The 109,032-nt window shown below is 73.3% G+C and carries 103 protein-coding genes and 2 rRNA genes (1 of these 105 only partly in view); 37 read left to right on the forward strand and 68 right to left on the reverse strand.

Annotated features, from left to right (window positions below):
- Window positions 1-161 carry the end of an HAD-IIA family hydrolase gene (locus ABT295_RS11880; protein ID WP_352394557.1) on the forward strand. Its footprint begins 658 nt before the window's first position, so 161 of the gene's 819 nt are visible here — the last part of the coding sequence; its start codon lies beyond the left edge, outside the window; its stop codon occupies window positions 159-161.
- Between the two features lie 3 nt (window positions 162-164).
- Here the strand turns inward: ABT295_RS11880 and ABT295_RS11885 are convergent, their stop codons facing one another.
- The 5 genes from ABT295_RS11885 to ABT295_RS11905 form a co-directional block, all read right to left on the reverse strand.
- On the reverse strand, window positions 165-1,841 hold the full coding sequence (locus ABT295_RS11885; protein ID WP_352394558.1) for an HAD family acid phosphatase: 1,677 nt from the start codon (window positions 1,839-1,841) through the stop codon (window positions 165-167).
- A 165-nt stretch (window positions 1,842-2,006) separates the two neighbouring features.
- On the reverse strand, window positions 2,007-3,788 hold the full coding sequence (locus tag ABT295_RS11890; RefSeq protein WP_352394559.1) for an NAD(P)-binding domain-containing protein: 1,782 nt from the start codon (window positions 3,786-3,788) through the stop codon (window positions 2,007-2,009).
- Window positions 3,789-3,906: 118 nt separating this feature from the next.
- On the reverse strand, window positions 3,907-5,082 hold the full coding sequence (locus tag ABT295_RS11895) for a helix-turn-helix domain-containing protein (RefSeq protein ID WP_352394560.1): 1,176 nt from the start codon (window positions 5,080-5,082) through the stop codon (window positions 3,907-3,909).
- Window positions 5,083-5,191: 109 nt separating this feature from the next.
- The gene (locus ABT295_RS11900) at window positions 5,192-5,692 is read right to left on the reverse strand and encodes a DnaJ family domain-containing protein (protein ID WP_352394561.1); all 501 of its coding nucleotides are present in this window, start codon (window positions 5,690-5,692) and stop codon (window positions 5,192-5,194) included.
- A gap of 27 nt (window positions 5,693-5,719) precedes the next feature.
- A complete protein-coding gene (locus ABT295_RS11905; protein ID WP_352394562.1) occupies window positions 5,720-6,199 on the reverse strand; it encodes an META domain-containing protein in 480 nt (159 codons plus the stop codon).
- Between the two features lie 111 nt (window positions 6,200-6,310).
- On the opposite strand from ABT295_RS11905, the gene ABT295_RS11910 reads away from it, so the two are divergent.
- Together ABT295_RS11910 and ABT295_RS11915 are read left to right on the forward strand one after the other, a co-directional pair.
- A complete protein-coding gene (locus ABT295_RS11910; protein WP_352394563.1) occupies window positions 6,311-8,350 on the forward strand; it encodes an HNH endonuclease signature motif containing protein in 2,040 nt (679 codons plus the stop codon).
- A 99-nt stretch (window positions 8,351-8,449) separates the two neighbouring features.
- Complete coding sequence (locus ABT295_RS11915; protein WP_352394564.1) at window positions 8,450-9,487, forward strand: DUF2278 family protein; 1,038 nt, start codon at window positions 8,450-8,452, stop codon at window positions 9,485-9,487.
- A 6-nt stretch (window positions 9,488-9,493) separates the two neighbouring features.
- On the opposite strand, the gene ABT295_RS11920 is transcribed toward ABT295_RS11915, so the two are convergent.
- The 3 genes from ABT295_RS11920 to ABT295_RS11930 all read right to left on the reverse strand — a co-directional run bounded on the left by ABT295_RS11920 (window position 9,494) and on the right by ABT295_RS11930 (window position 10,950).
- Window positions 9,494-9,817 (reverse strand): hypothetical protein, encoded by a 324-nt coding sequence (locus tag ABT295_RS11920; protein WP_352394565.1) that lies wholly within the window; start codon window positions 9,815-9,817, stop codon window positions 9,494-9,496.
- Window positions 9,818-9,855: 38 nt separating this feature from the next.
- The gene (locus ABT295_RS11925) at window positions 9,856-10,299 is read right to left on the reverse strand and encodes a GNAT family N-acetyltransferase (protein WP_352394566.1); all 444 of its coding nucleotides are present in this window, start codon (window positions 10,297-10,299) and stop codon (window positions 9,856-9,858) included.
- Window positions 10,300-10,389: 90 nt separating this feature from the next.
- Window positions 10,390-10,950: a M23 family metallopeptidase gene (locus ABT295_RS11930; protein WP_352394567.1), complete on the reverse strand. Its 561-nt coding sequence runs from the start codon at window positions 10,948-10,950 to the stop codon at window positions 10,390-10,392.
- A gap of 250 nt (window positions 10,951-11,200) precedes the next feature.
- Here ABT295_RS11930 and ABT295_RS11935 point away from each other — a divergent pair, with 250 nt between their 5' ends.
- Window positions 11,201-12,172, forward strand: a complete 972-nt coding sequence (locus ABT295_RS11935; RefSeq protein WP_352394568.1) for a helix-turn-helix domain-containing protein — start codon at window positions 11,201-11,203, stop codon at window positions 12,170-12,172.
- Here ABT295_RS11935 and ABT295_RS11940 read toward each other — a convergent pair.
- A complete protein-coding gene (locus tag ABT295_RS11940) occupies window positions 12,156-12,998 on the reverse strand; it encodes a uracil-DNA glycosylase (protein ID WP_352394569.1) in 843 nt (280 codons plus the stop codon). The genes ABT295_RS11935 and ABT295_RS11940 overlap by 17 nt on opposite strands.
- A 160-nt stretch (window positions 12,999-13,158) precedes the next feature.
- On the opposite strand from ABT295_RS11940, the gene ABT295_RS11945 reads away from it, so the two are divergent.
- Window positions 13,159-13,647: a sigma-70 family RNA polymerase sigma factor gene (locus ABT295_RS11945; protein WP_352394570.1), complete on the forward strand. Its 489-nt coding sequence runs from the start codon at window positions 13,159-13,161 to the stop codon at window positions 13,645-13,647.
- Window positions 13,644-14,336, forward strand: coding sequence for a zf-HC2 domain-containing protein (locus tag ABT295_RS11950; RefSeq protein ID WP_352394571.1), 693 nt, complete (start codon window positions 13,644-13,646; stop codon window positions 14,334-14,336). Before ABT295_RS11945 ends, ABT295_RS11950 begins: the two co-directional genes overlap by 4 nt.
- A gap of 257 nt (window positions 14,337-14,593) precedes the next feature.
- Here the strand turns inward: ABT295_RS11950 and ABT295_RS11955 are convergent, their stop codons facing one another.
- Genes ABT295_RS11955 through arfA form a run of 6 tightly spaced genes read right to left on the reverse strand, consistent with a single transcriptional unit; the run spans window position 14,594 to window position 22,691 of the window.
- Window positions 14,594-15,655 carry a glycoside hydrolase family 43 protein gene (locus tag ABT295_RS11955; RefSeq protein ID WP_352394572.1) on the reverse strand — a complete coding sequence of 354 codons (1,062 nt, stop codon included), beginning with the start codon at window positions 15,653-15,655 and terminating at the stop codon, window positions 14,594-14,596.
- Entirely contained in the window at window positions 15,652-17,994 is a 2,343-nt protein-coding gene (locus ABT295_RS11960) for a family 43 glycosylhydrolase (RefSeq protein ID WP_352394573.1), read from the reverse strand. The genes ABT295_RS11955 and ABT295_RS11960 overlap by 4 nt, the downstream gene beginning before the upstream one ends.
- Window positions 17,995-18,003: 9 nt before the next feature.
- On the reverse strand, window positions 18,004-18,831 hold the full coding sequence (locus ABT295_RS11965; protein WP_352394574.1) for a carbohydrate ABC transporter permease: 828 nt from the start codon (window positions 18,829-18,831) through the stop codon (window positions 18,004-18,006).
- The gene (locus ABT295_RS11970) at window positions 18,828-19,814 is read right to left on the reverse strand and encodes a carbohydrate ABC transporter permease (protein WP_352394575.1); all 987 of its coding nucleotides are present in this window, start codon (window positions 19,812-19,814) and stop codon (window positions 18,828-18,830) included. Before ABT295_RS11970 ends, ABT295_RS11965 begins: the two co-directional genes overlap by 4 nt.
- 4 nt (window positions 19,815-19,818) lie before the next feature.
- Entirely contained in the window at window positions 19,819-21,168 is a 1,350-nt protein-coding gene (locus tag ABT295_RS11975; RefSeq protein WP_352394576.1) for an ABC transporter substrate-binding protein, read from the reverse strand.
- Window positions 21,165-22,691 (reverse strand): arabinosylfuranosidase ArfA, encoded by a 1,527-nt coding sequence (arfA, locus tag ABT295_RS11980; protein ID WP_352394577.1) that lies wholly within the window; start codon window positions 22,689-22,691, stop codon window positions 21,165-21,167. Before arfA ends, ABT295_RS11975 begins: the two co-directional genes overlap by 4 nt.
- A gap of 198 nt (window positions 22,692-22,889) precedes the next feature.
- Here arfA and ABT295_RS11985 point away from each other — a divergent pair, with 198 nt between their 5' ends.
- A complete protein-coding gene (locus ABT295_RS11985; protein WP_352394578.1) occupies window positions 22,890-23,918 on the forward strand; it encodes a LacI family DNA-binding transcriptional regulator in 1,029 nt (342 codons plus the stop codon).
- Here the strand turns inward: ABT295_RS11985 and ABT295_RS11990 are convergent.
- Entirely contained in the window at window positions 23,898-24,455 is a 558-nt protein-coding gene (locus ABT295_RS11990) for a hypothetical protein (RefSeq protein WP_352394579.1), read from the reverse strand. The two genes, ABT295_RS11985 and ABT295_RS11990, sit on opposite strands and share 21 nt — an antisense overlap.
- Before the next feature lie 163 nt (window positions 24,456-24,618).
- Here ABT295_RS11990 and ABT295_RS11995 point away from each other — a divergent pair, with 163 nt between their 5' ends.
- Entirely contained in the window at window positions 24,619-24,867 is a 249-nt protein-coding gene (locus tag ABT295_RS11995) for a DUF2630 family protein (RefSeq protein ID WP_352394580.1), read from the forward strand.
- Between the two features lie 70 nt (window positions 24,868-24,937).
- On the opposite strand, the gene ABT295_RS12000 is transcribed toward ABT295_RS11995, so the two are convergent.
- The 8 genes from ABT295_RS12000 to ABT295_RS12035 form a co-directional block, all read right to left on the reverse strand.
- Window positions 24,938-26,773, reverse strand: a complete 1,836-nt coding sequence (locus ABT295_RS12000; protein WP_352394581.1) for a glycoside hydrolase family 3 protein — start codon at window positions 26,771-26,773, stop codon at window positions 24,938-24,940.
- Between the two features lie 44 nt (window positions 26,774-26,817).
- A complete protein-coding gene (locus ABT295_RS12005; RefSeq protein ID WP_502991138.1) occupies window positions 26,818-28,473 on the reverse strand; it encodes a glucoamylase family protein in 1,656 nt (551 codons plus the stop codon).
- Window positions 28,474-28,502: 29 nt separating this feature from the next.
- Window positions 28,503-29,417 carry a carbohydrate ABC transporter permease gene (locus tag ABT295_RS12010; RefSeq protein WP_502991111.1) on the reverse strand — a complete coding sequence of 305 codons (915 nt, stop codon included), beginning with the start codon at window positions 29,415-29,417 and terminating at the stop codon, window positions 28,503-28,505.
- A 1-nt stretch (window position 29,418) separates the two neighbouring features.
- Window positions 29,419-30,342, reverse strand: a complete 924-nt coding sequence (locus ABT295_RS12015; protein ID WP_352394583.1) for a carbohydrate ABC transporter permease — start codon at window positions 30,340-30,342, stop codon at window positions 29,419-29,421.
- A 4-nt stretch (window positions 30,343-30,346) separates the two neighbouring features.
- Window positions 30,347-31,600 (reverse strand): sugar ABC transporter substrate-binding protein, encoded by a 1,254-nt coding sequence (locus ABT295_RS12020; protein WP_352394584.1) that lies wholly within the window; start codon window positions 31,598-31,600, stop codon window positions 30,347-30,349.
- Window positions 31,601-31,682: 82 nt separating this feature from the next.
- Window positions 31,683-32,762, reverse strand: coding sequence for a LacI family DNA-binding transcriptional regulator (locus ABT295_RS12025; RefSeq protein WP_352394585.1), 1,080 nt, complete (start codon window positions 32,760-32,762; stop codon window positions 31,683-31,685).
- Between the two features lie 201 nt (window positions 32,763-32,963).
- Window positions 32,964-33,437: a pyridoxamine 5'-phosphate oxidase family protein gene (locus ABT295_RS12030; protein ID WP_352394586.1), complete on the reverse strand. Its 474-nt coding sequence runs from the start codon at window positions 33,435-33,437 to the stop codon at window positions 32,964-32,966.
- Window positions 33,434-33,772: a VOC family protein gene (locus ABT295_RS12035; protein ID WP_352394587.1), complete on the reverse strand. Its 339-nt coding sequence runs from the start codon at window positions 33,770-33,772 to the stop codon at window positions 33,434-33,436. The genes ABT295_RS12030 and ABT295_RS12035 overlap by 4 nt, the downstream gene beginning before the upstream one ends.
- Window positions 33,773-33,904: 132 nt before the next feature.
- On the opposite strand from ABT295_RS12035, the gene ABT295_RS12040 reads away from it, so the two are divergent.
- Window positions 33,905-34,870, forward strand: a complete 966-nt coding sequence (locus tag ABT295_RS12040) for a sigma-70 family RNA polymerase sigma factor (protein WP_352394588.1) — start codon at window positions 33,905-33,907, stop codon at window positions 34,868-34,870.
- Between the two features lie 102 nt (window positions 34,871-34,972).
- Entirely contained in the window at window positions 34,973-36,760 is a 1,788-nt protein-coding gene (locus ABT295_RS12045) for a fibronectin type III domain-containing protein (protein ID WP_352394589.1), read from the forward strand.
- A 58-nt stretch (window positions 36,761-36,818) separates the two neighbouring features.
- Here the strand turns inward: ABT295_RS12045 and ABT295_RS12050 are convergent, their stop codons facing one another.
- Together ABT295_RS12050 and ABT295_RS12055 are read right to left on the reverse strand one after the other, a co-directional pair.
- Window positions 36,819-39,053 (reverse strand): hybrid sensor histidine kinase/response regulator, encoded by a 2,235-nt coding sequence (locus tag ABT295_RS12050; RefSeq protein WP_352394590.1) that lies wholly within the window; start codon window positions 39,051-39,053, stop codon window positions 36,819-36,821.
- Between the two features lies 1 nt (window position 39,054).
- The gene (locus ABT295_RS12055; protein ID WP_352394591.1) at window positions 39,055-39,663 is read right to left on the reverse strand and encodes a putative pterin-binding protein; all 609 of its coding nucleotides are present in this window, start codon (window positions 39,661-39,663) and stop codon (window positions 39,055-39,057) included.
- Window positions 39,664-39,811: 148 nt separating this feature from the next.
- Between ABT295_RS12055 and ABT295_RS12060 the strand changes: the two genes are divergently transcribed.
- Window positions 39,812-40,156 (forward strand): Hpt domain-containing protein, encoded by a 345-nt coding sequence (locus tag ABT295_RS12060; RefSeq protein WP_352394592.1) that lies wholly within the window; start codon window positions 39,812-39,814, stop codon window positions 40,154-40,156.
- A gap of 13 nt (window positions 40,157-40,169) precedes the next feature.
- Here ABT295_RS12060 and ABT295_RS12065 read toward each other — a convergent pair whose 3' ends face one another.
- Together ABT295_RS12065 and ABT295_RS12070 are read right to left on the reverse strand one after the other, a co-directional pair.
- Window positions 40,170-41,165 carry a metallophosphoesterase family protein gene (locus tag ABT295_RS12065; RefSeq protein ID WP_352394593.1) on the reverse strand — a complete coding sequence of 332 codons (996 nt, stop codon included), beginning with the start codon at window positions 41,163-41,165 and terminating at the stop codon, window positions 40,170-40,172.
- Window positions 41,162-44,896, reverse strand: a complete 3,735-nt coding sequence (locus ABT295_RS12070) for a hypothetical protein (RefSeq protein ID WP_352394594.1) — start codon at window positions 44,894-44,896, stop codon at window positions 41,162-41,164. Before ABT295_RS12070 ends, ABT295_RS12065 begins: the two co-directional genes overlap by 4 nt.
- Window positions 44,897-45,019: 123 nt before the next feature.
- Here ABT295_RS12070 and ABT295_RS12075 point away from each other — a divergent pair, with 123 nt between their 5' ends.
- Together ABT295_RS12075 and ABT295_RS12080 are read left to right on the forward strand one after the other, a co-directional pair.
- A complete protein-coding gene (locus ABT295_RS12075; protein WP_352394595.1) occupies window positions 45,020-46,474 on the forward strand; it encodes a hypothetical protein in 1,455 nt (484 codons plus the stop codon).
- Window positions 46,471-48,444 (forward strand): hypothetical protein, encoded by a 1,974-nt coding sequence (locus ABT295_RS12080; RefSeq protein WP_352394596.1) that lies wholly within the window; start codon window positions 46,471-46,473, stop codon window positions 48,442-48,444. Before ABT295_RS12075 ends, ABT295_RS12080 begins: the two co-directional genes overlap by 4 nt.
- On the opposite strand, the gene ABT295_RS12085 is transcribed toward ABT295_RS12080, so the two are convergent.
- From ABT295_RS12085 to ABT295_RS12110, 6 genes are all read right to left on the reverse strand, one after another.
- Entirely contained in the window at window positions 48,410-49,600 is a 1,191-nt protein-coding gene (locus tag ABT295_RS12085; RefSeq protein ID WP_352394597.1) for a glycosyltransferase, read from the reverse strand. The two genes, ABT295_RS12080 and ABT295_RS12085, sit on opposite strands and share 35 nt — an antisense overlap.
- Window positions 49,597-50,412, reverse strand: coding sequence for a glycosyltransferase family 2 protein (locus ABT295_RS12090; RefSeq protein WP_352394598.1), 816 nt, complete (start codon window positions 50,410-50,412; stop codon window positions 49,597-49,599). Before ABT295_RS12090 ends, ABT295_RS12085 begins: the two co-directional genes overlap by 4 nt.
- Window positions 50,409-50,759, reverse strand: coding sequence for a hypothetical protein (locus ABT295_RS12095; RefSeq protein ID WP_352394599.1), 351 nt, complete (start codon window positions 50,757-50,759; stop codon window positions 50,409-50,411). The genes ABT295_RS12090 and ABT295_RS12095 overlap by 4 nt, the downstream gene beginning before the upstream one ends.
- Window positions 50,749-51,906: a glycosyltransferase family 4 protein gene (locus ABT295_RS12100; protein ID WP_352394600.1), complete on the reverse strand. Its 1,158-nt coding sequence runs from the start codon at window positions 51,904-51,906 to the stop codon at window positions 50,749-50,751. Before ABT295_RS12100 ends, ABT295_RS12095 begins: the two co-directional genes overlap by 11 nt.
- Before the next feature lie 90 nt (window positions 51,907-51,996).
- A complete protein-coding gene (locus tag ABT295_RS12105; RefSeq protein WP_352394601.1) occupies window positions 51,997-52,872 on the reverse strand; it encodes a glycosyltransferase family 2 protein in 876 nt (291 codons plus the stop codon).
- 116 nt (window positions 52,873-52,988) lie between these two features.
- Complete coding sequence (locus ABT295_RS12110) at window positions 52,989-54,293, reverse strand: lipopolysaccharide biosynthesis protein (RefSeq protein WP_352394602.1); 1,305 nt, start codon at window positions 54,291-54,293, stop codon at window positions 52,989-52,991.
- A 103-nt stretch (window positions 54,294-54,396) separates the two neighbouring features.
- On the opposite strand from ABT295_RS12110, the gene ABT295_RS12115 reads away from it, so the two are divergent.
- Complete coding sequence (locus tag ABT295_RS12115; RefSeq protein WP_352394603.1) at window positions 54,397-54,927, forward strand: hypothetical protein; 531 nt, start codon at window positions 54,397-54,399, stop codon at window positions 54,925-54,927.
- On the opposite strand, the gene ABT295_RS12120 is transcribed toward ABT295_RS12115, so the two are convergent.
- Window positions 54,898-55,605, reverse strand: coding sequence for a response regulator (locus ABT295_RS12120; protein WP_352394604.1), 708 nt, complete (start codon window positions 55,603-55,605; stop codon window positions 54,898-54,900). The genes ABT295_RS12115 and ABT295_RS12120 overlap by 30 nt on opposite strands.
- A gap of 123 nt (window positions 55,606-55,728) precedes the next feature.
- Here ABT295_RS12120 and ABT295_RS12125 point away from each other — a divergent pair, with 123 nt between their 5' ends.
- The 3 genes from ABT295_RS12125 to ABT295_RS12135 are packed head-to-tail and all read left to right on the forward strand — an operon-like array spanning window position 55,729 to window position 58,650.
- Window positions 55,729-56,739 (forward strand): patatin-like phospholipase family protein, encoded by a 1,011-nt coding sequence (locus tag ABT295_RS12125; RefSeq protein WP_352394605.1) that lies wholly within the window; start codon window positions 55,729-55,731, stop codon window positions 56,737-56,739.
- Window positions 56,740-56,787: 48 nt separating this feature from the next.
- Window positions 56,788-57,810, forward strand: coding sequence for a Y-family DNA polymerase (locus ABT295_RS12130; RefSeq protein ID WP_352394606.1), 1,023 nt, complete (start codon window positions 56,788-56,790; stop codon window positions 57,808-57,810).
- 33 nt (window positions 57,811-57,843) lie between these two features.
- Window positions 57,844-58,650 (forward strand): arylamine N-acetyltransferase family protein, encoded by an 807-nt coding sequence (locus ABT295_RS12135; RefSeq protein ID WP_352394607.1) that lies wholly within the window; start codon window positions 57,844-57,846, stop codon window positions 58,648-58,650.
- A 7-nt stretch (window positions 58,651-58,657) separates the two neighbouring features.
- On the opposite strand, the gene ABT295_RS12140 is transcribed toward ABT295_RS12135, so the two are convergent.
- Window positions 58,658-59,119, reverse strand: coding sequence for a VOC family protein (locus ABT295_RS12140; protein WP_352394608.1), 462 nt, complete (start codon window positions 59,117-59,119; stop codon window positions 58,658-58,660).
- 52 nt (window positions 59,120-59,171) lie between these two features.
- Entirely contained in the window at window positions 59,172-60,602 is a 1,431-nt protein-coding gene (locus ABT295_RS12145) for a lipase/acyltransferase domain-containing protein (protein WP_352394609.1), read from the reverse strand.
- Window positions 60,603-60,752: 150 nt separating this feature from the next.
- Between ABT295_RS12145 and ABT295_RS12150 the strand changes: the two genes are divergently transcribed.
- On the forward strand, window positions 60,753-61,388 hold the full coding sequence (locus ABT295_RS12150) for a hemerythrin domain-containing protein (protein WP_352394610.1): 636 nt from the start codon (window positions 60,753-60,755) through the stop codon (window positions 61,386-61,388).
- 60 nt (window positions 61,389-61,448) lie between these two features.
- Here ABT295_RS12150 and ABT295_RS12155 read toward each other — a convergent pair whose 3' ends face one another.
- From ABT295_RS12155 to ABT295_RS12165, 3 genes are read right to left on the reverse strand one after another with little or no spacing between them, the layout of a single operon-like run.
- Window positions 61,449-62,639, reverse strand: a complete 1,191-nt coding sequence (locus ABT295_RS12155; protein WP_352394611.1) for a benzoate/H(+) symporter BenE family transporter — start codon at window positions 62,637-62,639, stop codon at window positions 61,449-61,451.
- Window position 62,640: 1 nt separating this feature from the next.
- Complete coding sequence (locus ABT295_RS12160; protein WP_352394612.1) at window positions 62,641-63,462, reverse strand: inositol monophosphatase family protein; 822 nt, start codon at window positions 63,460-63,462, stop codon at window positions 62,641-62,643.
- Between the two features lie 23 nt (window positions 63,463-63,485).
- Entirely contained in the window at window positions 63,486-65,063 is a 1,578-nt protein-coding gene (locus ABT295_RS12165; protein ID WP_352394613.1) for a hypothetical protein, read from the reverse strand.
- Window positions 65,064-65,427: 364 nt separating this feature from the next.
- On the opposite strand from ABT295_RS12165, the gene ABT295_RS12170 reads away from it, so the two are divergent.
- The 3 genes from ABT295_RS12170 to ABT295_RS12180 are packed head-to-tail and all read left to right on the forward strand — an operon-like array spanning window position 65,428 to window position 68,223.
- Window positions 65,428-66,588 carry a GNAT family N-acetyltransferase gene (locus ABT295_RS12170; protein ID WP_352394614.1) on the forward strand — a complete coding sequence of 387 codons (1,161 nt, stop codon included), beginning with the start codon at window positions 65,428-65,430 and terminating at the stop codon, window positions 66,586-66,588.
- A 46-nt stretch (window positions 66,589-66,634) separates the two neighbouring features.
- On the forward strand, window positions 66,635-67,174 hold the full coding sequence (locus ABT295_RS12175) for an SRPBCC family protein (protein ID WP_352394615.1): 540 nt from the start codon (window positions 66,635-66,637) through the stop codon (window positions 67,172-67,174).
- Entirely contained in the window at window positions 67,171-68,223 is a 1,053-nt protein-coding gene (locus ABT295_RS12180) for an NAD-dependent epimerase/dehydratase family protein (RefSeq protein WP_352394616.1), read from the forward strand. Before ABT295_RS12175 ends, ABT295_RS12180 begins: the two co-directional genes overlap by 4 nt.
- 1 nt (window position 68,224) lies before the next feature.
- Here ABT295_RS12180 and ABT295_RS12185 read toward each other — a convergent pair whose 3' ends face one another.
- Complete coding sequence (locus ABT295_RS12185) at window positions 68,225-68,977, reverse strand: SDR family NAD(P)-dependent oxidoreductase (protein WP_352394617.1); 753 nt, start codon at window positions 68,975-68,977, stop codon at window positions 68,225-68,227.
- Between the two features lie 264 nt (window positions 68,978-69,241).
- On the opposite strand from ABT295_RS12185, the gene ABT295_RS12190 reads away from it, so the two are divergent.
- Window positions 69,242-69,604: an antitoxin gene (locus ABT295_RS12190; RefSeq protein WP_345505844.1), complete on the forward strand. Its 363-nt coding sequence runs from the start codon at window positions 69,242-69,244 to the stop codon at window positions 69,602-69,604.
- 55 nt (window positions 69,605-69,659) lie between these two features.
- Here the strand turns inward: ABT295_RS12190 and ABT295_RS12195 are convergent, their stop codons facing one another.
- Complete coding sequence (locus ABT295_RS12195; protein WP_352394618.1) at window positions 69,660-70,052, reverse strand: Pepco domain-containing protein; 393 nt, start codon at window positions 70,050-70,052, stop codon at window positions 69,660-69,662.
- Window positions 70,053-70,258: 206 nt separating this feature from the next.
- On the opposite strand from ABT295_RS12195, the gene ABT295_RS12200 reads away from it, so the two are divergent.
- The 3 genes from ABT295_RS12200 (at window position 70,259) to ABT295_RS12210 (ending at window position 71,985) form a co-directional block, all read left to right on the forward strand.
- Window positions 70,259-70,666, forward strand: coding sequence for an NINE protein (locus tag ABT295_RS12200; protein WP_352394619.1), 408 nt, complete (start codon window positions 70,259-70,261; stop codon window positions 70,664-70,666).
- A gap of 69 nt (window positions 70,667-70,735) precedes the next feature.
- Window positions 70,736-71,203 (forward strand): DoxX family protein, encoded by a 468-nt coding sequence (locus ABT295_RS12205; protein WP_352394620.1) that lies wholly within the window; start codon window positions 70,736-70,738, stop codon window positions 71,201-71,203.
- A gap of 47 nt (window positions 71,204-71,250) precedes the next feature.
- On the forward strand, window positions 71,251-71,985 hold the full coding sequence (locus ABT295_RS12210) for a dienelactone hydrolase family protein (protein WP_352394621.1): 735 nt from the start codon (window positions 71,251-71,253) through the stop codon (window positions 71,983-71,985).
- 59 nt (window positions 71,986-72,044) lie between these two features.
- Here the strand turns inward: ABT295_RS12210 and ABT295_RS12215 are convergent, their stop codons facing one another.
- The 4 genes from ABT295_RS12215 to ABT295_RS12230 form a co-directional block, all read right to left on the reverse strand.
- A complete protein-coding gene (locus ABT295_RS12215; protein WP_352394622.1) occupies window positions 72,045-72,710 on the reverse strand; it encodes a phosphodiesterase in 666 nt (221 codons plus the stop codon).
- 51 nt (window positions 72,711-72,761) lie between these two features.
- Entirely contained in the window at window positions 72,762-73,436 is a 675-nt protein-coding gene (locus tag ABT295_RS12220; protein WP_352394623.1) for a Type 1 glutamine amidotransferase-like domain-containing protein, read from the reverse strand.
- On the reverse strand, window positions 73,433-74,086 hold the full coding sequence (gene idi, locus ABT295_RS12225) for an isopentenyl-diphosphate Delta-isomerase (RefSeq protein ID WP_352394624.1): 654 nt from the start codon (window positions 74,084-74,086) through the stop codon (window positions 73,433-73,435). Before idi ends, ABT295_RS12220 begins: the two co-directional genes overlap by 4 nt.
- A 143-nt stretch (window positions 74,087-74,229) precedes the next feature.
- Window positions 74,230-74,640 (reverse strand): PPOX class F420-dependent oxidoreductase, encoded by a 411-nt coding sequence (locus ABT295_RS12230; RefSeq protein WP_352394625.1) that lies wholly within the window; start codon window positions 74,638-74,640, stop codon window positions 74,230-74,232.
- A 56-nt stretch (window positions 74,641-74,696) separates the two neighbouring features.
- Between ABT295_RS12230 and ABT295_RS12235 the strand changes: the two genes are divergently transcribed.
- Window positions 74,697-76,892 carry an ATP-dependent DNA ligase gene (locus ABT295_RS12235; RefSeq protein WP_352394626.1) on the forward strand — a complete coding sequence of 732 codons (2,196 nt, stop codon included), beginning with the start codon at window positions 74,697-74,699 and terminating at the stop codon, window positions 76,890-76,892.
- Between the two features lie 2 nt (window positions 76,893-76,894).
- Here the strand turns inward: ABT295_RS12235 and ABT295_RS12240 are convergent, their stop codons facing one another.
- On the reverse strand, window positions 76,895-77,236 hold the full coding sequence (locus ABT295_RS12240; protein WP_352394627.1) for a hypothetical protein: 342 nt from the start codon (window positions 77,234-77,236) through the stop codon (window positions 76,895-76,897).
- 195 nt (window positions 77,237-77,431) lie between these two features.
- Here ABT295_RS12240 and ABT295_RS12245 point away from each other — a divergent pair, with 195 nt between their 5' ends.
- On the forward strand, window positions 77,432-78,922 hold the full coding sequence (locus ABT295_RS12245; RefSeq protein WP_352394628.1) for a peroxidase family protein: 1,491 nt from the start codon (window positions 77,432-77,434) through the stop codon (window positions 78,920-78,922).
- Window positions 78,923-78,990: 68 nt separating this feature from the next.
- On the forward strand, window positions 78,991-79,425 hold the full coding sequence (locus ABT295_RS12250) for an SRPBCC family protein (RefSeq protein ID WP_352394629.1): 435 nt from the start codon (window positions 78,991-78,993) through the stop codon (window positions 79,423-79,425).
- A gap of 52 nt (window positions 79,426-79,477) precedes the next feature.
- Here the strand turns inward: ABT295_RS12250 and ptsP are convergent, their stop codons facing one another.
- The 5 genes from ptsP to ABT295_RS12275 form a co-directional block, all read right to left on the reverse strand.
- On the reverse strand, window positions 79,478-81,160 hold the full coding sequence (ptsP, locus tag ABT295_RS12255) for a phosphoenolpyruvate--protein phosphotransferase (RefSeq protein WP_352394630.1): 1,683 nt from the start codon (window positions 81,158-81,160) through the stop codon (window positions 79,478-79,480).
- A gap of 5 nt (window positions 81,161-81,165) precedes the next feature.
- Window positions 81,166-81,435, reverse strand: a complete 270-nt coding sequence (locus ABT295_RS12260; RefSeq protein ID WP_345505828.1) for an HPr family phosphocarrier protein — start codon at window positions 81,433-81,435, stop codon at window positions 81,166-81,168.
- 81 nt (window positions 81,436-81,516) lie between these two features.
- Window positions 81,517-83,622, reverse strand: coding sequence for a PTS fructose transporter subunit IIABC (locus ABT295_RS12265; RefSeq protein ID WP_352394631.1), 2,106 nt, complete (start codon window positions 83,620-83,622; stop codon window positions 81,517-81,519).
- Window positions 83,623-83,735: 113 nt separating this feature from the next.
- Window positions 83,736-84,680 carry a 1-phosphofructokinase gene (pfkB, locus tag ABT295_RS12270; RefSeq protein ID WP_352394632.1) on the reverse strand — a complete coding sequence of 315 codons (945 nt, stop codon included), beginning with the start codon at window positions 84,678-84,680 and terminating at the stop codon, window positions 83,736-83,738.
- Window positions 84,677-85,438 carry a DeoR/GlpR family DNA-binding transcription regulator gene (locus tag ABT295_RS12275; protein WP_352394633.1) on the reverse strand — a complete coding sequence of 254 codons (762 nt, stop codon included), beginning with the start codon at window positions 85,436-85,438 and terminating at the stop codon, window positions 84,677-84,679. Before ABT295_RS12275 ends, pfkB begins: the two co-directional genes overlap by 4 nt.
- 217 nt (window positions 85,439-85,655) lie before the next feature.
- Between ABT295_RS12275 and ABT295_RS12280 the strand changes: the two genes are divergently transcribed.
- Window positions 85,656-86,585 (forward strand): alpha/beta hydrolase, encoded by a 930-nt coding sequence (locus tag ABT295_RS12280; RefSeq protein ID WP_352394634.1) that lies wholly within the window; start codon window positions 85,656-85,658, stop codon window positions 86,583-86,585.
- Window positions 86,586-86,608: 23 nt separating this feature from the next.
- Here the strand turns inward: ABT295_RS12280 and ABT295_RS12285 are convergent, their stop codons facing one another.
- Window positions 86,609-88,858: a M1 family metallopeptidase gene (locus tag ABT295_RS12285; protein WP_352394635.1), complete on the reverse strand. Its 2,250-nt coding sequence runs from the start codon at window positions 88,856-88,858 to the stop codon at window positions 86,609-86,611.
- A 161-nt stretch (window positions 88,859-89,019) separates the two neighbouring features.
- Here ABT295_RS12285 and ABT295_RS12290 point away from each other — a divergent pair, with 161 nt between their 5' ends.
- Window positions 89,020-89,208, forward strand: coding sequence for a hypothetical protein (locus ABT295_RS12290; RefSeq protein ID WP_352394636.1), 189 nt, complete (start codon window positions 89,020-89,022; stop codon window positions 89,206-89,208).
- 25 nt (window positions 89,209-89,233) lie between these two features.
- On the opposite strand, the gene ABT295_RS12295 is transcribed toward ABT295_RS12290, so the two are convergent.
- From ABT295_RS12295 to ABT295_RS12305, 3 genes are read right to left on the reverse strand one after another with little or no spacing between them, the layout of a single operon-like run.
- Window positions 89,234-90,868 carry a DUF4389 domain-containing protein gene (locus tag ABT295_RS12295; protein WP_352394637.1) on the reverse strand — a complete coding sequence of 545 codons (1,635 nt, stop codon included), beginning with the start codon at window positions 90,866-90,868 and terminating at the stop codon, window positions 89,234-89,236.
- Between the two features lie 5 nt (window positions 90,869-90,873).
- Entirely contained in the window at window positions 90,874-91,338 is a 465-nt protein-coding gene (locus ABT295_RS12300; RefSeq protein ID WP_352394638.1) for a hypothetical protein, read from the reverse strand.
- The gene (locus tag ABT295_RS12305) at window positions 91,335-92,762 is read right to left on the reverse strand and encodes a cyclic 2,3-diphosphoglycerate synthase (RefSeq protein ID WP_352394639.1); all 1,428 of its coding nucleotides are present in this window, start codon (window positions 92,760-92,762) and stop codon (window positions 91,335-91,337) included. The genes ABT295_RS12300 and ABT295_RS12305 overlap by 4 nt, the downstream gene beginning before the upstream one ends.
- A gap of 175 nt (window positions 92,763-92,937) precedes the next feature.
- On the opposite strand from ABT295_RS12305, the gene rocD reads away from it, so the two are divergent.
- Complete coding sequence (gene rocD, locus ABT295_RS12310) at window positions 92,938-94,191, forward strand: ornithine--oxo-acid transaminase (protein WP_502991112.1); 1,254 nt, start codon at window positions 92,938-92,940, stop codon at window positions 94,189-94,191.
- A gap of 108 nt (window positions 94,192-94,299) precedes the next feature.
- Here rocD and ABT295_RS12315 read toward each other — a convergent pair whose 3' ends face one another.
- From ABT295_RS12315 to ABT295_RS12340, 6 genes are all read right to left on the reverse strand, one after another.
- Window positions 94,300-94,515: a hypothetical protein gene (locus ABT295_RS12315; protein WP_352394640.1), complete on the reverse strand. Its 216-nt coding sequence runs from the start codon at window positions 94,513-94,515 to the stop codon at window positions 94,300-94,302.
- Between the two features lie 110 nt (window positions 94,516-94,625).
- Window positions 94,626-94,985, reverse strand: coding sequence for a hypothetical protein (locus ABT295_RS12320; RefSeq protein WP_352394641.1), 360 nt, complete (start codon window positions 94,983-94,985; stop codon window positions 94,626-94,628).
- Window positions 94,986-95,085: 100 nt separating this feature from the next.
- Complete coding sequence (locus tag ABT295_RS12325; RefSeq protein WP_352394642.1) at window positions 95,086-95,763, reverse strand: SRPBCC family protein; 678 nt, start codon at window positions 95,761-95,763, stop codon at window positions 95,086-95,088.
- Window positions 95,764-96,053: 290 nt separating this feature from the next.
- Window positions 96,054-97,202 (reverse strand): hypothetical protein, encoded by a 1,149-nt coding sequence (locus ABT295_RS12330; protein WP_352394643.1) that lies wholly within the window; start codon window positions 97,200-97,202, stop codon window positions 96,054-96,056.
- A gap of 118 nt (window positions 97,203-97,320) precedes the next feature.
- The gene (locus tag ABT295_RS12335) at window positions 97,321-98,658 is read right to left on the reverse strand and encodes a toll/interleukin-1 receptor domain-containing protein (RefSeq protein WP_352394644.1); all 1,338 of its coding nucleotides are present in this window, start codon (window positions 98,656-98,658) and stop codon (window positions 97,321-97,323) included.
- Between the two features lie 105 nt (window positions 98,659-98,763).
- Entirely contained in the window at window positions 98,764-99,288 is a 525-nt protein-coding gene (locus ABT295_RS12340) for a 2'-5' RNA ligase family protein (RefSeq protein WP_352394645.1), read from the reverse strand.
- A 47-nt stretch (window positions 99,289-99,335) separates the two neighbouring features.
- On the opposite strand from ABT295_RS12340, the gene ABT295_RS12345 reads away from it, so the two are divergent.
- Window positions 99,336-99,737 (forward strand): PPOX class F420-dependent oxidoreductase, encoded by a 402-nt coding sequence (locus ABT295_RS12345; protein WP_352394646.1) that lies wholly within the window; start codon window positions 99,336-99,338, stop codon window positions 99,735-99,737.
- Window positions 99,738-99,801: 64 nt separating this feature from the next.
- Window positions 99,802-100,746: an oxygenase MpaB family protein gene (locus ABT295_RS12350; protein ID WP_352394647.1), complete on the forward strand. Its 945-nt coding sequence runs from the start codon at window positions 99,802-99,804 to the stop codon at window positions 100,744-100,746.
- A gap of 90 nt (window positions 100,747-100,836) precedes the next feature.
- Here ABT295_RS12350 and ABT295_RS12355 read toward each other — a convergent pair whose 3' ends face one another.
- Entirely contained in the window at window positions 100,837-101,316 is a 480-nt protein-coding gene (locus ABT295_RS12355; RefSeq protein ID WP_352394648.1) for a peptidoglycan-binding domain-containing protein, read from the reverse strand.
- Between the two features lie 157 nt (window positions 101,317-101,473).
- Between ABT295_RS12355 and ABT295_RS12360 the strand changes: the two genes are divergently transcribed.
- Both ABT295_RS12360 and ABT295_RS12365 read left to right on the forward strand, forming a co-directional pair.
- Window positions 101,474-102,004, forward strand: coding sequence for a glycine cleavage system transcriptional repressor (locus tag ABT295_RS12360; RefSeq protein ID WP_352394649.1), 531 nt, complete (start codon window positions 101,474-101,476; stop codon window positions 102,002-102,004).
- A gap of 325 nt (window positions 102,005-102,329) precedes the next feature.
- On the forward strand, window positions 102,330-104,225 hold the full coding sequence (locus tag ABT295_RS12365) for a glycoside hydrolase family 15 protein (RefSeq protein WP_352394650.1): 1,896 nt from the start codon (window positions 102,330-102,332) through the stop codon (window positions 104,223-104,225).
- Between the two features lie 30 nt (window positions 104,226-104,255).
- Here ABT295_RS12365 and ABT295_RS12370 read toward each other — a convergent pair whose 3' ends face one another.
- Both ABT295_RS12370 and ABT295_RS12375 read right to left on the reverse strand, forming a co-directional pair.
- Window positions 104,256-105,134: a TIR domain-containing protein gene (locus tag ABT295_RS12370; RefSeq protein ID WP_352394651.1), complete on the reverse strand. Its 879-nt coding sequence runs from the start codon at window positions 105,132-105,134 to the stop codon at window positions 104,256-104,258.
- A 31-nt stretch (window positions 105,135-105,165) separates the two neighbouring features.
- Window positions 105,166-105,618 carry a hypothetical protein gene (locus ABT295_RS12375; RefSeq protein ID WP_352394652.1) on the reverse strand — a complete coding sequence of 151 codons (453 nt, stop codon included), beginning with the start codon at window positions 105,616-105,618 and terminating at the stop codon, window positions 105,166-105,168.
- Window positions 105,619-105,987: 369 nt separating this feature from the next.
- On the opposite strand from ABT295_RS12375, the gene ABT295_RS12380 reads away from it, so the two are divergent.
- Together ABT295_RS12380 and ABT295_RS12385 are read left to right on the forward strand one after the other, a co-directional pair.
- Complete coding sequence (locus ABT295_RS12380; RefSeq protein ID WP_352394653.1) at window positions 105,988-106,563, forward strand: hypothetical protein; 576 nt, start codon at window positions 105,988-105,990, stop codon at window positions 106,561-106,563.
- A 226-nt stretch (window positions 106,564-106,789) separates the two neighbouring features.
- Complete coding sequence (locus tag ABT295_RS12385; protein WP_352394654.1) at window positions 106,790-107,131, forward strand: hypothetical protein; 342 nt, start codon at window positions 106,790-106,792, stop codon at window positions 107,129-107,131.
- A gap of 243 nt (window positions 107,132-107,374) precedes the next feature.
- Here the strand turns inward: ABT295_RS12385 and ABT295_RS12390 are convergent, their stop codons facing one another.
- The 3 genes from ABT295_RS12390 to ABT295_RS12400 form a co-directional block, all read right to left on the reverse strand.
- A complete protein-coding gene (locus ABT295_RS12390) occupies window positions 107,375-108,067 on the reverse strand; it encodes a hypothetical protein (RefSeq protein ID WP_352394655.1) in 693 nt (230 codons plus the stop codon).
- 392 nt (window positions 108,068-108,459) lie between these two features.
- Window positions 108,460-108,576: ribosomal RNA gene (rrf, locus tag ABT295_RS12395) — 5S ribosomal RNA — on the reverse strand.
- A gap of 82 nt (window positions 108,577-108,658) precedes the next feature.
- Window positions 108,659-109,032, reverse strand: a 23S ribosomal RNA gene (locus ABT295_RS12400); the annotation flags it as partial.

The following is a 109,032-nucleotide window of genomic DNA, read 5'->3' on the forward strand; positions in this document are numbered from 1 at the left end:
AGGCGGGCCTGCGCACCGTGCTCGTGCTGACCGGCTCGACGAGCCGCGAGCAGGTGGAGCACTTCCCCTACCGACCGAGCCGGATCGTCGACTCCGTCGCGGACCTCGTCCGCTTCGTCGACGACCCGGCCGGGTCGGAACAGCCTGCCCGGGAAGGGTAGGGCTCAGGGCAGGTAGTACGTCGGGTTCGGCAGCTTGACCGCGCGGTCCGCATGCCCGCCGACCAGGTCGCTGAACTGGTCACCGAGGTTGCCGACGACGTCGTAGCCGAGGTCCTTCTCGATGTGCGCGCGCGTCGTCGACTTGTACTCGATCGTCGTGCAGGTCGGGTAGGCGACGCAGTGGCCCTGCATGTAAGCGGGCGGCTGCTCGCCCGAGCGCCACTTCGTGAAGTAGAGCGCGTCGGTGAACTGCGGGTAGCCCTGCTCGTGCAGGTTGGCGATCGTCGGGGCCTTCTGGCCCGTGTTGCGGCCGGTCAGGCCGATGACCGTGCAGCCCGAGCGGGCGACGGCCTTGACGAGAGAAGGCATTCCGGGCGTCGCCGGGAAGAGCTTGTTCTGCACCCAGTAGTCCTGGCGGGTCGGGTTGAAGACGAACTTCATGTCCGCGACCTCCATGTCGTAGGTCCACAGCGTCGTGTCGTCCGCGTCGAGCACGACGGCCGGACGCTTGCCGCGGCGCTCGCCCTGGTGGCACGCCTCGACGAGGCGCTCGGTGGTGCGGCGCTCGAGGGCGGCGAGCTCGGTGATGTACGGCGAGCGGGCCTTGTCGGCGATGCCGGTGCCCGGGTCGCCGTAGTAGGTGGCGATCGTCTTCTTGACCGAGTCGATGTTCGGGATGCCCTCGCCGCCCTGCGTGCGGCCGCTCGAGCCGTCCGGCGCCATCGTGAAGTGCGTGCGGGGCGTCAGCCACGGCTCCTTGACCCCGGGCAGGTTCGGCGACGGCAGGTAGTACGTCGGGTTGGGCAGCTTGACGTTGCGGTCGGCGTGGCCGCCCTGCAGGTCGGACCACTGGTCGCCGATGTTGAGCACGATGTCGTAGCCGAGGTCGCGCTCGATGTGCTGGCGCGTGCCGGCCTTGTACTCGACCGTCGTGCACTTCTCCGTCGCGCACGTGATGTAGGCCGGGGGCGTCGAGCCGGCCCACTTCGTGAAGTAGTGGTCCGGCGTGAAGGCGTTGTAGCCGACGTCCTTGAGGTTGCCGAGGGTCGCGTCCTTCTGCGCGGCGCCGCGGCCCGTCAGCCCGAAGATCGTGAAGCCCATGGTGTCGGCCTCGTTGACGAGGGCCGCCATGCCGGGCGTCGCGGGGAAGAGCTTGTTCTGCACCCAGTAGTCCTGGCGCACGGGGTCGAAGACGAACTTCATGTCGCCGACCTCCATGTCGTAGGTCCAGAGCGTCGTGTCGTCCGCGTCGAGCACGATGGCCGGCTTCTTGCCCGCGCGCTCCGCCCGGGCGTATGCGTGTCGCAGGCCCTCGCGCAGGTGCTTCGTCAGGCGCGTCATCTCCACGACGTACGGCGAGCTCGTGCGATCGGCCAGACCCGTGCCCGGGTCGCCGTAGTACGTCGCGATCGTCTTCTTGACGCTGTCGACGTTCGGGATGCCGGCGCCGTCGGGACGTGCGCCGCTCGAGCCGTCGGCCGCCATGACGAAGTGCGTGCGCGGCGTGAGGGGCTGGGTGTGCGACGAGCCGGGGCGGCCGTGGTCCCCGCCGTCGTGCCCGCCGTCGTGCCCACCGTCGTGGGCGAGGGCAGGGGCCGCGGTGGCGAGGACGATCGAGCCGACGACGGAGCCGACGGCGAGGACCGCGCGGGTGGTGGTGCGGGGCGTGGGACGCCTCATGGTTCACCTCTGGGGGGCTGTTCGGGTGCGGGTGGCCGCTCGACGCTAGCCCCGACAAAGCCCCCGTGGGGGTCTCGCGACCCGCCACGGGGGCAATCCCAGCGAAATGGCATCCGGCTCCCAGGTTGCACCCAGCCTCGGGCGCCCGGCGCGTGATGGAGCTCGTCAGGCGAGGTGGTGGGTCTCTGCCAGGGCGTAGACCGGGGTGTCGATCCCCTCCATCCGCGCCTTGAGCTGCAGCGCGAGGTAGCGCGAGTAGTGCCGCGACTGGTGCAGGTTGCCGCCGTGGAACCACAGGTTGTCCTGTCGGGTCGGCTTCCACATGTTGCGCAGCTCGCCCTCCCACGGCCCGGGGTCCTTCGTCGTGTCGGAGCCGAGGCCCCAGCACTTGCCCACGGCGTCGGCGACCTCCTGGCTGATGAGCCGGGCGGCCCACCCGTTCATCGAGCCGTAACCCGTCGCGTAGACGACGGCGTCGGCCTCGATGCGCGTGCCGTCGGTGAGCACGACCGAGTGCTCCTCGAGGTGGTCGACCTGGCCACGCACGAGGCGGATCGCACCCTTGGCCACGAGCTCGGAGGCGCCGATGTCGATGTAGTAGCCCGAGCCGCGGCGGAGGTACTTGAGGAAGAGCCCGGAGTCGTCGTCGCCGAAGTCGAGGTCGAAGCCGGCCGCCTCGAGCGCAGCGTAGAAGTCCTTGTCCTGCTCGCGGATCGCGTCGAAGGCCGGGCGCTGGAAGTCGGCGAGGATCTTGTACGGGATCGAGGCGAAGACGAGATCGGCTGTGTCGTGGTCGATCCCGGCTGCCACGGCCTCCTCCGAGTAGAGCGGCCCGAGCACCTTGTCCATGAGCGAGTCGGACCGCACGATGTGGGTGCTCGACCTCTGGAGCATGATCGGCTCGGCGCCGTTCTGCCACAGGTCCGCACAGATGTCGTGAGCCGAGTTGTTCGACCCGACGACGACGACCTTCTTGCCGACGTAGCGCGCACCGCCGGGGTGCTTGCTGCTGTGGTGCTGGTCGCCCTGGAAGACGTCCTGCCCGGGCAGCGTCGGCACGCTGGGGATGCCGCTCATGCCCGTCGCCAGCACGAGCTGCGCCGGGTGGAGCACGATCTCCCGCCCGTCCCGGGTCACGTGGACGGTCCAGCTGCCGGCGTCGGCGTCGAAGGTCGCCGACGTCGCCTCCGTGCTCGTCCAGTAGTCGAGCTCCATGACCCTGGTGTAGCTCTCGAGCCAGTCGCCCATCTTGTCCTTGGGCGTGAAGACCGGCCAGTGGTCGGGGAAGGGCAGGTAGGGCATGTGGTCGTACCAGACCGGGTCGTGCAGGCAGAGCGAGTGGTAGCGGCTGCGCCACTGGTCGCCCGGCCGCGCGTGCTTGTCGATGACGAGCGTCGGCACGCCGAGTCGCCCGAGCCGGGCCGCGAGGCCGATGCCGCCCTGTCCGCCACCGACGACGAGCACGTAGGGCTCGGCGTCGAGGCCGTAGGACTCGACTCGCTGGCGGCGCCGGTCGAGCCAGTTCTCGGTGGAGACGTTGACGCCGTGCTCGGCGCCGCGCGGGCGGCGCGCGCCGGAGGGTTCCGGGTGGTCGCGCAGCGCCTGGGCGCTCGTCAGGATCGTCCACGCGAGGCCGTCGCGCACCCGGACGAGCCCCTTGCCGGTGAAGGTCTCGTTGCCGAAGGTGAACCACGCCTCGTGCACGCCGTCGGCCTCCGACTCGCTCGTCACCTCGAGCTCGGCCGGCCACGCGCCGCGCCCGACGCCGGCGAGCATCGCCGCGACCTGCTCGCGACCCTCGGCCGTGTGCAGGTTCCACGTCATGCTGAGCAGGTCGCGCCAGTAGCACTCCTCGCCGAAGAGACCGGTGACCCGGTCGACGTCCCCGGCCGACAGCGCCTCCGAGAACCGCGCCAGCCACTCCCCTGCCGTTCGCTGCTCACCCATCGCCAACTCCTTCGTCCACGTGGTGGGGTCGGCTCGACGGTAGGCACCCGCGCGCGCGTCGCACAGGGTTGCAGAACGTTGCACCCCCCACCCCACGACGGGGGCGTATGCCGGGAGCTCAGCCCGCGTCGGGACGCACCGTCGCGCGCGCGGTCAGCCGGTAGGGCCGGCTGTCGACGAGGCCACCGAGGCGCTTGCGCAGGCGCGACATCTCGGCCCGGATCGTGACGGGGGTCGTGGCTCCCTCGAGGAGCGCCATGAGGGCGGCGGTGTCGAGGCCGGCCGGGTGCTGCGCGAGGAGCGCGACGATCTCGGCGTGCCGCTCGCTGAGGGCGATCTCGACGGTCGAGCCCGCCGTCGTCACGAGCACCCGGGGGCTCGGCCGGAGCACCACCTCGACGTGGGCCGGCGCCGGGGCCGCCTCGGCGAGCACCCATCCCCCGGAGATCCGCTCCGCCCGCACCTGGCCCATCTCCGGCACCCACAGCGTGCCCTCGTGCAGGCTCGGCACCCAGACCCGCTCACCGACGCCGTAGCCCTCCGCCCGGGCCACCCACCCGTGCGGGTCGACGACGACGAAGCGTCCCGACCCGGCATACGGCTCGCTGGCGCGCGCGACCCGCCGTAGGTCACGCTCGTGCTGCCCGGTGAGGGTGTCGACGGCCTCGCGCACGGCCATCGTGACGAGCATGAGCGTGTGCGGGTGGGCCGTGCGGAAGGCGCCGCTCAGGGTCACGACGCCGAGCGGCGTGCGCGCGCGGCGGTCGAGGATGGGGGCGCTCGTGCACACCCAGGCGTGCTGGTCCTCGCGGGCGTGCTCGGGCCCGAAGATCTGGACGGGCCGACGCTCCTCCATGGCCGTGCCGAGGGAGTTCGTGCCGACGTCACCCTCGCGCCAGCGGGCCCCCTCGACGAAGCCGAGCCCGTCGCTGCGCCGGCGGATCGGCGAGGGTCCGAACATCCACAGCGGGTAGCCCTCGTCGTCGCTGACGACGAGCTCGTTGCCGGCCTCCTGCGCGAGCGGGAGCAGGCGGTCCTTGAGCACCGGCACGACCGAGCCGAGCAGCCGGGAGCGCTCCCGGCGGGCGAGGAGCGCGTCGTCGGAGATCGGGGTCGAGATCTTGTCGCCCTCGGGCGACTGCCGCAGCCACGAGCGCGCGACGACGCCCCGCGCACCGGCCGGCACCTCGTGCGTGTGGGCCCAGGCGCGGTGCAGGCGCAGCAGGTCGCGGGCCTTGGCAGTGGGGTCCTCGAAGGCGGTCAGGGCCGCTTCGAGTCCGGAGGCTGTGGACATGCGCACCTTCGCGACGTCGACGCACGGTGTGTGTCGCGCCCGGGGCGTGGCACACGGCTTCTCGGCATCGTGGCACGCGCGCGCCGCCGTTGGGTAGGGAACGCCCCGTTCAGCCGCCGAGGACGCGGCGCCACCACGGCGTGCGCGCCTCGTTCGCGGCCTGCTGGGCCGCGAGCCGCCGCTCGCGCGCCGCGCGCTGCTCCTGCTCGACCCTCGCCCGCAGCGGGCGCCACTGCTCGACCATCTCGTCGACGTCGACCGTCCTCGCGATCAGGGGCGGGAGGTTGCCGACGGCAGGGCGCAGGCGGTCGGCGAGCACGCGCGTGTTGTAGTCCTCGACGATCTCGCGCACCTGCGCCTCGGTACGGACGTCCGCGAGCGACTCGGGGTAGCCGGCGGCCTCCTTCCGCAGGGCGAGCGCGCCCGGCAGGGCGCCACCGAGGTCGAGGTTCTCGCGCGCCGCGAAGCGCTTGACCCACCAGTCCGGGTCGCCCGCGTCGCTGAGGTCGAGCGGCTTGCCGGCGCCGGGCAGGTCGTCGAACTCGCCCCGCTCCTGCGCCTCGCGGATCTGCTTCTCTACGGGGCTCTCCCAGTACGGCTGGCCCGTCATCGCTCCACGGTAACCGACGGGGCAGGGTCAGAGGGCCGGGGCCGGGGCTGAGGTCGGGTCCGGGGCTGGGGCTGGGGCTGGGGCGAGCCGGGCCGCGGCAGCGATCGGCTGCTCGGGTGCGGGCTCGACCGGTGCAGATCCGTCCGGTGCAGATCCGTCCGGTGCCGATTCGTCCGGTGCCGGCGCGTCCGCTGCGGGCCCGCCCAGGATGAGCTCGCCCTCGCCGGCCGTCAGCTGCCGCGGCTCGCCCAGCACCTCGAGCAGGCGCTGCTCCTGGTCCATCGCGTCGGGCGGGCCGGCCATGCGGGTCATGACGGTGTCCGTGACGGTGAGCACGCCGTCCGCGACGGCGTACCGGCCGCCGAGGCGGTTGACCCCGGTCGATCCACCCACGCGTCCACCCTCCCCGAAGGTCAGCTGCGGCCGGGGCTCCGACGTGGCCCGGCCGGCGAGCTCCACCACGATCCACGACGTGCCGGCCACCGTGACGTCCGAGTTGCCCACCATGCTTCGAGCCAAGCACATGCTCGCCCCTGCGGGGCGAAAACCCCTGCGCGGCAGAGTCCCCGGCTGTGGACAACCCTTCCCTCGGCATTCGAACACTTGTACGATAGAGGCATGAGCAGCGCCGCGCGGATCGAGCAGGACTGGGAGCACGTGGCGCTCCTGGCCGCCGACCTGCACGACGCGCACGCCCGCCTCGTCGACTTCGTCGTGGCAGTGCTGGTGGACGGCTCCTGGCAGGCCGCCGGCCTGCGCTCACCCACCCACTGGCTGATGCTGCGCGTGGGGCTGTGCCGCGCCCAGGCCGATGCCGTCGTGCTCCTCGCACGACGTGCCGACGAGCTGCCCCTGACGCTGACCGCCCTGCGCGACGGGCGGATCAGCCTCGACCAGGCGGCGGTCGTGGCCCGGCACACCCCGCCCGAGTTCGACGCCACCGTCGCCGAGTTCGCCCAGTACGCCACCGTGACCCAGCTGCAGCGCAGCGTCAGCCGCTACGACTTCACCCTCGGCGACCCCGCACCGGACGACGCCCCCGGCCCTGACCCGCTGCCCGACGCCGACCGCGAGGTCGACGGCGAGGTCGACGGCGAGGTCGACGGCGAGGTCGACGGCGAGGTCGACGGCGAGGTCGACGGCGAGCACCGCGATGGGCGACCCGACGAGGCGCGTCACTGCGAGCCCGAGGACGAGCACGACGACTTGGGTCCGACTGCTGCCGCACCGAGCGGCGAGGAAAGATCCGGAGCGGGTCAGGCCGAGCACGTGGACGGTCAGTCGGAGACCGTGGGCGGGTCGGGGCGGACGGCGGCGCAGCCCGAAGCGGTCGAGCCGGCGCACCTCAGCATGGGCTACGACGAGCACGACCGGTTCCGACTGCGCTACGACGCTCCCGCCGAGATCGGCGCCCTCGTCGAGGCCGCCCTGCGCGAGGCCAAGGACCACCTCTTCCGCGCCCTCAGCGCGTCGCTCGACGAGGAGGGCGAGCCACGCGACCGGCGGTCGCTCGACGGTGACCTGCTCGACCCCGCCCATGACGTGTGCGCCGGAGGCCGACCTCGGATCACCTGGGCCGATGCTCTGGCCCTGATGGCCACCCGGTCGCTCGACGCCTCCGGCTGCGCACACGGCACCAGCACCCCTCGCGGCCCCGCCGGATCCGCCGGCCCCGCCGGATCCGCCGGCCCCGCCGGCCCCACGACCGGGCCCACCGGGACCAGCCCCACCGAGGCGGATCCCAACGCGACCGTTTTCCACCAGGCGGACCCCGGGCGCGCACGTCCCGGCCAGGGCGCGGGATCCCCGCCCGATGGAGCCCGTTCGACGACCGCGCCTGATACTTCGGCCGATCCGCGCCCACCGGCACCGACCGAGTCGAGTCCACCCGATGCGCCGGAGGCACCTCCGACACGGTGGCCGGGGTGGGCACGGTGGGCGCGGTACCGCGTGCAGGTCCACCTCGACACCGACGGAGCGTGGCTGACAGGACGACCTCGCCTGCCGCAGCACGTCACCGACAAGCTGACCTGCGACGGCACGCTGACGCCGGTCTGGGAGACCGCGGGCCAGCCCGTCAACCTCGGACGCAGCTACCGCGTGGTGCCGGACCGCCTCCGCGACCTCGTCCTGGACCGTGACCGCGGCTGCCGCTTCCCCGCCTGCGCCTCCAGGCACCACCTCGAGATCCACCACCTCCTGCACTGGCGCGACGGGGGCCGCACCGACCTGGACAACCTCCTCGCCCTCTGCCCGTTCCACCACGACGGCCACCACCGCGGCGAGTTCACTATCACCGGCGACCCCACGCTGCGGGACGGCCTCACCTTCGAGACCGAGCACGGCCTCCTCATCGGCCCGCCCGCGCGGAGCAGGCCCGCAGCGCTGGCCGTCGTGCCCGACGACCCGTCCACGGGGCACCGCCCCGGCCGCGCACCGGCACGCGAACCCGTGAGCGACGCGGCGGCCGGTCCCGGAGCCACGCGCGCGACAGAGCCCTCGACCAGACCATCGAAGGGCCCCTCGACCCGGCCCGCTGCGCGCCTCGGCCGGAGCTACCCCGCACCTTCGGGCGAGACCCTCCACCTCCACCTCGTCGACTTCACCCCTCGGGCCGCCGCCGGCACCGAGCACGACCGACACGGCGAACGCGGCTGAGGCCCCGCAGTGTATCAGCGGCGCGAAGCACCGTCACCTCTCCCGTGAACGCACGCGTCGACCCGCACGCATCGCGAACGAGACGAGGAAGGTGGACCCATGCCACTCAAGGACTACGGGGTGCTCGTCGGGCGCGCGGTCGGCCAGCACCGCGAGAGCGGCGTCGACTCGCCGCACTTCCAGATCCACGTCGTCGACGACGGCGGCCACGACTTCCGGATCGCCGTCAACGTCATGTCGCAGCAGTCGCCGTCGGAGCTGCTCTACCTCGTCGACGACCACTTCTCGCACCCCGTGCTCGACCACCTGCCGGCCTCGGGCTGGACGTCGCTGGCGAGCCGCCCCGGAGCCGACGGGCTCGACTTCATCCGCGGCAACCTGTTCGACCACACCCGGATGCGGCTGCTGCCGCCGGACGCGAGCGGCCCCGACAACGACCTCTCCGACCTGCTCGGCCTCTACGTCTCGCGCGCGATCGACGACCCCGACGCACGGCTGTTCGTCTTCGGCGAGCGCTGGGGACCCGAGGCCTCGGTCGCCGACAAGGTCTTCGGGTTCCGACCCGGCAACGGCGTCCACGACATCCACATGAACCAGGGCAACAGCGGCGCCTTCACCGGCGACGACGGGGTCTGGCAGGACGGCGGCCTGCTCCTCCACTTCCCCGGGCAGGACCAGTGGGTCGCGATCTTCCTCGCCTTCCAGAGCCAGGCGTGGCACACCGACGACACGACCGGCCACACCGTCGGCAGCCCGACCGGACCCACCGGCCCGACCCAACCGACCGGACCCACCGAGGCTCCGCCGCGGGTGCGCATCGTGGCTGCTCTGGTCAACCCGACCGGGCCGGCGCCCGAGCGCGAGACCGTCACCCTGGTCAACGCGTCGCCCCAGCCCGTCGACCTCACCGGCTGGCAGCTCGCCGACCGCATGAAGCACCGGTCGCCCGCGATCGGCGACGGCGACGCGGCGACCCTCCCGCCCGGCGAGGCTCGGCTCGTGGTGCTCACGGGCGAGGCGGCCCTCGGCAACGCCGGCGGCACGATCACGCTGCTCGACGGGGAGGGCCTCAAGGTCGACGGGGTCTCCTACACCCGGGCCCAGGCCGCCCGCGAGGGCTGGACCATCGTCTTCTGAACGAGGTCAGGCCGACGGGCCCTCGGGTCCTGCCGACGGGGCGGCGAGGGCATCGGCGTGCGCGTCGGCGCGGCGCTGGCGCCGCGACTGCACGATCGCGATGACGAGGCAGGCGAGCATGCCGAGCAGGAAGAGCGGGAGCGCCCCGAGGTAGCCGAAGAAGAGCACCGCGTCGGCCGGCGTCAGCGTGCAGCCGAACCCGATGCCGCTGCACTGGCCCGACGCGTTGTGGTCCGGCAGCACCAGGTGCAGCACGAGCACGAGCACGGCCGGCACGACCCACAGGAGGCCGAGGGCGACGAGGTACGGGCGGACGCTGCGAGGTTCCACTCCCCCACCTTGGCGCACGGGGCGCCCAGAAGTGGCGGTCAGGACGGGTGCAGCTCCTTGCGCAGGTGCACGTCCGCGGCGTCCGGCGTCGGCACGCCCTCCCAGCGGAAGATCTCGCGGTAGCCCTGCCGCTCGTAGAAGCCGGGCGCCTGGAAGGTGAACGAGGTGACGAACACGTGCGTGCAGCCGCGCGAGCGGGCCTCGGCCTCGAAGTCCGCGAGGAGCCGTTCGCCCAGACCCGTGCCACGCGCGTCGTCGCGCACCCACGTCATGCCGATGCCGGCCGCGACGCCCCACGTCCAGCCGCTCACGCCGGCGGCGATCTCGCCCGCGGCGTCCTCGACCCGCACCGTCAGCTCGCGTGCGGCCGGGGTGTCCGCCGTCGCCGCGGCGTTGACGGCGTCGAGCTCGTCGGAGAGGCGCTGGTCGAGGGCGGCGTCGGCCTCGGCGACGACTGAGCGGAAGTCCTGGGGCTGCGTCACGCCGCCCGATCCTGCCATGCCTGCGCGTGAGGGGCCGTATGCCGTGGGCACCCCTGCGCACCCACGGCATACGGCCTCGGTGACCGCCGGCTACGCCCGCTGGTTGGAGCTGAGCAGCGCGGTCCCGCCGCCGGGCACGTAGCCCTCGAGGGTCGAGGGCTGCGACACCCGGGTGTTGCAGTCGATGACGGAGTAGTGCAGGTGCGGAGCGCTCGCGGCGCCGGTCTGCCCCGTGTAGCCGACGATGCGGCCCTGCGGCACCCAGTCACCCGGCTCGTAGAAGGACTGGTTGAGGTGGGCGTACTGCGAGCACTGCCCGTTCGGGTGACGGATGATGACCTCGATCCCGTTCTGCCAGTAGGGCGACCAGTTCGAGACGACGATCGTGCCCTCCTGCGTGGCCGACACCTCGTAGTTCTCCGGCAGGGCGAGGTCCCACGCGTAGCGGTTGTAGGCGTCGGTGTGCGAGTAGCCACCCCCGTTGCCCTGGCTCACCGTGTAGCTCTCGCCGGCGGGGTAGGGCGCCTCGAAGTAGCCGGCGGCCGACGCCGGGCCGGCCCCGGTGAACGCCGTGGTGGCGGCGAGCGCCACGGTGCTGGCCAGGACGCCGAGACGGCGGCGGCGCTGCTGCTGCTTGTTGGTCGTGGACATGGTCGTTTCCTCTCGGGAGGTGGGACTGCAGGGTGGAGCTGCAGGTGGGACTGCGGTGAGCTGCGTCGTCGTGCTCGGCGCTGCGCCCAGTCCAGACGTCGGCGGTGGCGGGCGGCAATCCTTCAAGGCGCGGGCTTCATCGACGCCGTCGGCCGCCGCCTCGGGAACCGCCTCCGGTGGCGGGGCCGGGCGCCCCGTGTCACGGTGAGGGAGCCCCGGCTGGACGCCGCCATCGGTGAGGAGCGATCGCGTGCTGCGCTACGAGATGACCCCCATGGACGTCGTGACGTGCCGCTTCGGCATCTCCCCGCTCAACGAGATGTGCCTGTCGTTGCGAGGGTTGCGCGCCCCGGGGACGTATGCGTCGTCGATCGCCGAGTCGTTCCTGCACCGCCCCGAGGCGCGGCCGCACCGCAGCACCCTGCTCGCCCTCGTCAACGACGAGCTCTCGACGCCCGACGTCGTCAACCCGCGGCCGGAGTCGCCGTCGCCGCGCCTCACGAGCGAGCTGCGGTCGCTGGCCGCCGCGCCACCGCGAGCCCTCATGCACGACCTCGACCGGCTCTGGCCCGGTTGCCCGCCGCCGGCCCTGAACGGCCCCTCTGCCGCCGTGCTGACCCGCGTCCTCGTGGCGCTCGAGGCGTACTGGACGTGGGCGTTCGCGGCCTTCTGGCTGCGCCACCGCAGCATCCTCGAGGCCGACGTGCGCCACCGCGCCGCGAGGTCGGCGGGCTTCGGGCTGCTGCAGGCGCTCTCGGAGCTCCACCCGAGCATCAGCGTCGACGAGACCGCGCTCCGCGCGCGCAGCAGGATGGGCCCGTCCTACGCCGCGCCGGTGCGCGGGCGCCAGGTCGTCTTCGTGCCCTCGCTCTTCACCCTCGCGGCCTCGCACCCCTCGAGCGACGCCGCCCCGCCGATGGTCATCTACCCCGCCCGCGGGCAGCGGCAGGCGGTGCGCCCGGACTCGCCCGTGCGCGCGGCCGCGCTGCTGAGCCGCGTCAAGGCCGACCTGCTGGCGGCGCTCGCCGAGCCTCGCACGACGACCGAGCTCGCGGCCGCGCTGGGCAAGACGCCCTCGGCCGTCAACCAGCAGCTGCACGGCCTGCGCCGTGCCGGGCTGGTGCGCGGCGCGCGCGCCGGCAAGTCGGTCCTCTACTCGACGACGCCGGCCGGGCGCGCCCTGCTGGCACCCGCCGAGGAGCCGGTCAGAGCCGGGCGATGACCTCGTCGAGCATGGCCTCGGTCAGCTTGCCCGTGAAGGTGTTCTGCTGGCTCACGTGGTAGCTGCCGATGAGCCGCACCGTCCGGCCCCCCGGCAGCGTCAGCACCGCCTCCGCACCGTGGCCGAAACGGGGCTTGGGCCTCGGCACCGACCAGCCGCGCCGCCTGGCCGCGCCGAGCGCGGCGTCCCAGCCGATCGAGCCGAGCGCGAGCATCGAGCGCAGTCGCGGCTCCGAGAGCTCGAGGTCGCGGTCGAGCCACGGGGCGCACGTCGCCTTCTCCTGCGTCGTCGGCTTGTTCGCCGGAGGCGCGCAGCGCACGGTCGCGACGATGCGCAGGCCGGTCAGCACGAGCCCGTCGCCCGAGGCCACCGACGTCGGCTGGTTCGCGTACCCACCACGGTGCAGGGCCGCGTACAGCCAGTCGCCCGAGCGGTCGCCCGTGAACATCCGTCCGGTGCGGTTGGTGCCGTTGGCCGCCGGTGCGAGGCCGACGACGAGCACCTCCGCGTCGGGGTCGCCGAACGACGGCCCCGGCCGGCCCCAGTACGGCTGGTCGGCGAACGACGCCCGCCGCCCCTCGATCGCGACGTCCTCGCGCCACCTGACGAGTCGCGGGCACGCGCGGCACACGCTGACGCGGGCATCGAGCTCCCGTATGCCGTCCGCATCCTCGGCGAGCCGACGCACCTGCTCCGCGGTGGTGGCCACGGGCGTGCGGGCCGTCGCCGGGTCGCCCGGCCACCCCGACCCGGCGGGCACGGGCGACGGGAAGAGCTCGCCGGTCACCGGGTGCGGTGCCGGGTTGGGCATGGAGGTCCGTGACATGGAGGACGGTGGCATGGAGGACGGTGACGGGGAGGACGGTGGCATGGTGGTCACGGTAGGCCGACGACGCCGCGGATGAACCTCGAAGGAGCCCGGGGCGTCTCCGCTGTGGGACGCACGACGGGCAGACGACGGGCAGAGGAAGGGGGGGTGAGGCGGCATGCCGCTCGACGACGAGGCCGTCGCGGAGATCTACCGCGAGCACGGGCCGATGCTGCGCCGGGTCGTGTGGCGCGCGACGAGCGACCCCAACCGCGTCGAGGACATCGTCCAGGAGGTCATCCTCCGGGTCTGGAAGCAGGCGCCCGCCGCCGACAACCTGCGGGCCTACCTCATCACGACGGCACGCCACCTCATCGTCGACCAGCACCGCGCAGCCGGTCGGCGCCCGCAGCAGACCCAGCTCGTCGAGGTCGCCGAGGCCGACGGGGCCCTCGACCGGGCGCTCGACCAGGTGCTCGTCGAGGAGGCCCTCGGACGGCTGCAGACCAACCACCGCGAGATCGTGCGCTGCCTCTACTACGAACGCCTCACCGTGGCGGAGACCTCCGACCGGGTGGGCATCCCCGAGGGCACCGTGAAGTCCCGGGCCTACTACGCCGTGCGCAACCTGCGCGTCATCCTCGACGAGATGGGAGTGACGAGATGACCACCGAACCCACCGACCTGCACGTGCTGCTGGGCGCGTTCGTGCTCGGTGGCCTGTCCGACGCCGACCACCGCGCCTTCAGCGAGCACCTGCGCACGTGCGCGCAGTGCCAGACCGAGCTCGGGCAGGTCTCGGGCCTGCCGCGCCTGCTCGACCTCGCCGGTCCCACCGGGGGGCCGCACCTCGCGGCGCCGGAGCCCGGCGCTCCCGAGGAGGTCGTCCGCGGAGCCGGTGAGGACCGGGTGGCGAGCCTGCTGACGGCGGTGGCCGCCCGACGCCGGCGCCGACGCGCGGGGCTCTCGCTCGCGGCCGCGGCCGCGGCGGCGGCCGTCTTCGCCGGGGGTGCCTGGCTCGGTCCGAGCCTCTTCGCCGACGACACCCCGGCCCTGCCCACGACGCACGTCGTCGCGGCACCCGCCCCCGGCAGCGCGGTCAAGATCGACGTCGCGCTCGTCACCCGCGGCTGGGGCACGCAGCTCGACATCGACTGTGAGGACATGCCGACCGACGGCGAGCTGCTGCTCTGGGTCGTCGACCGCCAGGGCCGCGCCACGACGGCCGCCTCGTGGCGGGCCACGCCCGCCGGCTACTCCCGCGTCACCGGGGCGACGGCGTTGCGGCCCAACGAGATCCAGACGCTCGAGGTACGCACCGGCACCGGCCGCGTGCTGGCCTCGGCGCGCACCTGAGCAGGCGCGCTGAGGGCCCGGTTCGCGACTGCGCAGGTCGACGACTCCGGGCCCTGACGGCGGTTAACGTACCTCAACGGGCCAGCCGCCCAAGCGTGTCGGGTGTGGTGCGGGGCCGCCCCCTTTGGCCCCGCACCGATCCCCTGCCCGTCAGTGCGCGAGACCTCGTCCCTGATACGTCGAGCACCACCGCGTCGGAAGACTGCCGAATCAGGGCACTGCCGGATCAGGGCGCTGCCGGGTCGAGTGCTGCCTGGTCAGAGGCCCTCGGGCAGCGTCGTCGCCGGTGGGGTGACGGTGACCGCCGTCCCGTCGAAGGTCACCTCGCTCAGCCACATCGTGCGGCCGGGCACCTCCGAGCCGATCGAGTCCGGCGCCCAGGCGTGGTAGGCCATCAGCACCCGCCCGTCCTGCTCGAAGAGCGCGCAGTGGCCCGGACCGGCCGCGACGTCCGTGCTCGTCAGCACCGGTTCGTCGTCCTTGCGGAAGGGCCCCGTGGGCGACGACGCGGTCGCGTGACCGACGGCGTACTTGTCGCTGCCGTAGTCGTTGGCGGAGTAGAAGAGGTGGAAGACGCCGTCGCGCTCCCAGACGAAGGGCGCCTCGACGAGCTGGCCCTCCCACGGCAGGTCTTGGCGGATCAGCCGCTTCGGCTCCCCCTCGAGCCGCAGGCCGTCGGGCGACAGGCGCTGCACCGAGATCCAGGTGTCCTTGCCGACGGCGTTGCCGTCGTTCTTCCAGTAGAGGTAGGCCGTGCCGTCCGACGCGACGAACGGTGAGGCGTCGATCGAGCCGCCCTGGTCCTCCTCGCAGACGAGCGGCTTGCTGCTCGTGTCGCGATAGGGGCCCTTGGGGTCGTCCGCGACCGCGAGGCCGATGCACTGGATGGCCGGGTCGGGCGCCATCGTCGTGTAGTACATGACCCACGTGTCGCCGAAGCGGTGCGCCTCTGGGGCCCACACCTTCCCCGACGTCGACCACGACGCGACCTGCGGCAGGGCGTCGCTGCCCTGGCTCCACGTCGTCAGGTCGTCGCTGACGAGCGTCTGGACGTTCATCCCGTTGCCGTTCGTCGCGATGGCGACCCAGCCGTCACCGTCGGGCAGCACCTGGGGGTCGGGGAAGTTGCTCGGCCACACCGGGTTCGTCGCGGCCGGCTGGGTGGATCCGGTGGTGACGGCGGGGGCGGACGGGTTCACGGGTCCTCCGGAGGGGCTCTGGGTGCCGCCCCCGCAGCCGGCGAGCAGCACGGCGGCGAGGGCGGCGAGGGCTGTGGTGGTGGTCGGTGAGGCGGCGGGCGAGGCGGCGCGGCGTCTCATCCGGTGTGGCCCGCTCCGGCGTCGACCGGCCAGCGGGAGGCGTAGAAGCGCAGGTGGTCGACCTCGGCGGTCACGGCCGGGGACGCGCCGCCGTGGGCGACGAGGCCGATGCGTGGCGAGGTGCCGGGGCGGAAGGTCCACGTCGCGCCCCACGTCCAGTGGGTGCCGTCGCGGCTCGTGCCGGCGCGGTAGAGGTGCTCGCCGGTCGCGGTGCGGTGGTGCGCCAGGCGCAGCCACAGGGTGGGCGCCGACGTGCCGACGATGGCGCCGCCGTAGCTCGTCGGGCCGTCGGGGTCGCTCGGGTCGGCGGCCGTCTCCCGGCCGAACTCCGTCTGGCGGGTGTTCCAGATGGCGACGTTCGAGAGGCGGGCGAAGTCGTCGTCGTCCTCGTAGGCGACGAGACCGACCTGCTGGTAGTTGCGCACCGTGTCGACGCCGAGGTCGAGGGTCGTCTTCGCCTCGGCGATCCAGTCGCCGTCGCCGGGGGTGTCGTGGAGCAGCACGCCCGCCGTGTTGCCGTCGCCGACGAGGTCGGTGCCCTGGACGGGCCAGCGGAGGCTGCCTCCCGAGACGGTGACGGCCGGGTCGGGCCGCACCCAGGTGAAGCCGGCGAGGGCCGGGTCGTCGAAGTCCTCCGACGACAGCAGGGCTCCCGCGCGCGGCTCGGGGGCGATGTGGCGGGCGTCCTGTGCGGCCGGGGTGACGACGACGTTGTCGACGACCGCGCGCGCACTGACGAGGCGCACGGCCGCGCCCCGAGGGGCGTCGTGGCCGGCGTGGGGTCGGGCGCCGGTGTCCACCGCGACGCGGGCCACGACGTCGGCGAGGTCGCTCTCGGAGACCTCGGCCGTGACGCCGTCGCGTCCCGTCTCGATCGTGAGGGTCCGCCACGCCTCGGCGGGCAGGGTCGGCAGCGCGGTGGAGAGGGTGCGCGGGCGGCCACGGCCGTCGACCTGCGCCGTGAGCCGGCGGTGCCTCGGGTCGAGGGTCACCGTGACGGCGGGGTCGCCCCCGACCTGCACCCGGAGCGGCTCGGTGCCCCGGTGGTCGAGGCGGACGTGCAGCGGCCCCGAGGGCGCTGGCGCCGTCGTCGACGCGGCGCCGCGGACGAGCCCCGTGCTCCCGCCGAGCTGGTCGACCGGCCCCTGCCCCAGCCCCCGGAAGCCGCGCGCGGCCGGGTCGGTCGCCGTGATGCCGAGGCCCGACGCGAGGCTCGGGGCGGGCTGGCGCGTGTCGGAGGGCCCGGCGCCGGCGCGCGTGCGCGGCCACCCGTCGACCCAGTCGAGCCGGTCGAGGAGCATCGGCCGGCGGTTGATCCCGAAGGGCTGAGTCAGCCACGGGTTCGTGCGGTCGATCGCGTGGTAGGCGACGAAGTCACGACCCTCGGCGTCCGTGACGACGGCGTGGTGGCCGGCGCCGACGAAGCGGTTGCCGTTCTGGGTCAGCACGAGGGTGCCGCCGACGCGCGAGGTGAGCAGCGACGTGCCCTCGGCGTCGACGAAGGGACCCATCGGCGAGCGCGAGCGCCCGGCGAAGACGGAGTAGCCGGTCGTCGGCCCGGCGCAGCAGTTCGCCGCCGACGCCATGAGGTAGTACCAGCCGCCGTGCCGCACGACGTAGGAGCCCTCGTAGCGGTTGTCGATCGCCACCTGCGTGGCGTCACCGACCGGCGTCAGCCCGTCCGCCGACATGCGCGTCGCCCAGAGGCCGCCGAAGTAGCTGCCGAAGTAGAGGTACCGCTGGCCGTCGGTGTCGGTGAAGCCGGCCGGGTCGAAGGTCCAGAGGAACCCGCCACCCGGCGCCGGCCGGGGTGGGACGGCCGGCGCGGGGGCGGGAGTCCAGGGGCCGGACGGCGACGGGGCCGTCGCGGCGCCGATCGCCGCGTCGTCGCCCGGGTTGAGCGTCGTGTCGGTGACCGTGAAGTAGAGGACGTAACGGCCTGCCACGTAACGGATGTCGGGTGCCCAGAGTCCTGCCGTCGCGGTCGCCCACGCCGGGCGGTTCGTGTCGTCGAAGACGGTGCCGAGGTACTCCCAGCTCGACCAGTCGCGCGTGCGGGCCATGTGCATCGCCCCGGGGGCGTCGCCGGCCCGCAGCGGGTCGGACGTCGCGTAGGCGTACCACCAGCCGTCCTTGCCACGGATGACCGACGGGTCGGCGAAGGTGTCGGAGAACGGGTCCGACACGGCGTTCTCGTAGGTGGCCCGGTCCGCCGGGCGCGCGGGCCCGGCTGCGGCGCCGGGCGCCGCTGCCGTCACACCGACGGCGGTGGCCAGTGCTGCGAGACAGACGGTTCCACGGCGGAAGGCGCGGGTGCGTGGGGACGTCGGTGTGCGCATACGGACTCCTCAGCCCTTGACGCCGCTGCTCGCGACGCCCTCGATGACGTAGCGCTGCACGAAGACGTAGAGCGCGAGGACGGGGATGGCCGCGAGCATGGCGCCCGCCATGACCACGGGGTAGTCGATCGTGTAGGCGCCCTGCAGCCGGCTGAGGCCGGCCGGGAGCGTGAGGCGCTCGGGTGAGAAGAGCACGTAGATGGGCCAGATGAAGTCGTTCCAGTTCGCGAGGTAGCTGAGCACGCCCAGCGTCACGAGGGCCGGCTTCGCGTTGGGCAGCACGATCGACCACCACGTGCGGAAGGGGCCCGCGCCGTCGAGGCGGGCGCTCTCCTCGAGCTCCTTGGGCAGGCCGAGGAAGAACTGCCGCATGAAGAAGACGCCGAAGGCGCCGGCCGCCCCCGGCACGACGAGCGCCCAGATCTGGTCGAGCCAGCCGAGCTTGTCGAGGAGCAGGAAGTTCGGCATGAGGAAGATGAAGCCCGGCACGAAGAGCGTCAGGATGATGATCGTGAAGATGGCCTTCTTGAAGCGGAACTCCATGCGCGCCAGGGCATAGCCGGCGAGGGAGCACACGACGAGGACGAGCGCGGCGTGCATGGTCGCGGCCGCCATCGAGTTGAGGAACCACCGCAGCACCGGGCTCGCGGCGTCCTGGAAGAAGAGCACGTCGAAGGCGCGCAGGCTCGGCTCCGACGGGAAGTACGTCGGTGGCACGGTGCGCGACTCGCTCGCCGACTTGAACGCCGTGAGGAGCACGAGCAGGAGCGGGCCGATGAAGACGAGGCTGAGGGCCCCCATCCCGACCCAGAAGAGCGGTCCGTTGCGGCGCTTCACGAGGTCTCCCCCTTCGACTTCTTCTCGCGCAGGAGCCAGAAGTTGAGCAGCGACACGAGCGCGAGGAAGACCGCGAGCACGTAGCTCATCGCGGACGCCTGGCCCATCCGGTACTGCGAGAGGCCGAGGTCGGTGATCTCCATGATCGCCGTGCGCGTCGAGTCGCCCGGACCGCCCTTGGTGATGAGGTAGCTCTGCCCGAACATGTTGGCGCTGGCGAGGATGGTCGTGACGATGATGAAGATGAGCACGGGCCGCAGCCCGGGGATGGTGATGTAGCGCAGCTTCTGCCACGCGCTCGCGCCGTCGATCTCGGCCGCCTCGTAGTGCTCCACCGGGATGTCGGCGAGGCCGGCGAGGTAGATGACGGCGTTGAAGCCGATGGTCCACCAGACGGTGACGGCGGCGAGCGAGATCCACGCATACGGCTGCTCGGTGGTCCACGCGGTGTCGTCCGGCAGCCCGAGGGCGCCGAGGATGCCGTTGACCATGCCGAACGACGGGTCGAGCAGGTAGCGCCACATGAGGCCGACGACCGCGACGCCGAGCACGAACGGCGCGAAGAAGACGGCGCGGAAGAAGGTGCGCCCGGGGAACTTCCGGTTGAGCAGGATCGCCAGCAGCAGGGGAAGCGTGACGAGGAACGGCACGCTGATGACGACGAAGATGCCGGTCGCCTTCATCCCGTTCCAGAACGGCTCGAACTGCGGCGAGCCGCTGTCGAGCAGGTCGGCGTAGTTCTGGCCGCCGACGAAGGGCTTGTTGGGCAGCAGGAAGTCCCAGTCGTGCAGCGAGATCCAGATGCCGAGCACGCCCGGCACGGCGACGAAGGTGATGAAGAGGACGAGGAAGGGGGCGAGGAAGAGGTAGGGCGTCCACCGCGAGCCGTGGATGCCGGAGGTCGCTCCTCGGGAGCGCCGCCCGCCCGGCGCGGGCGGTGCTCCCGAGGAGGGTCTCGTGGGCTGTGCCGTGGTCACAGCCATCGGGTCAGCCGCCGTACTTCTTCGCGTTGGCCTCGAGGATCTTGGTGGCCCGGCCCGCGGCGTCGGCGAGGACGGTCTTCGGGTCCTGCCCGCCGAGGATCGCGGCGTTGACGGCCTTGTCGAACTCCGGCATGGCGTCGCCGATGCCGGCGACGGCCGGCGGGAAGTGGAGGTCGTCGATCTGGGTGGCCAGCGTCTCCTGGTCGGTGAGCGCCTTGAACTCGGCCGAGTCGCGCACCGAGTTGCGGGCCGGCACCTGGCCGCCCTTGGCCCACTCGAGGCTCTTCGTGCTGATCCAGTTGAGGAAGACGCGCGCGGCGACCTGCTTGTTCTGGTCGGGCGTGCGCATCGTCGGCAGCACGAACTGGTGCGAGCCGGCCCACGCGGCCTTCTGCCCGCCGATGTTGGGCAGCGCCGCGACGCCCCACTCGAGGCCCGACTTCTCCTTGAGCGTGTTGATCGTCCAGATGCCGTTCCAGTTGAACGCCGTCTTGCCGTTCTGCAGCGCCACGATGTCGGCGTCCTGGGCGATCTTGCGCGCGGAGTAGCCCTTCGTCACGAGGTCCTGGAACCACGTCACCGCCTTGACGCCGGCATCGTCGGCCCAGAGCACCTGCTTGGCGTCGTCGGAGAAGAGCGCTCCGCCGAACTGGTAGATGAGCGACTGGATCGACAGTCCGCCGGTGAAGGGGAACGGGCTCGCCCAGTGCCCCTCGATCCCCTTGCCCTTCATCGTCTCGAGGGCCGCCATGTACTCGTCGGCCGTCATCGGCGGCTTCTCGGGGTCGAGGCCGCCCTTCTCCATGACCGTCTTGTTGTAGAAGAAGCCGAGCGGGTGCACGTCGAGCGGGATCGAGTAGCGCTTGCCGTTGTAGACCCCGGCCTTCCACGGCACCGGCGCGAAGTCGCTCTCGTCGAGCTTGAGCGCCGTGGCGACGTCGTCGAGCGGCTGGATGACGTTGCGGGCCGCGTTCGTCGCGACGGAGTCGACGTGCATGATGCCGATCTCGGGACCCTTGCCCGCGGTGACGGCCGCGGGCAGCTTGGCGTAGTAGTCGGCCCACTGCATCGTGTTCATGCTGACGGCGATGTTCGCGTGCTCGGAGTTGAACTGGTCGACGAGTCGCTTCATGAACGGGCCGTCGCCGCCGGTGAAGCCGTTCCAGAACTGCAGGGCGACCTTGGGGCCGGAGTAGCCCGTCGCACCGCCGCCGGCGGAGACGGCCGGGGCCTGGCCGGGGACGGCGCTCGATCCCGAGCCGCAGGCGGCGAGCCCGGCGATGCCGGCCAGGCCGAGCGCGCCGGAGAGCACGGTTCGTCGCGAGAGGGGCGAGGGTGAGGTCGTGTTCGTCATTGAACGGTCCCTTCGGAGAGGCGGATGCAGTGCCATGAGGTGGGTGGCAGGGTTGCCGTGAGCGTGCTGCCCGCGACCGCCGCGTCCCCCGGACGCGGGGTGACTCGGTCGGGGTGGTCCTCGGTGTTCGTGGCCGAGGTGTCGTCGTCGTGCAGGGTGAGGTGCTCGACGAGGGCGTATGCCGTGTCGTGGCCGCCCACGGCGGCCGCGACGTCGAGCGTCAGCGTGGTCGCCTCGGTGCGGCTGCGGTTGACGACGAAGACCGCGAGGTCGCCGGTCTCCTCGTCGTGCGTGGCCGTGACGACGACCTGGTCGACGGGCCCGAAGGCCTTGGTCTCCACCACGTCGCAGACGACGGCGGGGCGCAGCACGGTGCCGCGCGCATACCGTGCGGTGAGCGCGAAGGGGTGGAAGATCGTCTGGCGCCACGCGCCGCCCCCGGCCCGGGTGGCGATGGGGGCGATGACGTTGACGAGCTGCGCCTGGCACGCCATCGCGACGCGGTCGGTGTGCTGGAGCAGGGTGATGAGCAGGCTGCCGACGACGACGGCGTCCGTCACGTCGTAGACGTCCTCGATGAGCTCGGGCGCCTCGCGGATGGCGAGCGAGTTCTCGCCGTCGAAGCGGCCCTGGAACCACACGTTCCACTCGTCGAAGCTGACCATGATCCGCTTGTCGGAACCCTTGACGGCCGCGACGTGGTCGGCCGTCGCGACGACCGACTCGATGAAGCGGTGCATGTCCTCGCCGCTCGCGAGGAAGGAGTCGACGTCGCCGTCGACGGGCTCGTAGTAGGCGTGCGCGCTGATGTGGTCGACGAGGTCGAAGCAGCGCTCGAGCACCACGCGCTCCCACGTGCCGAAGGTCGGCATGCCGCGGTTGGACGAGCCGCACGCGACGAGCTCGAGCGTGTCGTCGAAGCGGCGCATCGCGCGGGCGGCCTCCTCGGCGACCCGGGCGTACTCCTCCGCCGTCTTGTGGCCCATCTGCCACGGCCCGTCCATCTCGTTGCCGAGGCACCAGACGCGGATGTCGTGCGGCTCGGTGTGGCCGTTCTTGGCCCGGCGGTCGGGCCAGCTCGTGCCTGTCTCGGCGTTGCAGTAGAGGAGCAGCTCGACGGCCTCCTGGATGCCCCGCGTGCCGAGGTTGACCGCCATCATCGGCTCGACGCCGACGCCACGGGCCCAGTCGACGAAGTCGTCGGTGCCGACCTGGTTCGTCTCGACCGAGCGCCAGGCGAGGTCGAGCTGCGTGGGGCGGTCGGCCTTGGGACCGACGCCGTCCTCCCACCGGTAGTTGGAGACGAAGTTGCCTCCCGGGTAGCGCACCGTCGTCACGCCGAGCTCGCGGACGAGCTGCGCGACGTCGGTGCGGAAGCCCAGCTCGTCGGCGTCGTGGTGCTCGGGCTCGTAGATGCCCGTGTAGACGCAGCGGCCCATGTGCTCGACGAAGGAGCCGAAGGTCCTCGGGCGGACGGGCCCCACCGTGAAGGCGGGGTCGAGCCGTACCGTCGCTTCTCCCATCCGGTCCTCCTTGACCGATCGGTGCCGGGCCGCACCGTTGTTGCAACGGTTACCCAGCTGGCGTGTGCCTGAAAATTACAACGGTTACCGAAATCTGTCCAGACCCCACTTCGCAGGGGGCGGGCGCGCCCGACGGGCGCTAGCCTGTCCCTCGGACGACGGAGGGGCGAGCCCTCCGGGCACGGACGGAGGGCACGGGTGGCGGCGCGGCTACGGGACGTTGCGGAGCGCGCCGGCGTGTCGGTCAAGACCGCCTCGAACGTGCTCAACCACCACCCGCACGTCAAGGCGAGCACCCGCGAGCGGGTCGAGGCGGCCATGGCCGAGCTGCACTACCGGCCCAACCTGTCGGCCCGCAGCCTCAAGCACGGTCGGGCCGGCTTCCTCGCACTCGCCGTGCCCGCCATGGACTCCCCCTACTTCGCCGAGCTCGCGGCCCGCATCACGGAGGAGGCGGCCGCACTCGGCTTCATCGTGCTGCTCGACGTCACCGGCGGCGACGCCGACGCCGAGCGGGTCGTGCTCGAGGGAATGCGCTCGCACGTCATCGACGGCGTCATCTTCTCGCCGCTCGCCCTCTCGGCCGAGGAGATCGGCCGCCGCGCCGACAGCCTCCCGATGGTGCTGCTCGGCGAGCGCCCCGTGCCGACCGGGTTCGACCACATCGCCGTCGACTCCGTCGCCGCATCGCGCGCCGCGACGGAACACCTTGTCGCGCAGGGTCGCCGGCGAATCGCCGCCGTGGGCCGCGAGACCATCAAGGGCACGGCCTCGGCACGACTGCGCGGCTACCGGCAGGCGCTCAAGGCCGCCGGCCTGCCCTACGACGCCGACCTCGTCATCGGCGTGCCGCACTTCGAGCGCGCCGACGGGCACGCGGCCATGCGCGAGCTGCTCGCCCTGCCGGAGCCCCCTGACGCCGTCTTCTGCTTCAACGACCTCATGGCCGTCGGGGCGCTGCGGGCCTGCGTCGAGGCGGGCGTGCGCGTGCCCGACGACGTCGCCATCGTCGGGTTCGACGACATCGCCGAGACCCGCTACTCCAACCCCACGGTCACGACGATCTCGCCCGACCTCACCGGCCTCGCGCGCGCCGCGCTCGAGCTGCTGACCCGCCGCATCGACGGCGACGACGGCCCGGCCGAGGAGGTCGAGGTCGCCTGGACCCTCGAGGCCCGCGAGACCACGCTCGGCGTGCCGCAGCGCTCAGGCCGCGGCGGCGCCTGACGGGCCGACCGGCAGGGTGACCCGGTAGGTGCGGGTCGAGCTCTCGCCCGTGCAGGCGCCCGACCGCGCGGCGCGCGCGGCGAGGGTGAAGCGGGCCGTGACCTCGGCCGTGACCGCCGTGCGCTCGGACCCCGACGGCACCGTGAGGCGCACCGCGGTGTAGTCGCGGCCGGCGGCCGCGAGGCGGTCCTCGCGGTAGAACGAGGTGAAGGCCTTCGTGCCCGACGGGTAGTGCACGGCGGCATCCGGCGTGGTGACGGTGACGGCGACCGAGCAGACCGCGGCATCCGTCGTCCACGGGATGCTCACCCACTGCTCACGACCCGGCGTCAGCGGCACGACGGCATCCCCCACGGGGCGCAGGCTGCCCGCCCCGGCCGTCTCGACGACGAGCGCGTCGGCCAGGACCGTCCGCGACGGCGCGACGTCCCGCGCGACGCGGGCGGCGTGCAGGCCGCCGACGACGAGCCCGCCGGCCACGAGGAGGACGGCTGCGGCGTGCGTCACGGTGCGGAGGGTCGCGGGTCGGGCGGGCATGGCGGTCCTTCGGCGGAGGTCGGGCCACGCCGTGTTCGGCATGGTCCGTCCAGTCTGTCCACCCCGCTGCAAGGGAGCCCGGGCCTGTTCGGCAGGGAACCCACAAGGTCCCTGCAAGCGCGGGGCTCTGGACGGGCGTGCCCGGTGGTGCGAGGGTGACGACATGGCTGAGGACCCCTCGATCCAGGACCGCATCGGCTCGCTCATCGACGAGGAGCACCGGCTGCGCGCTGCGCTTCAGGCCGGTGAGATCACGCCCGACGAGGAGCACGCCCGGCTGCGCAGCGTCGAGGTCGAGCTCGACCAGTGCTGGGACCTGCTGCGCCAGCGGCGGGCCAAGCGCGAGTTCGGCCAGGACCCCGACGAGGCGCAGGTGCGCAGCGAACGCACCGTCGAGGGCTACACCGGCTGACGCCGACGCGGGTCGAGGTGGAACCTCGCGCTCGAGCGCGACGGCGCACCTCGACCCGGCACGCCTGGGCTCAGTCGGCCGTCAGGCGCAGGCCGTGGCCGAACGGGAAGAGCGGGTCGTCGTAGCCCGGCACGTCCTCGCCGTGCGCGCGCACCTGGTCCATCGACCGCGGGAGGTCGAAGGGGAGGCGACCGCCCGGCGCGATGGTGCCGGTGAGCGCGTCGAGGAGGGCGTCGTCGCTGCTGCCGTAGCTGCCGACGACGGCGGTGGCCACCCCGAGCAGCGGCGTCACGACGGCAGGCCGGTCGAGCACGACGTCGACGACGAGCGGGCAGACGGCCGCGATGCGCTCGAGCCGCGCGACGAGGCCGGGCGGGAAGTCGAGCGACCCCTGGTGGAACCACGACTCGAGGAAGAGGTCCGACCTCGGGTCGAACGGCGCGGGCAGGCGCACGATGGCGACGTCGGCGTCCTCGGGGCGGTCGACGAGCTTGCCGTGGCGCACGACCGCCTCGGGCGAGACCCGCTCGGCGTAGATCTTGAGGCCCTGCTCGAGGGGCAGCCGGTCGTCGGCGTTCTGCAGCACCGTCACCGACCGCGCCTGGGCGGCATACCCCTCGTCGCGGAAGTCGGGTCGCCCGACGGTGGCGGACGCGGCGTCCTCGTCGACGTAGGGGTTCTCGAAGAGGCCGAGGCGGAACTTCACGGCGAGGATGCGCCGGGCGGACTCGTCGACCCGCGCCTCGCTGACGCGGCCCTGGGCGACCAGGTCGAGCAGGAGCTCGACGCACTCCTCGCCGCCGAACTGGTCGGCGCCGGCCTCGAGGATGAGCTCCATGCGCCCGTGCGGGTCGAGGTGCTCGACACCCCACGCGCGGGCCGGCAGCACCTGCTCGCCGACGTGGTTGTCGTTGACGAGCTCCCAGTCGGTGACGACGACGCCGTCGTAGCCGAGCTTCTCGCGCAGCAGGCCGGTCACGACCTGCTTGTTGTAGCCGAAGCCGACCGGCTCGATCGGCTCGCCGTCGATCTCGAGGGCGATCGGCATCCCGTAGTAGGGCATGATCCCGGCAGTGCCGGCCGCGATGATCGGCGGGAACGGCTTGAGGTGGTCGGCGAACCGCCCACCGGGGTATACCTGCTCGCGACCGTAGGGGAAGTGCGCGTCCTCGCCGTCCTTCTGCGGCCCACCACCCGGGAAGTGCTTGCTCGTGCACGCGACGCTCGCCTCGCCGAGCGAATCCCCCTGGAAACCCTTGAGGTAGGCGACACCGAGCTCGGTGACGAGGTCGGGGTCCTGGCCGAAGGTGCCGGCCTGTCGCGCCCAGCGCGGCTCCGTCGCCAGGTCGAGCGTCGGGTGCAGGGCGGCCCGGATGCCGACGGCGACGTACTCCTGCCGCGCGATGTCGGCGAACCGGCGCACGGTGGCGGGGTCGCGCAGGGCCGCGAGGCCCAGCGGCTCCGGCCACTGCGAGAAGGCCCCGGCGGAGAACGACACCCCGACGTTGTCGATGAACGCGTGACGCGGGTCCGTCGACACCGTGACGGGGATGCCGTGCGGCGTCCGCTCGGCCAGGGCCTGCAGCGCGTTGCTCCACCGCGCCGCCATCCGCGGGTCGTCGAGGGCGTGCACGTTGAAGTGGCTGAGGTGCTTCCCCAGCACGACGGTGCTCGTCGGCGACTTGCTGATGTTGCCGGGGTGCTCGAGCACGGTGCCGTCCGCGCCGGCCTCGATGACCGTCTGGAACATCAGGCCGACCTTCTCCTCGAGGGAGAGGCGGGCGAGCAGGTCGGCGACCCGTTCCTCGACGGGTAGCCGGGGGTCCTCGTAGGGATCCATCTGGCCGTTGCCGTTGAGGTCGCGGTAGGCGACGCCGTCCTCGGTCGTGCTCAGCTCGGGTCGCACCGGGGCTGCCTTTCGTGGGGGGAGGGGTAGCTGTGGGCCGGCCGTCAGGCCGGGCCCGCACCGAAGCGCTCGATGCCGATGACGGGACGCAGCCGTCGCTCGACGGTCCTGCTGCTGAAGGCACGTCGGATGACGTCGCGTCCCAGCACGTTGCCGGCGGCGCCCATGATCATGGCCTGGTCGAGCGAGAGGTAGCGGCGGGCCACCGTGCCGGAGCGCACCGCCACGGCGTCGAAGAAGCCACCGCGGCCGTAGGAGTCGAAGTCGCCCTGCAGTCGCGCGAGGTTGGCGTAGGCCTCCCGCGGCTCGTGCATCATCGCGAGGAACGAGGCGTGCGGCGTGACGACGCCGTCGCCGTAGCGCGGCGTCGCGTTCGTGGCCGGTCGGCAGTCGCCGAAGCCCGGGTCGTAGTTCGTCATCTCCTTATCGGAGAAGTAGCCGTCGGGGTTGAGGCCGAGCGCGTCGACGCCGTACTCGCGGTAGCCGGCGAACGGGTCGCTCGACGGGCTGAAGCCCCAGTAGCCGTAGCCGGCCTCGTCGAGGCCGTGCTCGCGCTGCGCGCGCACGTGCAGCGGGTGGTTGAGGCCCCAGCTGCGCGGTGCCCACCTGGCCTCGTCGACGAAGACGTCCGGCATCAGCTCCTCGAACATGCTGCCGCCCCAGCCGGGCACGACGTGCATGCCGCGGTAGGTGTAGGCGCCCTCGAAGACGTCGATGCCGAAGTAGGTGCGGTTCACCCCTGTGGGCCGCGACTCGGGCCACGACCAGTCGCAGGCGTCGGGGAAGGTGCGCCACGTGGCGTAGTACGCGGTGGCCGGGACCTGACCCGTGATGATGCCGAGGTAGGTCGTGATGCGCGTCTCCGACACGGCGGTGTCGTAGTGGTGGGTCGTCAGCCACACGGGGTCCCCGCCGATGTGGGTGCCCTGGTAGGTGCCGCCGGGGCGGCCGTCCTCGTACGGGTAGAAGCCACCGTGCATGAGGCCGCCGGGACGCACCTGGTGGGCCGGGTCGCTGTTGTCGTCGTAGAAGGCGTCCCAACGCATCCGGCCGAAGATCTTGCGCGCCAGGGGCGCTGCCGTGCGGTCGGAGCCGGCCACGACGAGGAGGGCGGCGCCGAGCCAGCCGTTGTCGACGCTCGAGCAGAACGGGACGACCTTGTCGCCCGAGCCCGGCCAGGCGTGCAGCGTCTGACCGGTGGCCTCGTCGTACCAGTTGTAGTACATCCCGCTCGGGGTGTGGTGCTCCATCCGCTCGACCGTGGTGAGGGTGCGGACCAGCCGCGCGCTCGCCTCGCGCGCCGAGATGATGCCGAGCTCGCGGGCGGCGATCGTCGACCACAGGTAGCCACCGATGTTCGTCGGCGACGTGTAGCCCGACCGGTCCCCCGCCGCCAGCGACTCGGGGATGTTGTCGGCCGGCAGGCCGGTGCGAGCGTCGGTCATCGCGACGAGGCTGCGCCACGTGTCGGCGGCCCACCGCTGCACGCGGCGGCGGTCGAAGGCGGGAGCGCCGTGGCGCACGAGCGCCGGGGCGCCCGCAGCCGTCGTGGATGCCGGCGTGGATGCCGTCGGTGCGGCGGAGGCCCGGGCTGCCGGTGCGAGCGCGAGGGCCGCGACGGAGGCCGCGCCGCCGACGATGAGGCTGCGGCGGCTCGGGGTGAGCAGGGTCTGCGGGGTGCGGTCGGTCCTGTCGGTCATGTCGGTCATGCGGCGGTGCTCCGTTTCCGTTACTTGAGGCCGGTGGTGGCGATGCCTTCGATGAAGCGCTTCTGGAAGATGAGGAAGACGACGAGGATCGGGATGATCACGACGGTGGCGCCGGCGAGCAGCAGCCCGTAGTTCGTGCTGTTCTGGCCGGTCGAGTAGAGGGCCAGCGCAACGGGCAGGGTGTAGTGGTCCTCGGTCTGGGCCACGACGAGCGGCCAGAGGAAGTTGTTCCAGCTGCCGAGGAAGGTGAGGATCCCGAGGGTCGCGAGGGCCGGGCCGCAGAGCGGCAGGATGATGCGGAAGAAGATCCGCAGCTCGCCGGCGCCGTCGACGCGACCGGCGTCGAGCAGGTCCTTGGGCAGGCCGAGGATGAACTGGCGCATGAGGAAGACGCCGAACGGGCTGACGAGGAAGGGCAGGAACAGCCCGGGCAGCGTGTTGACCAGGCCCGCGTTGGCGACGAGCACGAAGAGCGGCACGAAGGTGACGACGCCGGGGATCATCAGCGTGCCCATGACCGCGACGAAGATCGCCTTCTTGCCCTTGAAGTCGAGCATCGCCAGGGCGTAGCCGAGCATCGAGCAGAAGACGAGGTTGCCGGCCGTGACGACGACCGCGACGACGATCGAGTTGGAGAAGTACTGGCCGAAGTTCAGCTTGCTGAACAGCTGGGTGTAGTTGTCGAGCGACGCGCTCTCGGGCAGCCAGGTGGGCGGCACCTGGCGCAGCTCGCCCTCGCCCTTGAAGCTGCCGAGCACCATCCAGACGAACGGCGCGATGACGGCCACGAGGGCGACGGTCAGCACGAGGTAGAGCCACCAGCGGTTGCCGCGGCGCGAGCCGGCCATGCCGGACGAGGCGCGGACGGGCCCGGCGGGACGGTTCCCGCGACGCGGGTGGGCCGCGGTGGGCGGGGCCTTCGTGTCGACGGACATGTCAGGTCCTCTCTCGGAGCAGTCGGAACTGGATGGCGGTGACGATCGCGATGACGACGAAGATGAGGTAGCTCATCGCCGAGGCGAGGCCGTAGTTGCCGAAGCCGAACTGCTGGTAGGTGCTCATCGACAGCGAGATGGTGCTGTTCAGGGGGCCACCCTTCGTCATGACGTAGGGCTCCTCGAAGAACTGCAGGTAGCCGATGGCCGTCGTCACCATGACGAAGAGCAGGGTCGGGCGGAGCAGCGGCAGCGTGACGAAGCGGAACCTCTTCCACGCGCCGGCGCCGTCGATCGCGGCGGCCTCGTGCAGCTCGGCGGGCACGGCCTGCAGGCCGGCGAGGAAGATGATCATCGCGGTGCCGAAGTTGCGCCACGCCGCCATGAGGATGAGCGAGGGCATCGACCAGTTCGGGTCGCCGAGCCAGTTGGGGCCGGTGATGCCGACCCAGCCGAGCACGGTGTTGATGAGGCCGCCCGGGTCCTGCAGGAGGAAGCGCCACACGACCGCGACGGCGACGATCGAGGTGATGACCGGCATGTAGAAGCCGAGCCGGAAGATCGCCCGGAAGCGGGTGATGCCCTTGTCGAGCGCGACGGCCGCGGCGAGCGCGACGACGAGCGTCAGCGGCATGCCGACGAGGACGAAGTAGGCGGTGTTGCCGGCCGCCTTGCGGAAGGTCGGGTCCGAGAGCGCCTTGGCGAAGTTGTCGAACCCGACGAGGTTGACCGCGAAGGGGTTGCGCAGGTCGCGCGCCCTCGTGTCGGTGAAGCTCATGAAGAGCGACTGGATCACCGGCCACGCCGTGAAGGCGAGGAAGAGCAGGCAGAACGGGATCGCGAGGATCCAGGCCGCCCGCCCCTCCCGCCGGCGGGACGAGTCGTCCCGCCGACGGGTGCCGGTCGTGCCGGTCTGGACGGTCATCGGACTACAGACCCGTCCCGATGGACTCGGCCGACGCCTGGGCGGTCTTGAGGCCCGTCGCCGGGTCCTCGCCCGTCTTCGTGATCTTCTCGAGCTCGCTGTCGAGGCCCTTGACGGCCTGCTCCCACGTCGGGAACGACGGCGGCGCCTTGGCGGTCTCGAGCTGCTTGCCGAAGACGGCGAGCTTCTGGTCGGAGGCGAGGTCGCCCTGCTCCCACGCGCTCTTGACGGAGGGCAGGTCGGTGGAGAGCGTGTACCACTTGGCCTGGACCTTGGGGTCGCTCAGCCACTGGACGAACTTCCACGACGTGTCGCGGTTCTTCGTGTTCTTGAAGACGACGAAGTTCGAGCCGCCGACGAACGAGGACGACCCGGCCGAGCCGGCGGGGATCGGGGCCACGTTGTACTTGTCCTTGAAGCCGGCGCCGCCGACCTTCTCGACCGCCGACATCATCCACGGACCGGAGATGAACATCGGCACCTTGCCGCTGACGAAGTCGGGCTCCGTCGTCGGGGTGGCGGGCGCGCTCTTGTTGGAGATGCCGTCGGTGAAGAACGACTGGTAGTACTGCGTGGCCTTGAGCAGCTGCGGGCTGTCGAAGTTGTAGGCCTTGCCGCCGTCCTTGGTGAGGTCGGCGCCGTCGCTCCAGGCGAACGGCATGACCGTCTGCCACGAGCCCTCGCCACCGGCCTGCAGGCCGATGCCGTACTGCGCGCCCGCCTTGGTCTGCATGGCCTTGGCCATGTCCTTGAGGCCCTGCCAGTCGGTGGGGGCGGCGTCGAAGCCGGCCTTCTTGGCGAGGTCGCTGCGGTAGAAGAGCACGCGCGTCTCGACGTACCACGGGATGCCGTACGAGGTGCCGTTCACCTCGGTGGTCTTCTGGGCGCCCTCGAAGAAGCCGCTCTTGTCGATCTGGGCCGGCGTCGGGTCGAGCGCGTCGCTGCTCGCGAACTCGCCCATCCACGTCGTGCCGACCATGGCGACGTCGGGGGTGTTGCCTGAGGCGATGGAGGCGGTGAACTTGTCGTGCGCCGCGTCCCACGGGATGGCGGTGACCTGCACCTTGACGCCGGGGTTGGCCGCCTCGAAGTCCTTGGTCAGCTCGGGCAGCTTGTCGCCCTCGGCACCCATCGCCCAGACGGTGATGGTGCCGGTGGCCTTGCCGGTGCTGACGGCGGCGCCGGTCTGGCCGCCCGTGGTGGCGCCGGTGTCGGCGCTGCGGCCGCACGCGGTCACGGTGAGGGCCGCGGCAGTCATGCACGCGACGGTGATGGCTGTGGTGCGTCTCATCGGTCTCTCGCTTTCTCGGTGTTCTCCGACGGCGGTGTCGGGGTGGGGGTCAGGCGTCGGTGGTCGGGTGGGTCGGATGGCTCAGGTGGGTCGGGTCGGTGCCGGGCCAGGGTCGCGGGCAGCCGCACGAGGCGCGGACGACGAGCTCGGTGGCGAGCACCTGCGGCTCGAGCCGCGGGGCGCCCCCCGCGACGCGGTCGTGGAGCCGCTCGGCCGCGACGGCGCCGAGCTCGCGCACGGGCTGGCGCACGGTGGTGAGGCCGGGACGCACGTAGCGGGCGGTCATGACGTCGTCCCAGCCGACGACGGCCACGTCGCCGGGAACGTCGCGGCCGGCATCCTGGAGCCGGGTCATGGCAGCGAGCGCGAGCTCGTCGTTCGCGCACACGAGGGCGTCGGCCTCGAGCTCGCCGGAGAGGAGCTGCTCGGCGACAGCCCGCCCGTCGGCCTCGCGGAAGGCCACGCGCACCGGCGCTGCGGGCACGAGGCCCCGCGCCGTGTGCGCGGCGACGAAGCCGACGTGGCGGTCGGCGATGTCGGGGGCGCCGGCCGGGTCGCCGACGAAGAGCAGGCGCGTGCGCCCGTGCGCCAGCACGTGCTGGGTCAGCCGCTCGGCGCTCGCGGCGTTCTCGGCGCCGACGCTCTCGATGCCGTCCTGGGGCGTGCCGGCGATGATGACGACGGGCTTCTGCCCGTGCAGGGCCCGCGCGACCGCGGGCGGCATGGCGGCCGAGCCGAGCACGGCGACGGCGTCGACGCGGGTGGCGAGCTGGCGCACGGCCCGGCCGATGTCGCCCTTGCCCTCGGTCAGCATGAGCGTCACGCTCTGGCCGAGCTCGGCCGCGCGCGACTCGAAGCCGATGAGCAGCTCGGAGTAGTACGGGCCGGAGAGCTCGGGCAGCACGAGCCCGTGGGCCTCGTGGTGGCGCACGGCGAGGCTGCGGGCGGCGCCGAGCGGCACGTAGTTGAGGGCGTCGACGGCGTCGAGCACCTTCTGGGAGGTCTTCGACGACACGGTGCCGGCGCCCTGGAGCACCCGCGAGACGGTGGCGATCGAGACGCCGGCGCGCTCGGCGACCGAGTAGATCGTGGCCCCGGTCGAGGGGGAGGACGACGGCACGGTGGCCATGGTGGTCCTCCTCGGGGTCTCGTCGTCGAGTCGTGTCACGCTCGGTGTAAGCGCTTACATCAGTCCCTCAATAGTGCACAGGTCGAGGCCCGGGCGCAAGGCCCTCCCGCGTCCGTATGCCGTCGACCGCGTTAGCCGCTCAGCCCGCCCGCGCTTGGGCTGAGCCGGAAGCCGTTGCCGCACAGTAGGATTCGCGTCAACTCAGATCTCGTCGACGACCCATCGGCCGTGTCGCATGATCTCGCGGCCGTCGAGCTCGTCCTCCTCGCGCCAGGCCTGCACGCGGCTCGGGCTGACGCGGAAGAAGAGGTAGGAGCCCGTCGACGCGCGGGGGTCGAACCCGGTCCGCCGGGCGAAGCGCTCCGCCTCGGCGCGGTCGAGGTCCGCGGTGTGCACGGCCGCGACCCGGCCGTCGACCATGACGACGTCGCGCGTGGCGCCCAGGCCGGTGCGCACCCGGCCCGCAGCCAGCCCCCGTCCGGCCACGCTGCGCTCCGTGGTGGCGAGCAGCAGGGTGGCGCCGTCCCAGACGAACGAGAGCGGGACCAGGTGTGGGGCCCCGGTGGCCGGGTCGCACGTCGCGACCCAGCAGTCCACCTCCCGGCCGAGCAGCGCGAGGGTGTCACGGACCCGCGCGGCGGGCGGGCGGCATCCGGGCCGGGTGTCGCCGGTCATCCCTGCATCAGCCCGACCATGTTGCCGTCCGCGTCGGCGAGCACCGCGACGGTGCGACCACCGCCGACCGCGGTGGCCGGCTGGCGCACCGTCGCGCCCGCCTCGACGAGGGCGGCGAGCGCACCCTCGAGGTCGTCGACGGGCCAGTACGGCGTGGCACCGGTCAGGCCCTTGCGGTGGCCGTTCGGGTCGAGGGCGATCTCCTGCCCGTCGACGGAGTAGCCGACGTAGTACGCCTCGTCCGTGTGCGGCTCGGTGTGCAGCAGCGCGGTGAAGACCGCCTTGGCGGTGGCGAGGTCGGTGACGGGGTAGATGAGGGTGCTGACGGCGGACATGGCGCTCTCCTTCTCGGGTGCGGTTCTCGGGCTGCATTCGGGGCGTTGCTGCTCTCGGAGTCACCGGTGTCACATCGCGTGGCTCCGGCTCGTCAGTGCTATGACGGATGCCGAGCGGAGGATGTGACGACGATGGACCCCAGCGGGATGGACGCCGGCGGGGCGGGGAGCAGCGGCGACGAGTGGCTCACCCGGGCGTTCGAGGAGCAACGGCCGCGGCTGCGCGCGGTCGCCCACCGCGTGCTCGGCTCGGCCGCCGACGCGGACGACGCGGTGCAGGAGGCCTGGCTGCGGCTGCACCGCAGCGACACGAGCGAGGTCGACAACCTCGCCGGCTGGCTGACGACCGTCGTCGGGCGGATCAGCCTCGACATGCTCCGTTCACGCGCGAGCCGGCGCGAGCAGGACTGGGACGGCGGCCTCGCCGAGCTCGTCGCGGCCGGAGGCACTGCCACCGGAGCAGCCGGGACGGCCCGCGTCGCCACCGGGGCGGCCCCGCCCTCCCCCGACCCCGCGAGCGAGGCGGAGCTCGCCGACAGCATCGGTCTCGCCCTCCTCGTCGTGCTCGACACGCTCGCCCCTGCCGAGCGCCTCGCGTTCGTGCTGCACGACCTCTTCGGCATGCCCTTCGAGCGGATCGCCGACATCGTCGACCGCTCCCCCGCGGCGACGCGCCAGCTCGCGAGCCGCGCCCGGCGGCGGGTGCGGGCGGCGGACGCCGGCGAGCACGCTCCCGCGCGCACGCGGCAGCGCGAGGTCGTCAGCGCCTTTTTGTCGGCCGCTCGCGGTGGCGACTTCGCCGCGCTCCTCGCGATGCTCGACCCCGAGGTCGTGCTCACCGCCGACGAGGCCGCCGTCGTCATGGGCGCGCCGGCCGCGCTGCACGGCCCCGAGGCCGTCGCCGGGCGGTTCAACGGCGGCGCCCGCTCGGCGCGGCTCGCCGCCTTCGACGGCGGCATCGGGGCGGTGTGGACGCTGCACGGGCGCCCCCAGGTCGCGTTCCGCTTCACCGTGGAGCACGACCGCGTGACCCGCGTCGAGATGGTCGCCGACCGCGACCGCCTCGATGCCATGGAGATCTGGTACCTCACCTCCTGACGGGCCGGCGCGACCTTGAGCCGCGCTTGAGGCGCACTCGCTCCGGGCTTGAGCAGGCGTTGCGACGCTGCGCCCACACCTGCCCGTACCGAGAGGAACGCCATGCACGCCACCCGTATCCGCGTCATCGCAGCCGGCCTCGCCGCCGCGATGATCCCGCTCGTCGTCGTGGGGCCCGGCGCGAGAGCCGCGACACCCACCCCGACGGCGCCGACGGCACCGACAGCCGTTGTCGCGCAACGCAGCCCGTCACAGCCGAGCGACTTCACCGTGTCCTGGAAGCCGGCCGCCGCCGTCGACCACTACAACGTGTCCGTGACGGCAGCCGGCCGTGACACCGTCACGATCGTGCCTGCGACAGCCACGAGCCTGGCCGTCACCGGTCTCGGCGAGCCCACGACGAACTACCGCATCACCGTTTCGAGCCGCGACGCGGCCGGCGACGGAACGACCTCGGCGGTGACGAACCTCTACTCCCTTGCCCCGTGGGTGCCCCGCTCGCTCGCCCTGACCCGGAGCGCCGACCTGACCGCCGTCACGGCGACGTGGACCGCCCCGGCTTGGCCCGGCTACGGCGGCCTCAACGGCTACGACGCCAAGCTCGTGCGCGTGTCCGACGGCGTCGTCGTCGGCTCCGCCTCGAACAACACCACCACCACGTTCTCCGCCACGGGGCTCGATCCCAAGCGGCTCTACCGGCTCAGCGTGACCGCGCGCAACGAATACGGGACGAGCGCGGCGGTCGGTGCCAACGTCGCGTCCTACGTGCCCGAGCAGCCGGGCGGCGCCGTCGCGACCCGCGACGCCCGCAACCCCTCCGTCATCCACGTCGCGTGGAAGGCACCGGCCTGGACCGGCGGCGGTCCCATCACCGGCTACCAGGTCGTCTACGGCCCCAACACGCTCAACCGCACGCTGGCGGTCACGGGCCTCACGGCCGACGTCACCGTGCCCTACACGATCGGTGGCCTCGTCGCCGTGCGCGCGTGCAACGTCAACGGGTGCGGCTACCTCACGGGCTCGGTCAAGGTGCCGGTCATCGGCGTGACGATCCCGTCAGGGCCGCTGACGACGACGAACCCGTTCGTCGGCATCGAGCCGCTCGGCTCGCTCATCCACGTCGAGACCCGAGGCACCGTCGGCTCGACCGCGCTCTACCCGCGCCTCTACGTGTCCGTGCGGCCGACCTTCGGCACGGGCTTCACCGACGCCCAGTGGGGCCAGAACGGTGCACAGGTGATGACGTTCGGGCCGCTCCCCTCGGGCACCTACACGGTCGTCGTCCACGGGGTCGGCGCGGCGGGAGCGCAGACCGAGCTCGCTCGCAAGGTGCTCGTGTTCGGTACGCTGACGCAGCTCACCGCGGCCCAGTGGAAGGTCGTGCGCGGCCAGGCAACGATCACCGGCAACACCGTCGACATGCCCTTCTCCGGTGAGAACCGCGTCATGTCGACCAAGGCCCGGACGAGCCAGGACATGGTGCTCACGACGAGGGCCAGGCTCCGCTTCGGCTGGGGCTACGGGGTCTGGTTCCGCAGCTCCGTCGACGCTGCCAACCTCGTGTCGGGCTACACGTTCCAGTACGACCCGATGTACGGCAACGCCTTCATCCTGCGGCACTGGTACAAGGGCACCGAGTGCAGTGCTCCGCTGGCGCGGACGAACTTCCCGGCAGGCTTCGCGGAGAACGTCGCCCACGCGCTCGTCGTCGTCGCGCAGGGCGACACGGTGTGGGCCTCGGTCGACGGCACCGAGGTCTTCCGCATCAACAGCCTCGCCGCTGCTGCCGCCGCGTCGCCGTGCCACTACCCGCTCGCGACGGGCACCGGCATCGGCTTCCGCACCTGGTCGACGAGCTCGGCCTCCTTCACCGGGACGACGCTCAGCTGACCCCGACGACCGCCGCCCCGGCCCGGAGCCCCTCCGAGCCGGGGCGGCTCCTTGCGGCTCAGGCGGGGGTGGGGACGGCGGAGAGAGCCGCTCGGAGGTCCTCGAGACGGAAGGGCTTGCTCACATAGTCGTCCATCCCGACGGCGAGCAGTCGGTCGCGGTCGCCCTCGAGGGCGTTGGCCGTCAGGGCCACGATGCGCGGCTGCCGCCCACCCCGGGCGCGGATCGCCTCCGTGGCAGCGATGCCGTCGACGCGCGGCATGTGGACGTCCATGAGGATCACGTCGTAGGCCGTCGCGGCGCTCGCGTCGAGCGCCCCCTGACCGTCCTCGGCGACATCGGCGACGACGCCGAGCCGGCCGAGCATGCTGACGGCCACCATGCGGTTGACGGCGTCGTCCTCGGCGAGCAGCACCGTGAGGGCCGTGACGTCCGCGACCGACTCCTGGCGCGGGCTCGGCTCGAGGCCCGGCGCGCCGTCGGCACAGACGTGGACCGGGACGGTCAGCGTGAAGGTCGAGCCCTCACCGGGCGTCGACGTGACCGCAAGCCCGCCACCGAGCCGTGCCGCGATGCGTGTGCTGATGGCGAGACCGAGCCCGGTGCCACCGTGCGTCCGCGTCGTCGACGTGTCGCCCTGGACGAACGGGTCGAAGATCCGGGCCTGCCGGTCTCGGGCGATGCCGATGCCGGTGTCGTGCACGGTGACCACGAGCCGGCCGGCCGCCGGCTCGTCCGGCGAGCTCTCGAAGGACGCCGAGACGTCGACACCTCCGACCTCGGTGAACTTCAGGCCGTTGCCGACGAGGTTGATGAGGACCTGCCGCAGGCGCGTCACGTCGGTGCAGACGAGCGGGGGCACCGCGGGGTCGACCCGACACGAGAGCCCGACGCCCGACCGAGCAGCCACCGGGGCCAGCATGGCCGAGACGTCGTCGAGGACGCCTCGGATCTCGGCAGGTGCCGACTCGAGCTCGAGGGTGTCGGCATCGAGCGCGGAGAAGTCGAGGATGTCGTTGACGAGCGAGAGCAGGTGACGGCCGCTCTGGTGGGCCGTCGTGACATAGTCGCGCTGCTCGTCCGCGAGCGCGGTGTCGAGGAGCAGCTCGGTGAGACCGAGCACGGCGTTGAGCGGGGTGCGGATCTCGTGGCTCATGCTCGCGAGGAACTGTGCCTTGGCGCGGGCCGTCTCCTCGGCGACCTCCTTGGCCGCGACGAGCGCCTCCTCGGTGAGGCGACGCTTCGTCACGTCGGTCTGCACCGCGACGAACCCGGTGACCGACCCGTCGTCGCCGACGATGGGTCGCACGTCGAGGGCGATCCAGTAAGGCACGCCGTCGCGGGTGTAGTTGAGCACCTCGCACGTGAACTCGCGGCGCTCCTCCACGCAGGCGCGCATGTGGTCCACTGTCGCCGGGTCGGTGTCCGGTCCCTGGAGCAGGTGGCCGGGCACCCGCCCGACGACCTCGTCGAGGCCGTAGCCGGTGCGTCGGATGAAGGCGTCGTTGACCCACTCGGCGCGACCGTCGGGGTCGGTGATGACGACGGGGTTGTCGGTCGTCTGCACCGCGACCGAGTGCCGCTGCAGCTCGGCGCGGGCGGCCTTGAGCCGCTCGGCCGCGACGATCTGCTGGCGCCGGGCGAGCAGCAGCACCCGGACGGTGCCGGCCACGAGCGCCACGAAAGAGAGCGTGGAGACGCCGAGGACGACGAGGAGCGCCCGCGTGCCCGAGACGAGCTCGTCGGTGGCGCCGTTGGCCGCGGACGCCTGGACCTTGCGCGTGATCTCGGCGTCGGAGACGAGCTGGTTGTAGCCGAGCTCGAGGTCGCGGATGCGGCCCACGAGGGCCGTCGGCGCCGGCAGGGCGACACCGGGGGTGCCGGCGGCGACCCGGGTCCGGACGAGCGGCTCGACGCGCGCCGTCCACGTCTCAGCGAGCGCCCGCGAGCGAGCGAGGAGGCCGGCGTTGCCGAGGGTCTGCACCTGGTAGTCGAGGGTGCCCTCCTGGATCCGCTGCGCGGCGAGGGCGCGACGCAGCTCGAGCTGGTCGGCCGGGGTGCCGGGAGCCACCACGGCGGACTCGAGCCGCAGCAGCTCGCGCTGGGCCTGGCTCAGGGTGCGGACGTTGCCGTCGACGAGGTTCTGCGTCAGGCGGACGTTGTCGCTGAGCGCCAGGGTCGAGCGGGTGACCATGACGCCAAGCACCACGGTCGTCACGAGCGTGAGCAGCGCGGGCACGACGAGCGCGAGGAGCGTGCCCCAGCGCACCCTCGGCGGTCGTGTCCGCGCCACGTCACCGCACCTCGACGGTCGTCAGCTGCCAGATCCACCGCGGGTCGTAGACGGCAGGGTCGAGCGTCGCACCGTCGGTGGGGTAGACGACGCGGACGGGGCCGTACTTCTCGACCGACATGCGCTTGCCGTCGACGGTCGTCGCGAGCAGGACGGGGTAGGTGCGCGTGTCGGACACCGGGATGTCCACGGCGTAGTCGTTGAGGGCGACCGTGTGGAGCGAGGTCGCGGACGACGCCCCGACAGTGGCGAGCACGTCGGAGAGCAGGACCCCCCGGAAGGTGACCCTCCGGCCCTCGGCCTGCTTGTCCATGACCGAGTACTCGACCAGCCCCAGCTTCTCGAGGGTGGCCATGTCGAAGGTGACGGGCTTGCCCCCGGCGACCTTGCCCGTCACGGTGAGCACCGTCGGGCCCGTCGGGGCGGGGACCGCGGCCCCACGCACGAGCGAGGCCGGCTGGACGACGGCGTACGGCATCGTGGTGCGAGGTGACGCGACCGGGGCTGCCGAGTCGGAGCCGCACGCGCTGAGCATCGACAGCGCGACCAGGGCGAGGGCCGCGAGCGCGGTACGGGCGACGGACGGGGTTCTGGACGGTCGCAGGCTCATGGGCCGAGTGTCGGCGCCCCACCTCCAGCGGGGCTCAGCCGAACCTCAAGATCTCCTCAAGCGGCGGCCGGGGTCGAGGACGCCGTCCGGGCCGCTCCCCGCCGCCTAGGATGGATCGAGCAGCCGCCGACGGAGGACGGGGACGCACGTGCAGGAGCCCTTGGACCGTTCGGCGATCGACGGTCTCGTCAACGACCTCGGCGACCGCGACACCGTGCGCGCCGTGGCCGAGGTCTACCTCTCGCAGCTACGGACCCGCCTGGGCGAACTGCGTGCGAGCGCGACCGGCGACCCCGACACGTGCCGCCGCGTGGCGCACACCCTCAAGTCCGCGAGCGCCGTCCTGGGACTCGGCGGCGTCGCGCGCGTCTGTCGCAACCTCGAGGACGCTGTCGACGCCGATCCCGCGGCGGTGCCCGCGCTCCTCCGCGAGCTCGAGGCCGTCGCCGGCGACGGCGAGTCCCACCTGCGCGACTGGCTCTCCGGCGGCTGACCGGGGGGGTCGACTAGTGGCAGGCGGCCCGACCGCTGTCCGCCACCGCCGTCGCCGTGCCGGTGCGCCCGGTGAGGGCCCGGTAGCTCCAGTCCCAGCCGTCCGGGCGCAGCGTGAGCGCAAGAACGCCGTGGTGCCGCCCGTCGAAGTAGGCGCCGGCCGGACCGCGTGCGGTGGCCCGCCATGACGCGGCCCCCTGGCCCGGCAGGTAATGCGCCTGCCCGGCGTTGCCCGCGACCATCTGGACGATCCCGGTCGCCGACGGGCGGCCTTGCGCATCCCGGGCGGCGAAGCGCTCATAATCCGCCTCGTGGCCCGAGAGCATGAGGTCGACGCCGTGGCCGACGAGGGTGTCGACGAGGTCGGCGAGGCGGGTGTCCGGCCCGGCGATCCCGTTCGACCAGCGCGGGTGGTGCATGAGGGCGACCGTGCAGCGGGCGTCGCTCGCCGCGAGGTCGGCCTCGAGCCACCGCTGCTGCGGCGACCCCGCCCGGCACCCGCCCTTGACGGTCGTGCAGTTGCTGTTGAGGACGACGACGTGCCACGCACCGACGTCCGTCGACCAGTAGCCGGAGTCGGGGCCGCTGCGCTCGCCGAAGTAGTCGTGGAAGGTGTTGGCGTCGTGGACCTTGTACTCCTGGTTGCCGATCGCCGGAATCGTGACGTCGCGCAGCCGGCCCCAGCCGGGCCCGTAGACGTCGCGGTAGGCCGAAGCAGCCGGCACCTCGTACTGGTAGTCCCCCAGCCCGAGCAGGAGGTCGGGGTGCAGGCCCATGGCGACGTCGGAGACCCGCTGCGCCTGGCACTGGTCGGTCGCTGCCGACCCCGACGCCCGTCCCGACGGGTCGGTGACATCGCAGGCCATGTCGCCCGCCGCGACGACCGTCACCGTCGGCGGCGGCTGGCACGAGCGCAGGAGGGAGAGGAGCACGAGGACGAGGACGGCCCCGACGGCAGCCCAGACGGCGGTCCTTCGCCGGGTGCCTCGCCGGGTGGGCGGCCGCGTCACGACGCCACCCGCCGGGTTCGTGCAGCTCGTCGACGCCGCCACCACACCCCGACCGCCACCCAGACCGCCCCGAGCGCGAGCCCGAACGGCAACGCGTACAGCGCGTACGTCGCGAGGCGGGCGGGGGCGTACGCGAGTGAGCCGTTGCGCACGCCTGCGGGCACCGTCCACGCGTTCATCCACCCCTGCAGGGCGCGGTGGCGCGTGGCCGACAGGCCGGGCGCGGTCCAGCCGGGCGCGTACGTCTCGGCGAGCGCGACGACGGTGCCGCCGCGCGTGTCGACCGAGACCGGGAAGTGCGTGGAGCGCTGCCGCGACCACGACTGCTCGACCGGGGTGGGCGTCGCCGCGGACGACTCGCGCACGAGCACAATAGTGCTCGGGGAGACGACGGGCCGCAGCGCGACGTCGCGGTAGGCCACCTGGGCCTGGTTCTTCTCCGCCAGATCGCGACGCCCGTAGAGGTAGACGCGGCTCTCGATGGCGAGCGGGTTGGGTGACACGGCTGCCGAGTACGCCGTCCACGTGTTCCACCCGACCTGGGTCGGTAGCGACTGGCACTGGTCGGGGCCGCGGTCGTAGACGCAGAACTTCGGGTCGCGCAGCGCCACGCTGCGCGCCTCGAGCGACAGGACGTAGAGCGAGGAGCTGCCCATGTCGGGCACCGTCGAGCCGAGGCACGCCATGTGCGACCGGGCGCCCATGGTGTACGTCGTCGCGACGCCCGTCCCCTCCGTCTGCATCATGAGGCCGGCCTGCGCGGGCGTCAGGTCGTCGGTGCGGAAGCAGTCCTGCAGCGGCTCGAAGCCGGCGAGGACGCTCCCGCCGGGGCCGCCGGTGACGGTGATGCGGTGCGAGCCCGCCGACAGGTGCAGGCGCGGGGCGTCGGGCACCGCGGGCCACACCGTCGTCGACACGGCCGGCTCGAGCAGGTCGACGGTCATGCCGCGGTAGTCGGTCACGGTCGGCTCGACGATGCGCTGGCCGACGTCGGCGTGGAGCACGACCTGCAGCCGCGTCACGCCCGGGGCGACGTGGACGAAGGTCTCGAAGGTCGACCACGAGCGTCCGAGCCGTGACCGGGGCGCGTCGGCGCAGCCGTCGACGCCGACCTGCCACACGCAGACCTGCGGCCGCTTGCCGCTCAGCTGCCGGTAGGAGAGGCGGACGCGCACGACCTGGCCGGCGTGGACGCCGGTGACGTCGAGGCGCGTGCACGCCGCGTGGTCGCGGGCCGTGAGCCGCACGACGCGCGCGGCTCCCGAGCCGAGGAGGTCGCGGCGCATGCCGAGCTCGCTCGTCGGCCTCGGCTCGTAGTTGTTGCAGTCGTAGACGGCCGAGAGCGGGGACACCCGTGCCGCCTGCCGCACCGGGGCGAGCACCGTCACCGCGGTCGCGGCGCCGACGGTGATGCTCGGCGGGACGGCGACCTGCGTCGTGGGCAGGCTGCCGCGCCCCCACCCGTCGAGCGCGACGGTGCGGCCGTTCGCGACGACCGCCACAGGCGCCCGCCCGGCGGGGACGGCGACCGTCGTCGTGGGCCGCCGCGACACGACGGTGCCGTCGACGGCGACCGCGGTCGGGTCGCGCAGCTCGACCCCGGCGGGCGTGACGACGGGTCGCAGGACCGCGGCCGCCCGGGCGCGCTGCGCGAGCGTGAACGTGCCGGCCGTGCGGAGCGTGAAGGTGCTCGTCGCCGAGCCGGTGTCGCTCGCGGGGACCGGCCACTCGACGACGTCGTTCGTCGCCGCGACCGACGTGTCGACGGCGACGCCCGGGGCCGCCTCGGGCAGCGGCGCAGCCGCGAGGGCGGTGCGGGTGTCGACGCCGGCCAGCGCCGCGGCCACCGCGGTCGGGCGGGCGGGCGCGTCGAGTACGCGGTCGAAGGTGCGCACCGTCGGCGACGACCCGTCGCCGACCTGCCAGAGGTCGAGGGTGCCCGACCGCGTGCGGGTCAGGCCCGGCACCCGGAGCATCGCGGCGGTGATGACGCGGTCGTCGGCGAAGTGCCGGCCCGGCAGCCCCCGCACGAGGTCGTGCCGCACGATGACCCGGCTGACGCCGACCGCGTCGAGCAGCCGCGGCACCGGGGCGAGGTCGCCCGTCACGAGGGCCGTCTCGATGGCCTGGACGTCGGCGTTGAGGCCGGGCACGTCGCCGAAGTAGCCGTCGGGCTTGCGCTGGACGACCGGGTGCTCGAAGAGGAGGTTGGCGATGCTGTCGACGCCGAAGAAGCCCCACGTCGTCGGCATCTGGTAGTAGTCGTCGAGCGGCAGGACGAGCACCTTGCCGGGGCGTGGGTCGGCGTCGACGGCCGTGGCCAGCTGCCACCAGTAGTCGGGCACCCGCACGTGCGCCGACGGCTGCGTCGGCCGCTCGTCGGGCACGACCGAGCCCGTCCACAGCGGGAACGGGTAGGCGAGGACGCCGACGACGGCGGCCCCGACGGCGCCGACGAGCCAGCGGTCCGCCGTACGCCAGGACCGCCGTCGCGCGGCGCCCTCGCGCCGCGCCGCGACCTCACGGGCGCCCCGCACGGCCCGGTCGAAGACGCCCTCGACGACGATCGCGAGCTGGAGGGCGAAGAAGAGGACGAGCAGCTGGCCGAGCTTGCTCATCGGCTCGCGGAAGAGCCAGAAGCCCGGGACGTGGAGGTAGAGCCAGAGGTTGACCCCGGAGAAGGGCGGCATGAGCCCCTTGGCGAGGCTGACGAAGACGACGACGAGGCCCATGAGCACGAGCGACAGCCGCCGCCGCACGGGACGCGCGAGCACCGGCGCGAGGAAGACGAGTGCCGGCAGCAGGTAGCGCACCCAGACGAGCCAGGGCTGGTCGAGGTCTGCGGCGAAGGGGAGGTACTGCGGCCGAAACCACGCCCAGTTCGCGACCATGGTCAGGACGTTCTGCGGCACGTTGTTGATCTGCGCCCACGTCCAGTTCGTCGGGTCGGTGAAGTCGGCGTTGGCCTGCGCTCCCCCGCCGCCGGTGTAGCTGCTCGCGAGCGGCACGAGCCACCACACGTTGAGCAGCAGCGCCCACGGCGCGGCCCCGACGAGCCAGCCCACCGCACGGCCGGCGGCCCGCCACCCGAGCACGAGCAGGGTGAGCACGACCGTGCCGCCGAGCGCCCACGCGTAAGCGACGACGAGCATCGGCGGGTTGAAGGCGAGGAAGGACGTCGGCCACAGGGCGACGCCGGCGAGCGGCAGCGGAATGCGCCGCCCCTGCGCGACGCGGAGCACGACTCCGGTGAGGAGCGCGACGCTGCCGACGGAGATGATGTTGAGCGGGTTGGGCAGCCGGGTGAGGAAGAAGCCGTTGAGGACGCCGAAGCTGCCGGCCACGACGACGGCCACCTCGTGGTCGACGACGGCTCGCGCGCAGTAGGCGACGCCGAAGCCGACGAGGCCGTAGATGAACGTGTAGAAGAGCCACTGCCCGGCGTACTCGTCGCCGCCGAGGTGCCGGACGACCCAGAGGACGATGAACTCGGCCCACCGGGCCATGGTGTAGCCGGCGCTACCGGCGCCGGTCGTCTGGTGGTTCCACGCGTCGAGCACCTCGGGCGTCCACCCTCGGCGGATCCAAGCGCCCATGTCGCCGGTGGCCACGAAGGTGCCGGTGCGGAACCAGCGGCTCACGACGAGGGAGCTGACGGTGAGGACGACGACGTAGGGCCGGGCAGCGAGCCACGCCCGCCGCCCCCCGCCGAGGTCGTCCGCTTCGTCCATGTCCGTGAGGTTCGCGCGACCACCTCAAGCGCGGCTCAAGATCCGGGCAGGTTGTCGTCAGGAGCGGGTCCGCGCCCGTCCCGCGCACCTACCGTGGAGGCGATCCCAGTGAAAGGCACCACCATGACCGCCACCACGACGGCGACTCCCGCGAACCTCGCGCCGCCGGCAGCGGCCCCCGGGCTCCCCTCCCGCGCCCTGCTCGTCGCGCGCGTCCGCGCCGTCCTGGACGCGAGCGGGCTCCGCTGGGCGTGGCAGGGCGAGAGCGGGGCCGTCGACGGGTGGGCCGCCGCGACCGACGCCAAGGACCTGGACGTCTGGGTCGAGGACGCGGGCGCGCGCACCCGCGCCGTGCAGGCGGTGCTCGACGTCGAGTTCGGCGCGCGGATCGCCCACGCCGACGACCCCGCACGCCTGCGCCACACCGTGTGGGCCGCCGAGACGACCGACGGCCTCGCCGTCGTCGACCTCACGGTCGGTGACCTGTCGGTCGGCGCGGTCCGCCTCCTCGCGGGCGACGACGTCCTCGTCTCCCCGCGGCCGGGGCCGCACGGGCCCGTCCTCGGTGGTGCGGCTCGCGTCGCCGACCTCGTCGTCCGCCGACTGCTCCGCGGCGGCGCACCCTCCCCAGCGCGTCTCGAGGAGGCGCGGATCGCCCTGCGCGACAGCGACGCCCACGAGACCACACTCGTACGAGCGCTTCTAGAGCGCACCCTCGGACGCACGGCCGGCCCCGTCCTCGCGGCCCTCGCGGGCGCCGACCTGCCGGCCAGCGTCCCGGCCCGCGCGCGGCGACGCCTCCTCTCGGAGACGGTGCGCACCGGCCTGCCCGCGGCGGCCCGCCAGTGGCGGTCGGTCGTCCCCTCCGGGCCCCTCGCCGGGCCGGCCGGCCTGCGCCGCCGCGGCACCGTCGTCGTCCTCGTCGGCACCGACGGCTCGGGCAAGAGCACGATCGCCGCCGAGCTGACCCAGCGCCTCGAGCGTGCCGGGCTGCCCACCGCGTCGGCGTACTTCGGGATGGCACACGGCAACCTGCCCGGCGTGGTGCTGGCGCGGCGGCTCCTCGGCGTGGCCCCTGCCGGAGACCGGGCCGGGACCCCGCAATCGACGAGCCCGTCGACGAAGCCCGGCGGGCTCGACCACGCGACCGTCCGCCGGGCCGCGGCGTGGTTCTACGCGGCCGAGTACGTCTGGCGGTGGAGCACCGCGGTCGCCCCGCACCTGGTCCGGGGCCGGGTGGTCGTCGTCGACCGGTGGGTCTGGGACCTGCGCGAGTCGCCGTGGCCGGGCTCCCGCGCGAGCGCGTGGCTCGAGCGGGCCGTGCCGCGCCCCGACGTCGTCGCGCTCGGCGACGCGCCGGCAGCCCTCATCCACGCCCGCAAGCCAGAGCGCAGCGAGGCCGAGCAGGCCCGCCAGCAGGCGCACTTCCACGGCATCCTCGCCGGGCGACCCGCCCGCTGCGCCGAGGTCGTCGTCGACACGAGCGGGGCGAGCGCCGACGCGTGCGGCCCGCTCGTCGCCGCCGTCGTCGCAGCCGCCCACACGCGCCCACGACAGGACGGCGTGCCGCGAGGGTGACCCAGCGCCCGGCCGTCCGCGAGCTGCGCCGCACCGCCGAGGGCGCCCTCGTCGGCCTCCTCGTCGGCGCGGCCGTCGTGCTGCCCTGGACGCGCCCCGGCTACCTGCTGCTCCTGGACTGGGTGAGCGGCCCGCACGCCACGCTCAACCCGGGGGTCTACGGCCTCTCCGGCTCCTCGCTCGACGCCATGCCCTTCCGGCTCGGCACCCAGGCCCTGCGCCACGTCGTCGGACCCGCCGCAACGGCGTGGCTGCTCGTGCTCGCCTTCTTCCCGCTCATGGCCGGCGGCGTCGCTCACCTCGTGCGTGGGTCGCGGTGGCGCACCTGGCCGGCCGCGCTCGTGTCGGTGCTCAACCCGTTCGTCGTCGAGCGCGTGGGCGCCGGTCACGTCGCCTTCCTCCTCGGCCTCGCCCTCATGCCCTGGCTCGCGGCCTCGGCCGAGGGCGCTCGCAAGGAGGGCAGGTGGTTCAGCGCCCGGACGGCCGGGTGGTACGCCCTCGCCATCGCCGTCTCGCCCCACGCGGCGTGGCTCGGTGCGCTCGTCCTGCTCGCCGGGGCGCTGCTGCCGAGTCCGCGCCGGGTCGACCTCGCCCGCACCGCCTTCGTCGTCCTTGCCGCCGGCGGCGTCTACGCGTACGCGGCCGTCCTGTGGCTCACCGGGACGCGCACCATCGACGTCACGCAGTCCGACCTCGAGGCGTACGCGACCCGCAGCGGCCCCGGCGGGGTCTGGGTCACGGTGCTCTCGCTCCACGGCTACTGGCGCGGCGGCGACGGCGTCCCGCGCGCGACCCTCGGCCGGCTCGGGCCGGTCGTCCTCGTGGCCGTCCTTGTCCTCGTCGTCGCTGGCCTGCGGCGGGCCGTGCGGCTGCGCCCCGGTCTCGGGTGGCCATGGGTCGCGCTCACCGTCGTCGCGCTGCCGCTGGCGGTCGGCGTCGCCGGCCCCCTCGACGGGGCGTACCGCTTCGCCCTCGAGCACGTGCCACTCTTCGCCGCGATGCGCGAGCAGGAGAAGTGGCTCGGGCTCGTGACGATCGGGTATGCCGTCGGGCTGGGCTACGCGGTCGAGGCGCTGCGGGAGCGCGCCCGGGTGACCGAGTCCCGGCCGGGACCAGGTCGCGTCGCCCGAGCCACGCTGGTCGCCCTGGCCGTCGTGGCCGGGCTGCTGCCCCTGGTCAGCGCGCCGACCGCGGTGTGGGGGCTCGGCGGCCGCGTGGCCGTGTCGCACTACCCGGCCTCGTGGTACGCCGCCGACGCGCTCCTCGGCGACGGCGACGACGGCGTCCTCTTCCTCCCGTGGCACGGCTACCAGCCGATGTCCTTCACCGACGGCCGCACCGTGGCCACAGTGGGCGGGGCCTTCTTCCGCCGGCCAGTGCTCGCGAGCGACGCCGTCGAGCTGCCGGGCCTGCGCACCGACTCGACGTCGGCGCGCACGGCCTACGTCGACCGCCTCGTCGCGTCGGCGGGCGGCGGGTCCGACCTGGCGGGCGAGCTCGCGCCGCTCGGGGTCCGGTGGGTCGTTCTCGCCCGCGGCGCCGAGGACGCGCGCTACGCGTGGCTCGACGGAGCCGGCCTGCGGCGGGTCCTCGACGCCCCGGAGATCACCGTGTGGGACGCCGGCCCGGCGCTCTCGCCACGGCTGCACCGGGTGTCGGCGACGCAGTGGGCGGTCACGCCCGGCCCCGCCGGCCGGGTCGTCGTGCCCGAGGAGTTCTCGGACGGCTGGACGCTCGACGGTCGCGCCGGCGAGCGGACGGCGCAGGGCACCATCGGCTTCGAGGTGGACGGCGCCGCCCACCGGGTCGTCTACGAGCCGTGGGCGTCGCTGCGCTGGGGCGTGCTCGTGTCGCTGATCGCCCTGCTCGCGCTCGTCGTCGTCGGGCTCGTCGAGCACCGGCACTCGATGCGCGCCGTGCTCCCCCGGCGTCGGGTCAGCGACCGACGAGGGCGTACGCGTCGTCGGTGACCCGCGTCGCCGTCTCCCAGTCGCACGAGGCGGAGACGTCGAGAGCGGCGCGAGCCTGGTCCTCCCAGAGCGTGCGGTCGGTGAGGAGCCGGACGAGCGCGGCCGCGAGCGCGGCGGGGTCCGACGGCGGCACGACGAGGCCACCGCGCTCGTCGTCGAGCACCGACCGGACGCACGCGACATCGCTGCCGACGACGGGCAGGCCGACCGAGAGCCCCTCGACGAGGGCCATGGCCGGCGGCGACGTCGTGTAGTCGAACTTGAAGGGCCACACGCCGACCCGGGCCGCCGCGAGCTCGGCGCCGAGGTCGGCGATGGGCTCGGTCACGACGTCGACGTGCTCGGCGACGGCCGCGTCGCGGACGCGTCCGAGGAGGGCGGGCAGCTCGGGTCGGGGCAGCAGCAGGAGGCGCAGCCGGGCCTCCGGGACGGCCCGGAGCACCTCGGGGAACGCGTCGAGGAGGGTGTCGAGGCCACGCACCGTCTCGGCGCGGCCGGCGAAGACGATCGTCGGCGCCGAGTCCTGCCACGTGGCCCGACGCGTGTCGCCGGTGGCACCGGTGCGCAGGCGCTGCACCCGGCTGCCCCAGCCGCCCCGGCCGCCCCGGCCGCTGCGACGCGAGGGCCGCAGCCGCCGCTCGGCGCGGGGGTCGGGGGTGAGGACGGCCCGGGTGCCGCTGGCGCGCAGCATGGCTCGGGCCGCGACGGCGGGCAGGACCGATGTCGCGAGCACCCGCGGCTGCAGGACGTTCGAGCGCACCATCTCGCCCCACGACGAGCCGCGGACCTGGCGCCACGGCGGCAGGGTCGGCCACGCATACATCGTCACGGCCTTGGGCCGGTGCCGGAGCGAAGGAAGCGCCGCCCACCACGGCGTGAGCCCGCCGCCGTGCAGGTGCACGACGTCGGGGTCGAGCCGGTCGAGGGCCGCGGCGAGCGCGTCCTGGCGACCGAGCGGGAAGCTGGCGACTGAGCCACCGAGCTCGACGACCTCGGCGAAGAGCGCGTGCACCTGGTGCAGCTGGTGGGCGCGCGTCGTGATGACGACGTGCTCGCCCGGCAGGCGGGACGCCGTCTCGACGATGGTGCGCCCCATGGCCTCGTGCGGGCTGAACTCGGCGATGACGTGGACGACGCGACGCGGGGTGGCGCTCACGAGCCCACCTTCACGGTCTCGCGGCGGGCGTCGAGCATGCCGGCGGCGAGACCGGACGCCTCGACCGACTTGAGCAGGAGCATGCCGCCGGCGTGGACGGGGTCGGCGAGCAGCCGGCCGGGCTGCCGGAAGAGCGAGGTGTGGGCCAGCCGGCGGCCGCCCTCGGCGCGGTGCTCGCCTAGGTAGTGGGCGATCCAGCGACCGTAGTAGCGCTTCTTCGAGAAGGTGCCGCGCAGACGGATGCGGCCCTCGTCGTGCCAGATCCAGGCGTCGACGCGGCCGACGACGACCCCGGCCGCTGCGCACCGGTCGGCGAGGTCCCAGTCCTCGGCGGCGGTGAGGTGCTCGGACCAGCCGCCGACGAGGTCGAGCACCTCACGGCGGAAGGCCCGCGGTGCCTCGACGTCGTCGGCGCCGACGTAGAGGCTCTTCTCGAGGACGCGGCACTCGGTGAAGAAGCCTTCGCCGAAGGACCGCTCGGGGACGACGACGCTGCCGACATCGGGCCGGCGCTCGAGGAGCGCCTCGACCTCGGCCACCACGCCCGGCTCGAGCACCATGTCGGAGTCGACGAACAGCACGACCTCGCCCGTCGACAGGGCCGCACCATGGTTGCGCTGCGCACTGCGCTCCGGGCCGCGGTCGACGGCGGTGTCGGCGAGCTCCCGGGCGATCTCGGCGGTGCCGTCCGTCGAGGCGTTGTCGACGACGACCACCTCGACGTCGGGGTGGGTCTGGTGGCGCAGCGAGGTCAGGCAGGCACGGAGCGTGCGGGCCGAGTTCCTCGTGGGGACGACGACGGAGATCCTCATGACGGGTCCTTGGTGGTGGTGGCGGTGGTGGCGGCGGTGCGGGACGGACGGGTGAGCAGGCGGCGCGTGAGACCGCGCAGGCGGCGTACGCGGTCGGTGGCCCGGCGCGCGACGGTGCGGGCGGCGAGCACGGGGTGCGGGCGCCAGAGCGCGACGACCGCGAGGGCGACCCCGAGCCCGGCCAAGGCCAGTGCGGCGACCGCGGCGAGGGGCGGCACGCCCGAGCGGCCGGCGGCCTGGGCGGCTCCCGCCCCGACCATGAGGGTCGCGGCGAGGACGAAGGGCGCCTTCCACGCGGCGTCGAGCAGGCGGCGCGCCGTGGCGGTGTGGGCGGTGTCAGGACGCACGACGCACCTCACCCGCCGGGGCGTTCGCCGCGGCGACGACCGAGCCGGCGGACAGCCGCCGGGCGGCTCCGGGCGGGACCGTCGCGTGGGCCTCGATCTCGCGGAGCAGCACCTCGGCGACGTGGTCCCACGAGTGCGCCCCGCCGTAGGGCAGCGGGACGAACGGGTGCCGCTGCCACTCGGGCAGCAGCGCGACGAGCCACTCCGCGAGCGCCTGGGGGCTCGGCGGCACGGTGACCCCGTCCGCGGCGGCCGTCGAGTCGCGCAAGCCGGGGGTGTCGTAGGCGATGGTGCGGGTGCCGAGGGCGGCCGCCTCGCTGACGACGAGGCCCCAGCCCTCGCGGATGCTCGTCGCGACGTGGGCATGCGCGCGGGACATGAGGCGCAGCTTGACGTCCTCGTCGACCCGGCCGAAGAAGGTGACGCCGGGAGGCGCCGTGGCCCGCAGGCGCTCGAGGTCCGGGCCACCGCCGATCATCCAGGCCTGCAGTCCCGGAAGCCGGCCCTGGGCCAGGCGGACCGCCTCGACGACGTCCCCGGGGCGCTTGTAGGGCACCATCCGCGCGCAGTAGACGACGGTCGGGCGGTCCTCCTTCTCACGCCCGACCGGGACGACCGACGGTTCGAAGCCCTCGGGCACGATGGTGACGTCGGTGGCCCCGAAGCGCGCGAGGGCGTCCTTCGTCGACTGCGACACCGCGAGGACCGGCCCGCGGCCGAGGCGGCGCAGCCAGTGCGGCTCGAGGAGGTGGCGACCGACGGGGGCGAGCAGCGCGGGCGCGTTGTGGTGCCAGATCTCCTCGCACGTCTGGTGGACGAGGCCGATGGTGCGGGCGCCGTCGTCGACCCACTCCCGCGCGTGGAACGGCACGGTGTTCGTCCCGTCGACGACGACGTCGTAGCGACCCCGCCCGTTCGCCTGCCACCACCACTGCGCCTCGCGGTAGACGGTGAGCCGTCCGCCGACCCGGACGACGCGGTAGCCGTCGACGACCTCGTCGGCGGGCGAGCCGGCGACGCGGGCCGCGAGCAGCGTCACGTCGTGGCCGGCAGCGGCCCAGCGGCGCAGGACCTGCTCGGTGTAGACCTCGGCGCCGCCCGCCTGCGGGTGGGCCAGGTCGCGCCAGTTGAGGACGAGGATGCGCACGGGGTCGGCTCCTTGGGTCGTGTCGTTCGGGTGTGGTCGGGTGGGTCAGGCGGGTCAGGCGGGTCAGGCGGGTCAGGCGGGTCAGGCGGGTCAGGCGGCGTCGGCGGCGCCGACAGCTCCGTGGGGTGCCTCGGTCCGGTGGGGGTGCAGGGACGCGACGCCGGCCGGCGGTGTTCCGGTGCGCGCCGGGGCGTACGCCCGGCCGACGTGGCAGCGGCCGAAGACGCGCAGGGTGTCCTTGAGGGTGCGGACGATGCTGCCCGTGCTGATCGTCGAGCCGGCGAGGCGCTCGTTGATCGCCACCGGCATCCCGAGGGAGCCGGTACGGCCCGCCTGGCCGAGGGCGACGAAGAGCTCGAGGTCGAGCGCGAAGCCCTCCTCCCGCAGGTAGGGGAAGACGGCGGCGAGCGCGTCGCGGTGGAGCACCTTGCAGCCGGTCTGGGTGTCGCGGGCCTCGACGGCGAAGAGCGTCGTCACGACGGTGGAGAAGGTCCACGAGATGACGCGGCGCTTCGTCGTCGACGGGTTGACCGACTCGTGGTGGCGCTTGTCGGCGTACACCACGGGGTGGCCGCCGACCATGGCCGCCTCGAGGTAGGCGGGCACGTGCGAGGGGCAGATGTCTCCGTCGGCGTCGATGAAGGCGACGTAGGAGCCGCGACTCTGGGCGAAGCCCCGCCGGAGCGCGGCACCCTTGCCACGGTTGCGATCGGCGACATCGACCCGGACCCGAGGGTGCAGGCCGACGACCGTGCGCTCGGACCCGTCGGTCGAGCCGTCGGAGACGGCGATGACCTCGTACGTGTGGCCGGTCGCGTCAAGCACCGCGGCCAGCCTCGCCAGCGTCGGGGCCAGCGCATCGCCCGGGTTGTAGAAGGGGACGACGACCGAGAGGGTGACGTCGGGGTCGGCCGGTGCGAGAGCGCGTCCGGCACCGAGGTCCCAGGCCTCGCGCTGCCGAGCCATCGCCGAATCGAGCGAAGTGAAGCGGGAGATGCTCTGCGGCACAATGGTTTCCGCGGCCGCGACGGTGGCAGTAGTGGTCATGGATGAGACAATGACGACGCATCCTCAAGCCCTTCTCAAGCGCGGCGCAGGGTCGGCGCAGGCTTTGGTAGATCGCGGGAACCGTTGCGGCACAACGTCGCTCGCGATTCAACACCGATGGCGAGGACGACCGTGACCAGCGCCGACCATGCCGATCCCCAGGCCACCTGGATCGCGTCGGCGTGTCGCAGAGTGATGACGACGACCTCCACGACGGCGCCGGCGGTCGGCACGGCCACGGCCGCCCAGCTGCCGCGCGCGAGGGCACTGTTGACCCCGACGGTGACGACCGACGAGAGCACGGCCGTCAGGGCGAGGACACGCAGCACGTCGGCCACGCCGTCGTAGGCGTCGTGGAAGAGCAGGTCGAGCAGCAGCCCCGGGGCCACAGCCACGACGGCCGTCCCGGCCGTGGCGAGGCCGACGACGACGACCGCCGCCCGCAGGATGCCGGCCGCGGGTCTCGGGGTCGACCACGACGCCACGAGGCGCGGGAAGAGTACAGCCATGGCCGCTGCCGGGAGCGCGAGCGCGGTCTTGGCCACAGTGGCGGCCGCCACGTAGGAACCGCTCAGCTCGGGCGCGAGGTGGTGCCGGGCAAGGAACATGTCGCCGGAGGTGAAGAGGAAGAGGACGAGCAGGGCCGTGACGCTCCGAGCTACACGGAGCCCCCCGAGGTGCACGGGGTCGCCCGCCGTCGACCGGCGACGCACCGCACGGACGGCGAGCCCGGTCGCGAGCAGCTCGCCGGCGAGGCTCCCGACGAGCGCGGACGCCACCGAGGGGGTCACGACGACGACGGAGAGGAGGCGGACCCCGACCGAGGCGACGTAGCCGACGGCGACGGGACCGGGCGCCCCGGCGCCGAGCAGCATCCCACGGACGCACGAGAGGGTGACGGCGACGACGAGGCTCGGCGCGAGCACGACGGCTCCCGTCGCCGACGGGAGCCGGAACCAGGCTGCGACCGGACCAACCACGGCGACGAGGAGGGCGGCGGGTGCCAGGGCGACGGCCGTCGGCAGGCCAACGAGCCAGCGGAGGCTCCCGGACGTCAGGGCACCGCCGTGCGCGGCCACGGCCGCGCACGCGGCGGTCTGCAGGCCCGACAGCGGGACGGCCAGGAGCACCATGACCGCGAGCACCGAACCGAGCGCCCCGTAGTCGGCGGGGCGCAGCGAACGCCCCGCCACGGCGTGGAAGACGAGGTTGCCGACGCTCTGGACGGCGACGGCGAGGATGACGGCGGACACACCCGGCCGGAGTCGGCGCCACGCCGGCCGGGACGGACCCGACCTGCGGGAGGAGGGCACGGCGGGGCGCTCGGTGCGTGCGGTCATGTCGGTGAGCGTCGTGGACCCGTCTCAAGCCACGCTCAAGATCCGCGCCGGATCGGGTCAACACCCTTGTCCCGCCGTCGGACCGGGGCGCACGCTCGCTGACATGAACCCGACCCGAGAGCGGCGCCCTTCCACCCTGCGACGTGCCGTCGCGGCAGCCGGCCTCGCACTCGTCGCGACCGGCGTGGCCCTGGCGCCGGTCGCGGCGGCCGAAGGTCCCGGCTACGGCGCGACGGCCGACGCCCTCGCCGTGTCGTGGGACGTCTCCCCGGCTCCGCAGGCCGCAGGACCCGCGGAGCTGGCCCCGAGCGGTCCACGCCTGCGGCTGCAGGGCGTCGGCTTCCGCGGCGGGTCGACGACCGAGGTCCGCTTCGGTGACGACGCGACCCGCAGCGTGTCGGCGGACGACACCGGCACCGTCGAGGCGAGCGTCGTGGCGGCGAGCGTCACGAGCGCCCCGGGCACGAGCGTCGTCGCCGTCGGCGTCACCCCGTCGGGGAGCCGCCGGGTGCTCGTCGGCTCGGTGCCTCCCGAGCCGAGCGGGCGGGGTCCGGCCGACCTCGTGCCCGTCGTCGCCGGTGGTGTCGGCCTCGTCCTGACGGCGTCAACCCTGCGCCGTCGCCGCCGCGGGTGAAGGTTCGAAGCGGTAGCCGACCCCGCGCACGGTGCGGATGTGGCGCTGCCGCGACGCGCTCTCGCCGAGCTTGCGGCGCAGGTTGCCGAGGTGGACGTCGATGACGTGGTCGTCGCCGTGCCACTCCCCGCCCCACACCTCGCTCATGAGCTGGGCCCGCTCGAACGTGCGGCGCGGCGACCCGGAGAGCAGGTCGAGCAGGTCGTACTCGATCTTCGTGAGGTCGAGCGGTTCGCCGCCGAGGCTCACCTCGCGCGCCACCGGGTCGACGACCAGCTCGCCGAAGCGGCGCAGCTCCGGGTTCGCCGGGGTGCGCGGACGGCGACGCATCGCCTTGATGCGGGCTGCGAGCTCGCGGCTGGAGTAGGGCTTGGTCACGTAGTCGTCAGCGCCCATGGACAGCCCGAGGACCCGGTCGATCTCCTCGTGCCGAGCCGTCACCATGACGACGTAGCAGTCGGAGAACTCACGGATCCGGCGACACACCTCGATGCCGTCCAGGCCCGGGAGGGTGATGTCGAGGAGCACGAGCTCCGGGGTCTCGCGGCGGGCCAGGTCGACCGCGCGTTCTCCGTCCGGCGTGGTGACCACCCGAAATCCCTCGGTCTCGAGCAGCTTCGTGCTGAGCAGCGCGAACTCGGGGGTGTCCTCGACCACCAGGGCCGTGGGGCGTGCCATGGGTCCTCGCTCTCGACGCCGGATGCGTGCTCCCAGCCTAGGTGGCCTGCCGGCGCATCGCCCGCCATTCCGGACATCCCGGGCTCCGGCCAGCCGCGGTCCCGGAGGCCGTATCGTCGGAGCGTGGCTGAGGGGATGCGTGCAGCGGTCGTGCTGGGCTCGGGCGGCGCTCGGGGCTACGCCCACGTCGGGGCGCTCGAGGTGCTCGCCGAGCGCGGGTTCGAGGTGGTGTCGATCGCCGGCACCTCGATGGGCGCGCTCGTGGGTGGGGTGGCCGCGGCCGGCCGCCTCGAGGAGTACACGGCGTGGGCGCGCAGCCTGACCCAGCGCGAGGTGTGGCGCCTGCTCGACCTCAACATCGCGTCGCCGGGCGGCGCGATCCGGGCCGAGCGGATCATCGCGAAGGTGGGCGAGATCCTCGACGGCGCGACGATCGAGAGCCTGCCGGTCCCGTTCACCGCGGTCGCCACCGACATCAACGCGCGCAGGGAGGTCTGGTTCCAGCGGGGGCCGGTGGAGCACGCGATCCGAGCGTCCATCGCCATCCCGGGCGTCATCACGCCCGCCGTCATCAACGGGCGCGTGCTCGTCGACGGCGGCCTCATCAACCCGATCCCCATCGAGCCGACGGCCGCCGCCTCGGCCGACCTCACCATCGCCGTCTCGCTCTCGGGCATGCGCGCGACCGGCGGCCCGACGACGCCCGTCAAGGAGTCGTCGGAGCAGCGCCCCCGCGAGGAGTGGACGACAAGGCTGCGGCGCAGCGCCACCGAGGTGCTCGACTCCGAGCGGGTGCGGGCGATCACGAGCCGGTTCGGCGCGCACCCGCGCGACGTCGACCCCGAGGCGCCCCTCCCACCCGAGGCGGTCGCCGCGGCCGCCGCGGTGCCGCAGACCCCTACCGAGGCGCTCGTCGTCAGGTCGGCGGACGTCGGGCTCGTCGACCTGCTCAACATGTCGTTCGACACCATGAGCGCCCTCATCTCGCGCTACCGGATGGCGAGCAACCCGCCCGACGTCCTCGTCACCGTGCCCTCGAACGCCGTGCGCACCCTCGACTTCCACCGGGCGGCCGAGATGATCGAGCTCGGCCGGCAGCTGACGACCGAGGCGCTCGACCACGCCGGCTACTGAGCTGCTGTCGGTCGGGCTGCTGTCGGTGGTCCGGCGCAGACTCCTCCCGTGGTGATCCTGCACGCGGACGCCGACGCGTTCTTCGCGTCGGTCGAGCAGCGCGACGACCCCGCGCTGCGTGGGCGCCCCATGGTCGTGGCCCACGAGGTCGTCGCCTGCCCGTCCTACGAGGCCCGCGCGCTCGGCGTCCACGCCGGTATGCCGTTGCGCCAGGTGCAGCGGCGGTGGCCGCAGGTGCTCGTCACCGGCTACCGCGACGAGGCCTACGCCGAGGCGTCGGCCGCGCTCTTCGCGCTCTTCCACCGGTTCACGCCGCTCGTCGAGCCCGGCTCGGTGGAGGAGGCCTTCCTCGACGTGGCCGGTCGCGACGACGGCGACCCGGTCGGGCTCGCGCGCGCCCTGCGTGAGGCGGCCCGCGCCGAGGTCGGCCTGCCCGTGTCGGTCGGTGTCGGGCGCACCAAGCTCATGGCGAAGCTCGCGAGCCGCCGCGCCAAGCCCGACGGCCTCGTCGTCGTCGACGCCGAGCTCGAGGCCCACCTCCGTCCGCGGCTGCGGCTCGACGACCTCTGGGGTGTCGGCCCCACGACGTACGAGAAGCTCCACGCGACAGGGCTGTTCGCCGTGGCGGACCTCGACGGTCTCGACGTCGAGGACCTCGCCCCCGTGGTCGGCACGGCCATGGCCCGTCGTCTCGTCTCCATCGCGCGCGGCACCGACGACGCGACGATCCGCCTGCCTGGCGCGCGACGGTCCGTGAGCGCGAGCCGCTCGTTCCCGGCCACCCGCACCCGCTCGAAGGTCGTCGCCGTCCTCGACGCGTGCGTCGAGCGCGCGGTCGCGCGGGTCCGCGGGCTCGACGACCCGCCCCGTCTCCCCCGGCGCCTCGAGGTGCTCGTCCGCTACGACGACGGCACCACCGCGGTCGAGCGCGCGCCCCTCGACGCGCCGACGCTCGACCCCGCCGCCCTGCGCACCGCGGCCGGGCAGCTGCTCGAGCGGACGGCATACGACCGCGACGGGCGCGGCGTGACGATGGTGGGCGTCACCCTGCCGCTCCCCGCGCCCGCTTGACCTCAGGTGCGCTCGAGGTCGCAGCATGGGCCCGTGACCCTCACCGACACCGCCCTGACCGACACCGAGGCCGCTGCCTACCTCGCCCGCATCGGTGCCGCCGCTCCCGAGGCCCCGACGGCGGAGGCGCTGGCCTCGTTGCACCGAGCCTACCTGCTGGCCGTGCCCTTCGAGAACCTCGACATCTCGCTCGGCCGGCCCATCGGGCTCGACCGGGCCGCCCTGCTCGACAAGGTGGTCGCGCGGCGGCGCGGCGGATACTGCTACGAGCTCAACGGCCTCTTCGCGCTGCTGCTGCGCCACCTCGGGTATGCCGTCGACCTCGTGTCGGCACGCGTCGCCACGGGCGACGACGGGCTCACCCCCGACTTCGACCACCTCGCGCTCGTGGTCTCGGGCGGCGACCTCGACGGGCCGGTGCTCGCGGACGTCGGCTTCGGCGACGCCTTCGTCGAGCCGCTCGCGCTGCGCGACGACGAGGACCGGGCCGAGCCGGGCAAGCACGTCGGCCTCCTCGCCGCCGGCGCCGACTGGCACTACCGCGAGCGCCGGCCCGACGAGCCGTGGCGCACGCAGTACGTCTTCACGACGACGCCGCACGGCCTCTCGGACTTCGAGGCGCGCCACCGCTGGCAGCAGACCTCGCCCGAGAGCCACTTCACGCGGTCACGGGTCGTCTCGCGGCTCACCCCGACCGGCCGAGTCACCCTGAGCGGCGACCGGCTCATCACGACGACCCACGGCCGGCGGCACGAGACCCGGCTCGCGGAGGACGACGTGCGCCGGGCCCTCCTCGAGCACTTCGGGATCGTCCTCGAGGGGTTCGACCCCGTGGGGTGAGCAGGGCTCAGCCCCAGGCGTCCTCCGTCGGGCGGCAGAGGCAGAAGGGGTGGCCGGCAGGGTCGGCGTAGACCCGGAAGCCCCGCTCGGGTGCCGGGTGCGGCGGGTCGACGGGGTCGAGCGCGGCGCCGCCGAGGGCGAGCACGCGGTCGTGGGCCGCGGCGATGTCGACGACGACGAAGTCGAGGTGGGCCTGCTGCTGGCCCCGGGGCCAGTCGGGCGACTCGTGGCCCGGCGCGAGCTGCGTGGCGATGCGCGGGCCCATCCACAGCACGTCGAACCAGTCGCCGTCGGGGTCGGCCTCGACCCGGCCGCCGAGCAGGTCGGCGTAGAACTGCGCGACCCCAGCCGGGTCGGCGCAGTCGAGGGCGATGCAGTCGTAGCCGATCGTGCCTGGGCTGGTCGCCTCGGTGCCGGTCTCGGGGCTGGTCTCGGAGCTGCTGGCGTCGGGCGTCGGGGTGTCGCTCATGGGTCCTCCGGTCGCTTCGCGCCGGCGCGACGGTGCGCCGGTCTCGCTGCTCCTACCCAACCACCCCGTCGGGCCACACGAGCGCGGTCGAGGTGACGGGTCGCACCGTCGAGCTCGGGGCCGAGCCCGCGATCGTCACCGTGTGCGTGCCCGGGGGGAGCCCCGCGAAGGACGCCTCGCCGTGCCCGTCGACGACCGAAGGAGCGGCCGTCGCGAGCACCCGGCCGTCCGCGGCGCGCACCGTGACGGTGACGGCCTTGCCCGACGGGTCGACGCCGGCCACGTCGGGCTCGAGGTCGAAGCCGACGTCGAGGCCCTCCTGCGTGGTGACGAGGTCGGGCACGACGGCGCGCACGCTCGTGTCCGCCAGCTCGCGCCGGCGCAGCGGCCGGGCCGAGAGGATCTCCTGCACCTGGTCGAGCACCGTCTGGTTGCACTGGAGGTTCGCGTGCTGCTCGGGCACCCGCACCGCGAGGTTCGTGTCGAGCGCCTCCCCGAGCCCGATCGCGCCCGTCAGCGGCACCGTGCCGTCGCCGAGGTCGTCGTCGGCCCCGAAGCCCCGGTAGGTCGTGACGTGGCCGCCGGCGATCTGGACGGTCGTCGCCGTGGGCTGCCGGACGCCGACGACGAGGTGCGCCGCGCGGCTGCCCGGTCGCGCGGCCTCCGCCGCCTGCAGGTCGGTGTGGAAGGCCATCGCGTCGGCGACCATCGCGGTGCTGACGTTCGGCAGCGACACCTCCGTCGTCTTCGCGTAGCCACCCTCCGCGCCCGGGTCGGCGATGCACGCGAACTCCGGAAGCAGCTGGAAGAGCGAGGGCAGGCTCCGCGAGAAGTCCGTGAGGTCGATCGAGAGCGGTCCGATCCCCTTCCTGACCCCGTTGACGAGCTGCTCGAGCGCATCGGTCGCGCCGCGCCAGGGCGTGCCGAGGGTGATGAGCTTGCGGGTCACCTCGGCACCTCCGCACCTCTCGACGTACCAGCGGGCGACGAGGCCACCCATGGAGTGGCAGACGAAGACGACCTCGGCGTCGGCATACGCCCCGCCCTGGGCGCGCAGCCGCTCGAGCGCGGGCTCGACGACGGTCTTGAGGCGCTCGCCGTTGTAGCGGTTGGAGAGGCGCCAGTCGTAGGCGAAGGGGATGAGCGTGGCCGGCTTGCCGCCCGTCCCGCGCTGGTAGCCCTGCTGCTCGAGCGCGTCGACGAGCACGTCGTAGCCCCGGATCGGCGTCCAGATGCCCGGCAGCACGTGGACGTCGGGCATCAGCCCGACCGGCTCCACCCCGTCGCCTGGATGGCCGTCGCCGATGCCCTCCGGCAGGGCCTTGCGCAGGATCGAGCTCCCACCGGTCAACAGCTTCCACACCGCTCCGGCGCTGGGCGCCCAGATGAGGTTCTCGCTCGCGGGCGACCCGTCGTCGCCGCGGATCCCGAGGGTGCTGCCCGTGATGCCCGGGAGCACCACGACCAGGTCGTTGCTCGTCATGCACCAACGGTGGCACGCACGGGGGGCGGTGATACCCGATTCCACGGATCGGCGCGATCAGCGGATCGGTCGCTCCGCCCCTCTACGGACATCGGGTATGGATGCGGCACAGTGGGATCCGGAACCCGCCGGACGAACGAAAGGCCACCCGTGGACATCACCGACGTCATCCTCCGCCAGCACGACGAGCAGCGGCGGATGTTCGCCATGCTCGAGGAGTGGCCGCGCGACGACCACGAGGGCCTCGCGGCCCTGTGGAAGCGCCTCGAGATCCTCCTCGAGACGCACGCCGAGGCCGAGGAGCTCTACTTCTACCCCGAGCTGCTCCGTCTCGGCACGGGTGGCGCCGACGCCGAGTCGGTCGACGAGGAGGTCGAGGACGCCGTCCACGACCACAACGAGATCCGCAAGGCCGTGCGCCGGGTCGGACGCTGCCGCACCGGCTCCGACGCGTGGTGGACGGCCGTCGTCGACGCGAACGTGCACAACAGCGACCACATGGGCGAGGAGGAGCGCCAGGACCTCGCCGACTTCCGCCAGCAGGCCAGCCTCGAGCTGCGGCACGAGATCGCGCTGCAGTTCCTCCGCTACGAGGCGGTGCGCTGGGCCGAGGGCATCACGCCCGAGGACAAGGACCCCGAGGACTACGTCAAGACCAAGAAGTCGAGCACGCCCTCGGCCACGGCGAAGAAGGCCGCCAGGGCGGCGAAGAAGGCGGCCACGACCGGCCCCGCGCGCAGCGCGCGGTCGAAGACGGCATCGGCGGAGGCCTCCGAGGAGGAGTGACCGGGTCCCGGGCGCCCGACCGTGGTCGGTCGGGCGCTCAGGCCGTCGTCGGTCGGGCGCTCAGGCCGCGTCGCGCCGGCGCCGGTCGAGCCTCAGCGCGAGCAGCACGAGGAGCCCGGCGACGAGCCCCCAGAAGGCGGCCCCGATGCCGGCCAGCGTGATGCCGGATGCCGCCACGACGAGCGTCACGGCCCCGGCCTCGCGGGTCGCCGGGTCCCCGAGGGCCGCGGCCGCCGCAGCCGCGAAGGTGCCGAGCAGGGCCAGTCCCGCGATCGTCTCGATGAGACCGACGGGGGCCGAGCGCGCGGCCGCCGTCACGAGACCGGCGAGCAGCCCGAACGCCAGGTAGGTGACGCCGCACGACACCCCGGCGACCCAGCGCCGGCCCCGGTCCGGGTGCGCCTCCGGGCCGGCCGCGAGCGCGGCGGAGATCGCGGCCAGGTTGATCGCGTGCCCGCCGCCGAGCGCGCCGAGCGCGGTCGCCCCGCCGGTGTAGAGGAGCGGCCCCCGCATGCCGGGGCGGTAGCCGAACGAGGCGAGCACCGCCGTGCCCGGGATGTTCTGGCTCGTCATCGTCACGAGGAAGAGCGGCAGCCCGACGGCGACGAGGGTGGTCGGCTGCCACGTCGGCACGACGAGCTCGAGGGCCGGGACGGCCGCGCCGGTGTCGAGGCGACCGAACACGCCCTGCCACGCCATGACGACGAGGGCCGCCGCCAGCGCACCCGGCACCGCCCAGCGGCGGGCGAACGCCACGAGCACGAGCCACGTCAGCATGACCGGCGCGACGGCCGCGGGCGAGCTCACGACGGCGCGGAACGGCGCCACGCACAGGGTCAGGAGCACCCCGGCGAGCATCGCGCTCGCCAGCGACGTGGGGATCGCCTCGACGAGGCGCTCGAGCGGCCGCACGAGTCCACAGAGCGCGATGAGCACGCCGCAGACCACGAACGCGCCCACGGCCGCAGGGAACCCACCCGCGGGGACCGTCGCGGCGGCGAGCAGGGCCGCGCCGGGCGTCGACCACGCCATGGTGATCGGCATCCGCAGCCGCCACGAGAAGAGCACGCAGCCGAGGCCCATCGTCACGCACAGCACGAGCAGCCCCGACGCGGCCTGCTCCGGGTCGGCCCCCACGGCGCGCAGTCCGGTCAGGACGACGGCGAACGAGCTCGTGAAGCCGACGAGCCCGCAGACGACGCCGGCGAGCACCGCGTGCGCGGTCGAGCCCGCAGGCGATGCCCCTGCCACCTCAGCCGAGGTCGCTCGCGGCCAGCGCACGGCACACGGCCTCGAAGGCCGCCTCGCTGCCCGCGGCGACCAGGCCCGGGGGCGCGGTGTCGCGGGGCGAGTAGACCTCGCCCGCCGTCGTGCCGAGCAGCCCACCTGCCTCCGCGAGCAGGAGGGAGCCGGGCACGTGGTCCCACGGGGCCGCCGACCCGTAGAGCACGTAGTCGGCCTCGCCCTCGACGAGCTTCGGGTAGTCGATCCCGCACGACACCCACGTCAGGGTGAGCGGCTCGAGCCCCTCGAGCGCCCGACCGATCCACGCGCGACGCGAGGTGCGGCCGCGCAGGCCGCCGTCACCGTCACCGTCCCCGCCACCGGACCCGGCTGAGGGAACGTGGAGACGGTGCGTGCCCGCGGCGTCGTGGCGCCACGTGCCGCCCCCGCGCTCGGCGACGTAGCCCAGCTCGTGCTGGGGCTGCCAGATCCAGGCCCGCACGGCCTCGCCGCCGACGGTCTCGCTCACCATGACGGCGTGGTCCTTCGAGCCGTGGACGAAGTTCTTCGTGCCGTCGACGGGGTCGACGGTGAACGCGTGCTCGGCGACGGCATACCGCCCCATGAGCGACGGGTCGCCCGCGAAGGTCTCCTCGCCGAGCACGACGGCGTCGGGGTACGCCGCGAGCAGGGCGGCGGTGATGAGCACCTCGGCCTCGCGGTCGGCGTCCGTCACGAGGTCGCCCGGGCGCTTCTCGTGGACCTCGCCGTCGGCGAGCGCCCGGAAGCGCGGGTTGATGACCTCGTCGGCCACGTCCTTCAGGAGGTCCAGCACCTCGTCCGTCTGCACCACCCCAACCTAGCGACGCACCGTCACGGCTGCGGGAGGGGTCTCAGGTGATCCGGAACGGTCAGCCAGGCGTCGACGGTGGCGCGGGCGCTCGCGGGCATCTCCGGCCGGGCCCGCACGACCTCGGCCAGCAGGTCGTGGCGCCCACGCATCCCGAGGGCGTAGACGAGCCCGCGCAGCAGCTGCACGTCGGCCGGCGCCCCGGGCGGGGCGGCGACCTCCGCCACGCGCCGGGCGAGCTCCGCCTCGCGGTCGTCGCGGCGGGGCCCGGCGGGCTCCCTCGTGTTGCCGACGACGTGGGCCGCCTCCTTGGCGACGTCGGGCGCCGAGCTCGGAGAGAGCGCGACGCGGGTGAAGAGGTCGAGGTCCTCGCGCTGGCCCATCCAGGTGAGCACGGTCGCGCTCTCGTGCGCGGCGACGTGGTCGGAGCGCTCGAGGGCGTCGGCGAACGCCGCGGCGTGCACCCGGCCGACGACACGGCTCTGCGGCGAGAGCATGAGGACGCCGAGGGCGTAGGAGCGGTCCTCCTCGTTCGTCACGCCGAGCGCCGTCTCGAGCAGGTCGGCGAGCACGGGCTCCCCGGCGGACTCCGGCGCCGCGCCCGCCTCGAGCTCGATGCGGATGCGTCGGTGCGTCTCGCGGATGGCCGAGGCGGTGATGGCGCGCCCGTCGCGGATGATCGAGGCCGCGGCCCGGCGGTCGTCGGCCGTGAGCACGGTCGCGAAACGCCGGCTGCCCGAGGGACCGAGGGTGCGCACGAGGTTGGCCGCCCCGCGGTGCACGAGGTAGGGGTGGCTCGGGTCACGCAGGTGCGAGACGGCGAGCCGGATCGCCTCGAGGCGCGTCTCGGGGTCGAGCCGGGTCCCCCGCACGAGTGCCGTGAGCACGCTGAGGCAGGCCCGCAGCGTGCTGGCGTTCGTCGGGTCGCGCAGCTGGCCGACGAGCACCGGCAGGGCCTGCGGGGCGTCCATGAAGCGCAGCAGGCTGAGGGTGTCGACGTAGAAGGGCGCCTCGGGCCGGGCCACCACCTCGGCCGCGAGGGCCGCCACGACGGCCCCGCTGCGCGGATGGCCCGCGAGCCGCGCCATGGCCTCGGCGCGCTGCACGTAGTCGAGGCCGATGCCGACGCTCACCTCGTGGAGCAGCCGGCGCAGCAGGCCCTCCCAGTCGGCCGCGCGGACGAGGGCGTGCGGCATCCGGCCGACGTGGTCCGAGAGGCGGTCCCAGTCGAGGCCGCTCATCCGCTCCGACGACAGGGCGCGCTCGAGCAGCGCGAGCGTGCCGTCGACGTCGGGCGGCCCGGGTGGCGGCAGGGTCGCCGCCGGGCGCACCGGCTCGTGCGAGCGCGAGAAGAGGTCGACGGCCGCGAGCAGCCGCCCCTCGGGCAGGCCGAGCACGGTCTCGTAGCGCCGCACGAGCTCCCGGCCGAGCTGGGCCACGCCGCCCTCCCACCGGCCCACCTGCGCCCGGTGCACCGGCGCGGCCCGGCCGCCGCCCGCGGCGAAGCCGGCCGCACTGCGTAGGGCCGGGTCAGCAGCCTGGAGGCGGGCGTTGCGCAGCACCCACCGCACCTGCGCGTCGAGCCTCGCCGTGCGGTCCATGGCAGGCACTGTTGCGCGGATCAAGATCTTGCGCAACACGGGCCGCGATCGCTCGACACGCTCCGTACGGTGACGGTCGGCACCGGTGGGCCGGGGCGGGAGTCGTGGCCAGGGGGCGACTCCCACCCCACCACCGGGACGACCCCCTCCCGATCGGAAGTTCGCCGAACGCGTTGTTCGTCGGAGCGCCCAGTGGGTATGTAGGGGTCGGTACGCAGCCTGTGGAGGGGAGGCGGGCCGTGACCGGGAGCCAGCTCGCTGGCTCCCGGTCCCTTTTCCGCCGGCGACGTCACACCGACCTTCCGGCCACCTCCTGGCCGTATCTCGCTGGCGGCGGTCGGCCCCCGCTGGCAGGGTGAGCGCCGTGCCAGCCGAACCTGCCGACCTCGCGCCCCGCCTCACCGACGGGGTGGTCACGCTGAGGGCGCACACCCTCGCCGACGTCGAGGCGCTCCTCGAGCAGTGCCGCGACCCCGAGAGCCTGCGGTGGACGACCGTGCCCCGGCCCTACACCCGTGAGCACGCCGTCGGGTTCGTCGAGGGCAACCGGGCCGCGTGGGCCTCGCCGACCGCGACCCGGTCGTGGGCGATCGAGTGGACCGATGCCGACGGCACGCCCCGCTTCGGCGGCACCATCGACCTGCGCCCCGGCGCGGCCGCGTCGGCCGGCGAGCTCGGCTTCGGCCTGCACCCCGACGCCCGGGGGCGCGGCCTGATGTCGCGCGCCGTTCGCCTCGTCACGGCGCACGCCTTCTCCACGCCCGTGTGGGGAGCACCGGTGACCCGGGTGCACTGGCGGGCCATCGCCGGCAACTGGGGGTCGCGCCGGGCCGCGTGGGCCGCCGGCTTCACCTTCCACGGCACGATCCCGGCCAGCCACCCGGACCCCGACGGCGGGCCCGAGGCGCTCGACACGTGGACGGCGAGCCTCACGCCCGACGGCGCGCCCGCCCCGCGGACCCCGTGGCTCGAGGCCACGCCGCACGAGGGCGACACGGTGCGGCTGCGGCCGTGGCGGGCCGACGACGTCGACGCCATCGAGACGCGCGAGGGCGACCCCGGGCACTGGATGCCGGCACGCTCCGTCCTGCGCCGCGAGACCTACCCGCGGTGGCTCCGCGACCGGCAGGAGCGGATGGCCGAGGGCACCGGGATCGACTGGTGCGTGGCCGATCTCGCGAACGACCGAGCGCTGGGCGGTGTCACCGTCTTCAGTCGCAGCGGACTGGTCACCGACGTCGCCGAGCTCGGCTACCAGTTCTTCCCGAGTGCCCGCGGGCGCGGCGCCGCCAAGGAGGCCGCCCGCCTCGCCGTCGCGCACGCCCTGGCGCCCGAGGGCGAGGGCGGGCTCGGCCTGCGCCGGCTCGTCGCCGAGACCGCGGCCGACAACGAGGCGAGCAACGCCGTGCTCCGGTCGGTCGGCTTCGTGCCCTTCGGGCGCGAGCACGCCGTCGACCGCCTCGCCGACGGCGGCTGGGGCGACGGGCTGCACTGGGAGCTGCTGGGACGGGTATACGAAGGTTGACGATGCCACCGCCCCCTGACGGTGGCGCGCGACGGAGGGACCCGCGATGCGACTCGGCCACGAGCACGAGCTCGACGCACCGCTCGACGCCGTGTGGGCCCACTTCATGGACCTGCGCCGCATCGGCCGGTGCTTCCCCGGCGCCCGCGTGACGCAGGTCGACGGCGACGACTTCGTCGGCGAGGTCCGTGCCACGCTCGGCCCGCTGTCGATGTGGTTCGACGGCACCGGCTCGATGACCGAGCGCGACGCGGACGCCGGCCACGCCCGCCTGGCGGCCACCGGGCGGGAGCGGCACGGTCTCGGCCGCGCCACGATCGACATCACCCTGCGGCTCCACCCCCTCGGCGACGGCAACCGCACCCGGGCCGACCTCGTTACCGACCTCGTCTTCCTCGGCTTCCCGATGGACTTCGGCGCGGGCCTCGTGCAGCGCGCCTCCGACCCGGTCATCGAGCGGTTCCTCTCGTGCATGGCCACGCCCGGCCCGGTCGACGACGCCGGCCCCGACGACGACGGGGGCGCGCTCGACCTCGTGCGCTCCGCGACCGACCTGCTCGGCTCCTTCCGGCGCCGGCGACGATGAGGGTCGCCGTCGTCGGCGCGAGCGGCTACGTCGGCTCCCGTCTCGTGCCCGAGCTGCTCCGCCGCGGCCACGAGGTCGTGGCCACGCACCACCGGAGCCCGGCGACGGCATACCCGTGGAGCGGTGACGTGCAGTGGCGGCGCGTGGACGTGCACGACGAGGAACGGGTCGTCGAGGCGCTGACCGGCGTCGACGCCGTCGTCTACCTCGTGCACGGGCTCGACGACGACGACTTCATGCGCCTCGACCGCCTCGCCGCCGACAACGTCGCGTATGCCGCCGGCGTCGTCGGCGCCCGCCGGCTCGTCTACTTCTCCGGCATCGTGCCCGACCTGCCCGACGACGAGCTGTCCGACCACCTGCTCTCCCGCCTCGAGGTCGAGGAGGTGCTCGCGACCGCCGCCTGCCCGGTGCTGACGCTGCGCGCGTCGATGGTCGTGGGCGCGGGGTCCACGAGCTTCGAGGTGATGCGTCAGATGTCGCACCGCCTCGGGGTCGTGCAGACCGTGCCCGCGTGGATGGGCGGCTCGGTCATCCAACCGGTCGCCGTGCGCGACGCCGTGTGGTTCCTCGCCGAGGCCCTCGAGCGCCCCGAGGTCACCGGCCACCTCGACGTCGTCGGGCCCGACCGGGTCAGCTACGTCGAGCTGCTGCGCAGGTATGCCGGCGCCGCCCGACTGCTGCGCGTGCAGGTGCCGGTGTGGCTCGCCCCCGTCGAGGCGGTCGCGCGCGTGGCCGGCCTGCTCGTCGACGTCCCGAGCGGCACGGTGGCCTCGCTCATCCCCAGCCTCGGGCACGACATGGTGGCCGAGCGCGACGCCGCCGACGTGCTCGGCGAGCCGCCCGGCGGCCGGCTCGAGCTCGACGAGGCGATCCGGCGATCGCTCGTCGCGTCCGGCACCGACGGTGCAGAGGGTGCCCAGGGCGGCGAGGGTGCCGACGGGGCCGCCACCGACGGCGACCCGCAGGCCCCGTCGGTGGGCGATCCCGAGTGGTCGCGGCACCGCTCCGTGCTCGAGTGGGCGATCTCGAGCGCCCTGCGGCGCTGACTCAGCGGGCGATGTAGCCGCCGTCGATGTAGAGCTCGAGCCCGGTGACGAACGCGGCGTCGTCGCTCGCGAGGTAGGCGACGCCGGCCGCGACCTCCTCCGGGCGGCCGAGCCGCCCCATCGGCGTCAGCTCGACCATCACCTGTTCGAAGGGCGTGCCCCGGGCCGAGTCGAGGATCGGCGTGTCGATGAAGCCGGGGTGGATCGAGTTGACGCGCACCCCCTCGGCCGCCCAGTGGAGGGCGACGTTCTTCGTCAGCGTGCGCACCGCGCCCTTGGCCGCGTGGTAGGCCGGAGACGTGCCGAAGCCGCCGCTCGTGCCGAAGATCGAGCTGATGTTGACGACCGCGCCGTGGCCCGACGCCTTGAGGTGCGGCTCGGCGGTCCTCATCCCGAGGAAGACGCCTGTCTGGTCGACCGCGACCGTGCGCTCCCAGTCCGCGAGGCTCGTCTCCTCGATCGTCGCGAGGTCGCCCATGCCGGCGTTGTTGACGAGCACGTCGAGCCCGCCGAACGCCTCGACGGCGCGGGCCACGGCCGCCTCCCAGTCACCCTCGCTCGTCACGTCGTGGCGCAGGAACTCGACCCGCGCCCCGTCCTGCGCCAGCTCCGCCGTGGTCGTCTCCCCCAGTGCCTCGTCGACGTCGGTGAGCAGCACGGCTGCTCCCTCCTGCGCCAGGCGCCGGGCCGTGGCCCGGCCGATGCCGCTCGCTGCGCCCGTGACGAGCGCCACCCGTCCCTCGAGCCGCTTCATGGCGTGTCCTTCCTGATCGGTCACCCGCCCGGGCGCCGTGCCCGCACTCCCAGTCTCCGCCGGTGCCGAGGGTCGGCGCCGCCTCGTGGGTCACATCCGGCGACGACGTGAGCGACGAGACACGCGCACCGGTCAGGGTCGGCTCGGGGGTGGGCTCGGGGACGGGTCCGGGTCGACCCCGGTTGTGGAACGGGCGCACCGGGTACGACCGTTGAGGCAGTGAGCACGGCGAGAGGCCGGGCCGTTGCACCCCGAGGAGACACCGTGGCATTCGGTGAGCAGCTCAAGCACAAGGCGGACGAGGTCCACCTGCAGGAGAAGGCCAAGGACTTCGGCGACGCGGTCGTCGAGATGGCCAAGGCCGTGATGTCGGCCGCCGCCGGCTACGCGCAGGAGAACCGGGGCAAGGTCGACGAGGCGCTCGACAAGGCCGAGGGCATCGTCGAGGAGAAGACGAACGGCAAGCACACCGAGACCGTCACGAAGGTGCGGGCCTCGGTCGACAAGGGCATCGACAAGCTCGTCGACCAACGCGAGACGGTCTCCCCCTCCCAGGGGCCGTCGACGGTGCCGGACGACCGGCACTCGGCGTTCGACGAGCAGTCTCCCGCCGGCAACCCCACCTAGCCGGCACCCCGAGGAGCCGTGTGCCGCCGTCCCCCCGCGGCGGCACACGGCTTGCTCATGCGGGCAGGGTCGGCGTCGTGGCCTGTGGCGGGACCGCCGGCGTGGCCCCGGGTCGGCGCGTGAAGGTGAGCGAGATCCCGCCGGTCAGCTCGACCGAGACGGCGCCGATGAGGCGCACCTCCCCCGACCCGGTGATCTCGACGGCCACGTCGAAGCTCGACAGCTCGAACGCGCCACCGGCCTGCGACACCTCGTCGAAGAGGTCGTTCATCTGCGCGGTGAGCCGCCGGAGGCTGCGCCCGAGGGCGCCGGTGTCGACCTCGCCGACCCGCTCGACGAGCTTCGAGCTCCCGAACGACCGGGTGCCCTCGAGGTCGGACCGCACCGGCTCGGGCCGTTCGGCGTAGACGACGGAGATGGACTCGTGGCTCTCGGACTCATGGTTCATCGGACCTCCCGGGGCGCGACTGGTCGTCCCAGCGTCGCAGCCCGGCGACGTCAACGGTAGGAGATCTGGATGTGCCCGGGCGCGACGAGCCCGGGCACCAGCCAGTCCGAGAACCTCGCACCGCCGGCGCGGATCCCCCATGCTGGACGGGAGGCCCGGCGCACCACCCCGCCGGCCGCACGACAGGCTGCCCCACCGGAGGACCCATGACCCAGCAACCGCCCCGCGAGATCCCCGCCGGCTGGTACCCCGACCCCGAGGGCAAGCCCCGGTCGCGCTACTGGGACGGCGACGGGTGGACCGACCAGACGGGGCCGCAGCTGCCGGCGGTCCCGGGCGCCGCGCCGGCACCGACGCTCTCCGCGGCCTTCGTCCCCGTCACCTTCGACGCCTCCGGCCTGCCCGTCAGCGACCGGTCGCGGCTCGCGGCCGCCCTGCTCTGCTTCTTCGTCGGGGTGCTCGGCATCCACCGGTTCTACGTCGGCAAGATCGGCACCGGCCTCCTCCAGCTCGTCACCTTCGGAGGCTTCGGCATCTGGGCCCTCGTCGACCTCGTGCTCATCCTCGTCGGCGGCTTCCGCGACAAGCAGGACCGGCTGATGCTCAACTGGTGACGGCCAGGTATCTTTCCGGCCGCTGCGACTTCTGAGGTCACGACACCACGACCTCGAAGGAGCACGCCCATGCCCCAGCTCGCCCTCGAGCGGCCCGCCGAACCGCGGCCGCGCCCCCGCGCCGGGTGGGGCCTCGTCGCGCTGCGGGTCGGCCTGGGCCTGCTCTTCCTCGGCTTCGGCGCCGCCAGGTTCGTGCCGGGCCTCAGCCCCGCCGAGGCGGTCACATCGGCATCGTTCGACCGGCTGACCTCCGGGCTCGTCTCGGGGCACGCCGCCGTGCTGCTCACGGGCGTCACCGAGACGGTGATCGGCCTGACGCTCGTCACCGGCCGGTTCCTCCCCGTCGGCGTCGTCATGCTCGGCGGCGCCCTCATCGGCATCATGTCGCCGCTGGCGCTCTTCACGTCCGAGCTCTTCCCGGACGGCCCGACGCCGACGGCCCGGTACGTCCTCAAGGACGTCGTCGTCGCCGCGTCGGCCCTCGTCGTCGCGGCCTACGCCCTGGGCGCCCGGCTGCGGACCGGCCCCGAGGAGTGAGCCCGAGGAGTGAGCCCGAGGAGTGAGCCGGTCGGCATACTGGCGGCATGACCTCCGAGCCGACGACGGCGACCCCGACCGACGTGACCATCACGACCGACGCGGGCGCGATGCCCGCGCACCTGTGGCTCCCGCCGGGTGGGCAGGGGCCGGGCATCGTGCTGCTGCAGGAGATCTTCGGCGTCAGCGCCTACGTGCGGCGCCGCGCGGCCGACCTCGCCGCCCTCGGCTACGTCGTCGTGGCGCCCGAGGTCTTCTGGCGGCTCGGCGTGACCACCCCGGTCGAGGGTGAGGACGCGCTGACGCGGGGCATGGGACTCGTGCAGCAGCTCGACTGGCCGGCCGCCGTCGGCGACGCCACGGCCACGGTCGAGTGGCTGCGCGACCGCGACGAGGTGACGGCCGGCGTCGGTGCGGTGGGCTTCTGCTTCGGTGGCGGCCTCGGCTTCAACGTCGCCGCGCACCTCGAGGCCGAGGGCGGGCCCGCGCTCGACGCCCTCGTCAGCTACTACGGCTCGGCGCTGCCCGGCCTGCACGACACGATGACGGTCAGCGCGCCGAGCCTGCACCACTTCGGGCTCGCCGACTCGTTCATCGACACCGACACCGTGCGGCGCATCGAGGCGAGCCTCGTCGAGGCGCCGGCCACGGTCTTCGAGACGTATGCCGGCGCCGACCACGCGTTCGACAACGACGACATGCCGTGGCACCACCCGGCGGCGTCCGCGCTCGCCTGGGCGACGACCACCGAGTTCCTCCGCGAGCACCTCCCGACGGCGTAGCGGCGGCCGTCGTCCCGGCCTTGGATCCGGCGTCTGATCAGGGTCTGATCAGGGTCGGGTCAGGGTCGACCGAGACGGCGGGCCCAGCGGTACGCCGGCTCGCGGACGGCGGCGACCCAGCCGGGGGCGTGCGTGCCGGCGAGCGGGCGCACGACCGGGTCGAACCGGAGGGCCCGGTCGGCCACCTCGTCGTCGAGGCGGAGCAGCCCGACGGCGTGCCAGGCACCGCCCTCGATGCCGATGCCGATCTCGAACTGCTCGCCGAGCGGTCGCGCGAGCAGCACGAACGAGCGCCCACCGGCCCGGGTCGGCAGCAGGGTCGTGAGGGGACGGCCGGCGGTCTCGCGCACCGGCCGCAGCAGGTGGCGGCTGACCCGACCCGTGCCCGTCGTCGCGAACAGCAGGTCGGCGTCCGCGCCTCGGCTGCCCGCGCCCGGGAGCCGCAGGGCGAGACCGCCGACGTCCCACCAGCCGGGCGGCGTGCCCACGGCCCGGGAGAGTCGCGCCGTGCACGGGTGCACCCCACGGTCGGCGAACAGCGGGACGCCCAGGTGCTCGACCGGCGCGTCGACGCACAACGTCGCGCGCCAGGTGCGCCCGCGGGCGTGGATGGGTCGCCGGCGGGTGGCCTTCGCGACCGCGCCGAGGCCGGAGGCGAGGAGCGCACCGCCGAGGCGCGCGGGCCACGGTCGGCGCGCGGGGTCGCGGACGGAGGGTCGGGTCACACGCTCCCCCTACCCACCCTCGGGTCGGCGGTCGGGGCGACCGGCCGGACGTCAGCCTCGGGAGTCGGCCCCGAACGTGAGCCAGGTCCCCTCCGAGACGACCTCGACCGCCCCGTCGACGACCTGGATCGCGGTCTGCTCGTCGATGGCGTAGGACGGCACGCCGATGTCGGCCGCCCACCGCTCGGCGTCGGCGCGGCTGTTGCCGGGGAACGCCTCGAGGTGCGGGAAGATCGCGAAGTCGACGACCCCCAGCGTGCGGTCGTCCGGCGCGCCCGGCCACTGCACGAAGTCGCTCCCGATGCGCGGCGTCATCACCATGCTGCCTGCGCTGACGCCCACCCAGACGAGGTCGGGCAGGGTCGGCAGCAGCTCGGCGAGGCCCGACTCGCGCATCCAGTGCGCGAGGTAGGTCGCGTCGCCGCCGTCGACGAGCAGGACGTCGGCGTCCTGCACCCACGGCACCCAGCGATCGGCGCCGATCGTCGGCAGGGCGGTCAGCTCGAGGACGCCGAGCGAGGCCCACCCGAGGCCGGTGAAGCCCCGGAAGACGGGGTCCGCGGCGACGAGGCCCCGCACCGAGGCAGGCCCGCACGCCGGGTGGCCCCACTGCGCCGTCGGCACGACGAGCGCGCGACACTGCTCGACCGGCCGGCCGAGCAGCCGCTCGAGCGCGGCGTGGATGGTGGGGTTCCTGACGCCCCCGGACGTGAGCAGCAGCTTCACGGGTCCTCCGTCTCGTGGTCCGTCTCGTGGTTCGTCTCGTGGTCCATCTCGTGGTCCATCGCGTGGGTGGCCGCCGGCGGCAGCTCGCCCGGGTCGGCGGTGGGCCAGCTCGCGGGCGTCGGGCCGAGGGCGGTCAGCTCCGCCACCTGCTCCCGGCACCACGAAGACACCGGGCGCCGACCGGCGAGCACGTCGGCGGCGAAGGAGGGCCACTCCACCCACGCGGCCTCGGCCACCTCGGCGGGGTCCGGCCGGGCGTCCGCGGCGTCGGCCGCCTCCACGCAGCCGACGAGCACCGGGCACAGCTCCCACTCGACGACGCCGTGCATCTCGGCGCGGTAGGAGAAGCGCGGAAGCACGAGACGCAGTCCCGACACGGCGAGGCCGAGCTCGTCACGGGCGCGGCGCCGCACCGCACCCTCGAGGGGCTCCCCCGGCGCCGGGTGGCCGCACGCCGAGTTCGTCCACACCCCGGGGAAGGTGGCCTTGTCGAGCGCACGCCGGGTCAGCAGGAGACGCCCGGCCTCGTCGAAGAGGTAGGCGGAGAAGGCGAGGTGCAGCGGCGTCGCCGCGTGGTGCACCGTCGCCTTGGGCGCGGTGCCGACCGCGTGGCCGTCCGGCGAGACGAGGACGACGAGCTCGTCGCTCACCGCGAGATCCCGGGGTGAGCGCACGGGTGCCCGGGCAGGGCGCCGGGGGCGATGGCTGCAGGGCTCACCGGAACAGCCTAGGCGTCACGGCTGGGTCGATGGCCCGTACGCGGGACGGGCTGCCCGTGGGCTGTCGAACGTCGTCAGCCTCGTGGCGCGAGCGGGGTGATGCGCAGCACGATGCGAGTGCTGTTGCCGCGCTTGAGGATCCACTCGACGGCCATGAAGATGCGGAACTCGAGACCGTACTTGCGCTGGAGCCGACGGTTGACGGCCTCGGATGCGGCGGAGTCGGTGATGACCTCCGTCGTGCCCTCGACGACGGGGGCACCCTCCTGCACGCGGCCGCGCCGGTCGCAGGCCTGCAGGGTGACGCGCGGGTCACGACGCACGCGCTTGACCTTGCCGGCGCCCGCGGGGGTGCTGACGACCGCGCCGCCCGCGTCGGGCAGCACCCAGACGGGTGTGGGCACGGGCTCGCCGGAGCGGCGGTAGGTCGTCAGCAGCACGAACTGCTCGCCGCCGAGGTGGTGGAGGGTGGGCGCCTGCGTCATGCGGGCGACATACCCGTTGGACGTCCGGAGCCCCACCCCGTGACTACGATCGGCGGGTGAGCGCCAAGCCCGCCGTCGTCGCAGCGCCCAGTCCGTCGAGCCCGGACGGGGTGCGCGAGGTGCGCGTGTCGAGCCCCGACCGGGTGCTGTGGCCCGCGGCGGGGATGGCCGACGGCCGCCCCGTCACGAAGCTCGACCTGGCGGAGTACCTCGTCGCCGTCGCCGACCCGATGCTGCGCGCCCTCGGTGACCGGCCCGTGACGCTCCAGCGCTTCCCCGAGGGCATCGAGGGCGAGGAGTTCTTCTCGAAGAACCCGCCGAAGGGCGTGCCCGAGGGCACCCGCACCGTCATGTGCACGTATCCGTCCGGGCGCCGGCACCCGCAGCTCGTCGTCGACGAGATCGGCGACGCCGTCTGGGCGGCCCAGATGAACACCATCACCTTCCACCCCTGGCCGGTCCACACGACCGACGTCGACAGGCCCGACGAGCTGCGCATCGACCTCGACCCGCAGCCGGGGCGCGGCTTCACCGACGCGGTCGAGGCAGCCCTCGCGCTCCGCGAGGTGATGGCCGGGATCGGTCTGACCGCGTGGGCCAAGACGTCGGGCAACCGCGGTGTCCACGTCTACGCGCGGGTGGCGCCGACACACGAGTTCCTCGACGTGCGCCACGGCGTCATCGGCATCGCGCGCGAGCTCGAGCGGCGCCTGCCCGACCTCGTCACGACGTCGTGGTGGAAGGAGGAGCGCGGCGAGAAGGTCTTCGTCGACTTCAACCAGGCCTGCCGCGACCGCACCATCGCATCGGCCTACTCCCCCCGCCCGCTCGCCTGGGCGCCGGTGTCGACGCCCGTGACGTGGGAGGAGCTGGTGTCCGCGGACCCGAAGGAGCTGACGGTCCGCACGGTGCCCGCCCTCGTGGCCGACCGCGGCGACGCGTGGGCCGGCATCGACGACGCCGTGGGTGACGTCGCCGCCGCGATCGCCCTGTGGGACGCGGACGTGCGCGAGCGCGGCCTGGGCGAGCTCAACTTCCCGCCCGACTACCCGAAGATGCCGGGCGAGCCGCCTCGGGTGCAGCCGAGCAAGCGGCGCACCGACAAGTCCGACGCGGACTACATGGCGCCCAAGGCCGAGCGCGACGCCGACCTGCGCACGACGTGGGGGATGCCGGTCGTGCCGCCCGTGTCACCGATGCTCGCCAAGCCGGTCAAGGACTTCGCGGCCGTCAAGGTCGACGTGCTCTACGAGCCGAAGTGGGACGGCTTCCGCTCGATCATCTTCCGCTCGGGCGACCTCGTCGAGATCGGCTCGCGCAACGAGAAGCCGATGACGCGCTACTTCCCCGAGGTCGTCGAGGCCGTGCTCGCGAACTTCCCCGAGAAGTGCGTCGTCGACGGCGAGATCGTCCTCGTGTCACCGGGATCCGGCGACCGGCTCGACTTCGAGCTGCTCCAGCAGCGGATCCACCCGGCCGCGTCGCGCGTCAGGAAGCTGGCCGCCGAGACGCCGGCGTCGTTCGTCGCCTTCGACCTGCTCGCGCTCGACGGCGAGTCGCTCATGGACCGCCCGTTCGCCGAGCGGCGGGCAGCGCTCGAGAAGGCGTTCGCCGACGTGCAGGCTCCCGTGCACCTCACCGCGGCGACGCCCGACCGCGAGGTCGCACGGGGCTGGTTCACCCAGTTCGAGGGAGCCGGCCTCGACGGCGTCATCGCCAAGCCGGTCGACCTCGCCTACGAGCCCGACAAGCGCCTCATGTTCAAGATCAAGCACGAGCGCACGGCCGACTGCGTCGTCGCCGGCTACCGCGTGCACAAGAGCGGCCCGGACGCCATCGGCTCGCTCCTGCTCGGCCTCTACGGCGACGACGGGCAGCTCGCCTCGGTCGGCGTCATCGGGGCGTTCCCCATGGCCCGCCGCAAGGAGCTCTTCGAGGAGCTCCAGCCCCTGGTCGCCGAGTGGGACGAGCACCCTTGGAGCTGGGGCGAACCCACCGACGACGGCTCGCTGCGCACCCCGCGGTCCTCGGAGTTCTCGCGATGGAACAACGGCAAGGACCTCTCCTTCGTGCCGCTGCGGCCGGAGCGCGTCGTCGAGGTGCGCTACGACCACATGGAGGGCACCCGGTTCCGCCACACGGCGCAGTTCGTGCGCTGGCGCGAGGACCGCACGCCCGAGTCGTGCACCTTCGAGCAGCTCGACGAGCCCGTCGGCTACGACCTGGCGGACGTGCTCTCCGCCGGCAGCTGAGGTCAGTGCCGGGGCTGGCGGGGGCGGCGGTCGTGGTGCCGGTCCGCGGCCTCGCGCAGCTGGGCGACGACCTTGTCCTCGGCGTCGTTGAGGGCGGCCTTCGTGTCGGGAAGGTCGGAGACGCCGACGACCGTCGGCAGTCCGCTCACGCAGACCTCGACGGAGGTGTGCATGCCCGGTCGGCCGCGGTCCTTGACCCGCAGCCCGATGTGGACCATCGAGGGGTCGAACCGCTCGAGCTGCGCGAAGAGCTGGGTCAGCGCGTGCTCGATGAACGGCAGGTCGTCCTCGTGGTAGCCGTCCTCGAGGCGGATCCGCTCCATGAGGTGTGGGTGGGTGCTCACGGCTGGCTCCTTCGGCCGGGTCGACGCCGGGGTGGGCGTCTGCTCCGAGGATATCGAGCACGGCTGTACCCCAGCAGCGAACGCCCCGGACGCCGGCCGTGACCCTCGTCATGGCCGAGTCGCCACCGGGCCACCGCCGGGCACCGCACCCGCACGCAGCCGTATCAGCGGGCGGCCCCCGAGCCTCTGACCCGCATGAGCCACGGAGACGCCGACGCCGGCCTGACGACCCCCCGGTCCACCTTCTACGACGAGGGTCGGTTCGGCCGGCTGTTCCCTTCCCTGCCACCCTTCTCGGCCGACACCCCGTCGATCCGCGCCGCCCTGCGCGAGGTCGGGCAGCCCGGCGGCGTCATGGATCCCGGCGACGACCTCTCCGACCCGGTCACCCTCATCACCGACCCGGCCAAGAGCGTCCGCAACCCGAACAACCCGACGATGACGGCGGGCTTCACCTTCGTGGGCCAGTTCCTCGACCACGACCTGACGTTCGACCCGACCTCGAGCCTGGCCCGACGCCAGGACCCGGAGTCGATCCGCAACTTCCGCATCCCCGCTCTCGACCTCGACAGCGTCTACGGCGGCGGGCCCGGCGTCAGCCCCCACCTCTACGACCGGACGGTCGACGGCGGGCGCACGACGTTCCTCGTCGAGGAGATCCCCGGCTCGGCGGCGGTGACCTGCGACGGGCAGGTGCGGCACGACGTGCCGCGCAACAGCCAGTCCGTGGCGCTCGTCGCCGACCCGCGCAACGACGAGAACCTCGTGGTCAGCCAGCTGCAGCTCGCGATGCTGCGCTTCCACAACGCCGTGCTCGCCGACGTCAGGGACGACCTCGGCGCGGCCTACACGCTCGAGGAGGTCTTCGCCGAGACGCAGCGCATCGTGCGCTGGCACTACCAGTGGATGGTCGTGCACCAGTTCCTCCCCGCGACGATCGGCGCGGACCTGACCGAGACGATCCGCACCGAGGGACGCCGCTTCTACTCGTGGCGGCACGCGCCCTACATCCCGGTCGAGTTCTCGGTCGCCGCCTACCGGTTCGGCCACTCGCAGGTGCGCCCGAGCTACCGCGCGAACTTCGGCACCGACGCCGCCGACCCGGCGCAGCAGTTCTTCGCGCTCTTCTTCGACCCGAGCTCCCCCGACCCGACCGACCCGGCCGACCTCCGCGGCGGCTGCCGGGCGCCACGGCGCTTCGTCGACTGGCAGACGTTCTTCGACTTCGGCGACGGCCGGGCCCGGCCGAACAAGCGGATCGACACGAAGCTGTCGAGCATCCTCTTCCACCTCATGGGGCAGGCGACCGGCACCCCGGACTCCCTCGCCACGCGGAACCTGTTGCGGTCGTTGACGATGGGCGTCCCGTCGGGCCAGGCGGTCGCGCGTGCCATGCAGGTGCCGGCGCTCGCGCCCGCAGACCTGGCCGACCTCGCACCGCACCACCTCGACACGAGGACGCCGCTCTGGTTCTACGTGCTGCGCGAGGCAGAGGTGCAGGCGGGCGGCGCGCACCTCGGCGCCGTCGGCGGGCGGATCGTCGGAGAGGTCGTCCTCGGCCTGCTCGAGGGCGACGCGCAGAGCTACCTGCGCCAGGACCCCGAGTGGACCCCGACCTACGGCACCGCCGGGACGTTCGGCATGACCGACCTCCTGACGAAGGCCGGCGTCGTCGGCGCCCTCTAGCGACCCGCGCTCGGCCGGACCCGCACGAAGCCGACGTCCTCGAGGGCCGACCGCAGTAGCGTGGGTCGATGGAGTACACGACCGAGCTCGTCGTCCACGTGCCCCGGGCCCGCTTCATCGAGCTGTTCGACGACCCCGCCAACCTGCCGCGCTGGCAGCCCAAGCTGCGCTCGGTCGAGCCGGTGCACGGCACGCCCGGGCACCCCGGAGCGCAGACGCGCCTCACCTACGAGCGCGGCCGCGGCACCCTCGAGATGGTCGAGACGGTGACGCGGCGTGACCTGCCGTACGCGTTCGAGGCGACCTACGACGCGAAGGGCGTGCACAACGTCAGCCGCCACGAGTTCCACGAGGACGGCCCGGACGCCACGCGGTGGGTGGCCCACGACGAGTTCGTGCTGAGCGGGTTCATGAAGGTCGTCGGCCTGCTCTTCGGCCGCACCTTCCCGAAGGAGACGCGTCGCACGATGGAGGCGTTCCAGGCGTTCGCCGAGGCGAGCTGACCGACGACAGAGGCCCGACGACTGCCGGCCGACGACTGCCGGCCGGCAGTCGTCAGAGCAGGTCGGTCAGCTCGCTCCTCGCGGCTTCGCGCACGGCGGTCAGGGCGTCGACGGCCGTGCGCGCCTCCCGTGCGGCGACGGCGAGCGCCTGGCACTCGGCCACCGAGTGGAGCGAGAGCGCGAGCCGCACGACCGGCACCTTGCTCGGCGCCATCGACAGGCTCGTGACGCCGAGGCCGACGAGCACGAGCGCGAGCAGGGGGTCGCCCGCCGACTCGCCGCAGACGCCGATCGGCCGGTCGACCGCCGCGGCGCCCTCGCAGGCGGCGCCCACGACGTCGAGCACCGCCGGCTGCCACGGGTCGAGCAGGTCGGAGAGCGCACCCTGCATGCGGTCGGCGGCCATCGTGTACTGGGCGAGGTCGTTCGTGCCGAGCGAGCCGAACTCGACCTCGCCGAGCACGTGCCGGGCCCGCAACGCCGCACCCGGCACCTCGATCATGACGCCGGCCTTGGCGAGGCCGTTCTCGCGGACGCGCCGGGCGAACCAGGCGGCCTCCTCGGCGGTCGCCACCATCGGCGCCATGACGCGCACGTCGGCGCCGGTCTCGCGGGCCGCGATGGCGAGCGCCTCGAGCTGGGCGTCGAGCAGGTCGGGCCGCTCGGCCGACAGGCGCAGCCCGCGGCGGCCGAGGGCCGGGTTCTCCTCGGGGCCCAGGTCGGCGAACTTCAGCGGCTTGTCGGCGCCCGCGTCGAGCGTGCGCACGACGACCCGGCGGTCGCCGAAGGGCGCGAAGACGCCGCGGTAGATCTCGGTCTGCTCCTCGACGGTCGGCGCCTTCGTGGCGGAGAGGTAGACGAACTCGGTGCGGAAGAGGCCCACGCCCTCGAGGTCGAGGGCGCCGGCCGAGACGGCGTCGTCGACACCGCCGATGTTGGCGAGCAGCGCGACGGGCTGGCCGTCGCTCGTGCGGCCCGGCCCCGAGAGGTGGGCGAGCGCCTCGGTGCGGCGCTGGGCGCGCTCGCGCTGGGCGGTGACGAGGGCCATGTCGGGGGCGATCGTCACCTCGCCGGAGTCACCGTCGAGGGCGACGGGCGTGCCGCCGGCGATCCCGGTGGCGCCGGCCAGCTGCACGACGGCGGGGATGCCCATCTGGGCCGCGAGGATCGCCGTGTGGCTCGTGCGCCCGCCCGCCTCGGTGATGATGCCGACGACGAGCGAGCGGTCGAGGGTGGCCGTCTCGGCCGGGGCGAGGTCCTCGGCCACGATGACGCTCGGCTCGGTGAACGCCGGCACCCCGGGGGCGGGCACGCCGAGCACCGCCGCCACCGCGCGCGACCCGACGTCGCGCAGGTCGGCGACCCGCTCGGCGAAGTAGCCGCCGAGCGCCTCGAACTGGGCGGCGTACTCCTCGACGGCGTTCGAGATCGAGGTGGCGCGGCCGCGCCCTGCCGCGAGCTGCTTGGCCGACGCCTTGACGAGGCCTTTGTCGCGCGCGATGAGGGCGGTCGCCTTGAGGATCTGCTGGGCGGTGTCCTCGACGCGGCTGGCCCGCTCCTCGAGCGACACCGCGACCGACTCGAAGGCCGCCCGCACGTCGGCGAGCGCGGCCTCCTGGTCGTCGACGGCCGCCTCGTCGGCCGGCGGCCGGACCGGTGGTGCGACCTGCACCACCGGCCCGTACGCCGTGCCCGGGCTGACGCCGATCCCCTGCCTCGTCTCCGAGTCGGCCATGGGTCCTACTCCGCGTCGAGGTCGCGGGAGAGGAGCGCGACGAGCGAGTCGAGCGTCTCGTCGGCGCCGTCGCCCTCGGCCGTCAGGACGACCTCCTCGCCGTGCTTGGCCCCGAGGGCCATGACGCCGAGGATGCTCGTCGCGTCGACCGGGTCCTCGCCGGGCTTGGCGATCTCGACGTCGAGGCCGGAGCTGCTCGCGGCCTCGACGAAGAGAGCGGCCGGGCGGGCGTGCAGGCCCACCGACGAGGCGATGGTGACGGTGCGGGTTGCCATGGACGTGCTCCTTCTGATGGGTTCAGGTGGTCGTGCGTCGGTGCGATGGTGCGTCAGACGGCGATCGGGGTCACGCCCTGATCAGACCGTAGCGCTCGCCTCGACGGTGGCAAGCTTCGAGTCGCGCGACTTGAGCGCGACGACGAGGCCCGTCGTGACGAGGACGCCGGCGGCGAGGGCCACGAGGAAGAGCAGGAAGTTGCCGATGAGCGGCAGCACCCAGATGCCTCCGTGCGGGGCCCGCAGCGTCGTGCCGAAGAGCATCGCGAGAGCGCCGGTGACGGCGGAGCCGACGACCGAGCTGGCGATGATGCGCACCGGGTCGGCCGCGGCGAACGGGATCGCACCCTCCGAGATGAACGAGAACCCGAGCAGCCAGGCCGCCTTGCCGTTCTCGCGCTCGGGCTCGGAGAAGAGCTGCGGGCGGATCGTCGTGGCGAGCGCCATGGCGAGCGGCGCGACCATGCCGGCGGCCATGACGGCGGCCATGATCTTCAGCTGCGGGGCGTCGGTGGACGCTCCCGCGGCGGCGAGACCGGTGGTGGCGAAGGCATACGCGACCTTGTTGACGGGGCCGCCGAGGTCGAAGCCCATCATCGCGCCGAGGATGACGCCGAGGATGATCGAGCTCGCGCCCGTCATGCCGGTCAGCCAGCTGTTGAGGCCGTCGGTCAGGCCCTTGATGGGGCGGCCGAGGACGGTGATGAACAGGCCGATCGTGATGAGCGAGCTGACGAGCGGGATGACGACCACGGGCATGACGCCCCGCACGCCCTTGGCGACGTTCCAGTTCGACACCCAGCGGGCGACGAAGCCGCCGAGCAGGCCGGTGACGAGGCCACCGAGGAAGCCGGCGCCCATCGTGGCAGCGACCGACCCGCCGACGATGCCGGGCACGAGGCCGGGGCGGTCGGCGATGGCGAAGGCGATGAAGCCCGAGAGGATCGGCACGAGGAAGCCGAACGAGGCGCCGCCGATGACGAAGAGGAGCGCGGCCCACGACGTCAGGCTGAGCGGGTTGAAGTTCTGCGTGATGTTGAACTCGCCCTCGGCGGTCAGGCCGTACTTGACGATCTGGATGGCGCCGTCCTCACCCAGGGCGACCTGGGCGAGCATGAACGACAGGGCGATGAGGATGCCGCCGGCCGCGACGAACGGGATCATGTACGAGACACCGGTCATCAGCCACTGGCGCACCTTCGTCGCGGTGCTCGCGCCCTCCTCCACCTTGGAGGTGAGGCCGCCGGAGGCCGCGGCGGAGGCTGCCGCGGCGGCCGCGGCCTCGCGCTTGGCGGGGTCGGCGTCCCACTCGGCGACGAGCTGCTCGGCCTGGTTGATGAGGCCGGGGCCGTCGGAGATGCCCTTCTTGACGCCGACGTCGACGAGCGGCTTGCCGGCGAAGCGGCGGGCGTCCTTGACGGGCAGGTCGTGGGCGAAGATGACCGCGTCGGCGGCCGCGATGACCTCGGGGCTGAGCGGCTTCGAGCCGGCCGAGCCCTGGGTCTCGACGACCATCTGGTGCCCCGCGGCCTTGGCCGCGTTCTCGAGCCCCTCGGCCGCCATGTAGGTGTGCGCGATGCCGGTGGGGCACGAGGTGACCCCGACGAGGTTGAGCACGCGCTTGGCGGGCGGCGTCGCGGTGGCGACGCTGCCGCCGGCCGCGCCGGTGCGGTCGGCGCCGGCAGAGGCAGCGGAGGCTGCGGTCGAGCCGCCGGACGTGGCGGGCGCGGCGGCCGGGGCGTCGAGCTCCACCTCCGCGCTGACGATGCGCACGACCTCCTCCTCCGTCGTCGCGGCGGCGAGGGCGGCCTTGAAGTCCTTCTTCATGAGGGCACGGGCGAGCTTGGGCAGCATCTGCATGTGCGCGTCACCACCGCCCTCGGGGGCCGCGATGAGGAAGACGAGGGTGGCCGGGCCGTCCTTGGCACCCCAGTCGATGCCGTCGGCCGCGCGGCCGAAGACGAGCGAGGGCTCGGTGATGGCGGCGCTGCGGGCGTGCGGGATGCCGATGCCGCCGGGGAGGCCGGTCGCCATCACCTCCTCGCGCTTGCGCACGTCGTCGATGAAGGTGTCGAGGTCGGTGCAGCGACCGGAGGCGACGAGCCGCTCACCGAGCGTCCGGGTCGCCTCGTGGCGGTCGGCACCGGTGAGGTCGAGGATGACCTGCTCTTCGGTGATGAGGGACATGGGTTTTCCTTTCCGGAGGGACAGCGAGCGAGTGCTGGTCGTGCGAGGTCGTGCCAGGTCGTGCCAGGTCGTGCGAGGTCGTGCGAGGTCGTGCGGGACGTGCTTGGGACGGGTCAGGAGAGCGCCAGGGCCAGGTCGGGCTCACGCGTGAGCTCGGCGTGGATGCCGTCGAGGTCGGTGGGGGCGGGGACCCGGCTGCCGGGCAGGGTCACCGCGGCCGCGCCCCAGGTGACGCCCCTCGTGAGGGCGTCGGCCGGGTCGAGGCCGGTGGACAGTCCGTGGAGCAGGCCGGCGAGCATGCAGTCACCGGCGCCGACGGTCGAGAGGGGCCGCGTGATCGAGGCGCGGGCGTGGGCCACCTCGTCGGCCGTGACGAGCAGGGCGCCGTCGCCGCCGAGGCTGACGGCGACGACCTCGATGCCGGCCGAGACGAGCTCGCGGGCGGCGTCGCGCACGTCGGCGAGCGTCGGCAGGTCGTGGCCGACGAGCTCGGCGAGCTCCTCGTGGTTGGGCTTGATGAGGTGCGGGGTGGCGGCGACGGCCGCGGCGAAGGACGCCCCGGAGGAGTCGATGGCGACGCGGCCACCGCGCTCGCGCACCCGGGAGACGAGCACGGCATACAGGTCCGTGGGCGCCCCCGGCGGGAGGCTGCCGCACCCGACGACCCAGTCCGCGCCGGTGGCGCGCTCGAGCGTCGTGGCGAGCAGCGCCTCCACCTCGGCCTCCGAGAGGTCGGGGCCGGGCTCGTTGAGCTTGGTCGTCGTGCCGTCGGGCTCGAGGACGCTGATGTTCATCCGCACCGAGCCGCGCACCGGCACCGAGGCGTAGCCGACGCCGGCGGCGTCGAGCAGCTCCTCGAGGAGGTGGCCCTCGGGGCCGCCGCTCGGCAGCACGGCGACGGTCGTCCCAGACTGCGCGGCGAGGGCGCGGGAGACGTTGACGCCCTTGCCGCCCGGGTCGATGCGGCTGCTCGTGGCGCGGTGCACCTCGCCGCGCCGCAGGGCCTCGATGAGCACGGCCCGGTCGATGCTCGGGTTCGGGGTCAGCGTGACGATCATGTGGTCACCACTTCCGGTCCGGCCGCACGGATCTCGGCGGCGACGTCGTCGTCCACGTCGGTGTCGGTGATGACGACGTCGACGTCGGCGACCTGGGCGAATCGGTGGAGGTGGGCGTCACCGGTCTTGCTCGAGTCGGTGAGGACCACGCACTTGCGGGCGGCGCCGACCATGGCGCGCTTGACGAGGGCCTCGGACTGGTCGGGCGTCGTCAGGCCCCGGGCGACGGAGAGGCCGTTCGTGCCGAGGAAGGCGACGTCGACGGTCACGTCGGCGAGGGGACCGGTCGCCCAGTCGCCCACGGCCGCGCCGGTCGTGCCCCGCACGCGTCCGCCGAGCAGGTAGAGGGAGATGCCGGGGTGCGAGGCGAGCACGGTGGCCGCCGCGAGGCTGTTCGTCAGGACGGTGAGGTCGAGGTCGGGGGGCAGCAGCTCGGCCACGGCGAGGGCCGTCGAGCCGGAGTCGAGGATGATGCTGCCGCCGCTGGGCAGCTCGTCGAGGGCCCGTGCCGCGATGCGCCGCTTGACGTCGGCGAGCCGGCCCGACCGGGTCGCGAGCGACGGCTCGACCTCGAGGCGCTCGACGGGGATGGCGCCGCCGTGCACCCGGCGGAGCGAGCCCCGGCGCTCGAGGGCGGTGAGGTCGCGGCGGACGGTCTCGGCGGCGACGCCCAGCGTGTCGGCGAGGGCGGTGACCTCGACGCGGCCGTCACGGCGCGCGACGGCGATGATCCGCTGCTGCCGCTCCGCTGCGTACATGGGGACTCCCTCGTCCGGACCGCTTCTGTCGTCCTCCGCGAGGACCTCCCTCTCAGGAAACCACGCGGTCGGTGCTAAGTAAATAGATTCGGGCACCCGTTTTTGTGTGTTCGGACTGAACCGGGTCGAACCGGGCATGGGATCGGGCCGGCGCGGGGTACGGTGCCGGAACAGCCCGGGCGCGGCGCCCGGCGCGGCCCGAGATCGAGGACGATCCATGCAGAGCAGCACCTTCACGGTGACCACGCCCGACGGCACCGAGGTCTTCGTCAACCGTTGGCTGCCCGACGGCGGGCCCGACGCGGTCAAGGCGGTCGTCCAGGTCGCGCACGGCCTCGCCGAGCACTCGAGCCGCTACGCCCGCTTCGCGCAGCGCCTCACCGACCACGGCTACGCCGTCTACGGCTCGGACCACCGCGGCCACGGGAGGACCTCGGGCACGCGCGGACTCTTCGCCGAGCGCGACGGCTGGCGCGTCGTCATCGACGACCTCCACGCCGTCACGGCCCGCGCCCGCGACGAGCAGCCGGGCCGGCCGGTCTTCCTCCTCGGGCACAGCATGGGCTCGTTCCTGTCGAGGGGGTATGCCGCCCGCTACGGCTCCGAGCTCACCGGCCTCGTGCTCTCGGGCACCGCCGGTGGCGCGGGCGCGGTCGGGAAGGTGGGCGTCTTCCTCGCCGCCACGCAGGCCCGCCTACGCGGCCACGGTCACACGAGCGGGCTGATGAACACCTTGAGCTTCGGGCAGTACAACAAGGCGTTCAAGCCGACCCGCACCGACTTCGACTGGCTCTCGCGCGATCCGGCCGAGGTCGACAGGTACGTGGAGGACCCCGACTGCGGGTTCGTCTTCAGCGCAGGCGGATTCGCCGACCTGCTGCGGGGCCTCGAGGCGGTCAACACCGACCGGGTCGCGGCGCGCGTGCCCGCGGACCTGCCGGTCCACCTCACCTCGGGAGACATGGATCCCGTCGGCGCCAACGGCAAGGGCGTGCAGAAGGTCGCCGAGCAGCTGCGCCGCGTCGGCGTGCGTGACGTCACGGTGACGCTGTGGCCGGGAGCCCGCCACGAGATCCTCAACGAGACGAACCGCGACGAGGTCGAGGCCGAGATCCTCGACTGGCTCGAGGCCCACCTGCCGCAGTAGGCAGGTGGGCGCCCGGGCCGTGGTCAGCGGAGGGCGAGGCCCTGCTTGACGCGGATCACGAGCGAGTGGGACCCCGCCGGCGCGGCCGCGAGGCCGCGCGCCGCCGCCCGGCGTGCGGTGGCGGACGGCGCCGCGCCCGGCAGCACGGGCTTGCCCGGCGTCATCAGCCAGGTGTCGAAGAACGCGTCGAGCTGCCGGTGCGACACCCGCTCGGCGAGCGCGACGAACTGCGCCGTCGTGCCGTTGCCGTAGCGGTGCGTGCGCGCCCACGTGCGCAGGATCGTGAAGAAGGCGTCGTCGCCGACGGTGAGCCGCAGCTGGTGCAGGGTCATCCCGCCCCGGAGGTAGACGGCGTCGTCGAACATCAGGTCGCGGCCGGGGTCACCGACGACCACGCCCCAGAAGGGGCTGTCCGCCGGGATGAGGCCGAACCAGAAGTCGAAGTTGTCCTGGGCCGTGCCCTGGCCCTCGTGCTCCGACCACAGCCACTCGGCGTAGGTCGCGAAGCCCTCGTTGAGCCAGATGTCCTTCCACCGCCGCACCGACACGCTGTCGCCGAACCACTGGTGGGCGAGCTCGTGCACGACGACACCGGTGTCGCCCTCGGGCTGGTCGAAGAAGACCTGCGAGTAGATCGGTCGCGTCTGGTTCTCCAGGGCGAAGCCGAGGTCGGGGTCGTCGTCGACGATCCCGCCGGAGGCCCGGAACGGGTAGCGGCCGAACGTGGCGGAGAGGAAGTCGAGCACCTCCGGCTCGTGGGCGAGCGAGGCGTCGGCACCGACGCCGGGCGGGGGCGGCACGTCCGCCACCCCGCCGATGCTCCAGTCGTTCTCGTTGCCGGCGCTGCCGGCCGGCGGACCGGGCACGGTCCACCCGTCCATGACGTCGCCGTCGGCCTCGAAGGACGTGCTCCCCTCCCCCGTCGAGACGACGACGTCGTCGACGAAGACACCAGCGCGCTGCACGACGTCGTCGCTCGCGGAGGTCAGCGACAGCTCGACGGTGCTGCCGGCGTACGGCGTCAGGTCGATGCGCCACTGCTCGGCGCCCCGACTCGTGCCGGAGGCCGAGTTCCACTGCCCCGTCGTGCCCTTCGGGCTGCACGTGCCGTCGCCGTCGTCGTGCTGGTAGTGCGTGAGGAACGGGTGGATGACGAGCCAGCCGGGGCACGAGCTGCCCGTGTCGGCGCTCGAGTGCCCGTTGGCGTCGGGCAGCGTCGTCCAGTCGTCGGCGCCGGCGTGCCGCGCCTCGACGAAGAAGTGGTCCCAGCGCTGCTCGGTCTTCCGGGTGACCCAGAACGTCACCGACGCCCCGCCTGCCGGCACGGCGATGGTGCGGGTCAGCCGCTTGTACGCCGAGTCGGCCTGTCCCGAGATGGCGAACGACGTGCCCGTGCGAGGTCGCGCGACGGGGTCGTGGAGGGCGGGGTCGACCGCGTCCCAGATCGCGATGCCCGCATGCGTCGAGCGCCGGAGGTCGAAGCGGCCGATCGTCGCCGTCGCGAGGTAGGAGGCCATCGGGGCGCGCGCGTCCCACGTCCAGGTGGTCCAGCCGTGGTGCCTGCGGGTGCGGGTCAGCGAGCCGTTCGCGACAGCCGTCAGGCCCTTCGGCACGGTGACGTCGAAGTGGTAGGTCGCCTTGTCGCTCGGGTGGTCGTTGACGGGGAACCAGGTGGCCGCGACCTCGGGCTCGCCGATGACGAGGGCGCCGTCGCCGGTGTGCACGAAGCCCGACCCGTCCGGCAGGGTGGCCGGCACACCGTCGTAGACGACGACGGTCGTGAAGGCCCGCTTCGTGCGCAGCCCCCGGGGCGGGGTGATCCGCAGCTCGCCACCGGCGCGGCTCCACCGCGCAGGCCGGCCGTCGACCGTGACGGAGCGCACCGTGAGCCCCTCGAGGTCGAGGTTGAAGCGCGAGAGGTCCTGCGTGGCGACGGCCGAGATGCCCGCCCGCCCGCGGAGGCGGTCGATGGCCGGGTCGTAGGAGACCGAGAGGTCGTAGTGCCGCACGTCGTAGCCGCCGTTGCCGAGGTGGCCGACGTACGGGTCGCCGACGGTGCCCGCACCCGGACGGAACCCGTGGTGCCGGTGCACGACGGTCACCCCGGATGCCGTGAGTGCAGTGGCTGCCGTGGCTGCAGTCATCGCGTGTGCCGTCGGTCCTGCTCCGGCTGCCGGGGACGCCGCGCGCGGGGCACCCGTCGCGGCTCCGAGGGGCAGCACGGCCAGCGCGGCTGCGGCGGTGAGGGACGCGAACGTCGAGATGGGTCGCATGATCATCTCCCCTGGGATCACGGCCCGCTCGGACGCGAACCGTCCACCTGTCGACGCTAGACCTGTCGGGCGCGCCCCGCGGTGGATTGACGCGATCGGTGGTGTCGACGGGCGAGCGCGACGTACGGTCGGGCGATGGACACCACACGGCAGGCCGGGTCATGAGTCGTCCGCTGCGGGTCTCGCTCGGGGTGCTCGTCGTCGCCGTCGGGCTGCTGTGGACGCGGCAGGGCCTCGGCTACGTCGGGGGCAGCGTCATGTCGGGCGTCACCCTGTGGGCCGTCATCGGCCCCGTGGTCGTCGTCGCCGGCCTGGCCCTCGCCCTGTGGCGGCCCCGGCCGCGCCCCTGAGGCGCGTCGGGGCCGCAGCGGCGACTCAGCCCGGCAGGTGGGTGCGGACGCGGTCCGGCGGCACCTCGGCGGGTGCGGTCGGCGCGTCCGACGCGTTCGGCAGCACCGGCGGTGCAGGAGGGGGCGCCACCGGCGTCTCCGCCCCACCCTCGTCGAGCTGGAAGGGCGGGTACGCATCCGTCATCAGGGCGGCATACGCGATGACCCGGTAGACCCAGCGGTTCAGCCCGACGACGAGGTCGAAGAGCGAGCGCGGGTAGCGGTCGGTGAAGAGCAGGAAGAGCCCCGCGACGACGACGAGCAGGCCGAGGATGCCGCCGCCGACGGGGTCGACGCGCCAGCCCTCGTCACGGGCCGCCGTCCAGCCCCAGCTGCCCCCGACGAGCAGGCCGAGGATGAGGTAGTGCGGGATGGCGAGCAGCCACCACTTGACGAGCACGAGCCCGCGCGAGAGCCGCTCCGGGTAGGCGATCGACAGGTGCGCCGGGTAGTCCGGGTCGTCGTCGAGGCTGAACGGTGGGTAGCGGTCGGTGCCGAGCCCGCCGTTGCCGCAGTAGTAGCCGACCCGCCACGACCAGCGCAGGACGCCGACGTTGAAGTCGAAGAGGCCGCGCGGGTACCTGCCCGTGAAGAGGATGGCGACGAACGCGACGACGCTGACGACGACGAAGGCCGTCCACAGCAGGGCGAGCACGACGACGTGCGGGATCGCGAGGAACCACTTGACGAGCCAGAGCCACCGCGAGAGCGGGGCGTCGAGCCGCGCGTCGAGCGCGACCGGGCTCACCGCGCGCACGTGGGTGTGCCACGGCGCGGGTGCCGCCGACGTGCCCTTCGCGGCGGCTCCGGCAGGGGTCGGGACCGCGGGAACGTCTGTGCCCGAGACGGATTCGCCTCTCGACGGCCCACCCGTGTTCGCCCCGCGGATGACGAGCGCGACCGCGAGACCGGTGACGACGAGCCCGATGCCGAGCAGCAGCAGCCCCAGCGGCAGGAGGAAGCCGGCCCGCACGCCCAACGTCGCGGACACGTCGATGCCGGCGCTGCCGTCGGCGTTCATGACGACGGCGGCCCACTGGCCCCCGGTCACCTGCCACGTCAGCTGCTGGCGACCGGTGCCGGTGACGGCGGACGTCCAGAACGTCTGACCCGTCGGCGCCGCAGCGGTGTTCGCGCCCGGCGTGCTGCGCAGCACGGCCGCGCGGGGTACGCCGTTGCGCCGGTCGGTGACGCCGACGACCTGGTCGTGGGCGACGCCGTCGAGGTATGCCGTCAGCCGGGCTTCCGGGGCCACGCCGACGAAGACGGCCCTGCTGTTGGCCGACGGCGTCACGGCGAGTCGCACGTCGAGGTCGAGCCGGTCGAGCACCCAGGCGGGCACGTCGGGCCCGGTCCGGACGACGACGTCCTCGACGGTGACGGCTGGCGTCGCGCTGTGGACCGACGGGAGGGTGAGGGCGAGGTAGCCCGCGCTGTCGCGACCGAAGGCGTAGGCCCCGACGACACCGGCGCCGCCGAGCAGCATCCCCAGGCCGGGCAGCAGGAGCAGGCAGCCGATGACGAGGGCGGCGAGGTGGCGCCGCGCGGGGTTCGGGGGCGGCGCGACGGGTGAGGGAAGGGGTGAGGAGACGGGCGGGGGAAGGGGTGTGGAGGTCGACATCGGGATCACGTCCTCGGGAAGCGGCCGGTAAAGAAGCGGGACAGGGCGTCGACGACGCCGATCGCGCTGCCGACGAGGCCGACGGCGAGCAGCACGCGGGCCACGACCTCCCAGCCGGTGCCCACGACGTCGAGCGGGAAGACCTGCCAGATCCGCACGAGGGCGGCGATGCCGAAGCCGAGCGACACGATGTCGCCGAGCGCGCGCGGGCGGGGCAGGTCGAGCAGGAGGTTGACGAGGTCGGCCACGACCCGGGCCACGATCGACGCGTTGACCGCGCCGAGGACGAGGGTCGTGCTCGCGGTGAGGAACGGCACCGCCTCCCAACCGGGCCACGTGTTGACGAGGCCGAGCAGGAGCAGGTTGACGACGACCGAGCCGGCGTAGCCGCTGCGCCGCCCGCCGGCCCTGCGGACCGCGCCGGGCGGCGCACGGTGGTCGGAGGGGACGTGCGGTGTGGCGGTGCTCATGAGCGGCTCCCTGCGTAGGACGTGGACGGGTGGTCTGGGGATGGGGGCTGCACCGTGGGCAGGGCGGCTCGCACGGCCGCCGCGAGACCGCCGGGCACGACCTCGCGCAGCTCGTAGCGCGCCCGGACGATCGGCACCGGCACCGAGAGCACGCGGGTGAGGTCGACCGGGGTGCCGGCGACGACGGCGTCGCACGCGCCGGCCTCGACGGCCGCGCGGATCGTGGCCTCGAGGTCGCGCACCTGCGCGTCGCCGTAGCCCATGGCGGGCAGCACGCCCCGCGCGTTCGGGTAGCGCGCGTAGGTCGCGGCGATGGACCCCACGGCATACGGCGTCGGGTCGACGATCTGCGCCGCTCCGGCGGAGCGCGCGCCGACGACACCGGCTCCGTAGGTCATCGACCCGTGCGTCAGGGTCGGGCCGTCCTCGACGACGAGCACGCGGCGCCCGGCGACCGCGGCCGGGTCGTCGACGGTGACGGGGCTGTCGGCGCGCAGCACCGTCGCGCGCGGGTTGAGCGTGCGCACCGAGGCCTCGACGGCGGCGACGTCCCCGGGCCGTGCCGAGTCGCACTTGGCGACGACGACGACGTCGGCCATGCGGACGTTTGCCTCGCCGGGGTGGTAAGCCGCCTCATCGCCCGGGCGCAGCGGGTCGGCGAGCACGACGTGCAGGTCGGGCACGTAGAAGGGGAGGTCGTTGTTGCCGCCGTCCCAGAGCACGACGTCGGCCTCCTGCTCGGCCTCGCGGAGGATGCGCTCGTAGTCGACGCCGGCGTAGACGACGACGCCCGCATCGAGGTGCGGCTCGTACTCCTCGCGCTCCTCGATGGTGCAGTCGTGGCGGTCGAGGTCGGCATACGTGGCGAAGCGCTGGCAGGCCTGCGCGGCGAGGTCGCCGTAGGGCATCGGGTGGCGCACGGCCACGACCCGCAGGCCGAGGCCGGTGAGCAGGCGCGCGAGGTGGCGCGTCGTCTGGCTCTTGCCGACGCCGGTGCGCACGGCCGTCACCGCGACGACGGGCTTCGCACTGCGCAGCATGGTGCGGCGCGCGCTGTGCAGGCGGAAGTCCGCACCGGCCGCGATGCACCGCGACGCGAGGTGCATGACCTGCTCGTGGCGCACGTCGGAGTAGGCGAAGACGACGACGTCGACGTGCTCCCGTGCGACGAGCTCGTCCAGCTCCGACTCGGCGACGATCGGAATCCCTTGCGGATAGAGCGGTCCCGCGAGCGACGGCGGGTAGCGGCGCCCCTCGATGTCGGGGATCTGGGTCGCCGTGAACGCGACGACCTCGACCCCGGGGTCGTCGCGGAGGACGACGTTGAAGTCGTGGAAGTCGCGGCCGGCCGCGCCGAGGACGACGACGCGCGTGCGGGCGGCTGCGGGGTCGGGGGTCTGCGGGCTCGGGGTGTGCATGGCCATGGCCGTCTCCGTGGCTGGATCGCCGACGTGACCGACACGCCCCACTGCGGGCAGTCCTGGCTGCGGGACCCGCCACCGCCAGTTTCCCACTGCCACAAGGGCCCGGCGGCGGGACGAGAGCGGCGTCACGGTCGTTTCCCGTGACGCCCGAGGGTGGCGGTGCGACGATCGAGAGGTGAGCGACACGGCCGCACGTCCCGGGGCCCGCGAACGGCCCGGCCCGATCCCTGGCAGCTCGACGTCGGAGCACGTCTCCCTCGCCGCCGACTGGGTGGCGGCCAACTACAACCCGTTGCCCGTCGTCCTCTCGCACGCCGAGGGGGCCTGGGTCACCGACGTCGAGGGCCGGCGCTACCTCGACGCCCTCGCCGGCTACTCGGCGCTCAACTTCGGCCACCTGCACCCGACGCTCGTCGCGGTGGCCCGCGCCCAGCTCGATCGGCTCACCCTGACGAGCCGCGCCTTCCACAGCGACCAGCTCGGCCCCTTCTGCCGCGACCTCGCCACCCTCGCGGGCAAGCAGCTCGTGCTGCCGATGAACACCGGCGCGGAGGCCGTCGAGACGGCGATCAAGACGGCCCGGCGGTGGGGCTACGAGGTCAAGGGCGTGCCCGACGGCCGCGCGCGCATCGTCGTCATGGCGGGCAACTTCCACGGCCGCACGACGACGATCATCAGCTTCTCCGACGACCCGGTCGCGCACGACCACTACGGGCCGTACACGCCCGGCTTCGACGTCGTCCCGTTCGGCGACATCGAGGCGCTCGAGGCCGCCATCACCGACGAGACGGTGGCCGTGCTGCTCGAGCCGGTCCAGGGCGAGGGCGGCGTCATCCTCCCGCCCGACGGCTGGCTGCGCGACGTGCGCGAGCTGACCCGCCGCACCGGGGTGCTCATGCTCGCCGACGAGATCCAGTCGGGGCTCGGGCGCACGGGCTCGACCTTCGCGTGCGACCTCGAGGGCGTCGTGCCCGACGTCTACATCCTCGGCAAGGCGCTCGGCGGCGGCATCGTGCCGGTCTCGGCCGTCGTCGCCGACCGCGACGTGCTCGGCGTCTTCGACCCCGGCAGCCACGGCTCGACCTTCGGCGGCAACCCGCTCGGCGCCGCCGTCGGGCGGGCCGTCGTCGGGCTGCTCGCCACCGGCGAGTGGCAGCAGCACGCACGCCGCCTCGGCGCCCACCTCGAGGCGGGACTGCGCGAGCTCGTCGGCCACGGCGTCGAGGCCGTCCGGTGCCGCGGGCTCTGGGCCGGCGTCGACATCGACCCCGGCCGGATGACCGGCCGAGAGGCCTCGAGGCGCCTGCTCGAGCACGGCGTGCTCGTCAAGGACACGCACGGCTCGACGGTGCGCATCGCTCCCCCGCTCGTCGTCGGCGAGGCGGAGATCGACATCCTCCTCGACGCCTTCGCCGCGATCCTGCGCTGACGACCGGCTTCGCCAGTGCGCCGACCGGCTTCGACACTGCAGCCGGCCGCCCCTGGCTGCTGTGGTGCGCGGTCAGGGGCGGGGCACTCGACGGGTGACCCTGCTGGGTCAGCCCGGGAAGCCGAAGCAGGGGTAGTAGTCCTCCACACCGGGCCGCGGGTTCTCGATGCAGTGCCACTTCGTCGGCTCGACGACGGCGTTCGGGTCGGTGGCGCCCACCGACCGTCCGGACACGCGCACCGACACCGTCGCAGCCGCGGGGCGGCGCAGCCCGTTCGTCGTCGAGCTGACGTTGCCGTCACCGGTGTTGTCGTGGGTCGCCACGGTGGTGTGCTCGAGGGGGCCGGTGCCGGTCCACGCGGCGCTGAGGTGGACGGTGACGGGGTTGCCGGCGTCGTCGGCGCCGGGCAGGTCGGTCGTGACGGAGGCCCGGGTCAGCCGGGGTCGACGACGAGCGGCGCGCCGTTCTGCGCGTCGGCCTCGAAGAGGACCGTCCCGCCACCGCCCGCCGCTGCGCGGAGCGGCGCCGTCGCGCACGTGTCGCGCACGCGGACGAAGACGCTCGTGAGGCCCTGCTTGCCCACGGGGCCGGGCTGGGCGGCATACATGGCCACGCTCGAGGAGACGAAGACCTCGGTCAGCTCGCGGCCCCGGGTGGCGGAGACGACCGCGGACCCGGTGGTGTCCTGAATGGTGTGGTAGATCCGCGGTTGCGCCGCCCCCGCGATGGGGGTCGCCCACGGCGCGAGGGCGAAGGGAACGGCCAGCGCGGCCGCGACGAGTGCTCGTCTCATGATGCCTCCCTGCTCGGCCCCGACCCTTCCAGCGTGGCACCGGGGCCGGATGCCGTCAGGGCCCTCCAGCGTCTCGTCGGTCACACCCGCGGGGGCGGCGTCACAGGGTGACGGGGATGCGGCCCTCGGCGCGGTCGCGGATGCCGCGCAGCATCTTCTGGCTCATCACCGAGCTCGCCAGCGCCACCGGCTCGGCGAGCGCCGGCGACCAGGCGTGCGTGTAGTCGAAGCGCTCGCGCGTGATGAGCCGGGTCGCGCGGTGCGGGTGGCGTCGCAGCACGAAGGACCACGTGAAGTCGTAGGGCGCCGCTGCTGCCGCAGCAGACGGCGACCCCGACCCGGAGGCCGCCGAGGCCGGCGCGGCGTGCAGCACGAGGAAGCGCCCGGGCTCCACGGCCGCGACGGCGAGCGCCACCTTCGGGTGCAGCCGCACGAGGTCGCCGACGGCGAGCTGCTGCCACGCCTCGACGACCGAGTCGGCGCTGCGCAGCCGGCAGCCGAGCAGGTTCTCGAGGCGGTCGTAGCTGTAGAAGCCGCCGCGGTCGGCGCCGAGCTGGACGACCCACGGCCACACCTGCTCGGGCGGCGCCTCGATCGTGATCGAGCGGGTCGCGACGAGCGCGGCGCCGGGCAGGATCTCGTCGCCGGGCAGCGGCTCGCGGGCCTCCTCCGTCGTCGCGCCCCAGTGCAGCGCCGACCACCGCGCCGTCAGCACCGAGAGCGCACCGACGGCGGCGACCGCGACCGCGACCGCGACCGGCACGGTGCGACCTCTCATGCATCCCACGGTAGCCCCGATGTCGTTGGCGGGCAGCAGGATCCGGCCTCCCGACAGCGGCCGCGACGGCCTGCCGGGGAAAAGATGGCGCCCGGCTCGCGGGTGCGAGTCCGGGCGTCCGGTGACGGTTCACGTACCACGTCGGGCCAACCGTCGAAGTCTGGGATGGGGGTGCCGTCCTGCCTCCGAGTCTCCTCGTCCGGCGCGGCGTGCACAGCCTGACACGCCGGTCGGGGCCGTGTTCAGAAAATCGACAAAACACCCAAATCAACAGACCTCGACGGTCGAGATCAGCTGATCGGCGCCCCCGTCGGCAGCCCTGCGAGCGCCCCGTCGGGCACGACGTTGACGCACGACCACTCGAGCCCGAGCCGGCCCATGACGTCGGGGATCGTCACGTGGTGCAGCGTGCCACCCTGCACGAGCCACACGGGGTCGCTCGATCGCTCGCGCAGCAGCGTGTGGTCGAGCGGCACCTGCCGCAGCCCGCCGAGCGAGCCCTGCGGGACCTCCTTGATCAGGTCCCAGTCGTGGCCCAGCGCCTCGAACACCTCGGGCGAGGGGATCCAGAAGGCCTTGCCGCCGTAGACGACGTGCACCGGGTCGGTGCCGCGCTCGCGCACGAGCGTGCCGTTGGCGGGGTGCCGCGCGACGTGGCACAGGGAGCCGGGCTTGGCCGCCAGCACTCCGTCCCAGTGGAACCCGCCCGCGTCGAACTCGGCGGGCGACGGGATCCAGAAGGCGCCGCCGCCGCGCACGACGTGGATGCGCGGGTCGGTGGAGTCGTGGATCGCGAGGCCGTCGGTGAGGTAGCCGGGCATCTTGCGGGTGTAGGCCTCGACGAAGAGACCGCGCCAGACCTGGCCGTTGCTGCCGACGATGTCGCGCTCGCCCGGGTCGTCGACCGTGGTGAGGCGCAGCCGCACCTCGACGCCGGGGTCGTTGTTGTCGTAGACGAGCACGTACGTGTAGCGGGCGTCCTGCTCGTAGCCGTAGGCGACGACCTGGTGGTCGTTGCCGAGGTCGGTGACCGAGCGGGCCTGGTTGAGCCCGAGCAGCACGGGCTGGCCGCTCTCGAGCCGGGACGTGAGCTTCGGCAGCTCGTCCTCGCGGGTCATCCGCGCGACGCCCTTGCCGCGCAGCCAGGTCGGGTGGTCGAGGCTCGTCGCGTAGTGGACGTAGGTGAGGCCGTTGTCGACGAAGGTGTCCATGAGCCGGCTGTAGACGTAGTCGGCCACGAGCGAGCCGTCCTGCGGAAGGCTCGGGTCGGTCGGCATCGCGAGCCCGGCGTACCAGTAGTCCATCGCCGCGGCCGCCATGCCGCCGCAGCGGCCGGCCGTCGTGAGGTCGATCCCGAGCCCCGGGATCGTCAGCACGTGGTTGGTGAACGAGTTCGCGAACGGGAAGCCGTGCTCGGCGGGCGTGAAGCGGATGCGCATGCGTGGCGCCTTTCCTCGGTGGTGCGGTTCCGAGGAGAAGAGGCGCGAGCGCGCGCCACCGATACGAGTGCGGCTACTCAGGTCCGTCGCTGCCCAGCCGATCCCGTGTGCCGTCGGCTCACTGCCGCTCGAAGGTCAGCGAGTCGGAGCCCGAGCTCGACGTCAGGGTCGTGTCGGAGCACGAGTAGCGCTGCAGGAACCCCTGGTCGACGGGCGTGGAGCTCCCCTGCGCCTGGCCGTCGACGAAGGCCTGGAACGAGGCGGTGTTGCTGACGATCGTCTCGGTGGCGGCGCCGGGGCTCGGCGCGCGCACGGTCGTGCGCAGCTGGCCGGTGAACTCGATGCGGTTCTCGGAGCCGCCGACCGTGACGGTGACGGGCTCCATCGAGCCGAAGTCGTAGGTCGCGTCGCCGTCGGTGGTGATCTCGAGGGTCAGGCCGGAGCCACCGGAGGCGTTCTCGCCGCTGTCACCGGCGAGCGCGAGGGCGCTGCTGCGCCAGCTGCCGACGAGGCAGGCGTCGCCGACGGCGCCGACGGTCGTGCCGCCCGGGTTGTCGGTGCCGCCTCCCTGGTCGCGGTTGCCGTAGGCCGCGACCATGCCGGCCCCGACGGCGAGGAGCAGGGCCACGGCGAGCCCGACGAGGAGGAGCTTGCGGCGGCTCTTGGGGCGGGGCGGCGCGGCAGGCGGGGTCGGGCCGGAGAAGTAGGAGGGCGCGGGGGCGGCCGGCTGCACCGACGGCCTCGCGGCGGTCGCCTCTGCTGCCGGGGCGGGCGAGGCGGGCGCGACGGGCGCCGGTACCGGCGCCGTTCGGGCGGCCTCCTCGAACGCCTCGTCGAGCGCCCGCGAGGTGCTCACGTAGAGGTCCTCGCGCTCGCGCATCCCCTGCATGAGACCGATGACGCCCTCGCGGTCGCGGGGGCGGTAGAGGCCGGCCCGCAGCTTCTGGATGACGGCGTACTGCTGCTCGATCGTCAGCGACGGCTCGCGCACGAGCTCGCCGAGGCTGGAGAGGTAGGAGATCGGCACCGCCGGCGGCTCGGGCAACGGGTCGGGCAGCGGCGGAGCGGCGGGCAGGTTCTCGAGGGCGGCCATGAGGTCGAAGGGCGCCTGGGGGTTGGTCGGGGTGTAGTCGACGATCTGCAGCCGTCCGAGGTTGGCGGGCAGCAGGTCGGCGTTGAGCGTCTCGAGCGCGACGGGCAGCACGGGCTTGCCGAGCGCCTGGGCGTAGCGCAGCTCGGCCTTGCACGCGTCGGAGTCGAGCATCGCCTCCGAGACGCAGACGAGCGCGACGTCGCACGCACGCAGCTGCGCCAGCACCTCGTCCCACCAGGTCTGCCCGCCCTCGAGCTGCTCGTCGAGCCAGACCTCGTGGCGCAGCCGGTCCAGCCCCTTGAGCAGGGGCGGTACGAGCGCCTTGTCGATGCGGCTGTACGAAAGGAAGATGGTGCGTCCCACGGCGATCCCCTCCTGACCGGTTCCTACTCTCCTACCGAGGCGCCCGGCGTGGAGCAGATACGTCCGAAGTCGGTCCCACGTCACTCGACGCCGGCCTCCGGGCGGTCAAGGCACGCCGGGCAGCGGCCACGACGAGCCGTCGGAGGTGTCGATGAGCGCCGCGCGGTCGCAGCGCAACGTCAGGGGCAGCCGGTCCGACGCCGCGTCGACGACGGCCGACAGCGCGGCGCCCGCGACGCCGGTCGAGAGCGAGACGTGCGGCGTCCAGTGGCCGGGCTCGTAGTGGCGGTGCACCGTCGCGCCGGTCGCGCGCAGGGCGTCGACCACCCGTTCGTGCCGCGTCGCGAGATCGGCGGAGGCGGCACCCGCGAGGGCCACCCGTCGGCGCGGGAAGACGACCGAGCCCTGCACCGCGATCTCGACCGGGCCGCCGTCGGGGAACGCTGCGACGGCGGCGCGGACCGCGGGCGCGTCCCAGGCCAGCAGGACGGCATACGACAGGTGCGGCACGTGGCGACCGTGGGTGTGCGAGAGCAGCGTCGGGATGCCGGCGGCCTCGAGGCGCGTCCACAGCTCGCGCACGAGGCGGTCGGAGCGCCGGTCGAGCAGGAGGCAGAGCGCGAGCGCCATGCCCCATTGTCGGACGGCGGGCGAGATGCGGCCCTACCGTGGGTGGGGTGAGCACCTCGGATGCCTTCGCCGCCCTCGCCAGGGAGCAGTACGTCTCGCTGACGACGTTCCGCCGCTCCGGTGAGCCCGTGTCGTCGGCGGTGTGGATCGCGCCCGACGGCGACGAGCTCGTCGTCATCACGATCGACCCGACCGGCAAGCTCAAGCGCCTCGCGCACACGCGCCGGGTCGGGCTGCGCCCCTGCGACCGTCGCGGCCGCGTGGCCGAGGGTGCGCCCACCTACTCGGGGCGGGCCACCGTCGACCGCTCCGACGAGGCGGTGGCGACCGTGAAGCGGGCCATCGGCCGCAAGTACCGCATCGCCGCGTTCGCCGACACGGTGAGCGGCCTGTTCTCGTGGGCCGTGAAGCGCAAGCCGCGCGCGGCGATCCGGATCACGCTCTCCTGATCCACCACCCCCACAACCTTGGACAGAGGTTGAACATCGCTGGTCGGTGTGTTGTCGTGGGGGCGTGACTGTCCACGCCGCACCCCGCCTCGTCCAGCGCCAGCTGGGCCGCCTGCTGCGCAGCAAGGTGGCGGGTGACGACGCCCCGGCCCGCGCCCAGCGCATCTGGGGTGCGGAGGGCGAGCGCTGGTTCACGCCCGACGACCCGGTGTGGCGCGTGCACGCCGACGCCTCGATGTTCCCGGGCGGCGTCACCTCGCTGCTGCTGCAGATGCTCCACCCGATGGCGATGGCCGGGGTGGCCGGCCACAGCGGCTACAAGAGCGACCCGTGGGGTCGCCTGCAGCGCACGAGCCACTACCTCGCGACGACGACCTTCGGCACCATCGAGCACGCCGAGGAGTCGATCGCGATGGTCCGCTCGATCCACGAGCGCGTGCGCGGCAAGGACGCCTTCGGCCGGCCGTACCGCGCCGACGACCCGCGACTGCTGATGTGGGTGCACGTCGCGGAGATCGACTCGTTCCTGCGCGCCTTCCAGACCTTCGGCGACGAGCCGCTGACCGACGAGGAGGCCGACGTCTACGTGCGCCAGGCCGGCGTCCCGGCCGCCAGGCTCGGCGTCGTCGACCCGCCGCAGACGGTGGCCGAGCTGCGCGAGGTACTGCAGGCCTACCGGCCCGAGCTCGAGACGACGGATGCCGCGCGCGAGGCCGCGCGCTTCCTGCTGCTCGACCCGCCGCTCCCGCTGCTCGCGCGTCCGGGCTACGGCGTCATCGCCTCCGGTGGCGTCTCGCTGCTACCCGCGTGGGCGCGCGGCATGCTCGGCATCCCGCTGCCCGACGTCGTGACCTCGTTCGTGGCGCGGCCCCTCGGGCACCTCGGCACGGCCGCGGTGCGCTGGGGCATGGCCGGGCTCGCCGAGCGCCGGCCCTCCGACCAGCCCACCTCCTCCCCCAGACCCCCCGACGGGAACGACGATCTCGTCGGGGTCCCGGCCGCCAGCTGAGCGGCCGACCTTTGACCGGGCCGGGTGCCGCTCAAGCAGCGGGCGCACCCGGCCCGGTGCCTAACCGGCCGTGACTCGACGCGGTCGTGGTCAGTAGCGCTCGCCGTTGAAGAAGTTCCGGGCGTAGCACTTGCCCTGGTAGCCACCCGCCGACGTGTAGACGGGGTAGCGGATGGCGCCCGAGGTCTGCGGCCCCCAGGCGCCGTCGACCTTGATGCCGACCTTGGCCTGGACGTTCTTGAGGGCCTGCTTCGTCTTGGGGCCGAAGTAGCCGTCGACGTCGATCTTCTGGCCGTAGCACTTGCGCAGCGCATTCTGCATGTGCTTGACCGCGACGCTCTTGTACGACCCGTGCGAGGCCGACGTCATGCCGCAGGTGAACGACCGCGTCGGGAAGTAGACGGGGATCTGGGTGTACATGGAGGCACCCCAGCCGGTGCCGTAGGTGATGCTCGCGTAGGTGCAGTTGGGGCTCGCGGCCTGGGCCGCCGTTGCCGGGCCCATCGCCACCACGCCGGTCGCCAGCGCGGTCGCCGCGAGCGCGGCCCCCATCCATCGCCTCGTGCTCATGCTCGTTCTCCTCGTGGTCGGGCCCGTCGGTGCGGCGGGCGCTCGGGCGCCCCCTGGAGGTGGCGGGCCCAGCCTGCCGCGTCTCGCGTGCGCGGGCCGTGAGAACGCGGACTCTTGACAGGCGGCGCCGGGCGGGGAGGGTCAGTAGGCTGCGGCTGTGCCCAGACTCGTGCTCACCGTCATCGGCGACGACCGCGCCGGCCTCGTCAGTGCCCTCGCGGACGTCGTCACCGCGCACGACGGCAACTGGGAGGACAGCCAGCTCGCCGAGCTCGCCGGCAAGTTCGCCGGCATCGTCGTCGTCGGGGTGCCGGACGCCCGCGTCGACGAGCTGACCGCCGCGCTGCGCGAGCTCGACGGTCTGCTCGAGGTCACGAGCCACCCGGGCGTCGCCGCAGAGGCCGCGGCTGGTGGCGTCGCCGACGACGCGTCGGCGCAGCGCCTGACGGTCGACCTGCTCGGCAACGACCGGCCCGGCATCGTCCGCGAGGTGTCGTCGGTGCTGAGCCGGCACGAGCTCTCGATCGAGACGATGACGACCGGCACGCGCGAGGCGCCGATGGCGGGCGGCCTGCTCTTCGAGGCGCACGTCGTCGTACGGGTGCCGGCCGACTCCGACACGGCCGGGCTGCGCGCCGACCTCGAGCGGCTCGCGACCGAGCTGCTCGTCGACATCGCCGTCGCCTGACGGGGACGGCCTGACGGCAGCACGCTGAGGGGGACGAGGAAGGGGCCCGCCTCGCGTCTGCGAACCCGGGCCCCGGCGACGGTTCACGTACCACAACGGGCCAACCGTCAAAGTCTGCGTCGTCCTCGACGACCCATCCAGTGAAACCGCAGCCGCGTGGCGAAATGTCCGAATTCCGGGAGCCTTGCGGGACTCTTGCGCGGGCCTTGCGGCTCGGGTCGCGGCACGCAGGCGGCCACGGTGCGGCGCCGGGAACGGGACGGCATACGGGCTCGGAGCGGGCAGCACCCTTGTCGGATGGGGCGTGCGCGGGCAGCCTGAGGTCATGGACGCACCAGGGGACGACGCGGTGGCGACCGCGCTGACGCACGCGCAGGCGGTGCCGATCGCCGACTACGGGTTCCTCTCCGACGGTGAGGTGACCGCACTGGTCGCGCCGGGTGGCGACGTCGACTGGCTCTGCGTGCCGCGGCTCGACGCGCCGAGCGTCTTCGGCGCGATGCTCGGGCGGCACGCGGGGCGCTTCCGGCTCGGGCCGTCGGACGTCGCGGTGCCGACGGCGCGGCGCTACCTGCCGGGCACCATGGTGCTCGAGACGAGCTGGGGCACCCCGACGGGGTGGATCATCGTGCGCGACGTGCTGCTTATCGGGCCGTGGCACCACGACGACGGGGTGTCGCCGAAGCACCGCCGCACGCCGATGGACTACGACGCCGAGCACACGCTGCTGCGCAGCGTCCGGTGCGTGTCGGGCGAGGTGCAGCTCGTCATGGAGTGCGAGCCGGTGCTCGACTACGGGCGCGCGCCGGTGCGGTGGGACTACACGGAGCACGGCTACCACCAGGGGCGGACCACGTGCGACGGCTCCGACGTGTCGCTGCTGCTGACGACCGACCTGCGGCTGGGCTTCGAGGGCGGGCAGGCAACGGCGAGAACGCTGCTCAAGGCCGGCGACGAGCGGTTCCTCGCGCTGTCGTGGGGAGCGGTCGATCCGCCGCTGACGAGCGAGGAGGCGCACGACCGGCTCGAGTGGACGGCGCACCACTGGCAGCACTGGCTCGCGCGCGGACGCTTCCCCGACCACCCGTGGCGCAGCTACCTGCAGCGGAGTGCCTTGACGCTCAAGGGACTGACGTATGCGCCGACCGGGGCGATCGCGGCCGCCGCGACGACGTCGCTGCCCGAAACCATTGGTGGACAACGGAACTACGACTACCGCTACACGTGGATCCGCGACGCGACGTTCGCGCTGTGGGGGATGTACTCGCTCGGGTTCGACTGGGAGGCCGTCGACTTCTTCTCCTTCATCGCCGACGTCGCCGAGCGCGACGACGACCTGCAGATCATGTACGGCATCGGCGGGGAGCGTGAGCTGCCCGAGTCCGAGCTCGACCACCTGCAGGGGTATGCCGGCTCGCGGCCCGTGCGCGTCGGCAACGCCGCGCACTCGCAGGTGCAGCACGACGTGTGGGGCGCGCTGCTCGACTCGGTCTACCTCCACTCGAAGGTCGCCGACCACCTCGACGGGCGCATCTGGCCCATCCTCGGCAAGCAGGTCGAGGCCGCCCTGAAGCACTGGCGCGAGCCGGACGCCGGCATCTGGGAGGTGCGCGGCGAGCTGCAGCACTTCACCTCCTCGAAGATCATGTGCTGGGTCGCGGCCGACCGCGGCGCGCGGCTCGCGTCGATGATCGGCCAGGAGGCGCAGGCCGCGAAGTGGGCGCAGGCCGCGGAGGAGATCAAGGCCGACATCCTCGAGCACGGGGTCGACGAGCGCGGGGTGCTCGTGCAGCACTACGGGACGAACGCCCTGGACGCGTCGCTGCTGCTCGCGCCGCTCGTGCGGTTCCTGCCGCCCGACCACCCGGTGATCCGGGCGACGGTGCTCGCGATCGCCGACGAGCTGACCGTCGACGGGCTCGTGCTGCGCTACCGCGTCGACGAGACCGACGACGGATTCAGCGGCGAGGAGGGCACGTTCACGATCTGCTCGTTCTGGCTCGTGTCGGCGCTGTCGGAGATCGGTGAGACGAAGCGTGCTCACGAGCTGTGCGCCAAGCTGCTCTCGTTCGCCGGGCCGCTCGAGCTCTACGCCGAGGAGATCGACACCCACACCGGCCGCCACCTCGGCAACTTCCCGCAGGCGTTCACGCACCTGGCGCTCATCAACGCGGTGCTGCACGTCATCGCGGCCGAGACCCCGGGCGAGCCGGAGATGTGAGGACGGAGATGTGAGGCAGCGTGGCCCGGGTCAGCGCTGCGTGCCCGGGCGCTCCCGGCCGAGCGCCTGGAAGACCAGCTCGAAGAGGTGCTCCGGGTCGTCGCTGATCCCGAAGGCTCCCAGCTGCTCGAGCTCGCGCCGTCGCCAGGTGGCGGAGCGGCCGGCGTACACGATCACGGGAGGGCCGCCGCGGGAGATGACGGGGTGGCTGAGCAGGTCGAGGCCCGCGCTCCCGGAGGCGTCGGAGGACGAGCGTCGGCCGAGGTCGGTGATGACGAGGTCGTAGGTGGTCAGCAGCAGCTGCTCGACGGCCTCGCCGGACGACACGACGTTGTCGAAGATCATCCCCGCCTGGCGCAGCACCGACCGCTCGTACTCGTTGTTCGCCGGGTTGTCGTCGACCCAGAGGACGCGCGCGACCTTCCGGGGCGGCACCGCGAGGTGCGGGACGGCGGCGACGAGGGCCTCGACCTGCTGGTCGAGGTCCGGCCCGCCGAGCGCGGTCGCGCTGGACCGCGTGATCCAGCGGAGATCAGGAGGCAGGTCGGCCTCGGCCGGCATGGCCGCGCCGTCGAGCAGCACCGGGTGCACGGCACACCCGTGGAACCGGGCCCGGCGCCACTCGAAGGCGACCGGGTCGAGCGGCTCGTGCAGGCGCGTGGGATCGAGGTCGTGCGCGATGAGCGCCAGCACGAGGTCGCTGCGGGCCAGCGCGTCGCGGATGGCCTCGCGGTAGGCGTCACCGTCGCGGATCGACCCGACGTCGAGGAAGGCGTCGTGCCCGGCGAGCCGGACGGCATACGTCAGGGCGAGCGCGGCGAACGAGGAGCTGCGCCTGCGGTAGGAGATGAAGACGTGGCAGCGGCCGGGTCGGCCCGCGGCCTCGTCTACAAGCGCTCTCGCGGCCATGTGTTCAGGCTAGCGACGGGTGGGCGCGGCGTTATCGTCGGCGACCGGCCCTCCGAGACTTCGACACGTCGCGGTAGGTGCCGTCGTCGTTGACGCGCTCGATGCCGATCGCGTCGATCCACCAGCGTCCCCGGTAGGAGAGCAGCACGTAGAGATAGGCGCGCTCGCCCTCGACCCTGCGGATGGTGCGTCCAGTGCGGGTCACGATGCGGTGGTCGGTCTGGCGGATGTCGGCCACGACCCGCACGCCTCCTTTCCAGATGACCACCGACACGTCGGAGACGGTGAGCATCGGCGCCTCGTGGCGCTGCCGCTTGCGGACGAGGGAGGCCGCGGCCTCCCGGAAGTTCGCGCAGGTGCCGCACTCCTTGCTGGCCCGGTTGTCGAGCAGGGACGGCCGGGGCAGGGTCCACGCGTCGTCCAGTCGCTCGAGGTAGTCCTCGACGTAGGCCTCGGCACCGCCCCAGCTGTGTTCGTGGAGCAAGTCGGGGCCGGGTACGCGTGGGCGCCGCGCGACGACGGGTGCGGCTGATGGCGGCGGCGTCGTCGGGGGCGATGCTGAGGTTGTGGCTCGGATGGTGACGTCTGCGACGGTGGTTGCCGGTGCCGCAGCGCCGGGCGGGGAGCAGGCACTGCTCAGGGCTGCGAGGAGCACGGCGACGAGCGCAACTGCGAGGGTCGTGGCTGCGTTGCTCCGTCGTCCTGCCATGTCGCGCTCCTCGCTCCGGCTGTCCTGCGAACGAGCGAACCCCCGGAGGCACCGAGCGCGTGAGCGTTGTCCACAGGGTTGGAGAAGGGTCGGGCGCAGGGTCGGGTGCACGGGGTGGTGGACGGCAGTGGTGGAATGGACGTCATGGCCGAGCATCAGGCAACCGTCAGTCCCAAGGTCGCCCAGCCCTACTGGGCGAAGCACGCCTACGAGGTGCTCGTCGAGACGGCCGGGCGCTACAACGCGGTGATCACCTACTCCGAGCTGGCCGACGAGGTGCAGCAGCGGTCGGGGCTGCACAGCACGACGCAGATGCGCAACTGGATCGGCGGCCTGCTCGCCGACCTCGCCAAGGTGAACCACGTGCGCAGCGAGCCGCCGCTCACCTCCCTCGTCGTGCACAAGGACGACGGACGAGTCGGCGCTGGTTACGACGAGGCGCTGCGTCTGGCCGGCGAGCACGTCAGCGACGACCCCGACGAACGGGAGAACAGCGCGGCCGCCGCCCGCCTCGAGTGCTACCGCCACTGGGGCGCCGACGTGCCCGACGACGCGGCGCCGACGGTGCACACGCGGACGCGCGCTCCCCGCGAGCGGGCCACGTCGACGCGATCAGCCCGGCCGGCACGGACGCCCGCCCCCGTCGAGCGCCGCGGAGCGGTCTGCCCGACCTGCTTCATGGAGATGCCCGTCTCCGGCACCTGCCCCAACTGCGACTGAGCTCGAGGCCTGGGGCGTCGGAGGCTGGGGACAACTCCCCCGGGCGGTTCCGCGACCATGGCACGGTCGAGCCATGTCCAGACGACGCATGTTGTCAGAGATCGATGACCCAGCGGCCACCCTCCGCGACATCGACCGCCTGTGTCCGTTCACGCTGGGGCGCGTCCTCGTGGCGTGCATCGACCTCGACTCGCAGAGGGTCGAGGGGGTCCAGACCCTTCCGGAGGTGTCCGATGACGGATCCGCGCGGGATCGGCACTGCATCAGCGAGAAGCTGCGCGAGGTCGGCGAGTCGTTGGCCCCCGAACGGAAGCGCACGGCTCAGGGCTGGAGCCCGATGACCCACACCCTCGTCACCGTGGTGTGTCGCGAAGGTCGGGTCGTGCCCACGCGCGTCGAGTTCCGCTGGCTGGACGCCTGGCGATTCAGCAACCACCTCACCTGCGCCTACAACGGCGACGTATACATCGTCACTCCGCACGGGTGGACCGGAGTGCTCGACTCGCGCGCCGGCTGGGAGCCCCGGAGCCGCCCGCACCTCGAACTGCCGGGCGTCACGGACCCATGAGTCGGCCGTCGCCCGCGTCCCACCTCAGCGCAATCTCCAGGACAGCCATCCCCACGTAAGCACGATGAGGTAGTCGCACGCATTCTCCCTGACGCACCTGCGGCCAGCGGTGGTCGCCGACGTGATGGCCGGGTGCCGGGCTCGCTACCCGGGCGTCCCGATCGTCGCCGCCGGCCCCGCACCACGCGCTGGACCAGCACGGCCAAGGGTCCGCACCAGGGCCCTCGCCAAGGGAACTGCCGGTCAGCGACCGGGGACGGCTACGGCCCGAGATCTGGCAGGCGTACTGCGCGGCGCACCTATGACGCCCGTCCGCGAGGCACGCGCGGGACGCCGCGAGGGGATAGGCCCCGTCAGACGGGCCACGCCGTCCCAAGGCAACGGGTCGGAGCCGACGAGCATCTCGGTGGAGATCTCGTTGTCGACGCATCGGATCAGCCACAGCTCGCGGGTGTCGTCGCGCTCGGCGGCGATCGTGCCGTTGAGCACGTGGTCGAAGGTGAAGCGGTCGAAGTCCGGACGCCCGCTTAGACCGGCGACGGCACCAGGCCGGAAGAACTGGTCGATGAGGTACTGCAGCCAGTCCTCCGCCATCCGCGACTTCTCGGTGCGGGCGTCCCAACCGAGGCAACACCCTTCAGGGCACGGCGTCCAGTCGAGATGCGGGTAGGGGCTGCCGTCAACCGGCGTCAACGTGGTGAACGGGTCGACACCCTCTACCCACGTGCCGCGTCCGGGACCGCGGGCGAGCGACGCACCCTGCTGCGCCTGTCGATACTCCTCAGTGCGCAACGCTCGAGGGTTCATCGGCACCTCGTAGGGATCCGTGAGATGACGGCGATCGACCTCGGCGTAGGCGACGAGCCACTCGATCTCAGCGTCGTTGAGGCGCGGTGTGATGTCGAGCCTGCCCAGGTACCTCGTGCTGAAGCCCATGGCTCCTCCTCTAGTTCGCTGACGAGATCAGCAAACCCCGTCGGCACGACCACCGTTGTCGGTCATCCACAGCCCGACTCTGAACCCACCTCGGTCGGGTCGCGTCCGACCCGGGCAGCACGTGCACGCTCACAAGCGCCACGGACGCTACTACGAATGCCCACTTGGGGCTCAGCCTTGGCACGCCCTAAGCGGAGAGACCGGTAAGCATCTCGAATTGCCGTTGCCACAGATGCAGGCCACGCGACGCTGACCCCTGCCGCGTCGCCGTCAAATCTGCTTCCACGTGAGGCTCTACCCCGTCACACTGTCGTGCCATCGCCACGAGGGAGCTGCTCTTTAAATGCAACGAGCCCCACCAGGTCTCTGGTGGGGCTCGTCGTCTAATGGTTGTCCGGCTGCGTCCTACTCTCCCACACCGTCACCAGTGCAGTACCATCGGCGCTGAAGGGCTTAGCTTCCGGGTTCGGAATGGAGCCGGGCGTTTCCCCTTCGCTATGACAGCCGAAACTCTATGGAGATATCAAAACAGTGGGCTTTGGGTTCCCGTTTGTATCTCGGGAACTCCACAGTGGACGCGTAGCATCTTTGTAAGTCAAGTTATCGGCTTATTAGTACCGGTCAGCTCCACACATTGCTGTGCTTCCACATCCGGCCTATCAACCCAGTAGTCTAGCTGGGAGCCTCTCACCCTCGCGGGTCTGGAAACCTCATCTTGAAACGTGCTTCCCGCTTAGATGCTTTCAGCGGTTATCACTTCCGAACGTAGCTAATCAGCGGTGCCCTTGGCAGAACAACTGACACACCAGAGGTTCGTCCATCCCGGTCCTCTCGTACTAGGGACAGCCTTTCTCAAGTTTCCTACGCGCACAGCGGATAGGGACCGAACTGTCTCACGACGTTCTAAACCCAGCTCGCGTACCGCTTTAATGGGCGAACAGCCCAACCCTTGGGACCTACTCCAG

It is taken from the genome of Terrabacter sp. NPDC000476, from assembly GCF_040300125.1.
Taxonomy (GTDB): Bacteria; Actinomycetota; Actinomycetes; order Actinomycetales; family Dermatophilaceae; genus Terrabacter.

What these genes read in the sequence shown, in the direction of transcription:
- ABT295_RS11975 (WP_352394576.1), bottom strand. Translation starts at nt 21,168, where the DNA reads ATGACGAACACGACCTCACCCTCGCCCCTCTCGCGACGAACCGTGCTC.
- ABT295_RS12260 (WP_345505828.1), bottom strand. Translation starts at nt 81,435, where the DNA reads ATGGCAACCCGCACCGTCACCATCGCCTCGTCGGTGGGCCTGCACGCC.
- ABT295_RS12320 (WP_352394641.1), bottom strand. Translation starts at nt 94,985, where the DNA reads ATGAGACGAGCACTCGTCGCGGCCGCGCTGGCCGTTCCCTTCGCCCTC.
- ABT295_RS12365 (WP_352394650.1), top strand. Translation starts at nt 102,330, where the DNA reads ATGGACGCACCAGGGGACGACGCGGTGGCGACCGCGCTGACGCACGCG.
- ABT295_RS12325 (WP_352394642.1), bottom strand. Translation starts at nt 95,763, where the DNA reads ATGAGAGGTCGCACCGTGCCGGTCGCGGTCGCGGTCGCGGTCGCCGCC.
- ABT295_RS12025 (WP_352394585.1), bottom strand. Translation starts at nt 32,762, where the DNA reads ATGGCCACCGTGCCGTCGTCCTCCCCCTCGACCGGGGCCACGATCTAC.
- ABT295_RS11885 (WP_352394558.1), bottom strand. Translation starts at nt 1,841, where the DNA reads ATGAGGCGTCCCACGCCCCGCACCACCACCCGCGCGGTCCTCGCCGTC.
- ABT295_RS11930 (WP_352394567.1), bottom strand. Translation starts at nt 10,950, where the DNA reads ATGTCCACGACCAACAAGCAGCAGCAGCGCCGCCGCCGTCTCGGCGTC.
- ABT295_RS11990 (WP_352394579.1), bottom strand. Translation starts at nt 24,455, where the DNA reads ATGCCCGCCCGACCCGCGACCCTCCGCACCGTGACGCACGCCGCAGCC.
- ABT295_RS11915 (WP_352394564.1), top strand. Translation starts at nt 8,450, where the DNA reads ATGCCACTCAAGGACTACGGGGTGCTCGTCGGGCGCGCGGTCGGCCAG.
- ABT295_RS12140 (WP_352394608.1), bottom strand. Translation starts at nt 59,119, where the DNA reads ATGAGCGACACCCCGACGCCCGACGCCAGCAGCTCCGAGACCAGCCCC.
- ABT295_RS11995 (WP_352394580.1), top strand. Translation starts at nt 24,619, where the DNA reads ATGGCTGAGGACCCCTCGATCCAGGACCGCATCGGCTCGCTCATCGAC.
- ABT295_RS12055 (WP_352394591.1), bottom strand. Translation starts at nt 39,663, where the DNA reads ATGAGCCTGCGACCGTCCAGAACCCCGTCCGTCGCCCGTACCGCGCTC.
- ABT295_RS12245 (WP_352394628.1), top strand. Translation starts at nt 77,432, where the DNA reads ATGAGCCACGGAGACGCCGACGCCGGCCTGACGACCCCCCGGTCCACC.
- ABT295_RS12295 (WP_352394637.1), bottom strand. Translation starts at nt 90,868, where the DNA reads ATGTCGACCTCCACACCCCTTCCCCCGCCCGTCTCCTCACCCCTTCCC.
- ABT295_RS12200 (WP_352394619.1), top strand. Translation starts at nt 70,259, where the DNA reads ATGACCCAGCAACCGCCCCGCGAGATCCCCGCCGGCTGGTACCCCGAC.
- ABT295_RS12180 (WP_352394616.1), top strand. Translation starts at nt 67,171, where the DNA reads ATGAGGGTCGCCGTCGTCGGCGCGAGCGGCTACGTCGGCTCCCGTCTC.
- ABT295_RS12210 (WP_352394621.1), top strand. Translation starts at nt 71,251, where the DNA reads ATGACCTCCGAGCCGACGACGGCGACCCCGACCGACGTGACCATCACG.
- ABT295_RS12390 (WP_352394655.1), bottom strand. Translation starts at nt 108,067, where the DNA reads ATGGGCTTCAGCACGAGGTACCTGGGCAGGCTCGACATCACACCGCGC.
- ABT295_RS12300 (WP_352394638.1), bottom strand. Translation starts at nt 91,338, where the DNA reads ATGAGCACCGCCACACCGCACGTCCCCTCCGACCACCGTGCGCCGCCC.
- ABT295_RS12230 (WP_352394625.1), bottom strand. Translation starts at nt 74,640, where the DNA reads ATGACGCAGGCGCCCACCCTCCACCACCTCGGCGGCGAGCAGTTCGTG.
- ABT295_RS12275 (WP_352394633.1), bottom strand. Translation starts at nt 85,438, where the DNA reads ATGTACGCAGCGGAGCGGCAGCAGCGGATCATCGCCGTCGCGCGCCGT.
- ABT295_RS11970 (WP_352394575.1), bottom strand. Translation starts at nt 19,814, where the DNA reads ATGGCTGTGACCACGGCACAGCCCACGAGACCCTCCTCGGGAGCACCG.
- ABT295_RS12120 (WP_352394604.1), bottom strand. Translation starts at nt 55,605, where the DNA reads ATGGCACGCCCCACGGCCCTGGTGGTCGAGGACACCCCCGAGTTCGCG.
- ABT295_RS11910 (WP_352394563.1), top strand. Translation starts at nt 6,311, where the DNA reads ATGAGCAGCGCCGCGCGGATCGAGCAGGACTGGGAGCACGTGGCGCTC.
- ABT295_RS12280 (WP_352394634.1), top strand. Translation starts at nt 85,656, where the DNA reads ATGCAGAGCAGCACCTTCACGGTGACCACGCCCGACGGCACCGAGGTC.
- ptsP (WP_352394630.1), bottom strand. Translation starts at nt 81,160, where the DNA reads ATGGCCGACTCGGAGACGAGGCAGGGGATCGGCGTCAGCCCGGGCACG.
- ABT295_RS11900 (WP_352394561.1), bottom strand. Translation starts at nt 5,692, where the DNA reads ATGACGGGCCAGCCGTACTGGGAGAGCCCCGTAGAGAAGCAGATCCGC.
- ABT295_RS12035 (WP_352394587.1), bottom strand. Translation starts at nt 33,772, where the DNA reads ATGTCCGCCGTCAGCACCCTCATCTACCCCGTCACCGACCTCGCCACC.
- ABT295_RS12015 (WP_352394583.1), bottom strand. Translation starts at nt 30,342, where the DNA reads ATGACCGTCCAGACCGGCACGACCGGCACCCGTCGGCGGGACGACTCG.
- ABT295_RS12340 (WP_352394645.1), bottom strand. Translation starts at nt 99,288, where the DNA reads ATGGCGCTCGCGCTCTGCCTCCTGCTCGACCGGCGCTCCGACCGCCTC.
- ABT295_RS12290 (WP_352394636.1), top strand. Translation starts at nt 89,020, where the DNA reads ATGAGTCGTCCGCTGCGGGTCTCGCTCGGGGTGCTCGTCGTCGCCGTC.
- ABT295_RS12185 (WP_352394617.1), bottom strand. Translation starts at nt 68,977, where the DNA reads ATGAAGCGGCTCGAGGGACGGGTGGCGCTCGTCACGGGCGCAGCGAGC.
- ABT295_RS12110 (WP_352394602.1), bottom strand. Translation starts at nt 54,293, where the DNA reads ATGACCGCACGCACCGAGCGCCCCGCCGTGCCCTCCTCCCGCAGGTCG.
- ABT295_RS11960 (WP_352394573.1), bottom strand. Translation starts at nt 17,994, where the DNA reads ATGCGCACACCGACGTCCCCACGCACCCGCGCCTTCCGCCGTGGAACC.
- ABT295_RS12005 (WP_502991138.1), bottom strand. Translation starts at nt 28,473, where the DNA reads ATGACCGACAGGACCGACCGCACCCCGCAGACCCTGCTCACCCCGAGC.
- ABT295_RS12265 (WP_352394631.1), bottom strand. Translation starts at nt 83,622, where the DNA reads ATGTCCCTCATCACCGAAGAGCAGGTCATCCTCGACCTCACCGGTGCC.
- ABT295_RS12175 (WP_352394615.1), top strand. Translation starts at nt 66,635, where the DNA reads ATGCGACTCGGCCACGAGCACGAGCTCGACGCACCGCTCGACGCCGTG.
- ABT295_RS12090 (WP_352394598.1), bottom strand. Translation starts at nt 50,412, where the DNA reads ATGAGGATCTCCGTCGTCGTCCCCACGAGGAACTCGGCCCGCACGCTC.
- ABT295_RS12010 (WP_502991111.1), bottom strand. Translation starts at nt 29,417, where the DNA reads ATGTCCGTCGACACGAAGGCCCCGCCCACCGCGGCCCACCCGCGTCGC.
- ABT295_RS12305 (WP_352394639.1), bottom strand. Translation starts at nt 92,762, where the DNA reads ATGGCCATGCACACCCCGAGCCCGCAGACCCCCGACCCCGCAGCCGCC.
- ABT295_RS12195 (WP_352394618.1), bottom strand. Translation starts at nt 70,052, where the DNA reads ATGAACCATGAGTCCGAGAGCCACGAGTCCATCTCCGTCGTCTACGCC.
- ABT295_RS12330 (WP_352394643.1), bottom strand. Translation starts at nt 97,202, where the DNA reads ATGCGCATCCGCTTCACGCCCGCCGAGCACGGCTTCCCGTTCGCGAAC.
- ABT295_RS11895 (WP_352394560.1), bottom strand. Translation starts at nt 5,082, where the DNA reads ATGTCCACAGCCTCCGGACTCGAAGCGGCCCTGACCGCCTTCGAGGAC.
- ABT295_RS12040 (WP_352394588.1), top strand. Translation starts at nt 33,905, where the DNA reads ATGGACCCCAGCGGGATGGACGCCGGCGGGGCGGGGAGCAGCGGCGAC.
- ABT295_RS12355 (WP_352394648.1), bottom strand. Translation starts at nt 101,316, where the DNA reads ATGAGCACGAGGCGATGGATGGGGGCCGCGCTCGCGGCGACCGCGCTG.
- ABT295_RS12115 (WP_352394603.1), top strand. Translation starts at nt 54,397, where the DNA reads ATGAACCCGACCCGAGAGCGGCGCCCTTCCACCCTGCGACGTGCCGTC.
- ABT295_RS11890 (WP_352394559.1), bottom strand. Translation starts at nt 3,788, where the DNA reads ATGGGTGAGCAGCGAACGGCAGGGGAGTGGCTGGCGCGGTTCTCGGAG.
- ABT295_RS12165 (WP_352394613.1), bottom strand. Translation starts at nt 65,063, where the DNA reads ATGGACCGCACGGCGAGGCTCGACGCGCAGGTGCGGTGGGTGCTGCGC.
- ABT295_RS12370 (WP_352394651.1), bottom strand. Translation starts at nt 105,134, where the DNA reads ATGGCCGCGAGAGCGCTTGTAGACGAGGCCGCGGGCCGACCCGGCCGC.
- ABT295_RS12075 (WP_352394595.1), top strand. Translation starts at nt 45,020, where the DNA reads ATGACCGCCACCACGACGGCGACTCCCGCGAACCTCGCGCCGCCGGCA.
- ABT295_RS11945 (WP_352394570.1), top strand. Translation starts at nt 13,159, where the DNA reads ATGCCGCTCGACGACGAGGCCGTCGCGGAGATCTACCGCGAGCACGGG.
- ABT295_RS12285 (WP_352394635.1), bottom strand. Translation starts at nt 88,858, where the DNA reads ATGCGACCCATCTCGACGTTCGCGTCCCTCACCGCCGCAGCCGCGCTG.
- ABT295_RS12250 (WP_352394629.1), top strand. Translation starts at nt 78,991, where the DNA reads ATGGAGTACACGACCGAGCTCGTCGTCCACGTGCCCCGGGCCCGCTTC.
- ABT295_RS11905 (WP_352394562.1), bottom strand. Translation starts at nt 6,199, where the DNA reads ATGGTGGGCAACTCGGACGTCACGGTGGCCGGCACGTCGTGGATCGTG.
- ABT295_RS12145 (WP_352394609.1), bottom strand. Translation starts at nt 60,602, where the DNA reads ATGACGAGCAACGACCTGGTCGTGGTGCTCCCGGGCATCACGGGCAGC.
- ABT295_RS12205 (WP_352394620.1), top strand. Translation starts at nt 70,736, where the DNA reads ATGCCCCAGCTCGCCCTCGAGCGGCCCGCCGAACCGCGGCCGCGCCCC.
- ABT295_RS11950 (WP_352394571.1), top strand. Translation starts at nt 13,644, where the DNA reads ATGACCACCGAACCCACCGACCTGCACGTGCTGCTGGGCGCGTTCGTG.
- ABT295_RS12380 (WP_352394653.1), top strand. Translation starts at nt 105,988, where the DNA reads ATGGCCGAGCATCAGGCAACCGTCAGTCCCAAGGTCGCCCAGCCCTAC.
- ABT295_RS12030 (WP_352394586.1), bottom strand. Translation starts at nt 33,437, where the DNA reads ATGACCGGCGACACCCGGCCCGGATGCCGCCCGCCCGCCGCGCGGGTC.
- ABT295_RS11940 (WP_352394569.1), bottom strand. Translation starts at nt 12,998, where the DNA reads ATGTCACGGACCTCCATGCCCAACCCGGCACCGCACCCGGTGACCGGC.
- pfkB (WP_352394632.1), bottom strand. Translation starts at nt 84,680, where the DNA reads ATGATCGTCACGCTGACCCCGAACCCGAGCATCGACCGGGCCGTGCTC.
- ABT295_RS12020 (WP_352394584.1), bottom strand. Translation starts at nt 31,600, where the DNA reads ATGACTGCCGCGGCCCTCACCGTGACCGCGTGCGGCCGCAGCGCCGAC.
- ABT295_RS12105 (WP_352394601.1), bottom strand. Translation starts at nt 52,872, where the DNA reads ATGGCTCGGCAGCGCGAGGCCTGGGACCTCGGTGCCGGACGCGCTCTC.
- arfA (WP_352394577.1), bottom strand. Translation starts at nt 22,691, where the DNA reads ATGGGAGAAGCGACGGTACGGCTCGACCCCGCCTTCACGGTGGGGCCC.
- ABT295_RS11955 (WP_352394572.1), bottom strand. Translation starts at nt 15,655, where the DNA reads ATGAGACGCCGCGCCGCCTCGCCCGCCGCCTCACCGACCACCACCACA.
- ABT295_RS12045 (WP_352394589.1), top strand. Translation starts at nt 34,973, where the DNA reads ATGCACGCCACCCGTATCCGCGTCATCGCAGCCGGCCTCGCCGCCGCG.
- ABT295_RS12070 (WP_352394594.1), bottom strand. Translation starts at nt 44,896, where the DNA reads ATGGACGAAGCGGACGACCTCGGCGGGGGGCGGCGGGCGTGGCTCGCT.